The sequence below is a fragment of the Streptomyces shenzhenensis genome, from assembly GCF_021462265.1.
Classification (GTDB): Bacteria; Actinomycetota; Actinomycetes; order Streptomycetales; family Streptomycetaceae; genus Streptomyces; species Streptomyces shenzhenensis.
In genome coordinates, this window is the sequence record NZ_JAJONF010000034.1 from 1 (window position 1) to 106030 (window position 106030).

79 protein-coding genes and 5 pseudogenes are annotated in these 106030 nt (G+C 69.4%); 43 read left to right on the top strand and 41 right to left on the bottom strand.

Annotated features, from left to right (window positions below; genetic code table 11):
* Positions 1-1446: 1446 nt before the first annotated feature.
* From LQ326_RS33125 to LQ326_RS33160, 8 genes and pseudogenes are all read right to left on the bottom strand, one after another.
* A pseudogene (locus tag LQ326_RS33125) lies at positions 1447-1806 on the bottom strand (transposase); the annotation flags it as partial.
* A 9-nt stretch (positions 1807-1815) separates the two neighbouring features.
* The gene (locus LQ326_RS33130) at positions 1816-4047 is read right to left on the bottom strand and encodes a tyrosine-type recombinase/integrase (protein ID WP_234542756.1); all 2232 of its coding nucleotides are present in this window, start codon (positions 4045-4047) and stop codon (positions 1816-1818) included.
* A 182-nt stretch (positions 4048-4229) separates the two neighbouring features.
* Positions 4230-5474, bottom strand: coding sequence for a tyrosine-type recombinase/integrase (locus tag LQ326_RS33135; RefSeq protein ID WP_234542757.1), 1245 nt, complete (start codon positions 5472-5474; stop codon positions 4230-4232).
* Between the two features lie 90 nt (positions 5475-5564).
* Positions 5565-5985 (bottom strand): annotated as a pseudogene (locus LQ326_RS33140) (transposase family protein); the annotation flags it as partial.
* A gap of 48 nt (positions 5986-6033) precedes the next feature.
* Positions 6034-6393, bottom strand: a complete 360-nt coding sequence (locus LQ326_RS33145; protein WP_234542758.1) for a hypothetical protein — start codon at positions 6391-6393, stop codon at positions 6034-6036.
* Positions 6394-6630: 237 nt separating this feature from the next.
* Positions 6631-6963: a helix-turn-helix domain-containing protein gene (locus LQ326_RS48420; RefSeq protein ID WP_234542759.1), complete on the bottom strand. Its 333-nt coding sequence runs from the start codon at positions 6961-6963 to the stop codon at positions 6631-6633.
* A 164-nt stretch (positions 6964-7127) separates the two neighbouring features.
* Positions 7128-8210: a sugar ABC transporter substrate-binding protein gene (locus LQ326_RS33155; RefSeq protein ID WP_234542760.1), complete on the bottom strand. Its 1083-nt coding sequence runs from the start codon at positions 8208-8210 to the stop codon at positions 7128-7130.
* Between the two features lie 38 nt (positions 8211-8248).
* On the bottom strand, positions 8249-10780 hold the full coding sequence (locus tag LQ326_RS33160) for a SpoIIE family protein phosphatase (RefSeq protein WP_234542761.1): 2532 nt from the start codon (positions 10778-10780) through the stop codon (positions 8249-8251).
* A 285-nt stretch (positions 10781-11065) separates the two neighbouring features.
* Here LQ326_RS33160 and LQ326_RS33165 point away from each other — a divergent pair, with 285 nt between their 5' ends.
* The 4 genes from LQ326_RS33165 to LQ326_RS33180 all read left to right on the top strand — a co-directional run bounded on the left by LQ326_RS33165 (position 11066) and on the right by LQ326_RS33180 (position 15529).
* Complete coding sequence (locus tag LQ326_RS33165; protein ID WP_234542762.1) at positions 11066-12154, top strand: substrate-binding domain-containing protein; 1089 nt, start codon at positions 11066-11068, stop codon at positions 12152-12154.
* Positions 12155-12190: 36 nt separating this feature from the next.
* Positions 12191-12970 (top strand): ATP-binding cassette domain-containing protein, encoded by a 780-nt coding sequence (locus tag LQ326_RS33170; RefSeq protein ID WP_234542763.1) that lies wholly within the window; start codon positions 12191-12193, stop codon positions 12968-12970.
* Positions 12971-12984: 14 nt separating this feature from the next.
* Entirely contained in the window at positions 12985-14250 is a 1266-nt protein-coding gene (locus LQ326_RS33175) for a sugar ABC transporter permease (RefSeq protein WP_372497019.1), read from the top strand.
* 202 nt (positions 14251-14452) lie between these two features.
* Complete coding sequence (locus LQ326_RS33180) at positions 14453-15529, top strand: sugar ABC transporter substrate-binding protein (RefSeq protein ID WP_234542764.1); 1077 nt, start codon at positions 14453-14455, stop codon at positions 15527-15529.
* A 377-nt stretch (positions 15530-15906) separates the two neighbouring features.
* Here LQ326_RS33180 and LQ326_RS33185 read toward each other — a convergent pair whose 3' ends face one another.
* Entirely contained in the window at positions 15907-16548 is a 642-nt protein-coding gene (locus LQ326_RS33185) for a recombinase family protein (RefSeq protein WP_234542765.1), read from the bottom strand.
* A 65-nt stretch (positions 16549-16613) separates the two neighbouring features.
* Between LQ326_RS33185 and LQ326_RS33190 the strand changes: the two genes are divergently transcribed.
* The gene (locus LQ326_RS33190) at positions 16614-16718 is read left to right on the top strand and encodes a DUF5999 family protein (RefSeq protein ID WP_308402065.1); all 105 of its coding nucleotides are present in this window, start codon (positions 16614-16616) and stop codon (positions 16716-16718) included.
* On the opposite strand, the gene sigJ is transcribed toward LQ326_RS33190, so the two are convergent.
* From sigJ to LQ326_RS33235, 9 genes are all read right to left on the bottom strand, one after another.
* On the bottom strand, positions 16699-17631 hold the full coding sequence (gene sigJ / locus LQ326_RS33195; protein ID WP_234542766.1) for an RNA polymerase sigma factor SigJ: 933 nt from the start codon (positions 17629-17631) through the stop codon (positions 16699-16701). The genes LQ326_RS33190 and sigJ overlap by 20 nt on opposite strands.
* A 79-nt stretch (positions 17632-17710) precedes the next feature.
* Positions 17711-19012 (bottom strand): alpha/beta fold hydrolase, encoded by a 1302-nt coding sequence (locus LQ326_RS33200; RefSeq protein WP_234542767.1) that lies wholly within the window; start codon positions 19010-19012, stop codon positions 17711-17713.
* A gap of 97 nt (positions 19013-19109) precedes the next feature.
* Positions 19110-20135: a LacI family DNA-binding transcriptional regulator gene (locus tag LQ326_RS33205; protein ID WP_234542768.1), complete on the bottom strand. Its 1026-nt coding sequence runs from the start codon at positions 20133-20135 to the stop codon at positions 19110-19112.
* A 101-nt stretch (positions 20136-20236) separates the two neighbouring features.
* A complete protein-coding gene (locus LQ326_RS33210; RefSeq protein ID WP_234542769.1) occupies positions 20237-21661 on the bottom strand; it encodes a BNR repeat-containing protein in 1425 nt (474 codons plus the stop codon).
* Positions 21662-21683: 22 nt separating this feature from the next.
* Positions 21684-22004 carry an L-rhamnose mutarotase gene (locus LQ326_RS33215; RefSeq protein ID WP_181804950.1) on the bottom strand — a complete coding sequence of 107 codons (321 nt, stop codon included), beginning with the start codon at positions 22002-22004 and terminating at the stop codon, positions 21684-21686.
* A gap of 17 nt (positions 22005-22021) precedes the next feature.
* Complete coding sequence (rhaS, locus tag LQ326_RS33220; RefSeq protein ID WP_234542770.1) at positions 22022-23101, bottom strand: rhamnose ABC transporter substrate-binding protein; 1080 nt, start codon at positions 23099-23101, stop codon at positions 22022-22024.
* A gap of 38 nt (positions 23102-23139) precedes the next feature.
* On the bottom strand, positions 23140-24153 hold the full coding sequence (locus LQ326_RS33225) for an ABC transporter permease (RefSeq protein WP_234542771.1): 1014 nt from the start codon (positions 24151-24153) through the stop codon (positions 23140-23142).
* Positions 24146-25216, bottom strand: coding sequence for an ABC transporter permease (locus LQ326_RS33230; RefSeq protein ID WP_234542772.1), 1071 nt, complete (start codon positions 25214-25216; stop codon positions 24146-24148). The genes LQ326_RS33225 and LQ326_RS33230 overlap by 8 nt, the downstream gene beginning before the upstream one ends.
* Positions 25213-26730, bottom strand: a complete 1518-nt coding sequence (locus LQ326_RS33235; protein WP_234542773.1) for a sugar ABC transporter ATP-binding protein — start codon at positions 26728-26730, stop codon at positions 25213-25215. Before LQ326_RS33235 ends, LQ326_RS33230 begins: the two co-directional genes overlap by 4 nt.
* A gap of 264 nt (positions 26731-26994) precedes the next feature.
* Between LQ326_RS33235 and rhaI the strand changes: the two genes are divergently transcribed.
* The 7 genes from rhaI to LQ326_RS33270 all read left to right on the top strand — a co-directional run bounded on the left by rhaI (position 26995) and on the right by LQ326_RS33270 (position 35989).
* A complete protein-coding gene (rhaI, locus tag LQ326_RS33240; protein ID WP_234542774.1) occupies positions 26995-28155 on the top strand; it encodes an L-rhamnose isomerase in 1161 nt (386 codons plus the stop codon).
* 147 nt (positions 28156-28302) lie between these two features.
* Positions 28303-30342 carry a bifunctional aldolase/short-chain dehydrogenase gene (locus tag LQ326_RS33245; RefSeq protein ID WP_234542775.1) on the top strand — a complete coding sequence of 680 codons (2040 nt, stop codon included), beginning with the start codon at positions 28303-28305 and terminating at the stop codon, positions 30340-30342.
* Complete coding sequence (locus LQ326_RS33250) at positions 30339-31787, top strand: rhamnulokinase (protein WP_234542776.1); 1449 nt, start codon at positions 30339-30341, stop codon at positions 31785-31787. Before LQ326_RS33245 ends, LQ326_RS33250 begins: the two co-directional genes overlap by 4 nt.
* 105 nt (positions 31788-31892) lie before the next feature.
* On the top strand, positions 31893-32648 hold the full coding sequence (locus LQ326_RS33255; protein WP_234542777.1) for a (Fe-S)-binding protein: 756 nt from the start codon (positions 31893-31895) through the stop codon (positions 32646-32648).
* Positions 32645-34147, top strand: coding sequence for a LutB/LldF family L-lactate oxidation iron-sulfur protein (locus LQ326_RS33260; protein ID WP_234542778.1), 1503 nt, complete (start codon positions 32645-32647; stop codon positions 34145-34147). Before LQ326_RS33255 ends, LQ326_RS33260 begins: the two co-directional genes overlap by 4 nt.
* Entirely contained in the window at positions 34144-34812 is a 669-nt protein-coding gene (locus LQ326_RS33265; protein WP_234542779.1) for a LutC/YkgG family protein, read from the top strand. Before LQ326_RS33260 ends, LQ326_RS33265 begins: the two co-directional genes overlap by 4 nt.
* A gap of 22 nt (positions 34813-34834) precedes the next feature.
* Positions 34835-35989: a betaine/proline/choline family ABC transporter ATP-binding protein gene (locus LQ326_RS33270; protein WP_234542780.1), complete on the top strand. Its 1155-nt coding sequence runs from the start codon at positions 34835-34837 to the stop codon at positions 35987-35989.
* A gap of 26 nt (positions 35990-36015) precedes the next feature.
* On the opposite strand, the gene LQ326_RS33275 is transcribed toward LQ326_RS33270, so the two are convergent.
* The 5 genes from LQ326_RS33275 to LQ326_RS33295 form a co-directional block, all read right to left on the bottom strand.
* Entirely contained in the window at positions 36016-36624 is a 609-nt protein-coding gene (locus LQ326_RS33275) for a hypothetical protein (protein WP_234542781.1), read from the bottom strand.
* Between the two features lie 72 nt (positions 36625-36696).
* Complete coding sequence (locus tag LQ326_RS33280) at positions 36697-37638, bottom strand: ABC transporter substrate-binding protein (RefSeq protein ID WP_234542782.1); 942 nt, start codon at positions 37636-37638, stop codon at positions 36697-36699.
* Entirely contained in the window at positions 37635-38306 is a 672-nt protein-coding gene (locus tag LQ326_RS33285; RefSeq protein WP_234542783.1) for an ABC transporter permease, read from the bottom strand. The genes LQ326_RS33280 and LQ326_RS33285 overlap by 4 nt, the downstream gene beginning before the upstream one ends.
* Positions 38303-38983, bottom strand: coding sequence for an ABC transporter permease (locus tag LQ326_RS33290; protein ID WP_234542784.1), 681 nt, complete (start codon positions 38981-38983; stop codon positions 38303-38305). Before LQ326_RS33290 ends, LQ326_RS33285 begins: the two co-directional genes overlap by 4 nt.
* Before the next feature lie 269 nt (positions 38984-39252).
* Positions 39253-39825, bottom strand: a complete 573-nt coding sequence (locus LQ326_RS33295; protein WP_234542785.1) for a TetR/AcrR family transcriptional regulator — start codon at positions 39823-39825, stop codon at positions 39253-39255.
* Positions 39826-39965: 140 nt separating this feature from the next.
* Here LQ326_RS33295 and LQ326_RS33300 point away from each other — a divergent pair, with 140 nt between their 5' ends.
* The 8 genes from LQ326_RS33300 to LQ326_RS33335 all read left to right on the top strand — a co-directional run bounded on the left by LQ326_RS33300 (position 39966) and on the right by LQ326_RS33335 (position 47957).
* Entirely contained in the window at positions 39966-40823 is an 858-nt protein-coding gene (locus tag LQ326_RS33300; protein WP_234542831.1) for an AAA family ATPase, read from the top strand.
* A complete protein-coding gene (locus LQ326_RS33305) occupies positions 40820-42193 on the top strand; it encodes a VWA domain-containing protein (RefSeq protein ID WP_234542786.1) in 1374 nt (457 codons plus the stop codon). Before LQ326_RS33300 ends, LQ326_RS33305 begins: the two co-directional genes overlap by 4 nt.
* A gap of 181 nt (positions 42194-42374) precedes the next feature.
* Positions 42375-43526: an NAD(P)/FAD-dependent oxidoreductase gene (locus LQ326_RS33310; protein ID WP_234542787.1), complete on the top strand. Its 1152-nt coding sequence runs from the start codon at positions 42375-42377 to the stop codon at positions 43524-43526.
* The gene (locus LQ326_RS33315; RefSeq protein ID WP_234542788.1) at positions 43523-43822 is read left to right on the top strand and encodes a (2Fe-2S)-binding protein; all 300 of its coding nucleotides are present in this window, start codon (positions 43523-43525) and stop codon (positions 43820-43822) included. Before LQ326_RS33310 ends, LQ326_RS33315 begins: the two co-directional genes overlap by 4 nt.
* The gene (locus LQ326_RS33320) at positions 43815-45236 is read left to right on the top strand and encodes an FAD/NAD(P)-dependent oxidoreductase (protein WP_234542789.1); all 1422 of its coding nucleotides are present in this window, start codon (positions 43815-43817) and stop codon (positions 45234-45236) included. Before LQ326_RS33315 ends, LQ326_RS33320 begins: the two co-directional genes overlap by 8 nt.
* A 33-nt stretch (positions 45237-45269) precedes the next feature.
* On the top strand, positions 45270-46166 hold the full coding sequence (locus LQ326_RS33325) for a dihydrodipicolinate synthase family protein (RefSeq protein ID WP_234542790.1): 897 nt from the start codon (positions 45270-45272) through the stop codon (positions 46164-46166).
* A gap of 61 nt (positions 46167-46227) precedes the next feature.
* Positions 46228-47229 (top strand): proline racemase family protein, encoded by a 1002-nt coding sequence (locus LQ326_RS33330; protein WP_234542791.1) that lies wholly within the window; start codon positions 46228-46230, stop codon positions 47227-47229.
* Between the two features lie 32 nt (positions 47230-47261).
* Positions 47262-47957 carry a GntR family transcriptional regulator gene (locus LQ326_RS33335; protein WP_234542792.1) on the top strand — a complete coding sequence of 232 codons (696 nt, stop codon included), beginning with the start codon at positions 47262-47264 and terminating at the stop codon, positions 47955-47957.
* A gap of 232 nt (positions 47958-48189) precedes the next feature.
* On the opposite strand, the gene LQ326_RS33340 is transcribed toward LQ326_RS33335, so the two are convergent.
* Positions 48190-49896 carry an MFS transporter gene (locus LQ326_RS33340; protein ID WP_234542793.1) on the bottom strand — a complete coding sequence of 569 codons (1707 nt, stop codon included), beginning with the start codon at positions 49894-49896 and terminating at the stop codon, positions 48190-48192.
* Positions 49897-50021: 125 nt separating this feature from the next.
* Positions 50022-51062 (bottom strand): LacI family DNA-binding transcriptional regulator, encoded by a 1041-nt coding sequence (locus tag LQ326_RS33345; RefSeq protein ID WP_234542794.1) that lies wholly within the window; start codon positions 51060-51062, stop codon positions 50022-50024.
* A 285-nt stretch (positions 51063-51347) separates the two neighbouring features.
* Here LQ326_RS33345 and LQ326_RS33350 point away from each other — a divergent pair, with 285 nt between their 5' ends.
* The 15 genes and pseudogenes from LQ326_RS33350 to LQ326_RS33415 all read left to right on the top strand — a co-directional run bounded on the left by LQ326_RS33350 (position 51348) and on the right by LQ326_RS33415 (position 67154).
* On the top strand, positions 51348-53291 hold the full coding sequence (locus LQ326_RS33350) for a glycoside hydrolase family 127 protein (protein WP_234542795.1): 1944 nt from the start codon (positions 51348-51350) through the stop codon (positions 53289-53291).
* A gap of 56 nt (positions 53292-53347) precedes the next feature.
* Positions 53348-54562: a sugar ABC transporter substrate-binding protein gene (locus LQ326_RS33355; protein ID WP_234542796.1), complete on the top strand. Its 1215-nt coding sequence runs from the start codon at positions 53348-53350 to the stop codon at positions 54560-54562.
* Positions 54563-54569: 7 nt separating this feature from the next.
* Positions 54570-55529 (top strand): carbohydrate ABC transporter permease, encoded by a 960-nt coding sequence (locus LQ326_RS33360; protein WP_234542797.1) that lies wholly within the window; start codon positions 54570-54572, stop codon positions 55527-55529.
* Positions 55526-56347 carry a carbohydrate ABC transporter permease gene (locus LQ326_RS33365; protein WP_234542798.1) on the top strand — a complete coding sequence of 274 codons (822 nt, stop codon included), beginning with the start codon at positions 55526-55528 and terminating at the stop codon, positions 56345-56347. The genes LQ326_RS33360 and LQ326_RS33365 overlap by 4 nt, the downstream gene beginning before the upstream one ends.
* Before the next feature lie 39 nt (positions 56348-56386).
* The gene (locus tag LQ326_RS33370) at positions 56387-58120 is read left to right on the top strand and encodes an RICIN domain-containing protein (RefSeq protein WP_234542799.1); all 1734 of its coding nucleotides are present in this window, start codon (positions 56387-56389) and stop codon (positions 58118-58120) included.
* A gap of 247 nt (positions 58121-58367) precedes the next feature.
* A complete protein-coding gene (locus tag LQ326_RS33375) occupies positions 58368-59333 on the top strand; it encodes a pirin family protein (RefSeq protein WP_234542800.1) in 966 nt (321 codons plus the stop codon).
* 661 nt (positions 59334-59994) lie between these two features.
* A pseudogene (locus LQ326_RS48430) lies at positions 59995-60177 on the top strand (site-specific integrase); the annotation flags it as partial.
* A 50-nt stretch (positions 60178-60227) separates the two neighbouring features.
* Positions 60228-60968 (top strand): annotated as a pseudogene (locus LQ326_RS33385) (transposase); the annotation flags it as partial.
* On the top strand, positions 60919-61890 hold the full coding sequence (locus LQ326_RS33390; RefSeq protein ID WP_234542833.1) for a hypothetical protein: 972 nt from the start codon (positions 60919-60921) through the stop codon (positions 61888-61890). The pseudogene LQ326_RS33385 and the gene LQ326_RS33390, both read left to right, overlap by 50 nt.
* An 81-nt stretch (positions 61891-61971) precedes the next feature.
* Complete coding sequence (locus tag LQ326_RS33395) at positions 61972-62547, top strand: hypothetical protein (protein ID WP_234542801.1); 576 nt, start codon at positions 61972-61974, stop codon at positions 62545-62547.
* Positions 62548-62980: 433 nt separating this feature from the next.
* Entirely contained in the window at positions 62981-65344 is a 2364-nt protein-coding gene (locus LQ326_RS33400; protein WP_234542802.1) for a hypothetical protein, read from the top strand.
* A gap of 309 nt (positions 65345-65653) precedes the next feature.
* The gene (locus LQ326_RS33405; protein WP_234542803.1) at positions 65654-65908 is read left to right on the top strand and encodes a helix-turn-helix transcriptional regulator; all 255 of its coding nucleotides are present in this window, start codon (positions 65654-65656) and stop codon (positions 65906-65908) included.
* Between the two features lie 164 nt (positions 65909-66072).
* A pseudogene (locus LQ326_RS49235) lies at positions 66073-66165 on the top strand (transposase); the annotation flags it as partial.
* Positions 66166-66218: 53 nt separating this feature from the next.
* On the top strand, positions 66219-66446 hold the full coding sequence (locus LQ326_RS49240) for a transposase (RefSeq protein ID WP_234542804.1): 228 nt from the start codon (positions 66219-66221) through the stop codon (positions 66444-66446).
* 297 nt (positions 66447-66743) lie between these two features.
* Positions 66744-67154 (top strand): hypothetical protein, encoded by a 411-nt coding sequence (locus LQ326_RS33415; protein ID WP_234542805.1) that lies wholly within the window; start codon positions 66744-66746, stop codon positions 67152-67154.
* A gap of 263 nt (positions 67155-67417) precedes the next feature.
* Here the strand turns inward: LQ326_RS33415 and LQ326_RS33420 are convergent, their stop codons facing one another.
* The 9 genes from LQ326_RS33420 to LQ326_RS33460 all read right to left on the bottom strand — a co-directional run bounded on the left by LQ326_RS33420 (position 67418) and on the right by LQ326_RS33460 (position 81346).
* Positions 67418-70222, bottom strand: a complete 2805-nt coding sequence (locus tag LQ326_RS33420; RefSeq protein ID WP_234542806.1) for a DEAD/DEAH box helicase — start codon at positions 70220-70222, stop codon at positions 67418-67420.
* A gap of 134 nt (positions 70223-70356) precedes the next feature.
* Positions 70357-71052: a hypothetical protein gene (locus tag LQ326_RS33425; protein ID WP_234542807.1), complete on the bottom strand. Its 696-nt coding sequence runs from the start codon at positions 71050-71052 to the stop codon at positions 70357-70359.
* 89 nt (positions 71053-71141) lie between these two features.
* Positions 71142-72683: a cutinase family protein gene (locus tag LQ326_RS33430; protein ID WP_234542808.1), complete on the bottom strand. Its 1542-nt coding sequence runs from the start codon at positions 72681-72683 to the stop codon at positions 71142-71144.
* A 168-nt stretch (positions 72684-72851) separates the two neighbouring features.
* The gene (gene dpgC / locus LQ326_RS33435) at positions 72852-74180 is read right to left on the bottom strand and encodes a (3,5-dihydroxyphenyl)acetyl-CoA 1,2-dioxygenase DpgC (protein WP_234542809.1); all 1329 of its coding nucleotides are present in this window, start codon (positions 74178-74180) and stop codon (positions 72852-72854) included.
* Between the two features lie 23 nt (positions 74181-74203).
* Positions 74204-74914, bottom strand: coding sequence for an enoyl-CoA-hydratase DpgB (gene dpgB / locus LQ326_RS33440; RefSeq protein ID WP_234542810.1), 711 nt, complete (start codon positions 74912-74914; stop codon positions 74204-74206).
* Positions 74915-74925: 11 nt separating this feature from the next.
* A complete protein-coding gene (gene dpgA / locus LQ326_RS33445) occupies positions 74926-76077 on the bottom strand; it encodes a 3,5-dihydroxyphenylacetyl-CoA synthase DpgA (protein WP_234542811.1) in 1152 nt (383 codons plus the stop codon).
* Between the two features lie 30 nt (positions 76078-76107).
* Positions 76108-78603 carry an aminotransferase class I/II-fold pyridoxal phosphate-dependent enzyme gene (locus LQ326_RS33450; protein ID WP_234542812.1) on the bottom strand — a complete coding sequence of 832 codons (2496 nt, stop codon included), beginning with the start codon at positions 78601-78603 and terminating at the stop codon, positions 76108-76110.
* Positions 78600-79619: a 4-hydroxyphenylpyruvate dioxygenase gene (hppD, locus tag LQ326_RS33455; protein WP_234542813.1), complete on the bottom strand. Its 1020-nt coding sequence runs from the start codon at positions 79617-79619 to the stop codon at positions 78600-78602. The genes LQ326_RS33450 and hppD overlap by 4 nt, the downstream gene beginning before the upstream one ends.
* A 143-nt stretch (positions 79620-79762) precedes the next feature.
* Positions 79763-81346, bottom strand: a complete 1584-nt coding sequence (locus tag LQ326_RS33460) for an MBL fold metallo-hydrolase (protein WP_234542814.1) — start codon at positions 81344-81346, stop codon at positions 79763-79765.
* Between the two features lie 414 nt (positions 81347-81760).
* On the opposite strand from LQ326_RS33460, the gene LQ326_RS33465 reads away from it, so the two are divergent.
* From LQ326_RS33465 to LQ326_RS33480, 4 genes are all read left to right on the top strand, one after another.
* Positions 81761-82030, top strand: coding sequence for an acyl carrier protein (locus LQ326_RS33465; RefSeq protein ID WP_234542815.1), 270 nt, complete (start codon positions 81761-81763; stop codon positions 82028-82030).
* A 46-nt stretch (positions 82031-82076) separates the two neighbouring features.
* Entirely contained in the window at positions 82077-83330 is a 1254-nt protein-coding gene (locus tag LQ326_RS33470; RefSeq protein WP_234542816.1) for a beta-ketoacyl-[acyl-carrier-protein] synthase family protein, read from the top strand.
* Between the two features lie 49 nt (positions 83331-83379).
* Positions 83380-84504: a beta-ketoacyl synthase N-terminal-like domain-containing protein gene (locus LQ326_RS33475; RefSeq protein WP_234542817.1), complete on the top strand. Its 1125-nt coding sequence runs from the start codon at positions 83380-83382 to the stop codon at positions 84502-84504.
* Positions 84505-84637: 133 nt separating this feature from the next.
* Entirely contained in the window at positions 84638-86338 is a 1701-nt protein-coding gene (locus LQ326_RS33480; protein WP_234542818.1) for a phytoene desaturase family protein, read from the top strand.
* Between the two features lie 58 nt (positions 86339-86396).
* Here LQ326_RS33480 and LQ326_RS33485 read toward each other — a convergent pair whose 3' ends face one another.
* The 5 genes from LQ326_RS33485 to LQ326_RS33505 all read right to left on the bottom strand — a co-directional run bounded on the left by LQ326_RS33485 (position 86397) and on the right by LQ326_RS33505 (position 98340).
* A complete protein-coding gene (locus LQ326_RS33485; protein ID WP_234542819.1) occupies positions 86397-87194 on the bottom strand; it encodes an FkbM family methyltransferase in 798 nt (265 codons plus the stop codon).
* A gap of 216 nt (positions 87195-87410) precedes the next feature.
* A complete protein-coding gene (locus tag LQ326_RS33490; protein WP_234542820.1) occupies positions 87411-89963 on the bottom strand; it encodes an ABC transporter permease in 2553 nt (850 codons plus the stop codon).
* An 11-nt stretch (positions 89964-89974) separates the two neighbouring features.
* The gene (locus LQ326_RS33495; RefSeq protein WP_372497022.1) at positions 89975-90742 is read right to left on the bottom strand and encodes an ABC transporter ATP-binding protein; all 768 of its coding nucleotides are present in this window, start codon (positions 90740-90742) and stop codon (positions 89975-89977) included.
* Between the two features lie 440 nt (positions 90743-91182).
* Positions 91183-92520, bottom strand: a complete 1338-nt coding sequence (locus LQ326_RS33500) for an alpha/beta fold hydrolase (protein ID WP_308402064.1) — start codon at positions 92518-92520, stop codon at positions 91183-91185.
* Positions 92521-92538: 18 nt separating this feature from the next.
* Positions 92539-98340: a non-ribosomal peptide synthetase gene (locus LQ326_RS33505; protein ID WP_234542822.1), complete on the bottom strand. Its 5802-nt coding sequence runs from the start codon at positions 98338-98340 to the stop codon at positions 92539-92541.
* Between the two features lie 494 nt (positions 98341-98834).
* Here LQ326_RS33505 and LQ326_RS33510 point away from each other — a divergent pair, with 494 nt between their 5' ends.
* Positions 98835-99773, top strand: a complete 939-nt coding sequence (locus LQ326_RS33510; RefSeq protein WP_234542823.1) for a TauD/TfdA family dioxygenase — start codon at positions 98835-98837, stop codon at positions 99771-99773.
* A gap of 147 nt (positions 99774-99920) precedes the next feature.
* Here the strand turns inward: LQ326_RS33510 and LQ326_RS33515 are convergent, their stop codons facing one another.
* On the bottom strand, positions 99921-100583 hold the full coding sequence (locus LQ326_RS33515; protein WP_234542824.1) for a response regulator: 663 nt from the start codon (positions 100581-100583) through the stop codon (positions 99921-99923).
* Positions 100580-101749, bottom strand: coding sequence for a sensor histidine kinase (locus tag LQ326_RS33520; protein WP_234542825.1), 1170 nt, complete (start codon positions 101747-101749; stop codon positions 100580-100582). Before LQ326_RS33520 ends, LQ326_RS33515 begins: the two co-directional genes overlap by 4 nt.
* A gap of 231 nt (positions 101750-101980) precedes the next feature.
* On the opposite strand from LQ326_RS33520, the gene LQ326_RS33525 reads away from it, so the two are divergent.
* From LQ326_RS33525 to LQ326_RS33535, 3 genes are all read left to right on the top strand, one after another.
* A complete protein-coding gene (locus LQ326_RS33525; protein ID WP_234542826.1) occupies positions 101981-102985 on the top strand; it encodes a TauD/TfdA family dioxygenase in 1005 nt (334 codons plus the stop codon).
* Positions 102986-103063: 78 nt separating this feature from the next.
* On the top strand, positions 103064-104839 hold the full coding sequence (locus tag LQ326_RS33530) for a non-ribosomal peptide synthetase (RefSeq protein ID WP_234542827.1): 1776 nt from the start codon (positions 103064-103066) through the stop codon (positions 104837-104839).
* 30 nt (positions 104840-104869) lie between these two features.
* Positions 104870-105640 carry a thioesterase II family protein gene (locus LQ326_RS33535; RefSeq protein ID WP_234542828.1) on the top strand — a complete coding sequence of 257 codons (771 nt, stop codon included), beginning with the start codon at positions 104870-104872 and terminating at the stop codon, positions 105638-105640.
* Positions 105641-106030 lie beyond the last annotated feature (390 nt).

Here is a 106030-nt window from a genome sequence, read left to right on the forward strand (position 1 = left end):
AGTCGTAGCCCGCCAAGGCCTGCTGCGGGCAGACGGGCGGAGCAGACCAGCCCACTTGACAAGAACGACCATGTGATGGGCAGTAACTCCGCCGTACGCCGGGTCTGCACGCCCTGTGGATCACTTCCAGGATCTCGGAGTCGACGATCCCGGAAACCGCGATCTCAGCGGAATGGAGAGTGAGATCCAGGGGTCTGGATTCCGTGTGGCGTAGTCCGTGGACTTCGAGCCCCAGTGCGCCGCGGAGTGGTGCGGTCCGGGGAGACGTGGTCGACGATACCCCCGATCATCAGGGTGACGACTTCGCCCGTCAGGATCGAGCGCGGCGGACTGTTCGGCCGCCACGATGAGCCGTGCATCGTGGCCGAGTCCCGCGCTGTGGACACGATCTACTGCTGAGCGCCGGCAACTCGCCCACGAGCCGTACCGGGTCGAACACCGGGTGCCCAAGTTGCCCGGCACGTCACGTGGTTGACGCTCGGGTGGTCTTTTCGCGTACGACGAAAGACCAGGCCGGCGGTGCGGTTGCCGTCCTCGCGGATCAGGTCCAGCGCGGCGTCGGCCACTGGCACCGGTCAGAATGCCATTCGCCTCGTACCGCGAGGTGAATTCCGTCGACCGGCCCTGCTCGGCCGCCTCCACGGTGTCCCAGGTGTGTCGCCCCCTGAAGCGGGCTTCCAAGGCTGCCCCGTTCGCCGCGGGCGCACGGGGCGTCTGTCACCCCGCGCGGCAGTGCCGATCTGGACACAGAAGATGTGAACTCCGCCAACTGCCGGGCCTTGAGCGGGACTTACATGAGCGCCACTCAAAGGATGCCGCGGACCCATGAGCTCGTCGAGGTACCAAGATATCCAGTTCGGCGTTGGTGAGGCGAACCGACCGAGGCTGTGCTGATGTTGGCGCCGAGGACTGACAGTTCCGGGGTGTACAGGATGTTGCGGGAGCGCCGGGCTGCCGCGCGAGGCGGCGCGCCCTCGGCCACATGGCCCGGCCACCGCGCGGCTCCTGAACGGCCCCGGAAACGCTCGGCAGGTCGGTCTCGGCCAGGAACCATCAATCCCGGGCCGTCACGCATCAGCCGTCCCGCCTCAAGACATTTACGCAGGACGCGATCACGAAAGGCGACCGCCGCCAGCAGCGAAGAATCCTCTGGTCAACCCCCCGCTTCTGGCAGCCGACCACCGTCATTCAGTGCCCCGTCAGCGGCTCATCGGCCCGACTGCTCGCCGCGCCGCCCCATCCGCAAGGCGAATCAGCAGGCGACCTCACACCACCCTGCCCAGCGGCAATGCGCTCGACAACCGAAAAGGGTGCGGATTCGACCCGAGGGCCCCAGACTCCAAAACGAACAGCAGTTGACCTGCAGTGATGCTGATACTAAGGGGTGCCCCGTAAATGATCTTTGAGTCGCTGGGAGTGGGGTCGGTCGCGGTGCGGTCCGCTCGCCTATCCGGCGAGGGCGAGGTTGTGCATGCGGGCGATGCCGAGCATGGCGTGGTGGACCCCGTCGCCTTTGAGGCGGCAGTCTCGGAGGATCTTCCAGGTCTTCATCCGGGCGAAGACGTGCTCGACACGGGCGCGGACCTGCTTGTGGGACTTGTTGTGCGCCTTCTTCCAGTCGGGCAGGTCTTCGCCCTTGCGCCGACGATGGGGCATGACGAGTCCCGTGCCCGGATAGCCGCCGTCGGCGATCGTGAGTGTCCTGCCGACGGCCGCTTTGGCGCCGGATTCCTCCCACGCTTTGCAGTCGTTGCGGTTCCCGGGCAACGGTTGGCCGACCATGACGACGAGTCGGGTGTTGGCGTCTTTTCCGGACTACGGCGGCGGAGCGGATGGCTCGGTGATGCCGGGCATGCCGAGGTTGACGGGGCCGGCGGCGCGCAGCCGAGTCTGGCTGCGGTCGAGGGCGGCGAGTTTCTCCTGTGCCTTGGTGAGGCTGACTTTCAGGCCGTCGATCTCGCCGAGCCAGCCGTTGATGCGGGCTTCATCGATGCGTTCGGTGAGGTTGCGGATGATCGCCAGCAGGCGGGGGCGTTGTGCGGGATCGACGCGGAGCATCGGGCAGCGGACGCAGGCGTGTTCGTGGTTGCAGGGAGTGCCGTAGGGGCGTGCGCAGTCGCCGAGTTCGAGCTTGCGGGTGTGGAAGTGCTGTTGGAACTCGTGCCACTCCTGCTCGGTGGGTTCGCGGTATTCCTCGGTGGGGCGGTCGGCTCGTCGGGTGTTGAGGAAGGCGCGGTAGGAGCGCACCAGGTCGTCCTGGAAGACCGCGAGGTAGGGCTCGACGGTGGTGACGCTGGCGTGGCCGAGGAGCCGTGCGGCGATGTGGACCGGGAGCCCGCCGGCGACGGCTTGGGTGGTGAAGATGCGCCGGAAGTCGTGGGGGCGGAAGTGGAGCGGCTGCCCGGCCGTGTCGGTCAGCCCCGCGCGGGTGACGGTGTCGTTGATGAAGTCGCGGACCATGCTGGGGGTGAGCACATCGTGCTTCCAGCGCATGCGGCGCTGGAAGAGGTGGGGCAGGGCCGATCCGGTCGTCCGCTCCGCTGGGTCGTAGCGGGCGACCAGGGGGATCATGCCGCCGTTTCGGGTGCGCAGGCGGGTGATGACGGTGGCCAGCACGCTGGCCAGTTCGGGGCTGACCAGCAGCAGCCGTTCCTCGTTGCTCTTGGAGGGGACGATCTGCAGCAGCGGGACAGTCTCGCCGGTGTCGGCCAGCCGGTAGGAGACCAGGGCGAGTTGTGTGATCTCCAGCAGCTCTTCGCAGCGAATCCCGGCGTGCCGGAGGGTCTCGATGATCGCCCAGGCCCAGAATCCCTCGTCCTCGCTGCGGGTGAGGTCATGGTGGACCCCATCGGGATCCTCCGCGAGGACGTGGGGGACGGGCTGCGCCTGTCGGTTCGGAAGCCGGAACTCGGCGCGGGCCAGGCGGCGCCAGCGCCGGCCTTCGATGGTGAAGTGTTCGCCGGGCACGACGGCCTCGGCGGCGGTCAGCAGCGCCTGCTGCCCGCGGTGGTGGCTCTCGGCGGTGTCGACGAGGTCGAGCAGCCGTGGGAGACGTTCGCGAACGCGTTGGTGCGAGCGCGCCTGTTCTTGCTTCTTGTGCTTGGCCCGCCCGCCGAGTTCGCTTTGGCGGACCGGGCTGGGCACTGCCCAGGGCACCCAGAACGGGTCTTCCACCGCCCACTGGGCGATGTCGAGGTAGAAGGCGCGGACCGTCATCAGGACGCCGAGGCGGTTCTTGCGTTCGACCTGTTGCAGGCCGGGCCGGGTGAGGAACGCGAGGCGCTGTTTCCAGGCTTCGGCGACCGGTGCGGGCAGGCGCAGGGAGTCGATGCTGGGGTGATGGCACTCCAGATCGGCCCAGAAGTTGCCGATCAGCCGGGAGGCGATGCCTCGCAGGCTGCCGTAGTCGAGCGCGGGGCGGCGCTCGTCCAGGTAGCGCACCAGCACATCGCGGACCGGGCGGCACTTGAGCCCGTAGCCATCGACGATCTCGGCGCTGGTCAACTGCCCATGCCCCAGACGCCGCAACGGCAGCGACTCCTGGAGCACCCCGGTTTCGCGCAGCAGGTCCCAGCCGGCAGGCAGCCCGGTCGGGATCTTCCCGCCGACCCGCATCCCCCACTCGCGGAAGCCCAGCAGGTCATCGGCAGTCAACTGGTCCACGTCGCGGCCCGTATGGAGGCAGATCTTCGCGAGGCTGCGTTCCGCATGGTCCTGGTACTGCTCGGTGTGCCCGGCCCGGACGCCTGCTGCGGTGACGGCGGCGAACGCCTCGGGTCCGAACAGCGTCTTCGCATCCCGGAACAAGGCCGTGGTGCGAAAGCGGAGAAAGAATCCGTAGTCCGGCAGCACGGTGCGGCCCAGGAGCAGGGCGGTCACCCCGTCAGTGACACCGTGTCGGGCGATGGGCTCTCGCCCACCAACTCCGGCGGCGACGGTCGCGATCCACGCGGTCCCGGCATCCGCCGCCGCGTGCTGCCAGCGCTGCTGCCAGCCGTCGCCCGGGTGTGTGTGCAGCCACTCCAGCATCCGCCGCGCGCCGTGCATCCGTTGGCCACCGCGACCGGCCGAGCGCCCCGACCACACAGGCAAGGCCCGCAGATGCGCCAGCACCGCGTCGATATCCGCCCTGTCCAACGGGCCGACATGGGCAGGCCGTGGTGAACGCGGTACGTATCCCTGCTCCGCGGCGACCTCTGCGACCGGCTCGGCGTGCAACGTCGCGGCGCTCATGCCGGCAACCCGGCGAACAGCACGGCCAGGTCGGCGGCGGCGTAGCCTTCGGCCACCGGCGGGACGGGCTGGGCGCGGCGCTCCTCGGCCTGCTGCAAATGCTCAAGGACCCGGCGGATCACCTTCTCCTCCTCTTCCACCAGGTACGTGTCCGCGGTCGTGCTCAGGTGCGCATGCCCGAGGATCACCTGCACGTCGCGCAGCGACAGGTGCTCATCGCGGGCCATCCGCAACGAACAGGTGTGCCGCAGGTCATGCATGGTGTAGTTCGTGCCCAAGCAGACGTTGATCCGGCGGAACACCGCGCGCAGCGCCTCATAGTTCAGCGGCTGCCGCACCAATCCCGCGCCCCGGTCGCGGCGGCGCGCCGTCACCCACAGCGGCTCATGCAGATCGACCGGCCCGGCTTCGGCCAGGTAGAGGCGGATCCACACAAACGCCTCGCTGCTGGCCGGCAGCCACTGCTCGGCACCACTGCCCTTGCGCACCACCCGCACCCGCTGCTCGCCCCAGTCCAGATCGACGCCACGCAGGCCAAGGATCTCCGAAGCCCGCGCTCCGTTACTCACCGCGAGCGCCAGCAGCGCCCGGTCCCGGTTGCAGCGCAGCGCACCGAACAGCGTCTTCCACCGCTCGTCCGGGATCTCCCGCGGCCGGCGCTTGGGGACCTTCGGGTTGCAGCGGACACGACCCTCCGCACGGAACGGCTCCAGCGGGTTGTGATGCGCCCTGGCCCGCCCCGCGCGCCGGTCCAGCACCACAGGGTTCACCAGCGGGCCCTCGCCCGTCTCGCCCCAGAACTCGTAGAAGCTGCGGACCACGGCGTTGCCGTGCCGCACGGTGCGGGGCTGGTAGGAGTCGTCCAGATACCGCTTGCGTGTGATCGGGTTGATCGCGCCCGCGGCGACGGCCGACGCGGTCCGCGGCGAGCGGCGCGGCTTGACCGCCTGCCCCAGCCACAACACGAGATCGCGGACCTCGGCCGAGCTCGCACTGTCCCACTCGACGCCGACCGCCCTCAGCCACCGCCACCAGCGCAGCAGACCGTACGCGTAGCTGCGGACGGAGCCAGGCCGGTTGCCCCGCGCCACAAAGTCCCGCAGAAACCGGGAAATCGGCTCAACCGGCACCCCGTTCGCGTCCACCACCAACCAGGGCAGCACCCCGTCTGCTTCGACTACCGCGCCCCAACGCGGCAACCGGATCGAAGCCAGATCACGTTCAACGTGCAGCTCGTACATCCCACGACCTCCCATTCCTCGGATGGAAGGAGATGTACCGAGAGACAACGGAACACCCAGGGAACGACCCCGGAGTGTCGGCCCGTAGTCCGGTCAACGGGCCGATGACGACCTGGTGGTTGGTGGAGTACCGGTAGTTCTTCGACTGCTCGGCGATGGTGTGATCGCGAGTGGGCACCAGGGTGCCGTCCACGATGAGCACGGTGTCCTTGGCGAACCGCTTGCGGGGCTGGAGAGCGAGCATCGGCCCGAGGTGGTTGATGATCCGGTCCGCCGCCGACTTGGACACCCCGAACAGTGGGGCGAGCTGGCGCATAGTCAGGTTTGTGCGCCAGTACGCCGCGACCAGCAGTGCCCGGTCCTCTAGGGGCAGGCCCCACGGCCGACCTTTGCGGACCGCGTCCGCACCCTCGCGCCGCAGCATGGTCACCAGCTTCCCGAAGGCACGCGGGCTCAGCCCGGTGAACGGGGCTATCCAGGACGGTTCCGACACCGAGATCACACCAGCCACGCCGGGATCATCGCACCGCAGCGTGCCCCGCCAGCAGGCCTCCCCGCCTCAGCGGAACTCGTGGACCACCTGGATCTCGCCGACGATGTGGGCGTTGAAGTCGTTGAGCTCCTCGGCCGGAACCCAAAGCTCGAGGATCGTCTGCCCACCGGCCTGCTGGATGGAATACCGGCTCAAGAACTCCGACTCGACCTCAAAACGAGTGACGAAGCCGGCGCCATCGTGCTTCACGTTCCAGTCCCGCGCGATCCTGACCGCGTAGTCCTCGTTGAGGACCGGGTAGAAGATCGGCTGCTCGGGCAGCCGGGGCGGCCAGGCACGCCAGTTCAGCTCCCGAACCAGATCCAGCTCCTTGGGGCCGGTGGGGCGCCACAGGGTCGTCGTTGCTTGCTGGCTGGTCATCTGCATCGCTCTCTGAACGTAGGCCGCTGGTGCGGCGGGTCGGGAGAGCGGACGATACCGGCACCGCGAACTCATCAGCCACGTAGTTTCCGCACCCTGACCAGCGCCGTGACCAGCAATTGCGGGACAGCCTTTAGTTATGGCTATGCGAACGTAAGATCTCGTCCATAACGAGAAAGAAACAACCAGCCCCATCTGTCAAGTCGCGACAGACGGGGCTGGTGCAGAAGGCAAGGCGTGTGGCTATCCTCGCTTATGCGGCTCGCGCATCTCTACGCCCGCCCGCTTGAGTTTCTTGCTGACCGTACTGGCGCAAACACCAAGTTGCGCACCGATCTGTCGCGCGCTCCAGCCTTGCTCGTAAAGCTCCTTGGCCCTGGCCATCCGTAACGGCGTCATCTTGACCTGTGATCGCTTGGCAACTCCGGCCCGCGTCAGGTGGTGATCGACCGTCTGTCGGTGCATGCCGTAGCGCTCCGACAACGCGCTCACCGTTGCGCCCTGCTGGTACGCCTCCACCAGCTCTGCCACTTCACTCGGCGAGAGCTTGCGGTTCTCCTTGATCTCCGTCGCCACGGCGACGTCTACAACAGCAGGCTCTACCTGCGCACGTACGGCCCCGCCATGCCTCTCCAGCGTCTTGATCAGGCGTAGCAGGGGTGCGCTCGGGTTCGAAAGGGAGTCGGCCAGGCGCTCCAAAGAGGGCCAGGTCAGGCATCGTCTGATCTGGTCTTTTCTTGTTACGGGGTCAGCCCTGCCTTTGCGCAGGCGGGTCGCAGCTGGGGTGTGCAGATCTGAGTGGTGGTGTACACGCCGTCCCGGACGAGGGTCTGCTTGATGTTGGCGGTCGTGACGGCCACCGGGGTGAGGAGCACGGACGGGATCTGGCGGGTGGTGGGGCTGTCGGTCGTCGTCGTGGCGATGGTGCGCAGCTTCTCGCCGCGGCCCAGGGCGACGGCCATGCTGGCGGCTGCCTCGGCTTCGGCGCGGAAGGACTTGTACACCGTCATGGACTGCTCGCCGTCGATGATGCGCCGCACCGCGTCGAGGTCGGCGTCCTGGCCGGTGACCGGTGGCAGGCGCCGGACGTGGGCGCTCTTGAACGCGGAGATGGCGCCTGCGGCAATGGCGTCGTTGGCGGCCAGGACGCCGTCGATGCGGCCGGGGCCCAGGGCTGCGATGGTGGCGGACATGTTGGCGTTGGCGTTGTCCGTGCTCCAGCCCGTGGTGTCGTAGGACCGGCCGATCCGCACCTTGCCCCGCAGGACGGACAGCGCGCCCCTCTTGTACTGCGCGGCGTTGGAGCTGGTCGGGTCGCCGTTCATCATGACGATGGTGTCGTCCTCGGCCGGGGCGTGCATGGCCTTCAGGAGGGCCTGGCCCTGCAGCGTGCCGACCTTGAGGCCGTCGAAGCTGACGTAGCCCGAGACCGGGCCGTCGGCGAGCCTGTCGTAGGCGACGACGGAGACGCCCGCGTCGTGCGCCTCCTGGACGGTGGAGCGCAGCGCCCTGTTGTCGGTGGCGCCGAGGACGAGGACCCTGACCCCCTTGGTGATCATGGCGACCATCTGCTGCCGCTGGGCCGTCGGGTCGTCGGCGGCGTTGGCGTAGGAGACGGTGCAGTGCGGGCAGAGCTGTTTCACCCATTGCTCGAACAGCGGCTTGTCGGAGTTCTCCCAGCGCGGCACCACCCGGCTCGGCAGCAGCAGGCCGACGGTGAAGCTGTCCGTGCCGGCTGTGCCGTCACCGGTGCAGGCGGCCTGGGACACGGTCAGCAGACCTGCGACCAGCGCACCGAGGACATACCGCGTACGAGACGTCACGTGTTGCCTACGAGACGCCGGGTGCTGCCTGTGAAACGTCATGATCGGTCCCCGTCCTCGATGCCCGGATCTGCGCCCACCGGAGCGGGTTCACGACGCGGTACCGCTATCTCGCTGCACACCTGCTTGCCCCCGGCCATCGGCACGGTGCCGAAGGACTCCGACACCGCCTCGACCAGGAGCAGCCCCCGGCCGCCGGTCGACTCCCAGTCCACGATCACGGGCCTGGCGGGCGCCCGGGGAGAGGAGTCGCTCACACAGACACGCACCCGGCCACCGCGGAGCGTCAGTTCGAGACGGACCGGACCCTGCGTGTGTATCAAGGCGTTGGTGACGAGTTCGGACACCACCAGCAGCACCGCGTCGGTGGCCTCCTCGACCTTCCAGCGGCGCAGCGTGCGCGCGGTGAAGCGGCGGGCGTGCATGACTGCGTCGGGCAGCCGCCACACCACCCAGCCCGACCGGATCGGCCTGGTCTTCATGCCGTCGTAGCGCAGCAACAACAGCGCCACATCGTCCTCGCGACAACCCTGGTCGCCCAGCAGGGCGTCGGCCACCCGCCCAGGATCCGACGGGTCGGCCGTGGCGAGGGTGGCGCGGGCGCGGCGCATGCCCTCGTCCAGGGACAGTTCGGCTGCCTCGACCAGCCCGTCGGTGACCAGCGCGAGCAACATTCCGGGTGTCAGTGCCACCGCGGTCATCGGGAAGTCCGCCTCCATGGAGATGCCCAGGGGAAGGCCGCCCTCGACCTCGACCTCCTCGGTGCTGCCGTCGGGATGGCGCAGCAGCGGTGCGACGTGCCCGGCGCGGACGAACAGGACGTCGCCCTCGTCCATGTCCAGTTCGGCGTAGCAGCAGGTGGCGAACAGATCCGTCTCCATGCCGACGAGGAGGCGGTTGGCATACGAGACGACCACGTCGGGCGGGTGGCCCTCCACCGCGTACGCCCTGACCGCGGTACGCATCTGTCCCATGATCGTCGCGGCTGCGGCGCTGTGGCCCTGCACGTCGCCGATGACCAGCGCCACCCGGTCCTCGGAGAGGGCGATCACGTCGTACCAGTCGCCGCCCACCTGCAGGCCTCGACGGGCGGGCAGATAGCGGGCGACGGCGGTCCCGCCCGGAAGCTCGGGCAGCCGCCGCGGCAGGAGGCTGCGCTGCAGCATCGCCGCGAGTTCCTGTTCGGCGTCGTGGGCGTGGGCGCGGGTGAGGGCCTGGCCGGCCAGCGAGGCGGTGGCGATGAGGAGCGAGCGTTCCTCGGGGGCGAACTCGTGCGGCCTGTCCCAGCCGACCAGGCACAGTCCGACGACCTGGCCCTTGGCGGGCAGCGGCAGGACGGCGAGGCCTCCGGGGCCGATGCCGTCGAGTCCCGGTTCGACGGCGGTGGCCGCCGGCCACAGGCCCATACGTCCGTCTCGCAGAGCCGTCTGCAGGGTGGGCAGGGCACTGAGGGGTGCGTCGGGCCACTCCGCACGCCACCGGAGACGCCATGTCCGCGGCCAGGCGACGGGCTGCGGCGGGTCGAGCAGGGTGACCTGGAGCCGTTCGTTCTGCAGCTCGGCGAGCGCCACCCGGTCGGCGCTCAGAGGTTCGCGCAGGGCGGTGATCACCACGTGGCTGACCTCGCGCACGGTGGTGGCCTCGTCGAGTGCGGCGGTCAGCCACTGGATCCGGGAGACGTCGTCGCTCCCCCGGCGCAGGACCGAGGTCGCCGTCACCACACCCAGCACCTGCTCCGGCCTGTCGTCGGTACCCGACGCCACCCGGCACGTCAGGCTCAGCCAGCGCATCTCGCCGGTGGGGCAGCGGACGCGGAAGTCCAGTTCCCGTCGGCCGAACGTCTGGGCGGACGGCTCCAGCACCGACATCAGCGCGTGCAGGTCTTCCGGCAGCGCGTGCGCGAGCAGGGAGTCCGCCTTGCCGTCGAAGTCGTCCGGCTTGATGCCGACCAGTTCGCGCAGCGTCTCGTCCGCGTCGATCACGCCGGTTTCCGGCACCAGGACGAAGGAGCCGACGTGCATGCGGCGCAGTGCGGAACTCAAGGGGGCCGACGGCGGTTCGCCGTCGGCCCGCGTCTCCAGCACACCGGTGACCGCATGGGCGTAACGCTCCAGGAAACGCTGCTGCTCGGCTTCGAAACCGTTCTCGCCGGTGCTCACGACGACGAGGCAGCCGAGCCGTTCGCCCTCGGCGACCAGGGGCAGCGCGCCGAGCGATGTCCGGGCTCGCGGCGGCGCCGGACAGCCCTCGGGACAGGAGGCGAGTGCCGTGGGGGTCAGCCACACGGCGTGGGAGTCGCGGAAGGCGCAGGCCGCGGGCGAGCTGCCGGACAGGGGCAGGCGCTCCGGCAGTCCGTACGCGGCAGGGGCGTAGCCCGCCGTGTCCACCGACCGAAGATGGGCAGAACCCGCGTCGGGCACGTAGAGCACGGCCGCCGCCGCTCCGGCGAACGTCAGGACGCGGACGTCCACGGGGGTCCCGGGCCCTGGCGGTGAGCCGGTGCCCGCGACGCCGGTCCCGGCCGTCCCCGGGTGCGGGAGTCCGGTCCGGGCGCTGCCGTGGTGAGGCATGACCTGTCCACCTCCCGTTCGCGCCGGGTGCCGACCTGCCGCCGCTGGGTACTCCCCCTCACCAGAATCGCATAGCGCAGCAAACAGTACGTATTGTCATCATGTCAGCCATTCGGTACGAGTTCGCGGTTCATCAGGGCCGGTGTCACACTGGCGAGGGGGTTGTTCTGCCGCTTTCACCCGGTCTGGGCGGGTGGGGAGCGAGACCGTGCCTCGCTCCGGTGGGCCACGCTGCCGCACCGCTGTCGCAGCCGCATGGCTTGGGGGCGGAGGGAGGCCTCGCGCATGAATTCCTGCGTCCGGGGGACCGCCCTCGCCCTGGCCGTCGTCTCGACCGCCGTGTCCCTCGCCTCCTGCGGATCGGGCGCCGGGGACACCTCCGGCCCGGGGAGCGCGCGGACGATCGGCGTGCTGCTGCCGGATTCCACCACCGCCCGCTGGGAGGCGCGGGACAGACCCCTGCTGGAACAGAGGATCCGGCAGCTGTGCGGCGACTGCACGATCGAGCACGCCGACGCCAAGGGTGACGTGGCCATCCAGCAGGAACAGATGGACGCGTCGATCGCCCACGGGGTCGACGCCATCGTGCTGGCGGCCGTCGACGCCAGGGCCATCGGCGCCTCGGTGCGCAGAGCGGCTGCCGCGCACATCCCAGTCATCGCCTACGACCGCCTGGCCGAGGGCCCGATCTCGGGCTACGTCTCCTACGACGGGCAGGAGGTCGGCAGGCTCCAGGGCAAGGCGCTGCTGACGGCCATGGGCGCCAAGGCGCACGGCGGCCGGATCGTGATGATGAACGGCGATCCCGGCGACCCCAACGCGCTGTCGTTCAAGCAGGGCGCACTGTCCGAACTCCAGGGGAAGGTGACGATTGCCAAGCAGTACGACACGCCGCTGTGGAGCAGGCAGACGGCGGCCCTGAACATGTCCGGAGCCATCTCCGCCCTGGGCGCGGACCGCATCGACGGCGTCTACGCCGCCAACGACGGCCTCGCCGCCGGGAGCATCGCCGCTCTCAGGGCCGACAAGGTCAGCCCGTTGCCGCCCGTCACCGGGCAGGACGCCGAGCTCTCAGCCGTACGACGCATCGTCGGCGGCGAGCAGTACATGACGGTCTACAAACCCTTCGGGCCAGAAGCCGCCGCGGGCGGCGCCATGGCCGTGGCCGCCGCGCGAGGTCAGCGTCTCGACGCGGTGGCCACCAGGCGGGTGAAAACCCGCAGCGGTGCAGAGGTTCCGGCCGTGCTGCTCACCCCGGTGTCCGTGACCCTTGCCACCATCAAGGGCACCTTGGTGAAGGACGGCGTGTACACGCTCGGACAGATCTGCGCCCCGCCGCTCGCGGGCGACTGTCACAAGGCCGGACTGACCTGACAGGCGGGACCGGCCGCCTCCGGGCCCGGGAAGGAGATGATTCTCTTGCCGCACCCCTTGCTCGCCCTGCACGGCGTGTGCAGGCGCTTCGGCGTCGTCGAGGTCCTCCGGGACATCGAGCTGGAGATCCACGCCGGCGAGGTCCTCGCCCTGCTCGGCGACAACGGAGCCGGCAAGTCGACCCTGGTCAAGGTGATCTCCGGGGTCGCTCCCGCGGACAGGGGGAGGATCGAGTGGGAGGGCCGGCCCGTTCACATCCGGCGTCCCCAGGAAGCCCGGGACCTCGGCATCGCCACCGTCTACCAGGACCTGGCGCTGTGCGGAAACCTCGACGTCGTCGGCAACCTCTTCCTCGGGCGGGAGATCCGCAGGTTCGGCCTCCTCGACGAGGTCGAGATGGAGCGCCGCAGCATGCAGTTGTTGCAGCGCCTGACCCGGAGCGTTCCCGATCTGCGCGGTCCCCTGGTGTCACTGTCCAGCGGCCAGCGGCAGACCGTCGCCATCGCCCGCTCGCTTCTCGGCGACCCGCGCCTCCTCCTGCTGGACGAACCGACCGCGGCGCTGGGATTCGAGCAGACGACCGAGGTCCTCGACCTCGTCGACCGGCTCCGCGACCAGGGCCTGGGGATCCTGCTCATCAGTCACAACATGGGCGATGTGAAAGCCCTCGCCGACCGGGCCGCCGTGCTGCGGCTCGGCCGTAACAACGGCTTCTTCGACGTGAGCACCACCTCCCAGGAGCAGATCGTCTCCTCCATCACGGGCGCCACGGACAACACGCCCCGCCGGCCGGCCCACCGAGACGCCGAGTGGTGAAAGGGATGCGTGACATGCCGGACGAGACGCGGGACGCTCCCGCGGCAGCCACCGCGAAATCCGGTCAGCGCCGTGCCGGGCGGGCCGTCATCCGTGCCATGGCGGGCTGGATCACCGTCCGGCGACGCAGACTGAGCGTCGGCGAGCTGGGCTACCTTCCCGTCACCCTGGTCCTCGCCGCGGTCTGGATCACCTTCCAGAGCCTGGATCCCACCTTCCTCTCGCCCCGTAACCTGTCCAACCTCAGCGTGGACATCGTGGGCACGGGCTTCATCGCGGTGGGCATCGTCTTCGTGCTACTGCTCGGCGAACTCGACCTGTCGGTCGGCTCGATCAGCGGGTTCGCCGCCGCGGTCTTCGCGGTGCTCAACGTCGACAACGGCGTGCCGGAGTGGCTCGCCCTGATCGCCGGCGTGCTGACGGGCACCGTGGCGGGAACGGTCCAGGGGTACTCCATCGCCAGGACCCGGGTGCCGGCCTTCGTGGTCACCCTCGCCGGGCTGCTGACGTGGAACGGTCTCATGCTCACCATCCTCGGCACCAGCGGCACCGTCAACCTCGACGAGAACGGGCTCGTCGCCCACCTCACCGGCTATTACTTCACCAACGCCGGCGTCGCCTACGCGGTGGCGGCACTCGCCACAGCTCTGGTCTTCCTCGCCTCCTACCTGAACCGGCGGCGCCGCCGGGCCGTCGGCATGCCGCACCGCCCGTTGCGCACGATCGTGGTGCGCACCGGAGCGGTGGCGTTGATCGCGTTCGGCTCCGCCTATCTGCTGAACCAGTTCCAGGGCCTGCCGCTGGCACTGCTGATCTTCCTCACCACGGTGGCCGCCCTCGACATCGTGCTCCGCCGCACGCCGTACGGACGGCGGGTCTACGCGCTGGGGAGCAGCGTCGAGGCGGCCCGTCGCGCCAGCCTCAGCGTGACCGGCGTGCAGACGGCCGTGCTCGCGGTCTCCGGCACCCTGGCGGCGACCGGCGGCCTGTTCCTGGCCTCGCGCATCACATCGGTGAGCCAGACCTCCGGCTCCGGTGTCCTGCTGCTCAACGCCATCGCCGCCGCCGTCATCGGCGGCACCAGCCTGTTCGGAGGGCGCGGTACGACGTGGTCCGCGGTGCTCGGCATCCTGGTCATCCAGTCGATCGCCTCGGGCATGGCCCTCACCGACACGCCCACCGCCGTTCAGCTGGTGATCACGGGCGGGGTGCTCTTCGCCGCGGTGGTCCTCGACTCAGTGTCCCGGCACACGCAGCAGGCGCACGGAAGGCGCGCCTGACCCTCCGAACCTCGACGCGCGGGTGTTACCGCTGCCATGCGGGAGGGCTCCTCTCGCAAGTACGCACGTATATTGAAATAACCGGCATAAACCGCAAAAGGCAAACGGGCGGGCGGGCATCGGCCAGGTGGCCTGTGTGCCGGCCGAGTGAGCCCGCCACCAGACGGCAGGCGCTCCGGGACCCAGCGCGAGGAACCCACCGATGAGGCCCACACCCGTGCTCTGCGCCACCGCTTCCGCCTTCTGTGCGCTGGCGCTGCTCAGCGCCTGCGGCGGCTCCGGCGGCACGGACACGCCGGGCGGCGGCAAGCCGCTGGTCGGTGTCGACTACCCGCGCTCCGACACCGACTTCTGGAGCGCGTACATCACGTACACGCCCGTGTACGCCAGGCAACTGGGTCTCTCGCTGAGGACCACCAACTCGCAGAACGACGTCGCCAAGCTCGCCGCCAACACGCAGACGCTCATCCTCCGGGGTGCCAAGGCCATCGCGACGGCCCCGCAGAGCACATTCGCCATCGCGCCGATTCTGGCGCGACTGCAGGCGGCGAAGATCCCGGTCGTCACCATCGACACCCGCCCCGACACCGGCAAGGTCTACATGGTGGTCCGCGCCGATAACCGCGCCTACGGCGAGAAGGCATGCAAGTACCTGGGCACCAAGCTGGGCGGCAAGGGCAAGGTCGTGATGCTCCAGGGCGACCTCTCGTCGATCAACAGCCGTGACCGCACCGAGGGGTTCGACGCCTGCATGAAGGCGAACTACCCGGAGATCAAGGTGTTCGCGGAGGCCACCAACTGGGACGGGGAGGTCGCCGCGCAGCGGCTCCAGAACGACCTGACCGTCCACCCGGACATCAAGGGCATCTACATGCAGGCCAGCTTCGCCCTTTCCGGCACGCTCCACGTGCTCGGGCAGCAGGGGCTGCTGGTCGGCCCGAGGAACCCGAAGCACGTGTTCGTGGTCTCCAACGACGGCATCCCCAGGGAGCTCAGGGACATCTCCAACGGCAACATCGACGCCACCGTGTCCCAGCCGGTCGACCTCTATGCCAAGTACGCCCTGTACTACCTGAAGGCCGCGATCGACGGAAGGACGTTCAAGCCCGGCAGGACCGACCATCAGAGCACCATCGTGCAGGTCCGCGAGGGACTTCTCGAGGACCGGCTCTCCGCCCCGCTCGTCACCGCCGACGGCGGCACGTACGGCGGCGTCCCCAGCCTCAAGAGCACCGACCCGTCCCTGTGGGGCAACAATCTCGGTCACGTACCCCGGTGACCTGGCCGTTTCGATGTCCCGGAGGGGCCGATGGGCCGGGCGCCGGCTTCCGGGGAACTCGGGACTCCGACCCGTCCCGTCGAGAGGGGAGAGGACGGAGCATGTCCAACCGCGGATCCGCCTCATTCGACTACGGGGAGGGTTCCGGCTCCCCCGGTGCAGTTCGAAGCGCAGACGCATTGCGGTGCCGACGAGGCGGTAGCCGGCGAGACCAGGGGCACTGAACGGGTTGGGGAGGGGCGTGATGCGTCGGTGGGTGCGGTCGAGGACGTGGGAGACGTAGACGATGGTGTGGACCTCGTCGGGGTGGAGGTGACTGGCTCGTTCGACTTCGGACTCGCCGAGTTCGAACTCGCGGCGGTCCTTGGTGGAGGCCTTCACCTCGTACAGGAGGGTCCGGTCGCCGTCGTGGACGAGGAAGTCGTAGCCGAAGGCTGTCGTCGCCTGTGCCGTCGGCGAGGACGTGCTGGCGTAGCCCAGACTTCCAGGATCCTCGCGGGGGACGCCGTACTGCCGCTCCAGCCAGGCGGCGACGACCACCTCCCCCGCAAGTCCGACGGCCCTGTCCCGCTGAGTGTCTTGCGGAGGGACCCGGTACGCCCCTCCGCGTCCGCCGGACGCGGAGGGGGTTCGAAGCGTCCGGCCTTGACCGTCTGGACGTGGAGATCCAGCCGGTTCACCAGGTCGTGGAAGTGAAGGTAGTCCTGACGGGTCTTCGGCTCGTACAGCTTGCGGTACAGCCGAGTCGGCGCGAGGGCGAGCACGCCGTCCGCGTGCCCGGCCTCCAGGTACTTGATCATGTTCGCATAGTCCGGCCGGATCTTGCCGGAGTAGGCCGAGCGGTCGTCGTCGACGAAGACCCGGACCACTTCGTCGCCGTCCTGCTCGGCGATCCTCCGGCACTGCTGCTCCTGGCGCTTCACGCCATTCTGCCGGCCCTCGCGCTCGTCGCTGATCCTGGCGTAGATCACGAGTCGACCGGGCTTCTGCTTGGTCGTGTTGCGCTGCCTGATCGCCATCCGGGCACCTCCTGAGCTCACTTCGAGGTGCACCCTAGGGGTGTCCTGACTCAATCTTCGACTCAATCTTCGACGACACCGGTGAACTCCTGCCCGACGGGCGGACCGTGAGCCCCCGCCGGCCCGCGGCGCCCGCCGTCCGAGCGGCCGTCAGTCCTTTCCGGCGGTGAGGTCCAGGCGGTCGAGCCGCTCGGGGTCGGCCAGGATGTACATCTCGGTGATCCGGCCGTCGGCGACGGTGACCGCCGTGACCGACAGCGGGCGCCCCTCGGGCGCGGTGACGACGCCGACCGAGCCGTTGACCAGCACCAGCCGCGCCCAGCCCGCGAACTGCCGGAAGGTGAAAGCCCCTTCGGCCACCGCCCGCGCACCGCGCAGCACCTTGGAGGCGGCCGCACCGCGCACCAGCGCCCCGGAGTCCACCCGCAGCACCACGTCCGGGTGGAGCACGGCGACCAGCGCCTCGAAGTCGCCGCCCCGCGAGGCGGCCAGGAAGGCCTCCAGCGCACGGCGTTGCCGGCCGAGGTCCGGGTCGCCGGTGGGCGTGGCGCCCTGAACCCGGCGGCGGGCCCGGCTGGCCAGCTGACGGGTGGCCGCCGAACTGCGTTCGACGATGGGCGCGATGTCGTCGAAGGGCACCGCGAACATGTCGTGCAGGACGAACGCCAGCCGCTCGGCGGGCTCCAGCGTCTCCAGGACGATGAGGAGAGCGACCCCGACGGAGTCCGTCTCCAGCGCCTCCTGTTCGGGGTCGACGCCCGGCAGCGGCCGGATCACCGGGTCGGGGACGAACGTCTCGTCGATGGACTGCTCGCGGCGCGCCGTACGGGAGCGCAGCATGTCCAGGCAGACCCGGCCGACCACCGTGGTCAGCCAGCCGCCCAGGTTCCTGATCTCGTCCGCGTCCACCCGCCCGAGCCTGAGCCAGGCCTCCTGCACGGCGTCCTCGGCCTCGGCGAGCGAGCCGAGCATCCGGTAGGCCACCGCGCGCAGTTGGCCGCGGTGTTCCTGGAAGCGGTCCGCCAGCAGTTCCGCGTCCGTGCTCGTGCCGTCCATGCCGTCCATGGCATCCATGCCGCTCATGCCGTTCGTGTCCCCCCCCGTTCCTCCACGGCCGCAGACTATGCGGACCCGCCACGCCCGCAACTTCTTTTGCGGCGTGTCACGCCTCGTCGCGGGCGAGCTTCAGCAGCCGGTCCAGGACCCTCGGCGCGCCGGTGCGCAGTCCGTCGTGCTCGAACTCGTCGGTGACCCAGGTGCGCAGGCCGCGGACGGCCCATGCGGTGCGCAGCGAGTGGCCGGCGTCGACGTACATGTCGTCGTGGTAGACGGCGGCGGCGACCGGGACCTCGTTGGCGGCGAGCCTGGCCGGGTCGTACAGCGGCTGCCAGTCGGTGCGGGCGGCGAGCAGGTCCGCCGCCGCCTTCAGGGGCCGCAGGGCCGGGTCGGTCTCGAACATCCAGGGGTGCACGGTCTCCCCGGTGAACAGCACCGGGGCGTCGCCGGCCAGCGCCTTGGCCGCGTCGAACTGCGGGAACTCGGCGCGCACCCGCTCGGCCGCCCAGGCGGTGGGACGGGCGTCCTGGCCGTAGACCGGCTCGTGGACCAGGGCGTACAGCGGGTTGCTCGCGTACGACAGCAGGCCCTGGACCTGCTCCTGGAAGGCGTCCGAGAGTTCGGGACCGGACGGAGTCCGGACGAAGGCGTCCTCCAGGAGGAAGTGCAGGCGGTGGCTGCCGTCGCTCATGCCCAGCATCAGGCCGAGGGACTGGAAGGCCTCGACGGTGAGCCGGTAGCCGTTGGGCAGCACGGTCTCGCGCTCCAGGAGGTGCTCGGCGATCCGGCGGGCCCGCTCGACGTCCTGCGGGTAGCGGTCGTAGTGCGCGGCGACCTTGCGCTCGACACGCGGGTAGGCGGCGCGGTAGACGTCGTCGGCGTGCGCGTCCAGGGACGGCAGACCGCCGGTGATCACGGAGGTCTGCAGCCCCTCGGGGAAGAACGACAGGTACGTCACCGTGCAGAAGCCGCCGAAGCTCTGGCCGAGCGTCGTCCAGGGTGCGCCGCCGGTGAGCCGCGGGCGGATCGCCTCGCAGTCCCGGACGATCGAGTCGGCACGGAAGCGGGCCAGGTAGTCGGCCTGGGCGGCCGGGCCGCCGCGCAGCGGCAGGGTCTGCCGGCTGACCGGGGTGGAACGGCCGGTGCCGCGCTGGTCGAGGAGCAGGACGCGGTAGTCCTGCAGCGCCCGGTCGAGCCAGGCCTGCCGCCCGACGAAACGATTCGCTCCGAAGCCAGGACCACCCTGCAGGTACAGCAGCCAGGGCAGCTCCTGGCCCGCCTTGTCGCTCGCGACCGCCTCCCTGGCGAACAGTTCGATGGTCTCACCGCCCGGGTCCGCGTGGTCGAGGGGGACGGTGAAGTGGCGGTCGGTGAGGACGACGCCGGGCTGGCGATAGCTGAGGCTCAACGGTTCTCCCGGGACGGACGGACGGTCGCGTCCCAGTTCAGCACAGGTCCGGGACCGGCCCGCCCCCGGGATCAAGAAATCGTTACTGAATACCCGATCAGCGGGCGGTGAGGCTGGAGCGGCGTACCACCAGTTCCGGCTGGAGCACCACCCGGCGGTGCTGGTGCGCCGCCTGCCCCTCGCGCTCCTCGGTCTCCTCCAGGAGCAGGTCCGCGGCCATCGCCCCCATGGTGATGGCGGGCTGGCGGACGGAGGTCAGCGGTACGGCGGCAGCGGCGGCGAACTCGATGTCGTCGTAGCCGACGATCGCGAGGTCGTCCGGGACGACCACTCCGGCCGCGTACATGGCCTGCAGGACGCCGAGTGCGAGGAGGTCGTTGGCGCAGAACACGGCGGTGGGCCGGTCGGCGAGGCCGAGCAGGCGGGCGCCCGCGTCCCGCCCGGCGGCCACGTCGAGCCGCTCGGTCGGCAGCTCGCGCAGCGCGCCGGGGCCGAGGCCGGCCTCGGCGAGGGCGTTCAGGGCACCGGTGCGCCGGTCGCGGACCTGGTTGAAGCCGGGCGGGCCGCTGACGTAGGCGATGGACCTGTGCCCGGCGTCGACGAGGTGACGCACCGCCAGCGCCCCGCCCGCCACGTCGTCGACGCTGACCGAGCACTCGGTGGTGCCCTCGGCGACCCGGTCGACCAGCACGAAGGGGATGCCGTGCCGGCGGAACGTCTCGATGTTGCGGCCGGTGGCGTCCGCCGGGGTGAGCAGGACGCCGCGTACCCGCTGCTCGGCGAAGAGCGCGAGGTACTCGGCCTCCTCGCCGGCGTTCTGCGCGCTGTTGCAGACCATCACACCGAGCCCGGCGTCCCGGGCCGCCCGCTCGGCGCCGCGGGCCACGTCCACGAAGAAGGGGTTGCCCATGTCGAGGACGAGCAGGCCCATGATCCGGCTGCGGCCCGCGCGCAGTTGGCGTGCGGACTCGCTGCGGACGTAGCCGAGCCGGTCGATCGCCGACTGCACCCGCGCCCGGGTCTCGCCGGCGACGGTGTCCGGGCGGTTGATGACGTTCGAGACCGTGCCCACCGAGACTCCGGCGGCGCGGGCGACGTCCTTGATACCCACCGACTGGGCCATCGGGCGAGACCTCCAGGAAACATGGACGGCGCCTTCACAGCACGGAAGGGCACATCGGGAAGGGCTTCACATTACGACATGACTTCGCACACCGGTCCGGCTCAGCCGGGCAGCGCGAAGTCGACGACGTGGAGAGCCGAGGGTGTCGTACCGCTCGACGTCTCCTGGTACATGAACGACAGCACGTTGTCCGCCTTGACCCGCATCTCGTCGATCACGACCTCGCCGAAGGCGTTCAGGCCGCTGCCGTCGTGGAGCAGCGTCCAGTCCGAGTACCCGGATGCCTTGGACGCGCCGGCGATCCGCCCGTAGGGGAACACCGCGTACGCGTTGTCGTACTTGTCCAGGACCAGTTTGGTGCGCTGGCTGGAGTTCAGTGCGACGGGTATCTCGGTCTTCTGCCAGGTGCCGGCGGAGTTCTTGCGCAGGTGGAAGGCGCGGCCGTTGGCTGTGCGGTCGGCGACGTAGTCCGTGGTGCACTGGCCGAAGCGTCCGGGGACATAACTGATGATCGCGTGCGGAAGGCCGGCGGAGTCTGTCCACTGGCTCTCCTGGTTCATCAGGGAGTGGTCGGGGCTGAGGGGGTCGACGACCAGCCCCGCGTCGGTGACGGCCACGGTGTCCGGGCTGCCGGTGGTGGCGACGAGGGCGCCCGCGTCGTTGTGCCAGCTCCGGCCGCGGTCGGTGGAGTAGACGTAGCCGGTGTCGTGGTTGGTGATCCCGCCGCTGTCGCACATCACGGCGGCGCTCTGCTCGCGCCAGGTGAAGAAGGAGTGCAGCCGCCCGTTGACGTCGTAGTCGATGCCGTGCAGGTACATGTTGCGGGCGGTGCTGGAGCCGTGCGAGCTGGTGTAGGTGCCGGTGGAGGCGGACCACTCGCCGAGCGCCGTCCAGGACGAACCGTCGTACTCCGCGAGGGCGTTGCGGCCGTTGCCGGAGATGCCGACGCGGTAGCTGAGCTGCAGCTTGCCCTCGGGCGTGGAGACGAACTGCGGGTAGGTGAACTGGGAGGTGAGCGACACCCCGTCCAAGGACGTCTGTACGGCGCCGAAGACGGCCGCGGTCCAGGTGGTGGAGCCGGGGTTGTCGAGCAGCCCGGCGACCGACTTCACGTAGAAGAAGCCGTCGCTGTGCGAGTCCATGTTGATGTGCAGCCGGCCGTCGGTCTTCGACACGCCCATGGAGATGACGTTGTGCGAGTCGCTGGACTTGAGCTGGTGGGCGAGGGTGACGGTCGACCACGCCGGTCCGCCGAGCACCCGGCGCCCGATGACCGCGGAGCCGCTCGCGGTGTACCAGCCGGCGTACTGGTAGCCCTTGTACGTGAACAGGCCGTTCTTCTGGAAGGAGTTGTTGTTGACCAGGCCGTCGTAGGAGACGAAGAAGATGGCCTGGGCGTCGAGTTGCGTGGTCTGCTGCTTGTTCACGGACGGCCCGGGGGTGGCCGCGCGGGCGGTGCCGGCGGCGAGGGCGGGGGTGGCCACGGCGCCGACGAGGGCGGCGCCCAGTACGGTACGTCTTTTCACGAGCGGCTCCTGGGGGGACGGGTCAGGCGAGGTGGAACACTTCGGTGAGCGGTTTCATCGCCTCGTCGGGACGGGCGCCGTCGAGGGATTCGAAGAAGGGACCCATCTCGGCCTGCCAGCGGGTGTTGACCTCGGTGGCTTCCATGCCGGCCAGGGCGGCGTCGAAGTCCTCGGTCTCCAGGTAGCCGACCAGCAGGCCGTCGTCACGCAGGAAGAGGGAGTAGTTGTGCCAGCCGGTGGCGGAGAGCGCTGCGCGCATCTCCGGCCACACGGCGGCATGGCGTTCGCGGTACTCGGCGATGCGGTCCTGCCGGACCTTGAGCAGGAAACAGACGCGTTGCATGAAGTACCGCTCCCGGATCAGAAGTTGAAGCTGTCGATGTTCGAGGCGTTGAACACGGTCGGCTTGCCGAGGCTGATCACGCCGTCCTTGCCGATGGTGTAGCTGGTGGAGCCGGCCTTGAAGGTCTCGCCCTCCTTGCCGGTGATCTGGCCGGAGGCCAGTGCGACGGCGGTACGGGCGGCGAGGTCGCCGAGCTTCGCCGGGTCCCACAGCTCGAAGGCGGAGACGGTACCGTTCTTGACGTACTTGCGCATGTCGTTCGGGGTGCCGAGGCCGGTCAGCTCGACCTTGCCCTTGTACTTGGAGCCGGACAGGTACTGAGCGGCGGCCTTGATGCCGACGGTGGTCGGGGAGATGATCCCCTTCAGGTTCGGGTACTCCTGGAGCAGACCCTGGGTCTGCTGGAAGGACTGCTGGGCGTCGTCGTTGCCGTAGGCGACCTTGACCAGCTTGACGTCCTTGTACTTCGGGAGGGCCAGCTCCTTCTTCATGTAGTCGATCCAGGTGTTCTGGTTGGTCGCGGTCTGCGCGGCCGACAGGATCGCGATCTGGCCCTTGTAGCCGATCTGCTTCGCGAGCAGCTGCACCTCGGTACGGCCCAGGTCCTCGGCGCTGGCCTGCGAGATGAAGGCGTTGCGGCAGTCGGCGGTGGTGTCGGAGTCGTAGGTGACGACCTTGATGCCGTTGCTCATGGCCTGCTTCAGCGCGGTGCACAGGGCGCCCGGGTCCTGCGCGGACACGGCCATCGCGTCGACCTGCTGCTGGGTGAGCGTGTTGACGTAGGAGACCTGGCCGGAGGTGTCGGTGGCGCTGGAGGGGCCGACCTCCTTGTAGCTGGAGCCGAGCTCCTTCAGGGCCGCCTCGCCGCCCTTGTCGGCGGAGGTGAAGTAGGGGTTGTTGACCTGCTTGGGCAGGAAACCGACGGTCAGGCCCTTCTTGGTGGCCGCGTTCGGGTCGGCGGTGCCGGCCGCCGCGTTGGAGCTGCTGCCGCTCTTCACGTCGCTCTTGGTGGTGCCGCCACAGGCGGTCACGGCGAGGGCGAGGGAGGAGACGGTGGCGACGGCCGCACAGGCACGGCGGATCGACGACTTGCGCATGGCGTTTTTCCTTTACGAAGGGTTGAGCGGGGAGGGTGTCATGCGGCAGGCGTTGGGGGAGCCTGGGAAACCGGCGCCGAGGCGGCCCGGCGGCCGGCCCTCGCGACGGAGATCTGGCGTGCGACCCGGGGGCCGAGCACGGAGACGACGAGCAGGACGCCGGTGACGACGATCTGCGACTGGGCGGAGACGTTCAGCAGGCTCATCACGTTCTGCAGGGCGCCCAGCAGGAACACACCGGCGATCGCGCCGCCGAGCGTGCCCTTGCCGCCGTCGAAGTCGATCCCGCCGAGCAGCACCGAGGCGACGACGGAGAGTTCGAGGCCGGTGGCGTTGTCGTAGCGGGCGCTGGCGTAGTGCAGGGCCCAGAAGATTCCGGTGAGGGAGGCCATGAACCCGGTCGCGACGAAGAGGATCAGCTTGTTGCGCTTCACCCTGATCCCCGCGAACCGTGCCGCCTCCTCGCTCGCGCCGATCGCGAACAGCGACCGCCCGAACGGGGTGGCGTGCAGGACGACGACGGCGATGGCGAGCAGGACCAGGAAGGGCAGGAAGGCCTGCGGGAGGAAGGAGTTCCCGAGCCGTCCGGCGGCGAAGTCCAGGTACTGGGTGGGGAAGTCGGTGACCGCGTCGGAGCCGAGAACGATCTGGGCGATGCCCCGGTAGGCGGCGAGGGTGCCGATGGTGACGGCGAGGGAGGGCAGCCCGAGCCGGGTCACCAGCAGGCCGTTGACCAGCCCGCACACCACCCCGAGCAGCAGGCACAGCGGGATGATCTGCTCGATGGGCAGGCCCGCGTTCCACAGCTTGCCCATCACCGCGCCGGACAGGCCGGCCGTGGAGGCCACCGACAGGTCGATCTCGCCGGAGACGACCAGCAGGGTCATCGGCAGCGCGATCAGCGCGACGGGCAGGGTGTTGCCGATCAGGAACGACAGGTTGAGCGAGTTGCCGAAGCCGTCGACGGTGGAGAAGGACAGCAGGAGCAGGACGACCAGCAGGGCGCCCACGACGGTGTCCCAGCGGACGGCTCGGGTCAGGGACTCAGGCACGAGCCTCCCCCTTCTGTACGGCGGACTTCTCGAAGGCCGACTTCTTCTTCAGGGCGGCCGCCACCCGCTGGGCCACGATCCGGTCGACCGCGATGGCGAGCAGGAGCAGCACGCCGTTGATGGCGAGCACCCACACCGAGCTGACGCCGAGGGCGGGCAGCACGCTGTTGATGGAGGTCAGCAGCAGGGCGCCGAGGGCCGCGCCGTAGACGCTGCCGGAGCCGCCGGTGAAGACGACGCCGCCGACCACGACCGCGCTGACGACGGTGAGTTCGTAGCCGTTGCCGGTGCTGGAGTCGACGTTGCCGAACCGGGCCAGGTACATGGCGCCGGCGAGACCGGCGAGAGCGCCGCAGAACGTGTAGGCGACCAGGATCCGCTTGCGGACCGCGATGCCGGCGAGCCGGGCGGCCTCCGGATTGGAGCCGAGGGCGTACAGTTCGCGGCCGCTGCCGAAGTGCTTGAGGTAGTAGGCGGTGCCCACCAGTACGGCGAGCGCGATCAGCGCCAGGTACGGTACGGCGCCGAGACCGCCGGAGCCGAAGTCGACGAAGGATCCCGGCAGGTCGGCCGCGGTGATCTGGCGGGAGCCGACCCAGATGGAGTCGATGCCGCGGATGATGTACAGCGTGCCCAGGGTGACCACCAGCGCGGGCACCTGGCCGAGGCTGACGAGCAGTCCGTTGAGCAGGCCGAAGCCGATGCCGAGCAGGACCGCGAGGACGATGGCGACGACCGGGTTGCCGCCACCGTGCAGATAGGTGCCGGCGGCGAAGGCGCTGATGCCGAGGGTGGAGCCGACGGACAGGTCGACGTTGCGGGTGATGACCACCAGTGACTGGCCGGTGGCGACCAGGACCAGGATGGTCGCGTTCAGGAGCAGGTCCTTGACGCCCTGCTCGGACAGGAACTGGCTGTTGCCGGCCTGGGTGACGCCGATCATCGCCAGGAAGACGATCAGGATGGCGAGTTCGCGCATCTTGAAGACGCGGTCGACCAGGCGGGTGCCGCTGGAGGCGGGCACCTCGGTGACGGGGGCTTCGTTGGGTGTGGTCACCGTCATGCGGCGGCCCTCCCGGTGGCGGCTGCCATCACGGTTTCCTCGGTGGCTTCGGAGCGGGGGATCTCGGCGGTGAGCCGGCCCTCGTGCATCACCAGCACGCGGTCGGCCATGCCGAGGATCTCGGGCAGGTCGGAGGAGATCATCAGGACGGCGACGCCGTCGGCGGCCAGCTGGGACAGCAGCCGGTGCACCTCGGCCTTGGTACCGACGTCGATGCCGCGGGTGGGCTCGTCGACGATCAGCACCTTGGGGCCGGTGGCGAGCCACTTGGCGAGGACGACCTTCTGCTGGTTGCCGCCGGAGAGCGTGGAGACGGTGTCGGCGATCCGGGCGTACTTCACCTGGAGCTTGACCGCCCAGTCCAGGGACCGGCTGCGCTCGGCGCCCCGGTCCATCAGGCCGGCCCGCACGGTCGTACGGAGTCCGGTCAGGCCGATGTTCCGCTCGATGGACATGTCCATCACCAGACCCTGGGCGCGCCGGTCCTCGGGGACCAGGGCGAGCCCGGCGGCCATGGCGGTGGAGGGCGCGCCGTTGGTCAGCGTGCGGCCGTCGATCTCGACCTCGCCGGCGTCCCACCGGTCGACACCGAAGACCGCCCGCGCGACCTCGGTACGGCCGGCTCCGACGAGTCCGGCGAGACCGACGATCTCACCGCGCCGCACCTCGAAGGAGATGTCGGTGAAGACGCCCTCGCGGGTCAGGCGCCGTACGCTGAGGGCGACGTCGCCGGGCTCGACCTCCTGCTTGGGGTACAGCTCGTCGAGGTCGCGGCCGACCATGCGGCGGACCAGGTCGTCCTCGGACATGCCGTCGAGGAGTTCGCTGGCGATCCAGGCGCCGTCCCGAAGGGTGGTCACTCGCTGGCAGATCTCGAAGATCTCCTCCAGCCGGTGGGAGATGAACAGCACCGCCGCGCCCTGCTCGCGCAGCGTGCGCACGACTCCGAAGAGACGGGCGACCTCACTGCCGGTGAGGGCGGCGGTCGGCTCGTCCATGATCAGAACGCGGGCGTCGAAGGAGAGCGCCTTGGCGATCTCGACGATCTGCTGGTCGGCGATGGACAGGCCGCTGGCCGGGCGGTCGGGGTCGAGGTCGACGCCGAGCCGCTTCATCAGGGCGGCGGTGGCGTCACGGGTGGCCTTGTGGTCGATACGGCCGAAGGCGCGCCGGGGCTGGCGGCCCATGTAGATGTTCTCGGCGATCGACAGGTCGGGGAAGAGCGTGGGCTCCTGGTAGATCACGGCGATGCCGGCGTCGCGGGCGTCACCGGGTCCGTGGAACTGGACCGGCTCACCGTCGAGCAGCACCTGGCCGGCATCCGGACGGTGCACCCCTGCCAGGGTCTTGATCAGGGTCGACTTGCCCGCGCCGTTCTCGCCGGCGAGGGCGTGCACCTCACCGGCGAACAGCTCCAGGGAGACGCCCCGCAGGGCGCGTACGGCTCCGAAGGACTTGGCTACATCCCTCAGAGCCAGTACCGGGGCCGGTCCCGTGTCGGACGGGTGGGTCATGGGTGGCTCCTCGACGACGCCGACGGAAAGAAGCCGCCACAGCGCCGTGAAAGGTTTCAACTGGGTTGCCGGGACGTTAGGCATGACAGACATGTCACGTCAATGGATGCCGCCCGAAAATCTTTCGATACTCGAAGGTCACGCCCGGGTCACGGAAAGGACACCTGGCTACAGGGATTGACACGTTCCCGGGGTGCCCATAGCTTCCCCTTCTGAATCGTTTCACACAAAGGCCTTTCCGGCCCGATGTCACAGGAGCCCGAAGTGACCGACCTCGCCGCGGTGAAGGCCGCGCTGAAGACCCAGGCCGTCGAGACGCCGTCGTGGGCGTACGGGAACTCGGGGACGCGTTTCAAGGTGTTCGCCCAGCAGGGCGTTCCGCGCACGCCCCAGGAGAAGCTGGCGGACGCGGCGCAGGTGCACGCGTTCACCGGGGTCGCGCCCACCGTGGCACTGCACATCCCGTGGGACAGGGTCGAGGACTACGCCGCGCTGGCGAAGTTCGCCGAGGAACGGGGGGTGAAGCTCGGGGCGATCAACTCCAACACCTTCCAGGACGACGACTACAAGCTGGGCAGCATCTGCCACCCCGAGGCGGCGGTACGGCGCAAGGCCGTCGGCCACCTGCTGGAGTGCGTCGACATCATGGACGCCACGGGGTCCACCGACCTGAAGCTGTGGTTCGCGGACGGCACGAACTATCCGGGGCAGGACGACATCCGCGCCCGGCAGGACCGGCTGGCCGAGGGCCTGGCCGAGGTGTACGAGCGGCTCGGTGACGGGCAGCGGATGCTGCTGGAGTACAAGTTCTTCGAGCCGGCCTTCTACGCGACGGACGTGCCGGACTGGGGGACCGCGTACGCGCACTGCCTGAAGCTGGGCGAGAAGGCCCAGGTGGTCGTCGACACCGGGCACCACGCCCCCGGCACCAACATCGAGTTCATCGTCGCCACGCTGCTGCGCGAGGGCAAGCTCGGCGGGTTCGACTTCAACTCGCGGTTCTACGCCGACGACGACCTGATGGTGGGCGCGGCCGATCCGTTCCAGCTGTTCCGGATCATGTACGAGGTGGTGCGCGGGGGCGGGTTCGGGCCGGACGTCGCGTTCATGCTCGACCAGTGCCACAACATCGAGGCGAAGATCCCGGCGATCATCCGGTCGGTGATGAACGTGCAGGAGGCCACCGCGAAGGCGCTGCTGGTCGACCGCGCGGCGCTGGCTGCCGCTCAGGCGGCCGGTGACGTGCTGGAGGCCAACGCGGTGCTGATGGACGCGTACAACACGGATGTCCGGCCGCTGCTTCGTGAGGTGCGGGAGGAGATGGGGCTGGACGCCGACCCGATCGCCGCGTACCGGCGGTCCGGGTGGGCCGAGAAGATCGTCGCTGAGCGGGTGGGAGGACAGCAGGCGGGGTGGGGTGCGTAAGCGTCTGCCCTGATCCGTCGCGTCGCGGACTGCGGGCCGGATGTGGCTGGTCGTGCAGTTCCTCCCCCAGCCTTCGGCCGGGGGTACCCCCAGCGCCCCCTGAGGGCCGCGTTGCAGTCCCGCTCCTTCAACGAAACAGGAATCATTGTGACCACCCATCCCGAAGCCGCCGCTCTTCTCTCCCGGTCCCGTCGGCTCGGCGCCGATCCCCGTAACACCAACTACGCCGGCGGCAACGCGTCCGCGAAGGGCACCGAGACCGACCCCGTGACCGGTGGCGATGTCGAGCTGATGTGGGTGAAGGGGTCCGGCGGGGACCTCGGGACGCTCACCGAGGCGGGACTCGCCGTGCTGCGGCTGGACCGGCTGCGGGCGCTCGTCGACGTCTACCCCGGTGTCGAGCGCGAGGACGAGATGGTCGCCGCCTTCGACTACTGCCTGCACGGCAAGGGCGGGGCCGCTCCCTCCATCGACACCGCCATGCACGGGCTGGTCGAGGCCGCGCACGTCGATCACCTGCACCCCGACTCCGGTATCGCGCTCGCCTGCGCGGCCGACGGTCAGAAGCTGACCGCCGAGTGTTTCGGGGACACGGTCGCCTGGGTGCCGTGGCGGCGGCCCGGGTTCCAGCTGGGGCTGGACATCGCCGCGATCAAGGCGGCCAACCCGCAGGCCGTCGGCGTCGTCCTCGGCGGGCACGGCATCACCGCCTGGGGCGACACCGCCGAGGAGTGCGAGCGCAACTCGCTGCACATCATCCGGACCGCCGAGAAGTTCCTGGCGGAGCACGGCAAGGCCGAGCCCTTCGGGCCCGTCGTCGACGGGTACGGCGCTCTCCCCGAGGCCGAGCGCAGGGAACGGGCGGCGGCGCTCGCCCCGTACGTGCGGGCCCTCGCCTCCCAGGACAAGCCGCAGGTCGGGCACTTCAACGACACCGAGCCGGTGCTGGAGTTCCTGGCCCGTGCCGAGCACCCGCGGCTCGCCGCGCTCGGCACCTCCTGTCCCGACCACTTCCTGCGGACCAAGGTGCGCCCGCTCGTCCTGGACCTGCCGCCGACCGCTCCGGTCGACGAGGCGATCGCGCGGCTGAAGGAGCTGCACGCCGAGTACCGGGAGGAGTACGCCGCCTACTACCAGCGGCACGCCCTGCCCGACTCCCCCGCGATGCGCGGCGCCGACCCGGCCATCGTGCTGATCCCGGGCGTGGGCATGTTCTCCTTCGGCAAGGACAAGCAGACCGCGCGGGTCGCCGGCGAGTTCTACGTCAACGCGATCAACGTGATGCGGGGCGCCGAGGCCGTGTCCTCGTACGCGCCCATCGAGGAGTCGGAGAAGTTCCGCATCGAGTACTGGGCGCTGGAGGAGGCCAAGCTCCAGCGGATGCCGAAGCCCAAGCCGCTGGCGACCCGCGTCGCCCTGGTGACCGGGGCCGGCAGCGGGATCGGCAAGGCCATCGCGCAACGGCTGGTCGCCGAGGGCGCGTGTGTGGTCGTCGCCGATCTGAACGCGGAGAACGCCGCCGCCGTCGCCGAGCAGCTCGGCGGCCCCGACAAGGCCGTCGCCGTGACCGTCGACGTGACCGACGAGGAACAGATTGCCGCCGCCTTCAAGGCCGCCGTGCTGGCCTTCGGCGGGGTCGACCTGATCGTGAACAACGCGGGCATCTCCATCTCCAAGCCGCTGCTGGAGACGTCGGCGAAGGACTGGGACCTCCAGCACGACATCATGGCCCGGGGCTCGTTCCTCGTCTCGCGGGAGGCTGCCCGGGTGATGATCGCGCAGGGGCTGGGCGGTGACATCGTCTACATCGCGTCGAAGAACGCCGTCTTCGCCGGCCCCAACAACATCGCCTACTCGGCCACCAAGGCCGACCAGGCCCACCAGGTCCGGCTGCTCGCGGCCGAGCTGGGCGAGCACGGCATCCGCGTCAACGGCGTCAACCCGGACGGGGTGGTGCGCGGCTCCGGGATCTTCGCGGGCGGCTGGGGTGCCCAGCGGGCGGCTGTGTACGGGGTCGAGGAGGCGAAGCTGGGCGAGTTCTACGCCCAGCGGACCATCCTGAAGCGCGAGGTGCTGCCCGAGCACGTGGCGAACGCCGTGTTCGCCCTCACCGGCGGTGACCTGACCCACACCACGGGACTGCACGTCCCGGTCGACGCCGGCGTCGCGGCCGCGTTCCTGCGATGAGCGGCGGTGTGAAGGCCTACGCGGCGGTCGACCTGGGCGCGTCCAGCGGACGCGTGATGGTCGGGCGCGTCGGGCCCGGCTCGCTGGAACTGACGGAGGCGCACCGGTTCGCGAACCGGCCGGTGCGCGTTCCGGAGGGGCTGCGCTGGGACGTCCTGGCGCTGTACCGAGGGGTCCTCGACGGGCTCAAGGCCGTAGGGCAGGTCGACTCCGTCGGCATCGACAGCTGGGCCGTGGACTACGGCCTGCTGGACGCCGACGGTGCGCTGCTCGGCAACCCGGTGCACTACCGCGACGCCCGCACCGAGGGCGTCGCGGAGAAGGTGTGGGCGACCCTGCCGGCGGCGGAGCTGTACGCGGCGACCGGCATCCAGTACGCGCCCTTCAACACCCTGTACCAGCTGGTGGCGGCCCGTGGGGCACGGCAGTTCGCCCATGCGGAGCGTCTGTTGCTCATCCCGGACCTGCTGGCCCACTGGCTCACCGGGGAGCAGGGCACCGAGCTGACCAACGCCTCGACCACTCAGCTGATCGATCCCCGGACCCGCGACTGGTCCCACGAGGTCGCGGACCGGCTGGGGATCGACCTGGGCCTGTTCCCACCGTTGCGCCGACCGGGCGATCCCGCGGGGTTCCTGCGGCCGGAGGTGCTGGAGGAGACAGGTCTGACCGGGCCGGTGCCGGTGACGGCGGTCGGCTCGCACGACACCGCGTCGGCGGTGGCCGCCGTGCCGGCCGCCGGGGAGCGGTTCGCCTACATCTGCACCGGCACCTGGTCGCTGGCCGGCCTGGAGCTGGCCGCGCCCGTGCTGACCGAGGAGAGCCGGGCGGCCAACTTCACCAACGAGCTCGGGCTGGACGGCACGGTCCGGTACTTGCGCAACATCATGGGCCTGTGGCTGCTCCAGGAGTGCGTACGCGCCTGGGGCGACCCGGATCTGGGTGTGCTGCTGCGGGAGGCGGCCGCGGTGCCGGCGCTGCGCTCGGTGGTGGACGCGGGGGACGCGGCGTTCCTCGCGCCGGGGCGGATGCCGGAGCGGATCGCCGAGGCCTGCCGCGCCCTGGGGCAGCCGGTGCCGCAGAGCCGGGCCGAGATCACCCGGTGCATCCTCGACTCCCTCGCCCTCGCCCACCGGCGGGCGGTCGAGGACGCCCAGCGACTGGCCGGCCATCCGGTCGACGTCGTGCACATCGTCGGCGGCGGCACCCGCAACACGCTGCTGTGCCAGCTGACCGCCGACGCCTGCGGGCTGCCCGTGGTGGCCGGCCCGACCGAGGCGGCCGCCCTGGGCAACGTGCTCGTGCAGGCTCGCGCGCACGGCCTCGCCGGCGACCTGACCGACGCCCGGCGGCTCCTGGTGCGGACCCAGCCACTGACCCGCTACGAGCCGCGTGGCGACGCGGCCCGCTGGCGAGAGGCCGAGTCCCGGCTCACCACGCGGTGAGCCGGGGTCTCCCCCCGCCCCACGCCCGCCGGCCGGTCCCCCACTACGCTGAACGCGTGCGGGTTGACCCCTGACCCATCCGATGACCAACCCCAAGGAGCCGCGATGCGTGTCGCACTGTTCCTGACCTGTGTCAACGACACGCTCTATCCGGACACCGGCCGCGCGGTGGTGAAACTCCTGACCAGGCTGGGCGTCGAGGTGGACTTCCCGATGGCGCAGACCTGCTGCGGGCAGGCCCACTACAACACCGGGTACCGCCATGAGGCGGAGCCGCTGGCCCGGCATTTCTCCGATGTCTTCGGTGAGTACGAGGCGATCGTGACCCCGTCCGGGTCCTGCGGGGCGATGGTGCGGGAGCTGTATCCGAGGATGGGCGAGCGGGCCCGGGCGGAGGGGCGCGGGAGCGGGCTGGCCGCGGCGCTGGCACCCGTGGTGCCGAAGACGTACGAGCTGACGGAGTTCCTGGTGGACGTCCTGGGGGTGACGGACGTCGGGGCGTACTACCCGCACACGGTGACCTACCACCCGACCTGCCACGGGCTGCGCGGTCTGGGGCTCGGCGACCGCCCCCGCCGACTCCTGGAGGCCGTCAAGGGCCTGGAGCTGGTGGAGCTGCCGGGGGCGGAGGAGTGCTGTGGGTTCGGCGGCACGTTCGCGCTGAAGAACGCGGACGTCTCGGCGGCGATGGGCACCGACAAGGTGCGCAACGCAGAGTCGTCCGGCGCCGAGGTGCTGTGCGCGGCCGACAACTCCTGCCTGATGCACATCGGCGGCACCATGACCCGGCTGGGCAGCGGGATGCGGCCGGTGCACATCGCGGAGATCCTGGCGAGCACCGAGGAGGAACCGGCCGCATGAGCGGGACGTTCGTAGGGATGCCTGTGTTTCCCCCACCCACCCACCCGGCCTTCCCGAAGGCCGCGCACGAGGCCGTGGGCAACCCCGTCCTGCGCGGGAATCTGCGGCACGCCACGCACACCATCCGCGCCAAGCGGGCCAACGCGGTCGCCGAGGTGTCCGACTGGGCCGAGCTGCGCGAGGCGGGCAAGCGGATCAAGGACCACACGCTCCGTCATCTCGACCGCTATCTGGTCCAGTTGGAGGAGGCGGTGACAGCGGCGGGCGGCACGGTCCACTGGGCCGTCGACGCCGACGAGGCGAACCGGATCGTCACCGAACTGGTCAAGGAGACCGGTGAGTCGGAGGTCGTGAAGGTCAAGTCGATGGCCACGCAGGAGATCGGGCTCAACGAGGCGCTGGAGGCCGCGGGCATCCGGGCCTACGAGACCGATCTGGCCGAGCTGATCGTGCAGCTGGGTCACGACCGGCCCTCGCACATCCTGGTCCCCGCGATCCACCGCAACCGGGGTGAGATCAGGGACATCTTCCGCACCCGGATGGGCGAGTGGGGGCGCCCCGCACCCGAGGGCCTCACCGACACCCCCGCCGAACTGGCCGAGGCGGCCCGGCTGCACCTGCGGGAGAAGTTCCTGCGCGCGAAGGTCGGTGTCTCCGGCGCCAACTTCATGGTCGCCGAGACCGGCACCCTGGTGGTCGTCGAGTCCGAGGGCAACGGGCGGATGTGCCTGACCCTGCCCGAGACGCTGATCTCGGTCGTCGGCATCGAGAAGATCGTGCCGACCTGGCGGGACCTGGAGGTCTTCCTGCAGACCCTCCCCCGCTCCTCCACGGCCGAGCGCATGAACCCGTACACCAGCACCTGGACCGGCACCACGGACGGCGACGGCCCGCGCACCTTCCACCTGGTGCTCCTGGACAACGGGCGCAGCGACACCCTCGCCGACGAGGTCGGCCGCCAGGCCCTGCGCTGCATCCGCTGCTCGGCCTGCCTGAACGTCTGCCCGGTCTACGAGCGGGCGGGCGGCCACGCCTACGGCTCGGTCTACCCGGGCCCGATCGGCGCCATCCTCAGCCCCCAGCTGCGCGGCACCCAGAGCGAGATCGACGCCTCGCTCCCGTACGCCTCCTCGCTGTGCGGGGCGTGCTACGAGGTCTGCCCGGTCGCCATCGACATCCCCGAGGTGCTGGTGCACCTGCGCGAACGGGTCGTCCAGGGCGGCGAGGCGGTCCGCGACGGAAACAAGGTGGTGCTCAAGCCGGCCAAGGGGCACGCGGCCGAGCGGGCGGCGATGCGCGCGGCCCGCTGGGCGTTCTCCCACCCGGCCGCCCTGCGCACCGGCCAGCGGCTCGCCTCCCGCAGCCGCCGCCTGCATCCGCGTACCCTGCCGGGCCCCGGCAGGGCGTGGAGCGGGACCCGGGACCTGCCCGCCGTACCGGCGGAGCCGTTCCGGGACTGGTGGCAGCGGACCGGCGGCGGAAAGGGCGGCGCGAAGTGAGCAGCAGGGAGCGGATCCTCGGCCGGGTGCGGCGGGCGCTGGCCGGGGTGCGGGACGAGGACGCGCCCGTCGAGCGGGCGTATCTGCGCGAGCACGGGCAGCGGAGCACCGCACAGACGGTGGATCTGCTCGCCGAGAACCTGGCCGACTACCGGGCCGTCGTGCACCGCTGCACGGCCGGTGAACTGGCCGCCGTCATCGGGCGGCTGGTCGCCGGGCACGGTTCGACCTCGGTGGTCGTGCCCGCGGGGCTGGACCAGGGGTGGCTCGCGGCGCTGGACGCCGAGCAGGTCGCGGATCGCGCGGAGAGCACTCCGCACGAGCTCGACGGGGTCGGAAGTGTGGTCACCGGCTGTGCGGTGGCGATCGCCGAGACCGGCACGATCGTGCTGGACGGCGGCCCGGACCAGGGCCGCCGCCGGATCACCCTCGTCCCAGATCACCACATCTGTGTCGTGCGGGTCCCGGAGCAGGTGGTGTCCTCCGTGCCCCAGGCCCTCGAACGGCTCGATGCGACCCGCCCGTTGACATGGATCTCCGGCCCTTCGGCCACCAGCGACATCGAGCTGGACCGGGTCGAGGGAGTGCACGGCCCGCGCACCCTGGAGGTGGTGCTGGTCAGCGGCGACCGGCCGGGCGTCCAGGACGGCGCGGGCGAGCGGTGACGGTCGCGGTTAACGTGAGGGAATGATCCGGTTCGAGCAGGTCACCAAGCGGTACGCGGACGGGACGACCGCGGTGGACGGTCTCTCCTTCGAGGTGGCCGAGGGCGAACTCGTCACGCTCGTCGGCCCCTCCGGCTGCGGCAAGACCACGACGATGATGATGGTCAACCGGCTCGTCGAACCGACCTCAGGCCGGATCCTCGTCGACGGCGAGGACGTCGCGGGCGTCGATCCGGTGCGGCTGCGGCGCCGGATCGGCTATGTCATCCAGCAGGTGGGCCTGTTCCCGCACCGCACGGTCCTCGACAACACCGCGACCGTCCCCGCGCTGCTCGGCTGGGGACGGGCCAGGGCCCGGGCCCGCGCCGCCGAGCTGCTGGAACTCGTGGGTCTCGACCCGAAGACGTACGGGCCGCGCTACCCGGACCAGCTCTCCGGCGGCCAGCGGCAGCGCGTCGGCGTGGCCCGGGCGCTCGCCGCCGATCCCCCGGTGCTGTTGATGGACGAGCCGTTCGGCGCGGTCGACCCGGTGGTGCGGGAGCAGTTGCAGGACGAGTTCCTCCGGATGCAGGCCGCCGTGCGCAAGACCGTGCTGCTGGTCACGCACGACATCGAGGAGGCGGTACGGCTCGGCGACCGGATCGCGGTGTACGGGCAGGGGCGGATCGAGCAGTTCGACACCCCGGGTGCCGTGCTGGGCAGGCCGGCCACCCCGTACGTGGCCGCCTTCGTGGGCGCGGACCGGGGGCTGAAGCGGCTCTCGGTGACCGACATCGAGCCGGACGACCTGGAGCAGCCGCCGGTCGTCCGGCTGGACGAGCCGGCCGAGAGCGCGGCGGCCCGGCTGCGGGCGGAGGGTGCCCGGTGGGCCGTGGTCCTGGACCCGCACGGCGACCTGCACGGCTGGGTGGGCCGGGACGAGCTGGCGGCGGGCGGCACGGTCGACGGCCTCGCCCACCGGATGACCGCGTGGGTACCGGTGGGTGCCCCGCTGAAGCAGGCGTTCGGTGTCATGCTGCAGTACGACGCCGGGTGGGTCGCGGTGCTGGACGGTTCGCGTTTCCTCGGCGTGCTGACCCCGGCCGGGCTGCACGAGGCGCTGCGCCGCTCGGTGGACGCGGACGCGCGTGGCGTCGCGCGCGGTCAGGTGCCCTTCGCCTCGGTCTCCGGCGCCTGACCGGCGGGGCCCGGGGCCGGGGCCGGTCAGCAATACGTCATCGGGCAGCCGCGGCGCAGCGAGTGCTGGGCGGCCCGCAGGTACAGCGCGGCGTAGAAGGCGGTGTCCAGGTCCTCGCCCCAGGGGCCGGGACGGACGGCGGCCGCTTCCTTCGCCGGGCCGTCCAGGAACCACATGGTCAGATCGAGGTTGTCGCAGGCCTGCGGTATCGCCTCGACGGGAAGCCCGATCGCCGCCGCGAGCCGCTGGGCGAGGGCGAGCACCTCGGGGGCGCCGGCGATCACCGTCTCGTCGGTGTAGGCGGACTCGACGGGCAGCCGGATCTCGTCGTCGAGCGAGAACGGCACCAGCACCGACCATCCGAGCAGCAGCTCCGTCTCTCTCGGTGTCAGGTGCTCCCGGCATAGTGCGGCGAACCCGTCCATGGCCGGCACCAGCTTCTCCTCGAACGACAGTCCCGAGCCGCGCACGAAGGCGGCCGCCTCGGGCACCGACTCGTACGGCGCCAGCCCGCGCCGCCTCAACTCCTCGTCGAGGGCCGCGGCGAGGGTGCCCCTGCCGCCCTCGGCCTCGTCACCCTCTCCCTCGCCCTCGAGCCATTCCTGCGCACCGACACTCACCAGATAGATCCCCATGCCCCGAACCTAACGCCCGCCACTGACAATGCCTCCGGCCCCGGCCGCCGCCGCACCGGCCGCCGCTCGCCGTCACTTCAGCAACCCCTTGTCCCGCAGCCAGGTCCGGGCCACGTCCTGGGCAAGCCGCCGCCAGCTGTCGACCTGCTGGTTCATGGCGGCCAGGTCGGCCGTCGTCAGGACGTCGTTGAGCTTGCCGAGCGCCTTGATCACCCGCTCCCCGCCGGCCCGGGCCCGGTTGACGACGGGGACGACGTGATCGGCGTTCTGCAGATGTCTGTCGTCGGCGAGGAGGACCAGGCCGAACTGGCCGAGCGTCGCGTCGGTGGTCGTGGTCAGCACCATCTGGTCCTGCCCGTTCTGCACGGCCCGCTTGGCCTGGGTGGTGCCGACGCCCTTGGGGTCGACGCCGGTGACGTGGATGCCGTAGACCTTCTTCAACCCGGGCTCGCAGTACGGCCGTCGCACGCATTCGTCACCGGCCGCGAGCCGTACCTCCAGTCCCGAGGCGCCGAGGTCGCTGAGCGTCCTGAGGTGGTGCTGCCGGGCGTAGCCGGCGGTGACCGCGAAGGCGTTCTGGTCCACCGCCCTGCCGGGGTCGAGGACGGTGAGGCCACGGGGGGCGGCGAGGCGGCGCAGGGCCTTCATCGTGGTGGTGAGGTCGGGTGAGCCCACCGAGGGCGCGTCGGGGCCGTCGGCCTTGGCGTCGAGCCAGTCGGCGAAGGTGGCCGCGTATTCGGGGACGACGTCGATCTGCCCGGATTCCAGAGCGGGTTCGTAGAGTTCGCGGTTGGCGACAGTGATCAGGGAGGTCTGGTATCCGGCCTGGTTGAGCAGCTGGGCGTACATCTGGGCGAGCAGGTCGCTCTCGGTGAACCCGGCGGAGCCGACGGTCAGATGCCGGCTGTCGCCCGGGGGTGCGGTGACCGCGCCGCGGTTCTCCAGGGAGGGGCCGGTGGCACAGGCGGTGACGGTGAGCAGCAGTACGGCGCCGGCCGCCGTACGAGGTCTCATCGCGAGCCTCGCGTCCGGACCGGTGCGAGCCGTTCGGCGAGTGCGAAGAGGCCCTCGACGATCAGGGCGAACACGGCCACCAGGATCGCTCCGGCGACCACCTGGGGTGTGCTGGCCAGGTTGAATCCGGCGGTGATGATCCGGCCCAGTCCTCCGCCGCCGGCGAGTGCGGCGATGGTGGCGGTGGCGACGAGCTGGACGGCGGCGATCCGCACCCCGTTGAGGACCATGGGGAGCGAAAGGGGCAGTTCCACGTGAAACAGCATCTGTCGCCCGGCCATCCCCATGCCCCGCGCGGCCCGCACGACGCCGCGGTCGACCTCGCGCATGCCGACGTAGGCGTTGGTGAGCAGGGGTGGTACGGCGAACAGCACCAGGGCGACCACCGCGGGGCCCTCGCCCCATCCGCCGACCGGAGTGAGGAGGAGCAGCACCAGGACGGCGAAGGTGGGGACGGCCCGGCCGGCGTTGGAGATGTTCACGGCGAGCGCGCCGCCCTTGCCGAGGTGGCCGAGGACCAGCGCGACGGGGAGTGCGATCAGGCAGCTGATGACGAGGCAGCCGACGGTCAGGACGAGGTGCTGGAGCAGCCGGTGCCCGATGCCGTCGTCGCCGGCCCAGTGCGCGGGGTCGGTGAGCCAGGCCCAGGCGTCGGCGAGGGTGGTCATGACCAGGCCGCCCGGGTCCACGGGGTGAGCAGCCGCTGGGCACCGAGCAGCAGCAGGTCGGCGGCGACGGCGATCACCACGCAGAGCACGGACGCGGTGAGGACCTGGGCCTTGAAGTAGGTGTTCATGCCGGCGTAGATCAGGTTGCCGAGTCCGCCGAAGCCGACGATCGCGCCGACGGTGACCAGGGAGACCGCGGAGACGGTGGCGATGCGCAGGCCCGCCATCGCGGCGGGCAGGGCCAGGGGCAGTTCGACGGTGAGGAGGAGGCGGATCGGGCCGTAGCCCATGCCGCGGGCGGCCTGCCGGGTCTCGTCGGGGACGGCGCGCAGGCCGGCGAGGATGTTGCGGACGAGCAGGGTGAGCGAGTAGAGCACCAGACCGGCGACGACCAGGGTGGCCGAGAGGCCGTACAGGGGCAGGAGCAGGGAGAACATCGCCAGGGACGGGATGCTGTAGAGGATGGTGGTGACACCGAGGACGGGTCCGGCCGACCAGCGCCGGCGGCGGGCCAGTACGGCCAGCGGAACGGCGATGGCGAGTCCGATGAGCACCGAGACCGCGGTGAGCCGAAGGTGCTGCCCGACGGCGTCCAGGAGGATCTGCCGGCGGCTGGTCAGATAGGCGCCGCAGATCCACTCGTTGCGCGCGAGACAGTCGTTCGGGGGCACGGTCACGCGTCCATTGCACCGGGTGGGCGGCCGGCCCGGCGCGCTGTGCTGATCCGTCCGGGCGGGCCGAGGGCTCCGCCGGAAGTGCCGCGTCATGCCGTCGGCCGTCCGCGGCGCCGTCGTGTCCGGTCGCGCCCACGCGGCGGCAGCCGCACATCGGGTACGGCCCCGCGCCTCTCGGGGCGGTCCCGAACCGCGGCCGACTTCGCCCCCCGGGGATCAAGGCTTGGTTGGTTCCCTAGCAAATCAAGCCGACGTGGCCGGTTCCGACCTGCTTAGTTCATCCCTGCCGCGCCCATGAGGGCGTCGGCCGTCCTCGCCGCCAGCCCGTCGTCCAGCCGTTCGATGCGGGCGCCGGCGCGGGCGCTGGCGCCGTCGAAGACCAGCATCAGCTGCCGGGCGAGGACCTCCGGATCGGCGGCGCCGCCCTGTTCGGCCTGCTCGCGGAAGAAGCCTCGCAGGCGGTCCTTGACCACTCGGGCCACCGCGCTCGCCGGGTGCTCGGGGTTCTTCAGCTCGACCAGGACTGCGAGGTAGGGGCAGCCCCGGTAGCCGGGGGTCACGGAGGCCTCCGCAATCCGTTCGAAGACGTACCGGATCCGTTCGCGCGGGGTCGCCGGCATGGTCCCGGCCGGCGTGATCTGGGCCTCGTACCAGGGCCTGCGGCGCTCCAGGCTGGCGGCCAGCATCTCGTCCTTGCTGTCGAAGAGCTGGTACATCGAGCGTTTCGAGACGCCGGCGGACCTGCACAGCGCCTCGACTCCGATGGAGACGCCGTCGCGGTAGAAGAGCTCGGCGGCGGCTTCGAGGAGCCGGTCGCGGGGGGACGCCTTGTCCGTGGTGGCCATACGGCCGAGGTTACCGCGCCGGAAAGCCGGGAGGAAACCGATCGGTATACAGGGTGGCAGGGGAGGTGACCAAGCGCTTAGATAGGACCCGGACCTGCTCGCCGTACGCGTGCCACGACCCCGACCAGCCGGAGGCCCCGTTGTTCACTTCCGTCGACGACGTCTCCGCGCGCCTCGCCGAGACCGGTTACCTCGCCTCCCCCGCCGTCGCCACCACCGTCTTCCTGGCCGACCGGCTCGGCAAACCGCTCCTCGTCGAGGGCCCCGCCGGGGTCGGCAAGACCGAGCTGGCGAAGGCCGTGGCCCAGGTGGCCGGGGCCCGCCTGGTACGGCTGCAGTGCTACGAGGGAGTGGACGAGTCCCGGGCGCTGTACGAGTGGAACCACGCCAAACAGCTCCTGCGGATCAGCGCGGGCCGGGACGAGACCTGGGACGAGGCCCGCACCGACATCTTCAGCGAGGAGTTCCTGCTTCCCCGCCCGCTGCTCACCGCGATCCGGGGCGACGACCCGAAGGTGCTGCTGATCGACGAGACCGACAAGGCCGACGTCGAGGTGGAGGGCCTGCTCCTGGAGGTGCTCAGCGACTTCCAGGTGACGGTCCCCGAGCTGGGCACGGTCACCGCGACCCGCCGTCCCTTCGTCGTGCTCACCTCCAACGCCAGCCGAGAGCTGTCCGAGGCGCTGCGCCGCCGCTGCCTGTTCCTGCACATCGGCTTCCCGGACGAGGAGCTGGAGCGCCGGATCGTACGGCTGAAGGTGCCGGAGCTCACGGAGGCGCTCGCCGAGTCCGTCGTCCGGGTGGTCGGGGCGCTGCGGGCGATGGACCTGCGCAAGGTCCCCTCGGTGGCGGAGACGATCGACTGGGCCCGCACCCTGCTGGCCCTGGGCGCCGGCACGCTGGACGAGCAGGTCGTACGGGACTCCCTGGGCGTGATCCTCAAGCACCAGGACGACATCCAGAAGGCGGCCGCCAAACTGGACCTGGACGCGCTGTGAGCACACCGGCCGACCTCGCCGGCCGGCTGACCGGGCTGGTGGGCGCGCTGCGGTCGCACGGGGTGCGGATCGGCACCGGGGAGACCGTGGACGCCGGCCGGGCGGTGGCGGCGCTGGGACTGACGGACCGGGAGCTGCTGCGCGAGGGACTGGCCGCCACGCTGCTGCACGGCACCGGCCAACGGGCCGTGTTCGACCAGGTCTTCGACCTGTACTTCCCGCGCGGCGTGGGCGGGCCCGGCGGTGGGTCCGGCGACCGGTCCGGCGACCGGGAAGAACTGCGGGAGCGGCTCGCGGCCGCGCTGGCGGACGACGACACCGCGCTGCTGCGGCAGTTGGCGGCCGAGGCCGTCGACGGCCTGGGCGGATACGGGAGTTCGCCGGGCTCGGACGGGTGGTCGTCGTACCAGACCCTGGACCGGCTGCGGCCGCAGACGCTGCTCGCGCGGGTGCGGGCGGACGTCCGGGCGCGGGGCGGCGGCGACCCGGGGTTCGCGGACCGGCTGCTCGACGACGAGATCCGGCGGCGGATCGAGGCCTTCCGGGGCATGGTCGCCGCGGAGGCCCGGCGCCGGGTGGCCGAGCGGCGGGGCCGGGACCGGATCGCCCGGCGGGCGGTGGCGCCCACCGCGGACCGGGTGGACTTCCTGTCCGCCGGGCGGGAGCAGCTCAGCGAGCTGCGCAGGACCGTGCAGCCGCTGGCGCGGAAGCTGGCGACCCGGCTGGCCGCGCGCCGCCGCCGGGCCGCGCGGGGCTCCATCGACCTGCGGCGCACCCTGCGCGGGTCGCTGTCGACCGGCGGGGTGCCGATGCGGCCGGTCCTGCGCCGGCGCCGGCCGGTCCGCCCCGAGCTGGTGCTGCTGTGCGACGTCTCCGGCTCGGTGTCGGGGTTCTCCGACTTCACGATGCTGCTGGTGCAGGCCCTGCACGACCAGTTCAGCAAGGTCCGGGTGTTCGCGTTCGTCAACCGGATCGACGAGGTGACCGGCCTCCTGGAGCACGGCCGGGCCGATCCGGAGGGGCTGGGCGCCCGGATCCGCGCCGAGGCGACGCTCACCGGCTGGCACGGCAGCAGCGACTACGGCATGGCGCTGGGCGAGTTCGCGCAGCGGTACGGTGCCGCGGTCACCCCGCGCACCACCGTGTTCGTGCTCGGTGACGCCCGCAACAACAACCTCGACCCGAACCTCGCCGCCGTCCGCGAGATCACCGGACAGGCCCGGCGCGTCTACTGGCTGAACCCCGAACCGCACTCCCTGTGGGGTACCGGTGACTCGGCCGCGCCGGAGTACGCCAAGCTGGTGGAGATGCACGAGTGCCGCACCGCCGGCCAGCTCGGCGGGCTGATCGGGCGACTGCTGCCGGTGTGACACGCCGGTGCCGTCACCCATGGGAGGGGACGGCACCCGGCGGCCGCGCTCGGCTCCCCTCGGACTTCGCGCAGCCCGTCGCGATGCCGCCGGCGAAAGTCGTACAGGACAAGCAGGACGACCTGCGGGAGCGCCACACGGCGGTCTTCCGCCGGTGTGTGCCATGTGACATATTACTGCCGTGAGCATGCGACTGACCTGCGACGCCGTGGTGATCGGGGCGGGCATGGTGGGCGCCGCCTGCGCCCTGTACGCGTCCCGGGCGGGTCTGGACGTGATCGTGGTGGACCGGGGCCCGGTGGCCGGCGGCACGACCGGGGCGGGTGAGGGCAATCTGCTCGTGTCCGACAAGGAGCCGGGGCCCGAACTCGAACTCGCCCTGCTGTCCGGCCGGTTGTGGGCCGGCCTGGCCGGGGAGCTGGGGGACCGGATCGAGTACGAGCCCAAGGGCGGGTTGGTCGTCGCCGCCGGGCCCGAGGGACTGGCCGCCCTGGAGAGGTTCGCGGCCGGGCAACGGGCCGCCGGGGTGCTGGCGGAGGACGTCGCCGCGGATCGACTCCGCGACCTGGAGCCGTACCTGGCACCCGGCCTGGCGGGCGGCGTGCGCTACCCCCAGGACGCCCAGGTCATGCCGGCCCTGGCCGCCGCGCATCTCCTACGGGCCGGTGGCGCCCGCCTGTCGACCGGCCGTACGGTGACGGAGGTGCTGCGCGACGCCGGCGGTGCGGTACGCGGAGTCCGCACCGACCGCGGCGACATCCACGCCCCCGCCGTGGTGAACGCGGCCGGGACCTGGGGCGGCGAGGTGGCCGCCCGCGCCGGAGTGCGCCTGCCCGTCCTCCCCCGGCGCGGCTTCGTCCTGGTCACCGAGCCGTTGCCGCGCCGCGTACGGCACAAGGTGTACGCCGCCGACTACGTGGCCGACGTGGCCAGCGACTCGGCCGCGCTGCAGACCTCGCCGGTCGTGGAGGGTACGGCGGCCGGGCCGGTCCTGATCGGCGCGAGCCGGGAACGCGTCGGCTTCGACCGGTCGTTCTCGCTGCCGGCCGTACGGGCGCTTGCGGCGGGCGCGACCCGGCTGTTCCCGTTCCTGTCCGGGGTCCGCGCCATGCGCGGCTACGTGGGATTCCGCCCGTACCTGCCCGACCACCTCCCCGCGATCGGTCCCGATCCGCGTGCGCCGGGCCTGTTCCACGCCTGCGGGCACGAGGGCGCCGGCATCGGACTCGCCACCGGTACGGGGCGGTTGATCGCCCAGGTGCTGAGCGGCCGGACCCCCGAGCTGGACCTGACCCCGTTCCGTCCCGAGCGCTTCGGCGAGGAGGCCCTGTGAACCCCCTGGAGTTGGCGGATGCCCGGCCCGGCCCCGCCTTCACCGTCACCTTCGACGGCCGGGAGCTCGTGGCGCTGCCCGGCCAGACGGTCGCCGCCGCGCTCTGGGCGGCCGGAGTCACGTCCTGGCGGACCACCCGCGGCGAGGGCCGTCCGCGCGGGGTCTTCTGCGGGATCGGCGTCTGCTTCGACTGCCTGGTCACCGTCAACGGCCGTCCCAACCAACGGGCTTGTCTGGTGCCCGTCGAGCCGGGCGACGCGATCCGTACGCAGGAGGGCACGGGGCACGATGACTGACACGAGCCGCCGGGAGAGGTCACCCCGCCTCGCCGTGATCGGCGCGGGCCCGGCCGGTCTCGCCGCCGCCCTGGCCGCCGCCCGGCACGGCCTGCGCGTCACCCTGATCGACGCGGCGCCGGAGGCGGGCGGTCAGTTCTACCGGCAGCCCGCCGCCGGTCTCGGCGCCCGCCGCCCGCAGGCCCTGCACCACCGCCGGCGGAGCTGGGAACGCCTGCGCGCCGGCCTCGACCGGCAGATCACGGCGGGGCTGGTGACCCATCTGCGCGACCATCACGTGTGGTGTGTGACGGGGGCACAGCGGTCCGGTTTCACCGTGCACGCACTGCTCGGCCCCGAGCAGGAGCAGCCCGTGGAGGTGCGCGCGGACGCGGTGCTGCTCGCTACCGGCGGCTACGAGAAGGTGCTGCCCTTCCCCGGCTGGACGCTCCCCGGTGTCGTCACGGCGGGCGGGGCGCAGGCCATGCTGAAGGGCGGACTCGTACTGCCGGGCCGTACGGCGGTCGTCGCCGGCACCGGACCGCTGCTGCTGCCGGTCGCGACCGGACTCGCGGCGGCGGGCGCCCGGGTGGCGGCCCTGGTGGAGTCCGCCGACCCGCGGGCGGTCGTACGGCGCTCCCCCGCGCTGGCCGCCCAGCCGCACAAGCTCGCCGAGGGCGCCCGCTACGCGGCCCGGTTGCTGCGGCACGGGGTGCGCACCCTGGTCCACCACGCCGTCGTCGAGGCGCACGGCGACCAGCGGCTCGAAGCCGTCACCGTCGCCGCGCTCGACGCCACCGGCCGGGTGGGGCCGGGCACCCGGCGGCGCATCGGCTGCGACACCCTGGCCGTCGGGCACGGCATGCTCCCGCACACCGATCTCGCCGAGGCCCTGGGCTGCCGGCTCGACGGGGCCGCGGTGCACGTGGACGACGAGCAGCGCACCGATGTGCCGGGGGTGTGGGCGGCGGGCGAGGCCACCGGCATCGGCGGCGCCGAACTCGCCCTCGCCGAGGGGCACATCGCGGGCCGGTCGGCCGCCGTGCGGCTGTCGGGCCGGGAGCCGGACCCGCGGGGCTGGGCGGGGGCCGCCCGGATCCGGGCGGGGCTGCGGCGGTTCGCGGCGGCGATGGACGACGCGTACGCGCCGCCCGCGCACTGGGCCGAGCAGGTCACCGACGACACGGTCGTCTGCCGGTGCGAGGAGGTCACCGGCGGGACGGTCCGGCGGGCCGTGACCGAACTGGGCGCGGGAGACGTGCGGACCGTCAAACTGCTCACGCGGGCCGGGATGGGCTGGTGCCAGGGGCGGATGTGCGGGCCCGCGGTCGCCGGCCTCGCCGGCTGCCCGGAGACGGCGGCGCGCAGACCGTTCGCCCGGCCGGTGCCCCTCGGGGTGCTCGCGCGGGCCGGCACTACCGAAGACGAACAGTGATATGTCACATTCCCCCCTCATGGAGGTGCCCCGATGACCGTCTCCCACCCCCGCCCCTGGCGAGGTGTCCTCGTAGCCACCGCGCTCCCGCTGCGCGACGATCTCTCCGTCGACCACGAGAAGTACGCCGAGCACTGCGCCTGGCTGGTGGAGAACGGCTGCGACGGTGTCGTACCGAACGGCTCGCTCGGTGAGTACCAGGTGCTCACCCCCGAGGAGCGGGCCAGGGTGGTGGAGACCGCCGTGGCCGCCGTCGGCGGGGCGCGGGTCATGCCCGGGGTCGCCGCCTACGGCTCGGCCGAGGCCCGCCGCTGGGCCGAGCAGGCCAGGGACGCCGGCTGCGCGGCCGTGATGCTGCTGCCGCCCAACGCCTACCGCGCCGACGAGCGTTCGGTGCTGGCGCACTACGCGGAGGTCGCGAAGGCGGGAGTGCCGATCGTGGCGTACAACAACCCCATCGACACCAAGGTCGACCTGGTGCCGGAACTCCTCGCCACGCTGCACGGCGAGGGGTACATCCACGCTGTCAAGGAGTTCTCGGGCGATGTCCGGCGCGCCTACCAGCTGGCCGAACTCGCCCCGGACCTGGACCTGTTGATCGGTGCCGACGACGTCCTGCTGGAGCTGGCGATCGCGGGCGCCAAGGGCTGGGTGGCCGGTTACCCGAACGCGCTGCCGGCCTCGACGGTCGAACTGTACCGCGCGGCGGTGGGCGGGGACCTGGACACCGCCAGGCGGCTGTACGAGCAGCTGCATCCGCTGCTGCGCTGGGACTCCAGGGTCGAGTTCGTGCAGGCCATCAAGTTGTCCATGGACATCGTCGGCCGCCACGGCGGCGTCTGCCGCCCGCCGCGCGTGCCGCTGCTGCCCGAGCAGGCGGCCGCGGTCCGCGCCGCCACCGAGCAGGCCGTCGCGGCCGGACTGGCCTGACCGGGCCGGCCCCCGCCACGGACCCGGCCCCGGCCCGGACCCCCGACCCACGAGGAGCGTCATGCGCAGCAAACTCGTCCTGCACGCCGTCGACTCGCACACCGAGGGCATGCCCACCCGCGTGATCACCGGCGGGATCGGCACCATTCCCGGCGCGACCATGAACGAGCGGCGGCTGTACTTCCGTGAACACCGCGATCACATCAAGCAGTTGCTGATGAACGAGCCGCGCGGGCACTCCGCGATGAGCGGGGCGATCCTGCAGCCGCCGGCCCGGCCCGACTGCGACTGGGGCGTGGTCTACATCGAGGTCTCCGGCTATCTGCCGATGTGCGGGCACGGCACGATCGGCGTGGCGACCGTGCTCGTGGAGACCGGGATGGTGGAGGTGGTGGAGCCGGTCACCACCATCCGGCTGGACACCCCGGCGGGCCTGGTCGTCGCCGAGGTCGCGGTGGAAGACGGCGCGGCGAGGAACGTCACGCTGCGGAACGTGCCGTCGTTCTCCGTCGCGCTGGACCGGAAGATCGTGCTGGCTGACGGACGGTCGGTCACATATGACATGGCATACGGCGGCAACTTCTACGCCATCCTCCCGCTGGACGAGTTCGGCCTCCCCTTCGACCGCACCCGAAAGGACGACATCCTGCGGGCCGGCCTGTCCCTCATGGAGGCGATCAACGCCGAGGCGGAGCCCGTGCATCCCGAGAACCCCTCCATCCGCGGCTGCCACCACGTCCACCTGGTCGCCCCCGGCGCCACGGCCCGCCACTCCCGGCACGCGATGGCCATCCATCCCGGCTGGTTCGACCGCTCCCCCTGCGGCACCGGCACCAGCGCGCGGATGGCGCAGCTGCACGCCCGCGGCGAACTCCCGCTGGACACCGAGTTCGTGAACGAGTCCTTCATCGGCACCCGGTTCACCGGACGGCTCCTCGGCACCACCGAGGTCGCCGGCCGCCCCGCGGTCCTGCCCAGCTTCACCGGCCGGGCCTGGATCACCGGCACCGCCCAGTATCTGCTGGACCCGGACGATCCGTTCCCGGCCGGCTTCGTACTCTGATCCTCTCCGTACCCGTCCCAGGAGTCCTCCCCATGTCCGACCAGCCCCGCAGTCCGAGCACCGCCGCTCCCGCCATTCCGTCGCTCGGCGGCCGGAAACCGAACTTCCGGGAACGGGTCGTGGACGTCCTGCGGGCCGCGCTGATCGCCGGTGAACTGCGTCCCGGCGAGGTGTACTCGGCGCCCGGGCTCGCCCCCCGCCTGGGCGTCTCCGCGACTCCGGTGCGCGAGGCCATGCTCGAACTCGTGAAGGAGGGCATGGTCGAGATCGTTCCGAACAAGGGGTTCCGGGTCACCGCCGTCTCCGAGAAGCAGCTCGACGACTACACGCACGTCCGGTCCCTGATCGAGATCCCGACGACGGTCGCCCTCACGGCCACCGCCGACCCCGGCGACCTGGAGGCGCTGCGGCCGCTCGCCCTGGAGATCGTCACCTCGGCCGTGAAGGGCGACCTCATCGCGTACGTCGAGGCCGACCTGGCCTTCCACCTGGGGCTGCTGGGGCTGGCGGGCAACGACCACCTCGTGGAGGTGGTGCGGGACCTGCGCCGCCGTTCGCGGCTGTACGGGCTGACGGCGCTGGTGTCGGCGGGACGCCTGAAGGCCTCCGCCGAGGAGCATCTGGAGCTCCTCGACGCCCTGCTGGCCCGCGACGAGCGGGCCGTGCGCGAGGTCATGACCCGCCACCTGGGCCACGTGCGCGGCCTGTGGGCGGCCCAGCGGCCCTAGGGGCTGTCCGGCGGATCAAGTCGCGGGAAAGCAGCGGTGACTGTCAGCCGAGGTGAGCGGGGGCTGGTGCGTCCAACTGCAAGGCGGAGGAGGGAGTCGACGCGGTGGGGGCACCTCCCGGCCGAAGGCTGGGGGACGTCGGCGACCGACGACAACGCCGCAGGTGGGCGTGCCAGCCCCCGCGTCTGCGGCATGATCCGCTGGACAGCCCCTAGGTGTATTGCCCCGCGAACTACGCCCCGGGATGGGCGAGTTCGATGTCGTGGTCGTGGATGCCGGCGCCTGAGACGGCCACCCCGGCGGCGTGCGGCGGGTAGCCGGTCGCGATGACCGTGTACTGGCCGGTGTCCAGGTCGGAGAAGGCGTACGCGCCGTCGTCCCCGGTGGTAGTCGTGCCGACGACGTTGCCTGCCGCGTCCACCAGGGTGACCCGGGCGTCACCCAGCGGCCCGGCGGCTCCGCGGACGGTGCCGCGCACATGTGCCCCGGGCCGCAGCCCGACCTCGACCCGGGTGGTCCCGGCTGGCTTCCGGCGCGGGATGAACGCGGCCACGAGCAGCGCGAGGACCGCCGCGCCGGAGCCCGCCGCCATGACCACCTTGAAGCCGTTCTCGGAGGGTATGCGCGCCGTGCCGAAGACGGTGGTCAGCTGGGCCAGGATCACCCCGGCGACGGCGCTCGCGGTGGACGTGCCGATGGACCGCATCAGGGTGTTGAGGCTGTTCGCGGCGGCCGTCTCGTGCGGGTCGACGGCGCCCATGATGAGCGCGGGCATCGCGCCGTAGGCGAAGCCGATGCCGGCGCCGACGACGCAGGAGACGAGCACGAGCTGCCAGACGGCGTTCATCAGCACGATGTTCAGCCCGTATCCGGCGGCCACGATCACCGCGCCGCACATCAGGGTCACCTTCGGCCCGAAGTTCCTGGAGACGAGCGCGGAAACGGGCGCCATCGCCATCATCACCAGGCCGGTCGGGGCCATCACCAGGCCGGCGTCCAGCAGTGACCTGCCCAGGCCGTAGCCGGTCGCCTCGGGCAACTGCAGGAGCTGCGGAAGCACCAGGGACATCGCGAACATCGAGAACCCGAAGGCGACCGAGGCGAGGTTCGTGACGAGGACCTGTCGGCGGGCCGTGGTGCGCAGGTCGACCAGCGGTTGCGTGGTGCGCAGTTCGTACCGGCCCCAGGCGAGCAGGATCACCACGGCGGCGCCGAACAGGCCGAGCGTGGTGCCGCTGCCCCAGCCCCAGTCGGCGCCCTTGGAGATGCCGAGCAGCAGACAGACCAGGCCCGCCGCCATGCCGAGGGCGCCGGCCAGGTCGAAACGGCCGCCGGTGCGCACCTTCGACTCCGGTACGAGGAGCAATACCAGCAGCGCGGCGACGACACCGAGCGCGGCGGAGGTCCAGAACAGCACGTGCCAGTCGAAGTGGTCGGCGATCAGCGCGGCGGCGGGCAGGCCGAGGGCGCCGCCGACGCCAAGGGAGGCACTCATCAACGCGGTGGCGGAACCGAGCCGTTGCGCGGGGAGTTCGTCGCGCATGATGCTGATGCCGAGCGGGATCACGCCGGAGGCCAGGCCCTGCAGGGCCCGCCCGACGATCATCGGTACGAGGGAGTCGCTCAGCGCGGCCGTGACCGAGCCGGCGACCAGCATGACCACGCTGGTAAGCAGCATCAGCCGCTTGCCGTACATGTCGCCGAGCCGGCCCGTCACGGGGGTGGCGACGGCGGCCGCGAGCAGGGTGGCGGTGACCGCCCACGCCGCGTTGGACGCCGAGGCGTTGAGCAGCTTCGGCAGTTCGGGCACGATGGGGATCACCAGGGTCTGCATCAGCGAGACCACGATCCCGCCGAAGGCGAGCACCGCGACGACGACGTCGGTCCGCGGCGCGGCCGGGTCCCCGGCGGCTGCCGGCCGGGGCTGTGCATGGGACATGGTCGGGCCTCCACGGGGCCGCTCGGGTCTGCACGCCCCTCCCGAATGTAAGTCAATTGATTGACTCAAACAACAGACGGTTTCCCCTGCGGTGGGGCGGACCGGAGGCTCGGCACACTCCGCCGTCAGCTCGACTCGCGCACCACCAGGCGGCAGGGCACGGTGTGCACCCCGGGCTCCGGCTCCGCGTCGATGGCCTGGAGCAGCCGCAGCGCGGCGATCCGCCCGATCTCGGCCAGGTTCATGTCGACGGTGGTGAGCGGCGGACGGCAGGCGAGGGCCATGGTGTCCCAGTTGTCGTAGCCGACCACCGCGATGTCCCCCGGCACGTCCTTGCCGCGCTCGCGCAGCGCCTCCGCGACACCCCGGGCGATCTGGTCGTTGCCGCAGAAGACGGCGTCCGTGTCGGGAGCCGTCCGCAGCACCGCGTCGGCGGCGCGCCGCCCCCAGGCCTCACTCCACTCCCCGAAGTGCACGCGCCCCGCGGCGAGTCGCAGGCCCGCCCCGGCCAGGTGCTCGGCGGCGTGCCGGGCGCGGTCCCGGGCGGCCTGGTGGTGCTCGGGTCCGGTGACATGGGCGATGCGGGTACGGCCGGCGGCGAGCAGGTGCTCCACGGCGAGCCGGGCGCCGCCGCGGTCGTCGGTGATGACGGAGGTGTCGGCGGGGCCGGTCGACGGGGCGAGGGCGTAGACGACCGGGATCGCCGGGTCGATGCCGGTCAGCGGCGGGCGCGGGTCGGTACGGCGGCCGGCGACGATGATGCCGTCGACGCGCCGGTCGGTGAGGGTGCGCAGATGGTGCTGCTCGCGGATGGCGTCGCCACGGGTGTCGCAGAGCAGGACGGAGATCTTCCCGGCGCCGAGCGCGTCCTCGGCACCGAGCAGGACCGGGGTGCTGAAGCGGCCGATGCCGTCCGTCGTCATCAGGCCGACCGTCCAGCTGCGGCCGCTGTGCAGGCTCTGGGCGTGCTGGTTGGGCCGGAACCCGAGCGCCCGCACCGCGTCCATGACCCGCTGCCGGGTCTCCGGGCGCATCCGTCCGGCACCGTTCAGCGCCTTGGACGCCGTACCGACACTGACACCGGCGAGCGCGGCGACATCGGCGAGCCTGGCCCGGCCGGCTGGCGGAGAGTTCGGTGCGGGCGGAGAGCCTGGAGCAGAGGACACGGGCAAACCTTTTCCTAGACGGATCCTCGGCACGGCCGCCGGCCTCGCGACGACAGAGCCGTCCCACATCGTCGCAGCCGCTCACCTGGACCACCAGCCCTGCCGGGCAAGTTGAAAAAACTGCGCCGGGCGTCTTGACCGCTCTCCCCGGCTGCCCTGTACTTCTCGGCGAGAAAACGGTTGCCCAAAACGGTTCCGCACATCTCCACGCTCGATATTCCAAACAATGTTCGATATATCGAAACCGCGCGTCCAGGCGTCCCGTCCCTCCCCCCTCGGAGAGCCATGCCCCGCACCCGCTCCGCCCTGCCCTCCCCCGCCGGCCCGGTCCGCCTCAGCCCCGATGCCCGCACCGCGCTGCGCCCGGCGGCCGTGACCGTCGACGGCGGCTTCTGGCACGACCGGCGCGCGGCCAACGCCCGCGTCTCCCTGCCGCAGGGTCCGGACCTGCTGGAGTCCGCCGGGAACCTGCACAACCTGCGGCTGGCGGCCGGTACTGCCGAGGGGACGTTCCAGGGGGCGTACCCGTTCGTCGACACGGACGTCTACAAGTGGCTGGAGGCGGCTTCCTGGCACCTCGCCCAGGGCACCGGCGAGGGCACCGGTGACAGCACCGACGAGGCACTGGCCGCGGACGTGGCGCGGATCGTCGCCCTGGTGGCCGCGGCCCAGCAGCCCGACGGCTATCTCAACACCTGGTTCCAGCTGGTCAAGGGCGGTGAACGGTACCAGGACCTGCGCTGGGGACACGAGTTGTACTGCGCCGGACACCTGATCCAGGCCGCGGTGGCCCACCACCGTGCCACCGGCCGCCCCGAACTTCTCGACGTCGCCCTCAGGTTCGCCGACCACATCGACTCGGTGTTCGGCCCTCCCGGCAGCGGCAGGCCGATCGACGGCATCGACGGTCACCCGGAGGTGGAGACGGCCCTGGTGGAGCTGTACCGGGAGACCGGCGAGCGCCGCTATCTCGACCTGGCCGGGTACTTCGTCGACCGGCACGGCCATGGCCTGCTCGGCGGCGCGGCCTACTGCCAGGACCGGGTCCCGGTGCGCGCGGCGACGAACGTCGAGGGCCACGCAGTACGGCAGTTGTACCTGCTGGCGGCGGCCGCGGACCTGGCGGCGGAGACCGGGGACACCGAACTCCGCACGGCGGCGGAGCGGCTGTGGCTCGCCATGACGACCACCAAGACCCATCTCACCGGCGGGCTCGGCGCGCACCACGACAAGGAGGACTTCGGCGACCCCTACGAACTCCCCAACGAGCGTGCCTACTGCGAGACCTGCGCCGCGATCGCCTCCGTCCAGTGGAGCTGGCGCATGGCCCTGCTCACCGGTGAGGCCCGTTACTCCGACCTGATCGAGCGCACCCTCTACAACGGCTTCCTGGCCGGCGTCTCGCTGGACGGCGAGCGGTGGCTGTACGTCAACCCGCTCCAGGTCCGCGACGGCCACACCGACACCGGCGGCGACCAGTCGGCCCGCCGCACCCGCTGGTTCCGCTGCGCCTGCTGCCCGCCCAACGTGATGCGGCTGCTGGCGAGCCTGGAGCACTATCTGGCGTCGAGCGACGAACAGGGCCTGCAGATCCACCAGTTCGTCACCGGAACGTACACGGCCGACCGGGTCCGGGTGCGGGCCGAGACGGACTACCCCTGGCACGGCACGATCGCGTTCACCGTCGAGGAGACCCCGTCCGACGGCCCCTGGACGCTGTCGCTGCGCATCCCCGAGTGGTGCCGTGAGTTCCGGGTGCGGTGCGGCGAGGAGACGTACGACTCCGCGCTCGACCACGGGTGGCTGCGGCTGGCACGGACCTGGGCGCCGGGCGACCAGGTGGTGCTGGAACTCGCCCTGGAGCCGCGGCTCACCGCCGCCGACCCGCGCGTGGACGCCGTACGCGGCTGTGTGGCCATCGAACGCGGGCCGCTCGTGCACTGCCTGGAGCAGGTCGACCATCCGGGTGGCGGTCTGGACGACGTCGTCCTCGACCCGTCCCGCCCGCTCGCCGTGAAGCACCGCCCGGACCTGCTCGGCGGGGTCACCACCGTGGTGGCCGCGGGCCGGCGGCGCCGCGTCCCCGACCGGGGCTGGTGGCCGTACGCCCCCGCCCACGGTGTTCCCGCCGAAGCCGACGGCGAGCCGGTCGAGTTGACCGCGATCCCGTACCACGTCTGGGCCAACCGCGAGGACGGCAGCATGCGCGTCTGGCTCCCCACCTCCTGAGACACCCCGTCCTACGACAACGAGGTCACCCCGTGATACCCACCCGCCGTACCCTCATGGCCGTCGCCACGGCCGCCCTTCTCCCCCTCACCGCCTGCGGTGGCGGTTCCGGCTCCTCGGGATCGTCGTCCTCGGCCGGCGGGACGTACACCTTCTGGGACCCGTACCCGCAGTTCGACGCCTCCTCGGACTGGGGCAGGCGGGTCACCGCGTGCGGCACCGCGGCCGGGGTGAAGCTCAAGCGGACCGCCTACGACACCACCGACCTCGGCAACAAGGCCCTGCTGGCCGCGCAGCAGGGCAACGCGCCGGACGTGATGCTGGTCGACAACCCGGTGGTCTCCACGCTGGTGGAGGCGGGGATCCTCAACAAGACGAGCGACCTGCGCCTGGACACCTCGTCGATCCAGAAGAACATCATCGGCGCCGGCACGATCGACGGCGCCTCCTACGGCGTGCCGATCGGCGCCAACACCCTCGCGCTCTACTACAACAAGAAGGTCCTCACCGCGGCCGGCGTCGACCCGGGCTCGGTCCGGGACTGGGCGTCGCTCACCGCCGCGCTGAAGAAGGTCAAGGCGGCCGGCAAGAAGGGGATCACGTTCTCGGCGATCAACACCGAGGAAGGCAGCTTCCAGTTCCTGCCGTGGTTCTGGGGCGCGGGGGGCGACCTCACCGAACTCGACTCCGCCAAGGGAGTCGCCGCGCTGTCGTTGTGGAAGCAGTGGGTGGACGCGGGGTACGCGCCGAAGGACGTGCTGCAGAACACCCAGACCACCAGCTGGCAGGAGTTCGCCACCGGCGACTACGCGTTCAGCGAGAACGGCACCTGGCAACTGGGCAACGCCGACCAGGCCGGCTTCTCGTACGGGGTCATCAACATCCCCGCGCAGAACGGCGGTTCGGCCCCGGTGCCGACAGGCGGCGAGTTCGTCACCGTGCCCGTCCAGCAGGACACCTCGCGCTACGCGGTCAGCAAGAAGATCGTCAGCTGTCTGACCAGCGACTCCAGTCTGCTGGCCACCGACACCACACTCATGTACGTGGCGCCGACCTCCGCCGTGCAGAGCGAACAGGTCGAGAAAAACGCGGAGTTGAAGCCGTGGGTGGCGGCGGTCGCGGCGGCCCGGGGCCGGACCAGCGGCGGTCTGGGCACCAAGTACCCGACGATCTCGCAGCCGATGTGGACGGCCGTCCAGGCGGCGCTCTCCGGGAGCAAGAGCCCCCAGGACGCCCTGGCCACCGCCCAGTCCAGCGCGCGGAAGGGCTAGGACCGGCATGACCGTCGCCCGGGTCGACCGGCCGCGGCGAGCACCGGCCGCCGCGGTGCGGGCGAGCGACACCGGCGCCCGCTGTCTGCGCCGCAGGCGGCGGCTGACCGCGCTCGCCTTCGTGGCTCCCCTGCTCGTCTACCTCGCCGCCTTCTACCTCTATCCGCTGTACCGCAACCTCGACCTCAGCCTGCGCGACTACACCGTGCGCTCCTTCGTGGCGGGCGACGCGCCGTTCTCCGGCTGGGACAACTTCCGCACGGTGCTGGGCGATCCGACGTTCGGGCCGGCGATGCGGCACACCATGGTCTTCACCTTCGTGTCGATCGCCTTCCAGTACGCGATCGGGCTCGCCCTCGCGGTCTTCTTCAACCGGCACTTCCGGCTGTCGACCGTGCTGCGGGCGCTGTTCCTGATCCCCTGGCTGCTGCCGCTGATCGTGTCGGCGTCGACGTGGTCGTGGATGTTCAACAGCGAGTCGGGGGTGGTGAACTACCTCCTGCACTTCCTCGGCGTGGCCCCCGTCGGCTGGCTGACCTCGCCCACCTGGGCGCTGGCCTCGGTGATCATCGCCAACATCTGGATCGGCATCCCCTTCAACCTGGTCATCCTGCACAGCGGCCTGCAGAACATCCCCGGTGAGCTGTACGAGGCCGCGGCCCTGGACGGGGCGGGCGCCTGGCAGCAGTTCCGCCGGATCACCTTCCCGCTGCTGCGCCCGGTGTCGGCGATCACCCTGCTGCTGGGGCTCGTCTACACCCTCAAGGTGTTCGACCTGATCTGGATCATGACCAAGGGCGGGCCCGGCGACGCCTCCTCCACCCTGGCCACCTGGTCGTACCAGCTCGGCTTCGGCACGCTGCTGCCCCGGTTCGGCCCGGGCGCCGCGGTCGGCGACATCCTCATCCTCATCGCGCTGGCCTTCGGCCTCCTGTACATCCGCGTCCAGAGGAGGCAGGAGTCATGAAATCCCGTACGGGCAAGCGCCGTCACACCGTCATCGGCCTCCTGCTCACCGCGCTGATGCTGTTCCCGGTGTACTGGATGGTCAACGTGTCCCTCACCCCGCAGCGGGACATGCGCAAGAGTCCGCCGGACCTGCTCCCGCTGCACCCCACCTTCGAGGGCTACCGGGCGGTCCTCGACGACCAGCTCCCCTACCTCGGCACCAGCCTGCTGATCGGCCTGGGCACGGTCGCCCTCACCCTTCTCCTCGCCGCCCCCGCCGGCTTCGCGCTGGCCAAGCTCCGCCCGCGCGGCACCGGCGCCCTCGGCCTGGCGCTCCTCATCGCGCAGATGATCCCCGGGATCGTCATGGCGATGGGCTTCTACGGCATCTTCCTGGACCTCGGTCTGCTCAACTCCTGGTGGGGACTGATCGTCGCGGACTCCACCATCGCCGTGCCCTTCGGCGTCATGATCTTCACCGCGTTCATGTCGGGCATCCCCGGCGAACTCGTCTCGGCCGCCCGGATCGACGGCGCCGGCGCCTGGCGCACCTTCCGGTCGGTGGTACTCCCGCTGAGCCGCAACGCGATCGTCACCGTCTCGCTGTTCGGCTTCCTGTGGGCCTGGTCCGACTTCGTCTTCGCCAACACCCTGGACGGCGGCGGCGGTTGGAAGCCGATCACGCTCGGCATCTACAAGTACATCGGCAACAACAACCAGGAGTGGAACGCAATCATGGCCACCGCCGTGGTCGCGTCGGTCCCCGCGGCCGTCCTCCTCGTCCTCGCCCAGCGCTATGTGGCCGCGGGCGTGACCGCGGGCGCGGTGAAGGACTGAACCCCGCAACTCCCCCACCCTTCTGAGGAGATCCATGCCATGAGCCGCATCCCCCGCAGAGCCGTACTCGGTGCCGTGGTCCTCACCGCCGCCGCCCTCGGCCTCACCGCCCCCGCCCAGGCGGCACCCACCGCCGCCACCACCCTCGTGGTGAGCGCCGACCAGACCCTGCGCCCGGTCACACACGTGGCCTCGGGCAGCCTGTACGGACTGGACACCGCGAGCGTGCCGGCCGACAGCCTGGTCGAGCCGCTCAGGCCGAACACCTTCGTACAGATGGCGCCCGGCGGCAGCCAGCTGCCCAACGGCGAGCCCGCTCCCGGCGGTGACGCCCTGGTGGTGGCCCCCGAGGCGGCGAAGGCCGGCGCCAAGGTCGTCGTACGGATGCCGGATTGGTACCCGAACTTCCCCTACAAATGGGTGAGTTGGAGCGACTGGCTGTCGGCCGTGGACAAGCAGGTCGCATCCGTGCGGTCGTCCGGCGCGACGAACATCAGCGCCTACGAACTGTGGAACGAACCCGACGGCACCTGGAACACCTCGGCGGCGGGCGCCTTCGACGACGGCTGGTCACGGACGTACAAGGAGGTGCGTTCGAAGGACACCGGCACGCCCATCCAGGGGCCCAGCTTCGCGACGTACACCGACAGCAAGATGAAGACGTTCCTCCAGGACGCCATCGCGAACAACGCCGTGCCCGGCATCATCAGCTGGCACGAGCTGCAGAGCAGCGCGAACATCGCCGCGCACGTGGCCGACTACCGGGCGCTGGAGTCGAGCCTCGGTCTCAGCCCCCGCCCGATCGCCATCGAGGAGTACGCCGCCCCGAGCGAGGTCGGCGTCCCCGGTCCGCTCGCGAGCTATGTCGCCAAGTTCGAGCGGGCCGGCGTGCACGACGCGGAACTCGCCTTCTGGAACCACTACGGCACCCTCGGTGACACCCTCACCGACACCGGCGGCTCACCCAACGGCGCCTACTGGCTGTACAAGTGGTACGGCGACATGTCGGGGAACATGCTCGTCACCACGCCCGCGGCCCAGACCGGCATCGACGGCTTCGCCTCCCGCAACAGCGCGGGCAACCAGATCAGCGTGGTCACCGGCGGCTGCACAGGTTCGTGCGCGGTCACGATCAACGGACTGTCGTCACTTTCCGCGTTCGGCGGCACCGTGCACGTCAAGCTGGAGTACACCCCGTCCAAGGGCCGGACGACCGCCACCGCCGGGCCGGTGACCGTCTCGGACACCGACTACCCGGTCAGCGGCGGCTCGATCACCGTCCCGGTGGCGATGAACGCCTCCGACGGCTACCGCCTGACCGTCACCCCGAGCGGCACCGCCGCCTCACTGGCCGGCCGGTACCAGATCACCAACAGGAACAGCGGCCTCGCCCTCGACACCAGCGGCGCGGGCACCGCCCAGGGCACCGCGGTCGTCCAGGCGACCTCCACCACGGGCACCGACCAGAACTGGACCCTGGTGGCCGCGGGCAGCGGCCTCTACAAGATCCAGCAGCAGGCGAGCGGTCTGCTCCTCGGCATCACCAACGCGGGCACCAGCGCCGGCGGCACCGCCCTGATCTGGGGCGACAACGGCACCACCGACCACCTCTGGCAGCTGATCCCGTCCGGCGACGGCTACTACAAGATCGCGAACCACAACAGCGGACTGCTGCTCGGCGTGACCGGCATGAGCACCTCGTCGGGCGCCCAGGTGCTCCAGTGGGACGACAACGGCACCGCCGACCACCTGTGGAAGCTGACGGCGCGCTGACCTGTGCCCCAGTGATCCCGAGCACATCCCTGCGGGGCGACGAGCCGCTTTCGTCGCCCCGCACCGCCCTTTCCGGTTGACGCACAGCCGGAAGGAACCGGGCGGCCGGGGCGGCCGGCACCCGCCTCTCCGCGCCGGACGCGAGGCGGGACACCCACCGGCCGGTCCTCGGCAATGTGAGGGACGGATTCCGTACGAGCGGCTGACCGCTCGGCAAGGGGGACCTTCGGCCGCTAGGTTGTCCGGCATGAGCAACCTTGACCGCGCGCCCGTTCCGAGCGTGTGCGGCGGCCGCGGATTCGTCGTCGCCGAACCCGTCCGCGAACTGCTGAGCCCCCGCCATGTGCAACTCGGCGAGTCGACCGAGGTGCGCCGGCTGCTGCCGAACCTCGGCCGGCGCATGATCGGCGCCTGGGCGTTCGTCGACCACTACGGCCCCGACGACATCGCCGACGAGCCCGGGATGCAGGTGCCGCCACACCCGCACATCGGGCTGCAGACGGTCAGCTGGCTGCACCAGGGCGAGGTCCTGCACCGCGACTCGACCGGCAGTCTCCAGACGATCCGCCCGCGTGAACTCGGGCTGATGACCTCGGGCCGGGCGATCAGCCACTCCGAGGAGAGCCCCCGGCCGCACGCCCGCTACCTGCACGGGGCGCAGCTGTGGGTGGCCCTCCCTGACTCCCACCGCCACACGGACCCGAGGTTCGAACACCACCCCGACCTGCCGACGGTCACGGCTCCCGGCCTGCGGGCCACGGTCATCCTCGGCTCTCTCGACGGCGCCACGTCCCCCGGTACGACGTTCACCCCCATCGTCGGCGCGGACCTCACCCTCGCCCAGGGCACCGACCTGCGCCTTCCCCTGGAGCCCGACTTCGAGTACGGCGTCCTGGCGATGTCCGGCGAGGTGCGCGTCGACGGCGTTCCGGTGCTCCCGGGCTCCATGCTCTACCTGGGCTGCGGCCGTCTGGAACTCCCCCTGCGCGCGGAGTCGGACGCGTCGATCATGCTCCTGGGCGGCGAGCCGTTCGAGGAGGAGCTGATCATGTGGTGGAACTTCATCGCCCGTTCCCAAGACGAGATCGTACAGGCCCGGGAGGACTGGGAGAAGGGGGCCCGTTTCGGCGAGGTGACGGGGTATGACGGGGCACCGCTGTCGGCACCGGAGATGCCACCGACACCACTCAAACCACGCGGACGAGCGCGCTGACCTGCATATACACCGACTCTCCCGCCGAGAGCCGATGACCACGCGGCCGCCCTCCGCCTAAAGATGATCTTTGACGGCAAGAGCCCTTGGAAGCTGTCGAAACGGCACCTCCGGGGGCTCTGTCGATTCCAACGTGTGGGCATCTGTGGGCAGCTTTAGCAGAACCAATGCTGACCTAATGCTGACTTTTCTGATGGGATGTCAGGTCCGTGAGTGGCGCCGAGGCCACTGCCGGAGGAGCATCGCGACAGATGTGGGCCGTGGCGCGCACCTACCTGATGGAGCCGTGAGCGAGCGCCTTACGCATGGCAGGGCCCCATGGACTCCCTTTGGTCGACCCGTTGTGGAAGTCCAACAGATTCGGTGGCACCGAGACGAGGCTTGTACGAGGCGGCCGGAGCCCGCGCCATGGCCGGCTTCTACGCGACCCCAGCACTCAACCTCGGCGCCACAATCGGGGATCTCGGGTCTCTGTGGGCCAGCTGACACCTTGTCACTGCCGCGCCGCTGGTCGCGCCCCCCTCGCGCGGGGTGCTCGCCGGCCGGAGCAGTGAAGTGCTCCAGTGACGCATGCGAACACCCCGTTGAGCTTCGAGGGCCGCCCAGTACTCGTCGAGCGCTGCCGCACCCGGCCGATCGGGCACGTCGCCGCCGAGGCCGGCGTCTCCAGGTGAAGAACACCATCGCCGTCCTGGTCCGCGTCATAGAGCGGGCAGTCCGTGACGGCATCATCAAGGTCAACCCCGCCCGGGTGACCGGCTAGCAGAAACTCTACAAGCAGGCCGAGGACCAACTCATCGACCCACGCTCGCCAGCCCTGCCCGACTGGGAGACCCTCCTCGCTCGCTCTGTGGGTTCTAGCGGTCGTTGCAACACCCCAGTTCAAGGGGTGCGATGGACTTCGACATCCGCAAGGTCCGGACGGCTCAGGGGACCAGGAAGCTCCACGCCGAGCGGGAGGAATACTTCCGGCTCGTGAAAGCGGGCTACAGCAACAAGGAAGCGTCCCGGATCGTCGGCGTGAACGAGCGGACGGGCCGTGAGTGGCGCAACGGCCGGTGGGAACCACAGCGGCTCAGGAGACCGGATGCCCGGGCGGCGGCCCGGGCGGATCGGCCACGCCCTGACCGCAAGCGGGCACCCGCTCCCCGGGAACGGGTGCCCGCCGCCGGTCAAGAGTCGGCACCCGCCGTTGTGCCCTCCCGGTACTTGTCGCAGCACGACCGGATCCACATCGCCGACCGGCTGCACGAGAAGGCCACCATCCGGGCGATCGCCGCCGAGCTGGGCCGCAGCCCATCGACGGTCAGCCGCGAGATCCGCCGCAACCGCACCATCGGAACCCGCGGCCAGTGGCACTACCGCCCTTTCGCCGCCCAGGCCCGCGCTGAGGCCCGCCGGCCCCGGCCCAAGCCCGGCAAGATCGGCCAGAACCCGGAACTGCGGAACTTCATCCAGGACCGTCTGGATCTACGGTGGAGTCCGGAGCAGATCTGCCAGGCTCTGCGGGCACACTTTCCCGAGCGGCCGGAGATGCACGTGGTCCACGAGACGGTCTACCAGGCCCTCTACGTCCAAGGCCGGGGTGAACTACGCCGCGAGCTGGCCCGCGCCCTGCGCTCAGGACGCACCCGACCCCCGACAGGAGGCAGGGTGGGTCGAGGAGGTCGACCTCGCGGAAGGTGGGCGTTATCTGCTGGCCCGCCGCGCGCTCGCCCCCGAGGGGCTGCGACGAGTGATCGAACAGAGCGTCGAGGCACGGGAGATCGACGCGAAGTGGCTGAAGTGGGAAGGTGAAGCCTGGGTCGGGATCGCGCTTCGGCTGGACCAAGACCTGGAACGCGGTCTGCTGTACACCTTCCTCCCGATGTCGGATGCGGCCCGTGCGCCCTTCCGCGGCCACGCCCATGCTCCGTTCTTCACCAAGCTGGCCCGGCTTCACATCAGTGAGGCTGTGGGTCTGAACGCATTCCTCCTGGACCAATTGGCCGAACTGTGCCTACGGTTGGTGTCGGCACTGCGCGCCCAGGGGCCGTGTACCGCAGTCCGGCATCTCATCCTGGACCTCGTGTGCTGGGACGTCCCGGCCCGAATCGACAGGACGCTCGGCGGGAAGCTGGCGGACGAGCCGATCGTTCCCCTGGTCGGGGCCGACTCGTGGGGCACGCTTCGGAGTTCGTTCGCATGGCCCGAGAGGAAACGCCCCTGGACGGTCCTCACCGCCGAAGCGCTGGCCGAGGCCGGAGGTCGCCTCCTCGATCCTTCCGTCGGGCCACTTCGGGAGGCCCGTCTCCTCAAACTCCACCAAGACCTGCTCGCAAAGCTCATGCGCCCTTCGTCACGGACGGCTGCGGCGTGGGTGGAGCGCGTCGCCGAACGGCTGCAGCCCGCTGGAGATGCACAACCGGACCCCTTGTGGGCGGACTTCTACGACGACCTCGCGCAAGCGTTCGCCGCCCACCCCGAAGACCTTCGCGGCCGACGGATCATCCTCGATCAGGACGGCCGGCTCTGGCCCGCGCTAGGTGGTGCGGAAGCGGCCGGCAAGAGCGAGTAAACCGTCTTCTTCCATCCGGAGGACGAGGGCGGCAACGGCACCGCTCAGGTACCGAAGGCGCTGAAGGCCCTGCGTCGGCGGATGACCTTCACCCGTCCCGGCATCGCCTGGGGACGTCCCGGACGCACCTTCCTCGAAGCCCACCGGCTGGTACGCCCGTATCGGCCCGGCCGGGTCTTCGAGGCACTGAGGGATCTCCTCGCCAAGAGCCCCTCGGACGCCCTGTGCCGAGATGCCTTGTCCTTCGCCCTCCGCCTCTTCCCCTCACTCACCGAGGTCGAGCGCCGTCGGCTCCCCCACACAGGCTTCCGCCTGCCCACTGGTGATGGCGACTGGATCAAGGCGGCACGTTGCCTCTTCTCCCCCGCTTGGGGCACCGAGGGAGGACGACGCCTGGCGAAGTTCCTGGACGCGGGTGGCAACGAGATCCCGCCCCTGGCGGCCCTGCGTAAACGCTGGCTCAGCGACCCAGACGACTGGCCCGTTCCGGTCAGCGACCTCGCGGCCTACGTCGACTTCCTCAAGGCCATCGGTGTCGGCGACGGCCTCCCCCTTTCCTGGGGCGGCGGCAGGCTCGGGGCAGCCAACGGCCGGGACATGGAACCGGGAGTCGTGGCCCGGAGGCTGCCGCTCGGCGACGAGCTCGGACGGGTTTAGGCAAAGGACGTCGACCGTACGTGGAGCGGCTTCGCTCACCCCTGGACGCCGTACGAGTTCCGCCGGCAACTGCCGCACCTGCCAGGTGCCGTCGAGGTCGCGGGGCTGGGCCCCGCCGCCCGCCGAGAGTTCGCGGAGTTGTTGCTCATCGGGCTCCGCACCTGGGGAGACACTGCCTTCACCGTCCCCCTTCACCGTCCCCCTTCACCGGCCCTACCACGACCGGAATCCCGACCCCCACACCTGGCCGAGCCCGCTCGCCTCCTTCGTCCCGCCTAACCGTGCCTGGTTCAGCGCCGAAGGAGACCTTCCAGCGTTCGTCCCCTCACTCCCCCTCTCGATCCGTCGGGCTCTGGCCGACAAGGCGGTACTCGAACGTCTGCGCCGCTGCGGTCTGCGATTCTGGGACGAATCCGAACACGCCGGGGCGGCCGTGCGGGACCTCGGCACGATCGTGGCCGCTGGTGGGGTACCCGACCACCTCAGCGTCTCGTTCAAGAAGCACTACGGGAGGGCCTGGTCCCACGTGGCGGAAAGCGGGCGCTGGCCCTGGTCGGCCGGAGAGCCGGTCCAGCTGGCGGTGGTCCGCGAGCAAACACTGACCACCCTCACGCCCTCCTCCGAGGAGGAACCGGTCTACGTCTGCGACGAATCCGACCCGCTTAAGGAGACACTCGTCGAACTGGCAGGTCATCCCGTCCTGATCGCCGGATCCGACGACGGCGCGAGGCTCGCGAAGAAAATGGAGTCGGACGCAGTGAACGTGGCCCGGCTGTCCGACGCGCGGGTGCAGGTGAACAACCGTGACAAGGAGCCGATCAAGCCGGCGGACGACCTTGCCCGGGTGACCGAGGGCCGGGAGTGGCTGATCCTAGTAGTGGCCCTGGTGATAGAGCTCAAGTCTGGCGCGTTCCTGCACCGGAGCGAACGCACCGTGCGCTCTCTGCTCGACCGGTTGTGCGCGATCCGGATCGTCCGGGCCGAGGAGATCGAGATCCTGATCGCCGGCGAGCGCGTGGAGCCCCCACCGACGACCCGCAGCCTGCCGCTGCCCCATCCCGCCCACCCAACCGTCGTCGTGTGGAACGGCGACCGCGATAGCGACGGTGACTGGGACGAACTGCAGGCGGCCACATCGACGGTCACGCGGCTCCTCCACCAGCCGTCCTTGCAGGACGCCCTGGAACTCGTTCTCGTCAAGATGCAGCGGCACTTGAGCGGCGAGATGCCGGACCACATCGACGACCGCACACTCGCGCTGTCGCTCGACACGACCGCGTCCAGGATCTCGGAACTGCGGCGCAGCCTCACGAACGACTTGCACCACACGGTCCGGCAACTCCGCCCCGTCCTGGTCTGTCTGGTCGGCACCGACCGCGCCAGCGCGGTTTCCGAGGCCCTGAATGAAGCCATCAGCGAGGAGGAGCTGATTGCCGTCCTCGGCAGGCTCCCGTGCATCCTCCCGCTCCCCGCCGCCGAGCTGCTCGCCGTCGCCCGTACCTCCACGACGCCCGCCGAGCTTCGCGAAGCCCTGGCGCTGGACTACCAGGCGTTCAACGAGGCGCTCGCCGCCCTCGGAGCCCCCTACAAGCCCGTCTGCGACCCTGACCTCCACGACCGGAGCGAGTTCGTCCGCGCACACGCCGATGCCATCCTGGACCGCCTGCGCGAGCGGTACGCGCCACAGGCCGCAGGAGGAGGTGACGTGGCCGCGTACGCAGCGGCCCGCCATATGGACGACCTCACTCCCGACCCGGACTGGCTGCCCCGCTTCGCCTCCCCTCCCGAGGGGCAGATGCGAGCACGGGTCGCCCACTGGCTGCGGTCGCACGGCGCCGAAGACGACCTGGAACGCGCGGGTGATCTGCAGCCCGTCGACGAGCTACGCAGCCTCAACACGGCAGCGCTCGACCGCCTGGTCTCCGTACTGACGAAACTGGTGCCCGCCTGGTGCCGTCGTCACCGCGTCCCCGTGCCGCCCGGCTGGAACAGCACCCCCATGATGGAGGCGCGGACCGCAGTGCACGGTTCAGGATTGGCCGACCTTCTCCTCTTAAGCGAGAAGCGGCTCCTGAGCGAGGTGGGCCGCAGCGTGGGCTGGCCGGCCGGCATGCCGCACAGCGCCGACCGCGGCTTCCTGGGCCTCACGGCCCACGACCTCGCACAACCGCCCGTGCCATCACTCCGCATCGTCGGATCCCGCGGATCCGTCCAGCCCACGATCAAGATCGGCGAGGAAGAGATCGTCGTTGGGCGGGACCACTTTGCAGCCATCGCCGACCTGGCGGCGCACACGGTCGACGAAACCTTCCTCGGACAGTCCGGGAAAGTGCGTCTCGACATCACGGCGCCCGTACAGCAACCCCGCCGCACACCAGACGCACAGACAACGAGGGTCGTCGTATCGCGTAGGGCCCAGCTGAGCGAGGAACAGAAGGCGGCCATCGGCCTGGTGGGCGAGGTCTCCGCACGCGCCTGGCTGGAGCGCCGGCACGCCGAGGACCACTGGGTCTCGGGCTACGCCGCGGTCCTCCTCGAGGACCCGGCAGCATCCGACGGCCACGGCTACGACTTTGAGGTTGCCTACCGCGGCACCACACGCCTCTACGAGGTGAAGGCGACCAGTGAGTCCGACACGGAGCAGATGGAGTTCGAACTTGGTGTCTCCGAGGAAAGGGCGGCGCGATACTACGCACGCAGCACCCGCTATCGAATCTTGCTGATCACCTCTGCCCTCGATCCAGAACGGCGACGCGTGCTCGAACTACCAAAACCCACTCGCAGCGGCCGGACGTGACCGGTTCCGGGTGGTAGGCCGGGGGCTGCGTTACCAGTTTTCCCGAACTCATGGAGTGTCCCATCCGATCCCGAAGAAGTAGGAGACGCAGTACACCGGTCACAATGCGGTGACGGTAAAGGGCAATGTCGTCGGGAACACGTGGAGACAACGCCGAACAGAGCAGGGTAGGCGTCAATGGCCGGTTACCGAAACCGGGCATCCCTCGGATTATTGGCAGTCCACCGCGTCTCCCCGCTTCCTCTCCGTCCCGGAAGCAGCCAAACCCGAAAGGCACTGCTGACAGGAATACCCAGCCAGAACAGCGAATTGCAGCACGAACCATCCAGCCCCGAGCGCATCCGTGCCACCTGGAGTGGTACCGCAAGCGTCGAGGACGCCGCCCAGGCGTTCGGCATGTCGAGATCGAAGGGCTACGACCTTGTGCAGCGCGGGGAGTTCCCCTGCCGCGTGCTGCTGATCGGCCGCACAGCCCGCGTCGTCACCGCCTCGCTCCTCCGCGTACTCGAAAGCGGTGAGCCCGAGTACAACGGAGCCGCCAGCACGGGCACCAATCCATCCTGACCAGCAGCACGACGAAGCCCCGCCAGACCGGCGGGGCTTCGTCGTGTTTCAGGTGTCACGCGCGAGTCACAAACCCCGTGGACACCCTCTCGGCAGAGGATTCCGAAACTGGACATACATGTCCGCATGGGACTGGATGGACGGCCCTGGACGGCTTCTACGACATGTTCTTCGACCGCCACGACTGCGCCGCCTGCCCAGTGCGGTCGAAATGCACCCGTTCGAAGACCGAGCCACGCAAACTCGCCCTGGCCCCGCGCGAGGAACACGAAGCGATCCGCGCTCGGCGACAGCTCCCAGAAACCGAACAGTGGCAGCGGCACTACGCCACCACCCGCGCCGCGTCGAAGGCACCACCGCCCAAGGGCTCCGCCGCTGCGGCCTGCGCAGAAGCCGCTGCATCGGCCTGCACAAGACCCGCCTTCAACACATGCTCACCACCGCCGCCCTCAACCTCATCCGAACCGACGCCTGGCTGACCGGGACACCACTCGCCAGCACTCGCACCTCCCGCTTCAGCCGCCTGCGCCCCGGATAGACACCGCCGAATTCGCCAACGGTGTTTCCCGCGGGACATGACCCGTGGGCGTTGGCGGACGAGGCACCGACGAGAGGGCCCGTCCGTTCGCGTCCGCCAGGATCTGCGTCTTCGAACGGGTGTGCTTCATCGTCCAGTGCGTCCGCTGGATGCCATACACACTAGAAGTATGCTCGTGCTCATGGTTTCCTCGTGTGCGCATCGGATGATGGATCACCGATTCGCCGGGACGAGCCGTAGGGACGCACTGCTCGAGAGGTGTCCGGCTCGCTGCTCACCCCGGTGCTTCGAGAGAGGATGAACAAGACCATGAAGAGTCTTCTCCGTTCGGCGGGCTTAGCGGGCGTCGCAGGGGCACTGATGCTGCTGGCCGCACCTGTTTCGCAGGCGGCGGCCACGACCTCTTCCACGTCGTGCGTCTCCATGAGCGACTCCAAGTCCTGGGGCGACGGCCAGATCACCGTGTGTCCGCAGAGCGACGGCAGCGTTCATGTGACCGGCTACGTCGAAAACCTGCAGCCGTGGCACCCTTGGGACGAAGACCCCTGCGTGGCATGGATGATCAACCTCACCGGGGGCGACTACTCGTTCACCCCCGCTGCCTGCCCGGTCTACAACCAGGCGAGCAACAAGGTGCCGCTGGACTACAGTTTCACGCCGACCTCTCCAGTGACCGGCGCAACCTTGAACACCGTCTACTACATGTGAGGTCTGACCGGGGCCCCGTGTTCGAAGCGCGACGAGTTGCCGGGCCGGGCGCTGTTCAAGTGCGAGCGACGAGCAGTTGAATACCGGTGGGGAGACAGTCGAAGCCCTCCACCTCCGAGGACAGCGCACTCCGGTGACACACCTGGCTGCCCTAGGACCTGCCACTCCCTCCAGGAGCGGCAGGTCCCGTCCCCGTCCGTACTCCGGAACGCGCCCCGTTCTGCGGCAGACTCCGCGACCGGCGACGAACTTCGCGGCCTGGGCTATTCCTGTGCGTCGTCCTCGTGCGATCGCGCAGCGCCCGAATAGTGTGCGAGCCACCCTGTGGCCCGGAAGTCCCCCCAACGCGAGAAGACCGCTACTCCCGCCTGTCCTGTCCCGGTCGGGTCTGCTTCGCCCTCGGGGAGACGGAAGGCGAATTCTCCTGACTGAGCGGTGGGCACCTCGTGCGCGCCGCCGTGCCAGTGCACGACCACCCGTCCCTCTGCCCGGCACACGACCCGTCCATCCGGTTGCGTCGACATGTCACGGCCGGTGACCCGTTCCCGCAGCAGCATCCCGTACGACGCTTCGTCCTTCCGGCAACCGCGAGGACGTGCCCCGCTGGTCCAGTCGGGATCCGTCAGACCTCGTTCACGCGCGGCCGTCCACATCATCGGCACGTCCTGGTCGGCGTAGGCGGATGTGGTCATCTGCTCGCACATCCACAGCAGGCGACCGCTGCCCCGTGCTGGAGTCAGGCGTCGCCAGCGGACACGGCGGCCGAGGTCGGCAGCGACGATGGCTGCCCAGGGGTGAATGGTTGCGAGGGCTCCTTGAGCACCGAGCCAGTGCAGATAGCGCGGCACGTCCTCCAGGACCGGAAACATCACCGAGTGCGGTATGGACGCGAAGGTGCGGCGCGGCAGGGCGAAGGCACGTGGGCTGTTCGCGACCGCGAGCAGACTCGCGCGGGCAAGATCGCCCGGTCCGCTCTCCACCGCGCCGACCGGGTAGGCGTCCATCTCGGCATCATCGATCTGCCGTAGCCGCCCACCGGCCCACAGCAATGCCGCTACCGCCGGCTTGAGGTGCTCCGCCACCGTTGCCCTGGCGAACTTCGGCACGACCGCCGAGATCACGTCCGCCATCCGGCTCTCCGCCTCGTCCGCGTCCTTCGGCACCGCGGTGCCGGCCAGGGCCATGCGCAACTGGAATCCGACGTGCGTGGGCACCATGACCCGAGCCGTCAGAACACCGAGCTCGGTGGGACGGATCACGACGCGGCCGTCGTCCCTCTCCACCACTCTCAGATAGTCGGCGCCGGCCAGAAAGTTCACTGCTCTGTCCAGAAGTTCGGCGCTGTGCCTTCCCTGGTGATGCGCGAAGGTCCCCAGCCACCACTGTTCGGCATCGGCCCGGGTCCGGACGCGGAGCTGGACGACTTCGGCAAGCAGGTGGTCGGGCAGGTTGGAGGCCATCTGGGAGTCGACCGTATAGCCACCGACCAGCCTGTCCCGCCAGTACGCCCGCTCGGACTCGTCCGCGATCAAGAACGCCCAGCCCTCCCGTTCTCCCGCTCCCACACGGCCCGCTCGCCCGAACATCTGCTGCACGGTGGCCACGTCGATGGTGCGTCGGCCGATCTGGGTGTCCCGGACGACCACCGCGCGGGCGGGCAGGTTGACACCGGCGGCCACGGTCGAGGTCGCGACCAGAACGTCCAGCTCTCTTGATCGAAAAGCCTGTTCCGTTACCCTCTTGTGCTCCCAGTCCTTGTAGTGCAGGCCGATACCGGCCGCCCATGTGACGCGGTGCAATTGCTGGTCGTCGTCGGCCCTGATGCCCTGCGTGTCCGCTCCCCTGCTCGCCGCGAGTGCCAGGGCCGTTCTGCGGACCGACTGCTTGCTGCCGCAGAAGACCAGCACGCTGCCGTGATCCGCGGTCACCATGTCGGTGATCGCGTTGGTCATGCGGGTACGCGCGGCCTGCACGACCGCGCGGTCGGCGGACGCCGGGACCACCGCCAGCTGCCAGTTCAGCCGGCTGGGACGCCAGGCAACGCGGACGAGTCGCGCGCCGAGCCAGTGGGCCACCTGCTCGGCGTTGGAGACCGTGGCCGAGAGCCCCACCATGCGGACCGCGGACTCGCTGCCCCGTACGCGAGTCAGCAACGCCTCCAGCACCGAGCCCCGCTCTGGGTCGCCGAGCAGGTGGATCTCGTCCACGATGAGACAGCCGACCTCTGCCAACGTGTCGCGCAGCGACGAAGTACGCGACAGCACCTCGAACTTCTCCGTGGTCGTCACCCACAGATCGGCCTCCCGCACCAGCTGTATGTCCGTGTTCTGCTCACCGGACAGGCGCACTACCCGCAGACCGCGCTCGCGCCAGCTCGCCATCTCGGCGTCCAGCTCGTCGGTCAATGAACGCTGAGGCACCAGCCAGGCGGCCTTACGGCCTTCCCCCAGCACCGCTCGCAGTGCCGCCAGCATGCCGAGGGTGGTCTTTCCCGCGCCGGTCGGCGCGACCACGAGCAGGTTGTCGCCGCCCGTGAGCAGGTCGGGAGCCACCTGCGACTGGGCAGGGTTGAGGGCCACGTGCGGGAGAAAGGGGGCCCACGAGGCCGGCACAACATCCTCGACCGGCTCCGGTTCCCGCGACGTGCCTTCACGCGCCTGCGCCCGCCACAGCGCTTCGAACGCGTCGCGTGCCGCCCCCGCCTCGGCCGTAGAACGCCGCACGGGGCCGCGTGCCTGGTACCGCAGCGGGGAAGCCACCGTGGACACCACGGCCAGGTGATCGTCACCCTCCGGCGCCGTGCTGCCGGTGATCACCTCGTTCTCCACCCAGTACCTGATGCTCAGAACCGGTATTCCGCGGGTTGCCAACTCTTGGCGCAGCGCGTCGAAGCGGGCGTCCTGGGGCACGACGACGCGCGCGTCGGTACCCGGTTCCAGTTCTGGGAGGGATTCCTGCGGGTCGGTGGTCTTGAGCCAGAACAGCGGCCGCGGTATGGGAAGGGGCGTACCCCGGCCATGCCCACCAGCAGCTTCTTGTTCGCGAAGAGGGGTGCTGAACTCTGGCATGATGACGCAACACTACCCCGCGCGGCCGGCAGCCCGCCCAGGAACGGACTACACCACCCGCACCCATGTGCGGCATCGGTCATCGCCACATCACGGCGAGGGCACGCCACGCACCGGCGGGGAGAGCTGCGCCACTACGTCCCGCTCGTCCTGCGATTCCGCCCGCGCGCACGCGCTCCGGCCGCAAGCGCGACGAACGCGCACCATGGCACGAGCACCAGGAAGCCGACGCTTCCGGCCACCAGCAGAGCCACCGTCCAGCGCGCGACCAGTCCTTCGGGGGGCAGGCGAAGGGCCAGCCACGTCCACGTCACGGCGGCGAAGACCGCGCTCGGGACCGCGGCCTCGATCAGCGGAACCAGCCCTTCGCGTCCCGCGACCGCACGCCTGACGAGTGCGACCACCAGCGCGGGACCGAGGATCGGCATGAACAGGAACCACAGCCGCTGCCACAACCTGACCAGCAGGCGCCGGCCTGCCCGGCCGGGCATCTGCGCACGACTGTGGCTGTCGTCCAGCGCCGCCACCATCAGGCCGATTCCGTAGCGCCGGAACGCGCCGGCTGCCGACAGCGGCGCCGCGTCGGACTGCGTCGCCCACAGATAGCCGGCACGGGGCCAGAAGCGTACGCGAGCGCTGGTCTCCAGCAGGCGTGCGGCCACATGGTCATCGATCGACATGTCGAGCCTCGGGTCTCCGGACGCGAAGAGCCGGCCGAGGTCGTCTGCCGACGAGAGACAGCCGGCCCGGCGGAGTCCGGCGACCAGGAGCTCCTGCCGCCATGGCTCGGCGCCGGACCGGCAGACCGTCACCAGCTCCCGCAGCGTCACCGGTCCGTGTGACGAGTCCGATTCCGCGTTCATCACCACAGTGTCACATCCGAAGGGTCCATCGCTGCGGCCGCGCTGCACTCGGGGCACTAGCCTCCGGTTGCCTGGACGGTGACCGTCCCGCTCGCGGGAGAACTGATGTAGAAGGTATAGACGCCGGTGGTCGGAACCGCAAAGGAGCTGATCATGGTTTGTGAGGCGCCGGTGCCCGTCACATTGGTGCTCGGTACCACGTAGTCGCCGGACGGGGCCGCGAGGAGGTAACCGGCGTCGTCGCCGCTGGGCAGGGTGGCGGTGATGGAGATCGTCTGCCCGGCTGTCGCATAGACGGAGAAGTCCAGGTTGCCGCCTGAACTGTGGGAGACGGCCGGGCCGTTCAGTGTCATCACCATGTCGGGCTCGGGCGTGCCCAGGTTGACCGTGAGTGTCCCTCCCTCACCGGCCGAATTGACCGACTGGATGTCGATGGCTGCCGGCAGTTCCATGTAGGGAAGTGTCACGGACCCCGGCCCGCTGCTCACGATGTCGTCCAACAGGGCGCCGTTCGTCGCGTAGATCTCGTATCCCTGCACAGCCGGCCCCGATGCCGGCCCGCTCCAGGAGATGACGGCGTCCACTTGGTTACCCGGGGTGGACACCGACACCTGGGGATTCGTCGGAGCCGACGGCGTTGTCGAGTCGGCCGCCGCAGCGGTTCTCATCAACAGCTGGCTGCCGGCGGAACTGGGGGTGATACCCGCGAGGTCCTGCGCCGCCCGGGTGGTGTAGGGCGTGGAGTTGCCGGCGTCGCCCGTACTTTGGTAGTTGAGGTGACCGGTCATCGACGTCGTCAGGCCGAAGGGGCTGAAACTGAAGAACCCCTGGCAGATCGGATCGTCGCCATGGCAGTAGGAGACCACCTTCTGCGGGCTCGGGAACTCGGGCCTGATCCTGCTCGAAGGGTGCGCGAGGGCTCCCACTCGGCCCGGTGTGAAGTCGCCCCGGGCCGACTGTGAGTTCGGGTTGAAGAGAGGGTCGCCGAACAGCGCCACGCCGCCGATCCCCGAGCGTTGAGTGGTGTCGAGGGCCTGATAGGCGTTGCCGGTTACCTGAGCTCCCTGGCTGTAGCCCGCCAGAATGATGGTCGTGGAGGTCCCGCACGAGTTCTCGATGGTGTTGATCTCGTCGAGTTCGTTACTGAGAGCTATTTGCCCCAGTCCCACGGAATTGGTGTAGGTGCCCCATCCCAAGCTGGCACTGACCGCGTTGGGGACGCCGTCGACGCCCGCCACCGGGACGGCGGGGTAAGGATTGGCCCACTCCAATGTGTTGGCCGTGGTCAGCCGCTTGATGCCCATGTAGCTGTTGACGAATGCCGCGACTTGCGGTCCGAAGCCGCCGTCCGTGTCGAAGGCCTGACCGGAGCCCCGGGTGCCGAGAATCGCGTAGGGCTTGCAGTCGACCGCCGCGACTTGCTTCGCCGAACGGTGAGCCGCCTTCGTCGAGAACGCCGTGCGGGGGCCGGCGGTGCTCGGGCGGGCGGAAGCGGACTGAGCGGCCGATGTCTCCAGCGAAAGGAGACCGGCCAAGGTCAGCAGCAGCGCAGCTGCCATGATGAGGGTGCGTCTCGCGCCTGCCTGTCTGAAGTTCATACGTCTCCTCGGGAGTTTGGTGGCACGGAGAGCCGAGACCCCACGCGGCTGGACCCGGGCCGCATGCCCCACTCGTGCGACACGCGCAGGTGAGGCATGCGGCCCTGAGCCCCGGGGGGAGGGATGATGACCTGCTTCAGCGGCGCACACCCGACCGCTGTCCGCCGTTCACCGCTGCGCCGAAGCCATCTCCTTGGCGACGGTGAAACGGCCCACTTTGTCGATCACGTCCGAGCTGTACAGGCGGAGTGCCTGCTGGAGTGCGAACTCGGCCATGTAGCAGCGGAACTCGTCCATGGACTCCGAAGCGAGGTTCACCATCCGCCGGTTGGCGACCACCGCGGGCCCCCTCAGCCGTTCGAGACTGCGCTCGACGGCACGGTCCAGGTCCTCGCTGTCGTGCACTTCGTCGATCAGCGGCCCGGCCTCCGGTTCTGTGGCCCAGACCCGGCGTCCGTCAAGGATCACCTGACGGGACAATCGGACGCCGGCGACACGGGTGAGCCGAAAATTGGACGCCCCGGGAATGATCCCTTCCTTGGCGGCGGGAAGGCTGAGGTAGGCGTCCGAGGCGGCGAGCACACGGTCGAACACCAGCAGCAGCTGGGCACCACCGCCGATGGCGAAGGTGTCCACCACCGCGACCCAGGGCTTCTCTGTGGTGCACGGCCTCCAGGACCCGTCTGCCTCGCCGCGGAGCCCTCGCAGAATCTTGTGGATGTACCCCAGTTCACGCCGCATGAGAAAGTCGACGAGTGAAATTCCGCCGGAATGAAGAGACTTGAGATTTATCCCGGCGCTGAACACCCGTTTGCCACGGTACCGGGGATGGGTCATCTCTCCCCCGCGCAGCAGACCGACCTCCACGGCCGGATCCAGCAGCGCAAGGTCGACGGCCGTCTCCATGTCGTCGACCTGCCGGTTGTCCTCCGCGTTCAGGCAGTCGTCCCGGCACATGGTCAGGCGCGCGACGCCGTCCGTCCGCTCCAGTCGCACCGAGCCCAGGTCGGCCGTACCGGTCCGGGCGAATTCCGGCAGCAGGTCCAGTGCACGAGGCGTCGGCGCCAGCATGGCGTGCAGCAGGTGTGACCCGGCCGACGGGGAGCCCAGTACGCGGTTGAGGAAGAGCCCTTGGTCGATCTCCAGGCCCTCTTTCGCGGCCTGCGTCCGCGTCCGTTCCGTCTCCATCTGGCCGGTGGTGGGCACCAGTCCTGGAAATGCCGCGGCGGCCGCCTCGACGAGCTGCGCCAACCGCAGGTGCCGGGTGCGCCCGCCGGTGAGTTCGTCGTAGACCGCGTCGGTATGCGCGTCGAGGAAGGCTGCACGCGCACTGCGGGCCGCATCGATGGCCTCCGCGGCGACGCGCCTGTGCTGGGCGGAGCGGCTGTCGGGTGCCGGCAGCTCCGTCAGCCGGGCCCGGGTGTGCGCCACGGCCCGGGCCAGTACGGTGCGCGCTTGCGCGAAGTCCCCCTGTAGTCCCTCGAGGTCTGCGGGCAAGCCTGCCTGTAGCGGGTGGGTGCTCACGACACCGCCCCTGCGGCGGACCGTCGCAGCGCTCGATCGCAGGCCGCCAGATGGGCGCCGAGCGCCTCCTCGAAGCTGGTCGTGGACGCGTCGAGCATCAGTTGCCGCCGGATGGCCAGTTCCGCTCCGGAGACGGCTCCGCCTCGTCCGGCAGCCGCGGCCAGGGCGCCGTCCAGGTCGTCCACCAGCTCGTCGACGAGGTTCAGTGCCAGTGCGTCGGCCGCCTCGACGGGGGTGCCGAAGAAAACCGCGTTGCGGACGGCCGTGGCGTTCCCGCCGTACTGCACCAGACGATAGAGAGCCATGCCGGGCCAGGAATCTCCGCCGGCGGCGGGTACGACCAGACGTGCCGATCCGGTCGCTATGCGGTAGTCGGTGGCCAGCAGCACATCGAGGGCCTGGCCTCCGCAGGCGCCGTCGACGACGGCGATGGTGCTGGCGGGAAGGCGCTCCAGGCGGCGCAGGGCGCGCTCCCACTTGCTTACCAGCGATATCGTCAGGTTGTCCGCCCAGGTGCGGTCGGGTACGCCGCACACCTGGACGATCACGCTGTCGGGGCCGCCCGGATCCTCCGCGCGGTCGCAGACCGCGCCGACCGCCGCGACCGATTCGGCGGACAGCGGCCGGGTTCCGTCGATCCTCAGCAGTGTGGAATCGTTCTCCAGCCGGCGGAGGAGAAGGGCTGCCGGCTCATTCACGCTCTCCATGCGGTTCTCCGTCACCATTGCATCAGCGCCGTTTCGATGGTGGAGCCAGGACCCATCGTCATCATGACTCCGTAGTCGCCGGCATCGGTGATGCCCTCCTGGAGCAGCCGCTCGTAGGAGAACAGGAAGGATCCGCTCGACACATTGCCGAAGTCGCGCAGGACACTGGTGGTGTGGCGCACATCGTGCCGGGTGAGGCCGAGGTTGACCCTCACCGCGTCGATCACCTTCTTGCCGCCGGAGTGGACGAGCCAGTGGGCAATGTCGCTGCGGCGTAGTCGGGCGCCGGTCAGCAGCCGGTCGACGACCTGCTCCGCGTGGGATCCGACGACGTAGGGGATCTGCGGATCAAGGTAGAAGCTGAACTTGCCCTGCTGGTCGTCCCAGTCGTAGCGCATCGCGTCGACCGCGTCGGTGATGAGGTGACTGGCGAAGCCGAGGATGCGCGGGCCGGTCGGGGGAATCAGCGTCCCGAAGCCGGAAAAACCGTCGGCCTGAGGGTCCGCGACCAGGGCCACCGCGGCCGCACCGTCGCCGAAGAGGCTGTTGACCACGGCGGTGCGCATGGTCGAGTCGATGACATACGCCGCCGAGCACGCTTCCACGCACAGCATGACAGCGACCTTGCCCGGGTTGACGGCCGCCCAGCCTGAGACGGCGTTCAGGGCGTTCAGTCCGGCGTTGCATCCCATGCCCACCACGTCCACGCGGCTGGTGTCGGGCAGGATGCCCATCTCGCGGATCAACAGGGCGCTGAGCCCCGGGGTGAGGAAACCCGTGGTGGTCACACAACACAGGTAGTCGATTGCCGTGTGCTCGATACCCGCGTTCGCCAGGCACGCCCGTATGGCTCTCTCCCCCATGTCGAGGGCGAGCCGCCGGTGTTTGGCGAGCAGCTCGCCCTGGGCCTCGGGCAGGCACGTACCGTCGGCGTCGCGCGGGGGGACCGCGAGGTGACGCTGCTCGATCGCACTGTTCAGGAAGACCGAACGCACCCGAGGGTCCCTGATGGCGAAGTGATCGAGCAGTTCGGACTGTGTGTAACTGGTGTCCGTGGTGGCGGTGCCGACCCCCACGATGCGGGCCGTGCCGGTGCCGGTCCTCGTCCCCGGCGTCCTGGGCGCCAGAAGCCCCACTGCCGGGGGAGACACGCTGAGCGTCATCGGAATGTCCACCCCCACATGCGGGTCTTGCTACGGATGAGTGGTACCGCTGACAACACGTCGACCGTCCTTCCTGTGAGCCGGGGAATGAGTCGAAGAGGATGCCGTCTGCGCTCTGATGAAACGCGCCAGCCGCTTGACGCCCTCCGCGATTTCGGCGTCGGTCACATAACTGACGGACAGACGGAGACTGTGTTCGCCACCGCCGTCCGGATGGAAATAGGACATCGGTGTCCAGATGACCCCGAATTCCTGGGCGGAGCGCATCAGCGCCGCCTCGTCCGCCCGGAAAGGCACATCGACGGCCAGGAAGAACCCGCCGCTCGGCTCGTTCCAGCGAACGCCCAGCGCGTCCCGCTCCTCCGCCGGGAAGCACTTCTCAAGGTGCCGCAGCGTGGAGCGCATCGCGTCACCGTAGTAGGCCGCCCGCTTGGAGTCGCGCTCCGCGGCGGCCTGGTCGCCGGCTTCCAGGAGCATGCCCGCCACCACGGCCTGGCTCACCGGAGAGGTGTTCACGGTCACCATGCTCTTGATCTTGGTGAGTTCGTCGGCCAGCAGGCTCGTGTGCCCGGCTGCGTCCACCACGGGCTGGTCCGCGATGACGAAGCCGACCCGGGCCCCGGGGAAGAGTGTCTTGGACAGCGAGCTCAGGTGGACGACACACGACGCGTGGTCCAGGGACTTCAGGGTCGGCAGTTGCTCGCCCGGGCTGACCAACCGGTAGGGGCTGTCCTCGAGGATCAACAGGCCGTGCCGGGAAGCGGTTTCGAGGAGCTCATGGCGCGCCTCGAGCGGCATGGTGCTCCCGGAGGGATTGGAGTGGTCGGGAACCACGTAGAAGGCGCGGGGCCGGCGTCCGCGAGCCCGTTCGGCGAGGATCACCGCCTCCAGGTCGGCGCAGCTGAGCCCTTCGACCTCGACCAGTTCGACGCCGAGCAGCCGGGCCACGCCGGTGATTCCCACGTAGCACGGGCTCGAGACGAGCAGGACGTCCTCAGGCTGTGCGATCAGGGCCCGTACGGCCAGGAGCATCGCCTCCTGGCAGCCGACGGTGACCACGATGGACTCCGGCGGCACATCGATGTTCTCCCGTCTGCGGATCCAGTCGGCGATCAGCTCGCGGATCTGACCGCTCGTCGGGCCGTACTGGAAAAGTGCGGAGCGGACTTCGTCGGCTGATGCTCCGCTCGCCTCCAGATGGTCCAGGTAGCGGCGGATGTGCCGGAAGATGTCCTCGGTCTCGAAGAAGCCGTCGTACGGACGCCCCGGGGCGAAGGAGATCGCATCGGGGTAGCGATGAGTGACCTCGTTGAGGAAGTTCATGGTGTCCAGCGCCGGGTCGGAGACACTGCTGTGCAGGTCCTCCTTGTGCAGACCGGTGTCCGGCCGGATCGTCCTGTCCGTCGTCCTTCGCGAGGGCGCCGTGCGGGCCGCTTGCCCGAAGGCCTGGGACAGTTCCACCAGTTCGGGTCGGGCGTCCGCGACGCGTGCCGTGCCGGTGAGCAGCATGGCATCCGTGAACTCGTCCGTGATGATGCCCAGAATGTCCGCGACGCCTCTCTCCTGGCCCACGGCCAGGCCGTGCAGCACCGGGCGTCCCAGCATCACCGCATCCGCTCCCAGCGCCAGAGCCGCCAGCACATCGACGCCACGACGTATCCCGCCGTCGAGGAGCACGGCGCACTCCCCCGCCACCGCGGCGGCGATCTCGGACAGCACCTCGACCGTCGCGGGCGAACCGTCCAACTGCCGGCCGCCGTGATTCGACACCACGATGCCGTCGGCTCCCGCAACGACTGCGCGCCGGGCGTCGGACGCTGTGAGAACTCCCTTGATCAGAACCGGAAGTGAGGTGATCGACCGTATCCATTCGAGGACGGACCAGTCCAGGGACGGGTCGAACTCGGCGAGGGCATGACTGCTCGGCGCCGAGAAGTCCCCCTCGGCGAGGTTGGCGGGAGCGATCCTCGGCGGCAGCCGGAAATCATTGCGCAGATCCCTGAGCCGGTTCCCGAGACGAGGAGCGTCGACTGTGAGGACGAGCGCTTCGAACCCCGCCAGCTCGGCTCGCTCGATGAGACCGCGTGTCACGGAGCGGTCACGGAAGCAGTAGATCTGGAGCCAGAGCGGCGATGACGCGGCCCAGGAGATCTCCTCGAGCGTCCGTCCCGCGAACGTACTCACCACAAGAGGGACGCCCGCCGGCCCGGCGGCCAGAGCCGTGACCACCTCACCCGCCGGGTGTACGAGGGTGTGATAGGCCATCGGGGCGATGCCGACCGGCACGGGCCAGGTGCGACCGAGGATCTCGGTCCTGATGTCGGGGCGGCCGACACCGGCCAGCACCCGTGGCCGCAGCCGCACTCGGTCGAAGGCACTCTGATTGGCAGCGAGGGTCCGCTCCTCACCCGCGCCGCCCTCCACGAAGTCCCAGATGGCGGGGTCGATCACCGTGCGTGCGGCAGTGGCGTAGTCCGCCAGGGTGAACATGTTCGCCCCGGCGGTGCGGGGCTCCGGGGCCCTCATCGGGCGGCCAGCCGATCGCGTTCCACGGCTTCGTACAGCGCCCGGATGTTGGAGCTGCCGAACCCGCGGGAGCCGGCTCGCTGGATGAGCTCGTAGAAGAGCGTGTTGCGCTCGTGCGGTGAGCGACTGAAGAGTTGCAGGAGATCGCCCCACTCGTCCCGGTCGGCCAGCACCTGCGCGTCCCGCAGTCCGGCGATCTCGTCCCGCATGTCCGGGAACCGCTCGAGGAGCAGGTCGTAGTACGTGGCCGGTGTGCTGAGGAAGTCCACACCACGGTCACGGAAGTCACGCACCGCACCGATGATGTCGTCCACGAGGAAGGCGAGATGCTGCACACCCGGGCCGCCGTTGCGCTCCAGGAAGCCATCGAGCTGGCCAGGGTCCTTGTTCGGATCAGGAGCGACGAGTGTGAAGATCACCCGCCCGGAGGCGCTGCGCACGACGACGGAATCCATCGCCTGTCCGCCGACAGCCACGTATTCGGACGAGAAGCGTGAGAACCCGAAGGCATCGCGGTAGTAGTCGGCGTGGGCGTCCAGGCTGCCTCCCTCGACACACACGGCAACGTGGTCCAGCTGCCGTACCGAGCCCGACCGCGCGGGTGTCCGAGGGGTGGCCACCCAATTACGGCCCGCGAGGAGTCCGGTGGCGGGGTCGCCGGACACAGGGAGGAGGGTGTGGACGACATCGCCGAACCCCGACACCACCGGGTTCCCCCGGAAAGCGGCGACCTGCTGGGCGCCGGCTGCGACAGCGGCTCGGTGGGTGGCAGGCACGTCGTCACACGCGAACGCGATGTCTCCGATGCCGTCCCCGTGCTCGCTGAGAAACCTTCCCAGGCCCCGGCCCGACGTGACGATCAGTTGCATCTGGCCCTGGCGCAGCAGAACGGAGCTTCGGTCGACCTCCACGCAGTCCGCCACCCGCGTGAAGCCCATTGCTGAGACAAAGTAGTCGATGGTCGATCTACTGTCCCGTGTGTACAACTCGACATAGGCTATGTCCTGCACAGCCATGGGATACCTCCCGGTAGGCCGGTGACGGGTGGAAGACAGTCGGTTCGTCGCCGAGGACCCGCGCGCAGCAGCGGGTCACCCGGTTGCCGCGTCCGGGGCGGCCTGGAGGATCTACCTCGGCCGGCGCTCCCGGCGCCGAGCGGCTACCAGCGCCATTCCTGCTGCTTGAAGAGGTGCCCAGCCTTGATGCCCCGGTCCTTGCACCAGGTCAGGAACTCGTCGATCTGCTTGAGCTGGTAGGTGTCCTCGTTGTAGGTGGTGGCCATCACGTGGCCGAGCCAGTCCTCCTCACCCATGGCATAGACATACGCTTCGCCGGCTCCCAGTTCCGTCATGATCGCGGCCGCCTGTTCGGCGTTCGACCCGGAGAGCTTGCGCGAACTGCTCATCTTCTTCGGGATCGGCATGGTCAGCAGCGCCTGGTAGAGCCAGATCAGCGACGCGCCGTCGCACTCCATGCCCAGGAACGCGTAGTCCGCGGAACCGAGGTGCCCCTTGATGTGCCGGTAGAGCATCGGGTCTATGCCGGAGGAGTCGGCCCCGACGAAGATGTTCTTGCCCGCAAGTTGCACCCAGTAGGTCGACTTGGCGCGGATGTCGAGGTCGCAGTGCTCACCCAGGAACGGGGTGGCCACCACCTTGCCGCCGGGGAATTCGACCTCGTCGAAGTCGTCGACCTCGACGACCGGGAAGCCCTGGTGCTTGAGCATGAGCGCCATCGAGGGGTCGACGAGATTGCCGCGCGAGGAACGAGGAACGACGATGGCGCCGACCCGGCCCCGCAGTTGCAGCAGCGTCTCGAGGACGATGTGGTCCTGGTGGCCGTGCGTGATGATCACCAGGTCGATGAAGTCGGGGAGGTCGTCGAGGGTGTAGCGGTCGTCGGCACTGCTGTCCGCGCTGATGAACGGATCGCTCACGATCGCGGCCTCGGGCGTCTGCATCACCAGGCAGGCGTGTCCGAAGTACCGGATACGGCCGCCGGCCTCGATGTGCCGGTCCTCGGACAGGCTCGGGCGGTCGCTCAGCATCCCGGACAGCTGTGCGGCCTGGGTGTCATCGAGTTCCAGCGCCTCCCGCAGGTGCTTCAGCGTGGAGGGACGTACTCGGGCCTTGAACAGTTCCGCCAGTCCGGGGTGGCGGAACGGGATCGGCAGCTCGAGGACGTCCGGCGAAGGCAGCCGCGGAGTGCTCAGGATGAACGGCCGCTCGATCCCGGTCTCGAACGAGAGTTGAACCGACTGGCGGGACTCCTGGTAATAGTCGCTCGTGTAGACCAGCGGCTCCATGAAGCGCAGCTGCGCCTGGTTGTCGGTGTCGTAGGCCAGCTCCACCAGTCCACCCAGCTCGGGCGGCAGCTTCGGGTAAAGCGGAGTGAGATCGAATCCGGTGGCATTGGCCCGGAGCAGCTCCTGGCCCGCGGCGATGGCCTCGGCGAACCGCAGAATGTGCGCCCGGTCGCGCTTGATGACGGCGAGCAGCTCACGCACCTCGTCGGCGCGCTCCTCGGGGATGTTGATGAAATAACCGCCGCGCAGCTCCGGGTTGTTGCTGGCCGTGACGTGGACCTGAGGCGACTGCAGATACGACTCCAGCAGCGGCACCTGCAGAAATGCCAGATTCATCGCCGACTGTATGGGCGCGATGGTGTACGGCCAGGCGACGAACCTGTCAATGAGCGGTTCTACTATCGCCTTGGACCGCAGAAACAGCTGCTCGTCAGACATGTATGCCCTTCCAGGAGACCCGAACAACGTCGACCGACCGCACTGCGTAAGCAAGCCTGTGCTGCGCACTGGTACCGCAATGGAGCATTGAGGGAAAGGTATGGCTCATGACAGTCAAAGGCCGGAAATCCGAGGCGCCGGACCGCCACTCACCGGCCGGCGAATCCCTCGGGCAGGAGGATGCCCCGGACCCATGCCATCGATCAACACTACGCCGGGGAACAGCCACGACCGCGACCGCACAAGGACCTTCACCGAAGCACCGGTGGGACTGTTCAACTGACAATCTGCCGCAGCTGAACAGCCATGCGGGCAGCCGCTGGTAACCTGACGCGGCAGCCAGGACAATGAATTTACCCACAGCTGCTCATTTCCGGCACCATATTCAGCACCCTTACATCTCCGGGAGCGGAAATGCCGTTCAAGAATCCGCCGTCGCCTCTCGCGGACGAGACCAAGAACACGATCAAGGAAATAGTCTGCGACATCCTCGAGATCGAGGACGACGAGATGACCGACGTCAGCCTCTTCATCGACGAGCACGACATGGATTCGCTCCGCGCCATCGAGATTCTGGCCGCGATCGAGAAGCGGCTCAACGTGACCATCGAGCAGGAGGAGATGGCCAGGATGGTGAATCTGGAAGGCGTGTACGCGGTCGTCGAGCAGGCGGCCCGCAACTGATCTCCCCACCTCTCGTCGTCTCGGCACCCCAAGGGCAGGAGCACGGATGGATGCAACGAACGGCGGCCCCGAGGCCGTGCCCCGGGTGGTGATCACCGGCATAGGCGTGGTGACCAGCATCGGCATCGGGGTCCGCGCATTCACCTTCGGGCTACGAGAGGGGCGTTCCGGAGCGCGGCCCATCACCGCGTTCGACACCACGGGATTCGCGCACGGCAACGCATGCGAAGTGGTGGACTTCGACCCTGCACCGTGGATCCGGCACACCCCCCTCGACGATCTGGGACGGGCGAGTACGTTCTCCGTCGCGGCGGCACGCATGGCCGCACAGGATGCGGGCCTGGTCGACGAACAGATACGACAGCGACGGTCACTGGTCTCCGTGGGTACGACCGACGGCGAGTCGCGCGATCTGGACGGTCTCGTCGCTCTGGACCTCGAGAAAGGCCCAGAAGCCTTTCCACCGGCTGTGGCCAGGCGCTACCCGGCCGACCGGCTGTCGTCGGGCATCGTCCGGGAACTCCGTCTGGAGGACGTGGAGGCCATCACCATCGCGACGGCATGCGCCGCGGGCAATTACGCCATCGGCTACGGCCTCGACGCGCTGCGCAGTGGAGCCGTGGACATCGCACTGTGCGGCGGTGCCGACGCCGTGTGTCTGAAGACCTTCGTCGGCTTCTATCGTCTGGGCACCATCGCACCCGATGTGTGCCGGCCTTTCGACCTCAACCGGCAGGGCCTGCTGACCGGTGAGGGAGCCGCGATACTCGTGTTGGAGCGCCTGGAGTCAGCTCTCGCCCGTGGCGCGAACATCTATGCCGAGGTTCTCGGCTACGGGCTCGCCTGCGACGCGCTGCACCCGGTGGCTCCGGACCAGAGCAGCATCGTCCGCACCATCGAGGCGGCCCATCTCGATGCCGGAGTGAGCCCCGATCAGGTCGACTTGATTTCTGCCCATGGCACCGGGACGAGAGCGAACGACGTCACGGAGGTGGCGGCGATCCGGGACGTCTTCGGTGAAGACGCCATGCCGCCGACCATCTCGATCAAGTCGCTGATCGGCCACAGCATGGGGGCGGCGAGCGCCATCGCGGCCGCGGCGTGCGCGATCGCCATCACCGAGGGGTTCATCCCTCCCACGATCAACCACGAGCAGACCGACCCCGAGTGCGCGGTGGACTGCGTACCCAACCACGCGCGTGCGGCGGATCTCAGGATCGTGCAGAACAACGCCCTGGCGTTCGGCGGCAACAACGCCGTCCTCATCCTCGGCAAGCACCTGGGCCCGCAGCAGGCATGAGTCGCGGCCCGACCTGCCGGAAGCCTGGATTCAGAGGAGTACTCACGCGATGGTGACCAGCGCCGGCAGCCCGGCACACCGCGATACAACGGCCATCTCGTGCTGGGCCACGGCCTCGCCGTACGGGCTTGGGGCTTCCGCTTTTCGGGCCGGGCTGATGACGAAACAGGCGGCGGTGCGACCGCTTCCGGAGGAGCTGCGTGCGGGCGGTCCGCACGAGGAGGGTGGCTGGGTCCCCGACTTCGACATCAAGGCTGTTCTGGGCCGCAAGGGAACGCGGTCGATGGACCGGTTGACCGCACTCACGGTGGCGACGGTCGGGATGCTTCTCAGGTCGGCGGGGCCCGGGCTGGCCGAGGACCACCCCGAGGCCATGGGCCTCGTGATCGGCAGCGGGCACGGAAGCGTGAAGAGCATCATGGACTTCACCAAAGAATCGATGACGTCGGCGCTGCCGTATCACGTCGACCCGGGAAGCGTTCCGAACACGGTCATGAACCGGGCCGCGAGCCAGAGCGCCATCAGCCACTCCATCAAGGGTCCCAATGTCACCGTCTCCGCGGGAGTACTCACGGGCCTGATCGCCCTCAACTACGCGACGGCGCTGCTGCGCCAGCGCCGTGCCGAGGCCGTACTGGTGGGTGCGAGCGAAGAGTACTCCGCTCAGCGGTCCTGGCTGGCCCAGCGTGCCGACGCCGGAGACGGGCAGCAGACGAGCGGACCGCTCGGCGAGGGCAGCGTTCTCCTTCTGCTGGAACCGGCGAGCCGAGCGGTCGCGTACGGACGCCCCGTCCTCGCCGAAGTGGTCGCGTCCCGGTTCACCGCGTTCACGGAACCGGAGGGGGCCCAGCGGTCGCTGGCCCGTTCGGTGACCGGAGCCCTCCAGGAAGCCCGCGCAAGCCCGGACCAGGTGACTCTGGTCGTCCCTTCGGACCGCGGCGGGTACCTCGGCGATTACGAGAATGCCGCTCTGTCCGCGGTGCTCAGTGACCACCGGCCGCAACTGGTACTCACACGAGCATTGATCGGCGACATGTCCGCGGCCGCGGCCGCTTTCCAGCTTGCCGCGGCCTTGGTGCACGCGAACACCGGCGGTCTGGCGCTGGTCACTTCGGTGGACCCGGGCGGAAACGCCGGGTGCACCCTGCTGCGACTGCCGGCCGCCTCCTCGTGACCTGGGCCACCGCCGTCTGTCATGGCGGCCCATGAGAGCGGCACACCACACGGGTACGGCCGGAACCGATCGGGCCTCGGGGCTCTCCCGGGCGGAACCAACGTCACAAGCGGTCGCATGGAGGGAAACGGCAATGTCGGACGAGGACGGCTGGGATGCCGTGGTCGTCGGTGCGGGAATCGGCGGGCTCGTGTGCGCCGCGTACCTCGCGGTCAGTGGCCGCCGGGTACTGGTTGTGGAGCAGCACGACGTGGCGGGCGGCAACGCCCAGGTCTTCCGTCGGCGCCGGGCGTACGAGTTCGACGTGGGCGTCCACTACATCGGGGACTGCGGTCCCGGCGGCGTCCTCCCTGCGATCTTCGGCGGACTGGGCCTCAGCGATCGGGTCCGCTACCGCGAGATGGATCCCGACGGGTTCGACCGGATCGTTCTGCCGAGCGTCAGCGTAGATGTGCCGGCGGGATGGCTTCCGTATCGCCAACGGCTGAAGGACGAGCTGCCTCAGGATGCCGCGGGTATCGACACATTCACCGAGATATGCGCCGGCGTCGGCGCCGAGATGCGTGAACTGCTGCTCTCCTCTGGAGAGTTGACGCTGCCAGAGCTGACTGCCCGCACCCCGTTCACCACGCGCTGGGGCAGGCGCTCGCTCAGTCGGCTCTTCGACCACTGCGGCTTGTCGCCCCGGTCCCGCACCGTGCTCGCGGCGCAGTCTCCCAATTACGGCGCATCGCCCGACATCGCCACCGTCGCCACCCACACCGCCGTCCTCGACCACTACATGCGTGGTGCCCACTACCCGGTAGGCGGCGGCCAGCAATTGGTCGCGGCACTGGTGGAGGTACTGGAGGCACACGGCGGAGAACTGCGGACGCGGACCAAGGTCGAACGCATCCTGGTCGAGAACGGCCGCGTCAGCGGCATCGGACTGGCGGACGACCGCACTGTCTGGGCTCCGCTCGTCGTCTCCAATGCCGACTTTCGGCGCACGGTGCTGGACCTGGTCGGGGAGGAGCACTTTCCGCGGCGCTTTGCCACCAGAGTGCGCGAGGCGACCATGGCCTTCCCCTTCGCCACGCTCTACATCGCGCTGGACAAGGATCTGCCGGACCAGCCGAATGCCAACCTCTGGTGGTATCGCGACGAGGACATCGACGGCTACTACGCACGTCTGTCCCGCGGTGACATCGACCCGGTGCCGTCCCTGTTCGTGTCCTTCGCTTCTCTGAAGGACCCCGGCTCCCGTGCGGCGGGCCCGCCGGGACACAGCAACTTCCAGGTGATGACGCTCTGTCCGCCCGGGCTCGACTGGTGGGGTGTGAGCCGAGGGCCTGCCGAGGGCGGCCGCTATCGGCGCAGCGACGCCTACCAGGAACGCAAGCGGAACCTTGCGGAGGCGATGCTTCGCGCGGCCGAGGAGGCCCTGGGGCCGTTCCGTGCGCACATCACGCACCTGGAGGCGGGCACCCCGCTCTCCCATGAGCGGTACACGCTCTCCACCGGCGGAACACCCTACGGGCTGGCCGAATGGGGCGAGGCGGGCGGCCGGCCGAACACGCGCACCGGCATCGAGGGCTTGTACATGGTGGGCGCGAGCACCCGGAACGGCAGTGGCATCACCGGTGTCGCCATCGGCGGAATCGCCTGCGCCGCCCAGATCCTGGAGCGCCGGCTGCTGCACCGAGTCCATGCCGGAGAGGTATTGGCCGATGTCTCACGACTGCCCGAGCGGCCCGACGACTGGGATCCGCTGGCCGTCTCCCGCGGCCGGGCACGCCGCACGGCCCGAGGACTGGCCCGTCTGGGCAAGGGGCCGACCCCTCGGCCGCGCTGAGCCGATGGCCACGCCGGCCGTGTGAGGCATTGGCCCCCACGGCCGACGCGAAGAGATCTCAAGGACGTGCCGCGAAGACTATGTGCAGGTCCGTTCCGCGGTAGTCACTGACCTGCCTCACCTCGGTCCGCATACCGTTCCTGCGGAACATTGCGTCCACAGCGGCGAGTTCTCCGTCGCGATCGGCGACCTCGACGACCGCGTTGCCGATCGTGGGCCAGATTTCATCGCCTATGCCGCGTAGCACCTGCAGTTCAAATCCTTCGACGTCGACCTTCAACAGGTCGATGCGATCGAGACCGTGCCGAGCCACCACATCGGACAGCCGTTCTATCCGCACCGATACGGTCTTCTGCGCGAACTTTCCCGCGAGCATGGTGTCCATGTTCTCCAGAACCGCGGCCTTCGCCTCCGTATCCGTCATGCCCTCGGTGGAGTTCTCGACGTACCTCTCGACGGTGGCGCGGTCCGCGTCCGCATCGGCCCCGAACCCGGACATCATCGTGTAGTTGGGGTAATAGACGATGTCCCGGTGCTCGACCGTCTCCCCCAGGGCGCAATTGTGCAGGGTGACGGCCGGGAATCCTCGGAGATTGAGTTCGAGCGCACGGAACACGTCCGGAACGGGTTCGAACGCGAAAACTCTGGAGCACGGCCACTGCCGTACCGCGAAGAGGGAAAACATCCCTATGTTCGCGCCGGCGTCGACGATTACAGGGTTGGCCGGCAGCGTCGGAAAACCTTCAAAGACGTACGTACGGTCCTCAAATATCTCCTTGTACAGATACTCGATTTCGCTTCGGTTGATTCCGACGACGGACTCACCGTTGGGAAGGTATTTACGTGTCAGCGCCATGTCGCCCGGCTCCGTTTCGTCATCCGGTCTCGGACCAGCCCGCTGTGCTCCTCGCGGCCGAGCCTATGCCTGAGAGGGCCCTGTCGGCCAAGAGCGGGAGAGCGCGGGCTCCCCGACCCGTTCAACCAGTCCGCTGCCGCAGTCGAACGACATACGCCGCCGGGCCGGAACGCCCCTGGCAAGGCGTTCCGGCCCGGCGGTCGGCACATCACATGGTCAGTCGGCGGCGATGGCCCTCAGGATATTCATCCTGCCGGCTCGGAAAGCCGGCACCAGCGCAGCCACCAGGCCCACGACAGCGGAGAGCACGAGGACCATCGCAATGGTGGTCACCGGCACGCTCAGCACGCCCATCCCCTGTTTCCTGTTCGCATGCTGGAAGGCGATTCCCCAGGCGAGGCCGAGGCAGGTACCGATCAGCGCGCCGAAGACCGCGATCGTCACCGACTCCAGCCGGATCATCCGTCGCAGTTGGACGCGGGACAGGCCGACAGCCCTGAGCAGTCCGATCTCCCGGGTGCGTTCGACCACGGACAGCGCCAAGGTGTTGATGACACCGAGGACTGCAACGCTGATCGCCAGGGCGAGCAGAGCGTAGATGATGTAGAGCAGGGCGTTGACATTGTCCCGGAACATCTGGTTGAACCCCGCATGGTCCTGCACGGTCGCCATCGGATAGGCGCGGAGGGAGTGCTGAAGGGCGTCGTACGTCTTGTCTTTGTCCGCTCCGTTCGCGGCCATGCAGAGGAAGACGTTGTCCGGCGGGATCAGGGTGGCGGGCAGGGCCTTGGCCAACGTCGAGATCCCGATGTAGATCTGCCGGTCGAAGAAGGGATTGTTCTTTGCGGTGATGACCCCGATCGGCACCTTCTGGACATGACCCTTGCCGTAGTCGATGGTCATCTCGTCGCCAACCTTCAGGTTGAAGTTCTTGGCGAAGGTCTGGTCGACCGTGACGGCGCCCTCATTCACACTCTGCAGGCTGCCCGCGACCACCTGGGCGTGGAAGTCCCGGGTGATGGAGGGCGAAACAGCGGTGAGGGTGAAGTTCTGGCTCACCTTGCCCGTGGTGATGGTGGCCAGCACATACTTCTCCTCGGTGACATGGTCGATGCCAGGAGTGTTCCTCGTGGCATCGAGCATGGCAGGCGTCAGACCGTTGGTCGGGCCGGTGGTGACAAGGTAATCGGCACCCAGCGACTTGGCGACCTGCGAGTTGGTCGAGGCCACCAGCGAGGACGACTCCACGGAGAAACCGGTGACCAGGCACAGACCGATGGTGAGCGCCGCTGCCGTGGCACCGGTACGGCGCGGATTGCGCACCGCGTTGAGCTGGGCCAGTTTGCCGGAAGCGCCGAAGAGGGCGGGCAGCACCCTGCCGAGCACCCCGATGATGCCGGTGGCGAGCAGCGGACCGAGCACAACGAAGGCGACCAACAGGAAAACCGCACCTGTTTCCACAAGCGGCTTCGAGCTCTTCACCGCGCCCTCCACCAGCGCGGCGGCACCGAGGATCGTCACCAGCAGCCCGATCACGATCCGCTTGCGATTAGCCGCTTTGTCACTCGAAATCCCGTGCTCGCTCAAGGCCGCCATCGGCGAGATGCGGCTGGCCCGGCGGGCGGGCAGCCACGCCGACAGCACCGTGATCACGATGCCCACCCCGTACGAGGCGATCGGCACCGTCCGGTCGAACACCAGCGAGGACGACATCGGAATCCCGGCCGGGGTCATCAACTGCGCCAGCAGGAACGCGACGCCCAAGCCGGCGAACATGCCGAGCGTGGAGCCGACCACTCCGAGCAGCAGTGCCTCGATCAGCACCGACCGGTTCACCTGTCGCCGGCCGGCCCCCAGAGCGCGCAGCAGGCCGATCTCCCGGGTGCGCTGGGTCACCAGCATGGAAAACGTGTTGATGATGAGGAATCCGCCGACCACCACCGCGATGGTGGCGAAACCGAGCAGTACCGCCTTGACGAAACTGAGGAAGCTGCTTGTGTCCTTGGTGCTGTTCGCCTCCTGCTCGCTGGCCGTCTTTGCCTGATACCCCCTGCCGATCACCGGCGTAATCTCGCTCTTCAACCGATTGTTCGAGACGTGTCCGTCGCCGTACACCTCGATCGAGGTGAAGACGCCGGTGGCACCGAGCAGGTCGTGCTCGGCGGTCGAGCGCTGGAGGAAGGCCATCGCCGAGCCGGGGTTGGTCGTGGTGAACGAGGCGATCCCCGAAACGGTGTAGTCGAAGGTACCGAGCGAGTTGATGACCCGGACCGGACTTCCGAGGTGAAGCCCGCTCTTCTTCGCGGTGTCCGCGTCGACCAACATGTCGTCCGGCCCGGAGGGGGCGCGTCCCGAGGTGATCTTCAGAGGTGAACGCGGATCCCGTCCCCAGGCACCGATGATGGCCGAAGCACCGCCGAAGGGACCCGCCACCTTGTTGGTCTTCGGGTTGATCAGTGCGGCGTTGTTGACCGAGATCTTCCCCAGGGCGGTTTTGACGCCGGGCAGGGTGTCGACCTTCTGGAGCATCGACGCCGGCATGGTCAGCGGAGTACCGGTGGACGGCCCGATGCCGTGCTTGGCGGGGGTCTGGATCACCGAGACGTCGGAAACCGTTGAGGAGAAGAGGGAGTCGACGGTCTTGGTGGCGGTGTTCGAGAACACCAGGGTGCCGGAGACGAATCCGACCGACAGCGCGATCGCGATGAGCGACAGCGCCAAGCGTCCCTTGTGCGCGAAGAAACTCCGCAGTGAGGTCTTGAGCAACACGGTCCGCCCCCTCAGCCGTTGTGCTTGCCGTCGAAGAGACGGATGCGCTGCAGGACGGAGTCGGCTGTCGGCGAGTTCATGTCGTCGACGATCACGCCGTCGGACAGGAAGAGCACCCTGTCCGCGTAGCTCGCCGCCGCAGGGTCGTGCGTCACCATCACGATCGTCTGCCCCAGCTCATCCACCGAGCGCCTGAGGAATGTCAGTACCTCCGCGCCTGAGCGAGAGTCGAGGTTGCCGGTCGGCTCGTCGCCGAAGATGATGTCCGGCCGGGCTGCCAACGCCCGTGCCACGGCGACACGTTGCTGCTGCCCGCCGGATAGCTGCGTGGGACGGTGCTTCAACCGGTCGGCCAGGCCGACCGTGGCGACCACTTGGTCCAGCCAGGCCCGGTCCGCCTTGCGGCCGGCGATGTCCATCGGAAGGGTGATGTTCTCCAGCGCGTTCAGGGTGGGCAGCAGGTTGAAGGCCTGAAAGATGAATCCGACCTTGTCACGGCGCAGCTTCGTCAACTGCTTGTCCTTCAGACCAGTGATCTCGGTCTCGCCGATCCAGATCCGTCCGGAGGTGACCGTGTCGAGACCGGCAAGGCAGTGCATCAGGGTGGACTTCCCCGAACCCGAAGGACCCATGATCGCGGTGAACCGGCCGCGCTCGATGTCCACGTCGACCGCGTTCAGGGCGGTGACCTGGGTCTCGCCGCCGCCGTAGGTCTTGGTGACCTGCCTCGCCGTGGCGGCATCGGCCGAGATACCCCCGGAATTCTCCGATGACTGCACCGCCCTGGATGCTGCTTTCACTGGTCTCTCCTCATCAGAAATCCTCTGCCCATGCCCCGATGCAAAGGCCCGGGCGTTGATCGCTTCCAAACTAGAGGTGGAGTCCCGACGGGTCGTCATGCCGCCGAACGAAAGGGATCCACGCCTATCCGCCTGACGGATACCGTCCTCGGGCGGAGGCCGGGCCGCGCGGGACACGGCGTGCCGGGCCGGTGGCCTCGCGGCCGGCGGAAGACGGCCACATGACGCCTGCGGCCTGTGCTTCCGCCCAGGGCCCGTCCGCTCCACAGCGGGGCAAACATATCGGGATGCGCCTCAGGGTTTGCAGAGGAACAACATGCGGGCGCATGGTGCGCTGACCTGCGATGTCAAGTCGCAGAACCCACAAGTTATTTCACGGCAAGCCCTCACTTGCCGACCGTTGCCGACTCCTGTGGTCCCTACGGCCGCACCGTCCGCATCCACTCCGCCATCGCGCTCCAGGCCCGTTCCAGCATGTCGGGCCGGGCCATGTCATGGTGGTTGCAGGGAAGGACGGCCTCCGATATCTCTCCGGAGATGTACGGCTTCCACTTGGCCCCGTGAGACGTACTCGCCGTCTTGCCCTCTTCCGCCACCAGCAGCAAGGCATGGCCGTCGAACCGGCCTGGCTCATGCTTCGACATCAGGTAGCCGTTGTTGTGGTAAACACCCGCGAGAAGGGCGAGTTCCTCGTCCGACAGCCCGCCGAGCACGTGCCCCATCTCAGCGCGTAGCTCCTCCAGGGTCTGCGCAACGTCCGTCTTCTGCCCGGGTCCCGCCACAGTTCCGTGACCCTGATCGTCCGCGGTCCGCTCGAAGGGGTAGGCGTCCATGAGGACCAGAGCCGCCACCTGCACACCAGCCGCCTGGAGTTGAAGCGCCATCTCGTGGGCGACGACGCCTCCGAAGGACCACCCGACCAGCTGATACGGACCGGACGGGCACACAGCGCGGATTCGCTCGATGTAGGCCGCCGCCATCTGCCGGACGGAATTCGAGAGCGGGGTCACACCGTCGAGCCCGTCGGCTTGCAGGCCGTACACGGGAACGTCCTCCGGAATGTGCCGGGCCAATGGCCGGTAACTCCAGCTCAGTCCGCCCCCGGGATGAACGAAGAAGAGCGGTGGCTTGTCTCCTTGGGTTCGGATGGGCAGAACACCACTGAGGGCGTCCTGGACGGAGGACAGATTCAGCGTGTTGATCAGCCCTGTGGGAGTCGGATGACCGATGATGTCCCGCACTGACACCGACACTCCGCGCACACGCAGTTGTTCCACGAGACCAATCGCCATCAAGGAGTGTCCACCGAGCGCGAAGAAATCGTCCTCCAGCCCCACATCCGAAAGCCCCAGCACCTGAGCGAAGGCCGCACAGACGGTCTCCTCAAGCACTCCCGCGGCTCCCCCTCCCCGTCCCGACACCGTGCTGTGGTCCGGAGCCGGCAGGGACTTCTCATCGAGCTTGCCGTTCACGGTCACTGGCATCTCGTCCAGCACCACGAACGCCGACGGCACCATGTACCCGGGCAGGCGTTCGGCGGCGAACTCCCGTACCGACTGCGCCAAGTCACCGGATGTGTTGTCATCGTGCTCCGCGACGATGTAGGCGACGAGGCGTTTGTCGCCGGGGGTGTCCTCGCGGACCGTCACGGCGGCCTGGGCGAGGGCGGGGTGTGCGGCCAGGACCGTCTGGACCTCGCCCGGCTCGATCCGGAAACCCCGGATCTTCACCTGTTCGTCCGCACGCCCCACGAACACCAGCTGCCCGTCGGCGGTTCAGCGGACCCGGTCACCCGTGCGGTACATCCGCTCACCGGGCCCACCGAAGGGGCAGGCGGTGAAGCGTTCCGCGGTCAGACCGGCGCGGCCGACATAACCGCGGGCGAGCTGCACCCCGGCCAGATACAGCTCTGCCTCGACCCCGACCGGGACCGGCCGCAGATGCTCATCCAGGACATACACCCGGGTGTTGGCCACCGGCCGGCCGATCGGCACCAGCGCACCGTCATCCACCGCACACCGTGCCGCGGTGACATCCACCGACGCCTCCGTCGGCCCGTACAGATTGAACAGCGCCGTGCCCGGCAAAGCCGTGATGAACCGGTCACGCAGACCCGCCGGCAGTGCTTCACCACTGGCGAACACCGCACGCAGACCCGTGCACCGCCCGGCAGCCGGCTCCCGCAGGAACACCTCCAGCATCGACGGCACGAAATGCGCCACCGTCACCCCGGCCCCACGCACCAGCCGCGCCAGATAGGCCGGATCCCGGTGCCCGCCCGGCCGGGCCAGCACCAGACCCGCCCCCTCCACCAGCGGCCAGAAGAACTCCCACACCGACACATCGAACCCGAACGGCGTCTTCTGCAGCACCCGGTCCCCCACCGCCAGCGGCCACCGCTCCTGCATCCACGCCAGCCGGTTCACCACACCCGCATGCCCCACCACCACACCCTTCGCCCGACCCGTCGACCCGGACGTGAACATCACATACGCCGCACCCTCCGCCGGCACACCCGCCGCCGGATCCACCGCCGGCATCCCCGCCACCACACCCCCAACGGCCGGATCGTCCACCGCCCACACCTCCACCCCCGCATCCCCCGGCACCACACCCGCGCAGGCCACCGACGCCAGCACACACACCGCGCCCGCATCCACGAGCATCGCGCTCACCCGCTCACCCGGCAGCTGCCCATCCACCGGCAGATACGCCGCACCCGCCTTCAACACCCCCAGCAACACCACCACCAGATCAACCGAACGCTCCAGACACACACCCACCACCGACCCGGCACCCACACCCCGACGGTTCAGATAGTGCGCCAGCCGGTTCGCCCGCTCCTCCAACTCCCGATACGACACCTCCACCCCGCCATCGATCACAGCCGGCGCATCCGGCGTCCGCTGCACCTGCGCGGCGAACAACCCCGGCACCGTCCCGACAGGCACCCCCACCGCCGTGTCGTTCCAGCCCACCGTCAGCCGCTGCTCCTCAGCGGCGTCCAAAACGCCGATGCCGGCCAGCGGAGTCGACGGCGCGTCCTCCAACGCCGCCACCACATTCGCCACCGCCTCATGCATCAACACACACACGAGATCCGCATCGGCGGGTGCTGTGGCGTCGGCTCCGAGGATGAACCGTTCACCGTCATCGTCGACAACCACACTGAGCGGGTAGTTGGTACGACTCCCCGACGGCACCAGCACCTTGACACCTTCGATGCCGGGGTCGAACACCGAGTCGGGCTCCGAGACGGCCTGGCTGTGCCGGTAGTTGAAGATGGAGGTGAACAGCGGACTGCCTCCGGGGACACCACTGGCCTGCTGCGCCAACGACAGCGGGGCATGCTCGTGCACCAGCAGCTCCCCGAGCTGCTCCCGCATCCCCGCAAGCGCCTCACCGACACTTCTCTCGTCCACGCGTACCCGCACGGGCAGCGTGTTGATGAACAGACCCGGCACCCGGTCCGAGCCCGCACCCGCATTCATCCGGCCGAACAGCACGGTCCCGAACACCACATCCTCACGACCGCTGACCACCGCCAGCACCCGCGCCCACGCCAGATGGAACACCGTCGCCGGGCTTACGCCGAGGACACGAGAGACCTCCCGCACCGAGCGTGCGAGCTCACCATCCATCTCCAGGCTTGCCGACACCGCCGTGGAACCGTCACCGTGCACGTCCAGCAGCCCGAACGGTGCCGTCGTCTCCTCCACATCACCGAGGAGGTCGGCGAAGTACCGTTCATGCGTCTCAGCCGGCACTCCCAGCCTCGCCTGGGCCACGAAGTCCCGGAACGGCAACGGTTCGGGCAATGAGTCGCCTTCGTCGGCCATGAACGCCCGCAATTCCTCCAGGAGCACGGGTAGGGCAGCGTGGTCCTGTGCGAGGTGATGTACACGCAAGAGCACCGGCCACTCCCCGTGGACGGGTGCCATGGCGATGTGCACGCTCATCAGCGGGGCACGGTCGAGGGGCATCCAGCCACCTGCGACTTGGAGCAGTTGGGCCGCCGGGTCGGGGCCCTGTGGGTCCAGCGGTACCCATTCGGTCGGAAGGGTCGCGCGCCGGGTGACGACCTGCACCGGTTCCCGCAGCCCCTCCCAGACGATCGCCGTGCGGTAGACATCGTGTCGGTCGATCACTCGCTGCATCGCGTCGAGGAAGGCATCCACTCGGTCCCGTGAGGTAAAGGAAAGGACGACCGGTACGGCGTACACGTCCCTGTCGGCTCCGCGTCCGGCCTGCATCAGGTGGTGGAAGAACAGTCCCTCCTGCAATGGCGCGAGCGGATACACGTCCGCGACGTTGGCCGCGCCACCCTCCACATGCGCCGTCACATGCTCGATCTCTGCGGCGGTCAGGTTCACCAGCGGCAGCATGTCCGGTGTGATGGCGACGGCGTCCGCGGGAATCAGGTTCGCCGGCACCTTCACCCGCTCCGCGGTGGCTGCTACAGCCAGCCCGGCCGGTGTCGGGGTCTGGAACAGCGCCCGCACCGATATCGACACACCCCGCTCACGCAGGTACTCGACGAGTGACACCGCCAGCAGGGAGTGTCCGCCGAGTGTGAAGAAGTCGTCGTCCACGCCGACCTGGTCCAGGCCCAGGACGTGGGCGAACGCCTGGCACAACAGCTCCTCCTGCGCCGTGGCCGGGCCTCGGGCCGACACCGCCGCGGCGTGGTCCGGAGCGGGCAGTGCCCTGCGGTCGACCTTGCCGTTGCCCGTCATCGGCAGCGCTTCCATGACCACGATCGCGGGCACCATGTAGCCCGGAACGCGCTCCGCTGCCAGTTCGCGTACCTCGTTCGCGAGAACACCGGCGTCATCGTGCTGCCCGTCAGCCGCAACATAGGCCACCAGGCGTCTGTCACCGGGGGTGTCCTCCCGGGCCACGACGACGGCCTGTCGTACCGCCGGGTGCGCGGCCACCGCGGCTTGGACCTCACCCGGCTCGATCCGGAACCCTCGGATCTTCACCTGCTCATCGGCGCGCCCGACGAAGACAAGCCGACCGTCCGCATCCCAGCGCACCAGGTCGCCGGTGCGGTACATGCGTTCACCGTCAGGGTCGAACGGACAGCAAACGAAACGTTCCGACGTAAGGGCTGCGTGTCCCACGTATCCACGGGCCAGTTGGGCACCGGCGACATACAGCTCACCTGTCACACCGACCGGGACGGGTAGTAGTGCGTCGTCCAGGACGTAGGCGCGCGTATTCGCCACTGGGGTACCCACAGGCACCACGCCCGCCTCGGTCGTCTCCCGCCCGAGTCGGCCCGTCAGCACGCCGATCGTCGTCTCGGTGGGCCCATAATGGTTGAACACCGGGCGATCCCCGGCATGTGCGAGCAGTTCCACCGCCCACTGCGGGGAGGCTGCCTCTCCTCCCAGGACGAGGGATCGGGCCGGTATCAGTTCGGGCAGACGACCACTCTCACCAAGCGCTGCCAGATGGGACGGCACCACCTTCATGTAGTCGATCTCACGTTGGGCAAGGTAAGCCGCCACAGCCGCCGGATCAGTGATCGCGCCCTCGTCCAGGATGTGCAGTTCTCCACCGGTTACCAGGCTGGAGAAGACGATCGTGTTCCCGAGGTCCGTCACGGCCGGCTGCAGGAGGGCGTAGCGGCCTCCTGCCCGACCGAATCCGACCCGCCCAGGAACCGACTCGACATAGTTCGCCAGCCCGCCATGGGTGACGCCCACTCCTTTGGGCACGCCAGTGGATCCAGAGGTGTAGATCACGTACGCGAGCTGGTCAGGCCGCAGGGAGACGTCCGGGGATGTCCCAGGTTGATCGGCCAAGGCCCTCGTCGTCCGAGGATGGTCCAAGGCGATGGTCGGGATCCGCCCTGCCGGCAGGTCGTCCAGGACTTCCGAGGTGCTGATCAGCATCCCGACCCGGCTGTCCCGCAGGATGAACGCCGAACGATCCACCGGTTGCGCCGGGTCCAGGGGCAGATAGGCCGCTCCCGCCTTCCACACGCCCAGCATCGCCGCCACCATGTCCGCGCCTCGAGGCAGGCACAGTCCCACGACGGACTCGGAGCCGAATCCCGCGGTTCGCAGGAAATGAGCGAGGTGATTCGCCCGCTCGTTCAGCTCCGTGTACGACACTGCGCCGTGGTCCGACATCACGGCGACAGCGTCGGGCGTCCGTGCCGCCTGTGCCTCGAACAAGGCCGGAACCATAGCCGCCGGTGGTTCAGTCGACGTCTGGTTCCATGTCCTCACGACCAGTTCGTGTTCCGCTGGCTCGATGATGCCGACACGGCTGACGAGGTCGGTGGAGGCGGCGTCTTCCAGCCATGTGAGGATGGCGCCGAAGCGGCTCGACATCTCTTCCCCGGCCGTGGCCCCATTGGCTTCTTCGTTGACGTCGAATCTGATGTCGGTAGCGCCGCCTGAAGGCCTGTCGTAAATGGCGATGCGCACGTTGTCGACGGGGCCGTTGGAGATGTTGTGCGCCACGACACTGCAGTCGCCGAACCGAACCTGATAGTCGAATGACATGACGTCGACCAGCAGCTCGAACAGTGGCCCCCGGCCGGCCATTTTCAAGTCACGAAGCATCTCGGCCTGCTGGTAGCGCTGATGGCGCAGTGCCTCCCGAACTCTTCTTGCGACCTGTCGGACCAGGTCTTCGATGGTCGTCGTCCGGTCGATCCGGAGGCAGAGCGGTAGCACATTGGCGGTCATGCCGGGTATTGCGTGGTACCGGGCTCCTTCGCGGCCTCTGACGGAGAGACCGAGGATGACCTCTTCCGCGCCGGTCGTGCGGTGGAGATAGACAGCCGCCGCAGTGATCATCAAGCCGCCGAAGCTCGTCTTCAACCGCCTGGCGTTCGCCCGGAGCTTCGCGTTGCCGTCCGGATCCACGGATTGAACCTGTCGCACCGGGAGCCCCGGAGTGCGTCGCGACGGCTGCCCGTTCCGGCCAGCCACTTGCTGTGTTTCTGCCAGAACGTCGAGCCAGTACGCCCGGTCCTCCTCGAAGGCCGGCGAGGAGCGGTACGCGGTCTCGCTCTCGATCAGGGCCGATACGGGTTCCAGGCGTCCCTCTTCGGGGTCCTGCCCTGCCAGGAGCGCGTTGTAGATCTGTGCGAGTCGTGCGGCGGTGACCGAGCCTGCCGCTGCATCGATCGCGGCGTGGTGCACGCGCTGATACCAGAAATGCAGGTCGTCGGCGATCTTGAAGACTGCGTGCGCGGATACCGGGGCATTCTCAAAGTCGACCGGAGCATGCGTGTCCGCGCGCATCCACTCTTCAGCGGCAGCTCGTGGGGACGGGTGGGAGCTGAAGTCGATGAGGGGAATGCTCAGAGGCGTCTGTTCGTCGACGTACTGCCGCAGTGACGTACCGGTGCCGGTGAAGCGGACTTTGTAGACATCGACTTCGTCCACCATGCGGTAAAGCGCGTCCATGAAGACGGCTGTGTTCAGGTCGCCCTGGATCTCCAGATATTCGCTGATGTTGTACAGCGAGCTGTCCGGACGCAATTGCTGCGCATACCAGACGCTGCGCTGTCCGCCCATCAGCTCCAGCAGCTTCCGCTCGGGTCCAGGCACGACCGTTTAACCCCCATCGCTCGATGCATGTATTCCAGCGCAAAGTGGCATGCGGCCGGTGAACCGCGTACCGAAGTGTCGTGCCTATCCCCTACCGATCGGCACCGCAGTCCGATTGGCAAATGCCCGGTCGCCACTTGGCGATATGATCCCGATAAACCACTTCAGAGCGAGTCCCGGCCTGCCGTCCTCGGGTGAGTCCCGCATGAACTCTGACATGGAGCCAAGCAGTCGATCAAACATCCGGAACGGCCACGCCCGTACCGCCCCGAGACGTGTTCAACCGGTGCGGCGCGCCGGTTGAACAACGCGAGCGGCAGCCGTCGAGCGGCGGGTGGCCGTGTCACCGGCTACGTGCGTGACCTGCTCGGACGGGCGCGCCGGACGACTGCCGTGATAGAAGACCCGAGCCGTTTCGTGCCCGGTCCAGCCACCGCCCCATTGCGCCGGCCGGGACCAGGAGGTCGCTTCCGGCCCACCCGAGGAGATGTCGCATGAGGAAGCCGCACAGCAGCGGACCGCAGGAAATCACTCCGGAGTCGGCGGCCGTCCAAGGATCCGTCGAGGGCCTCGCTGAATGGATCAGCAGCGTCAATGTGCAGGAGCTGCTGGACAGCCACCAGGCGGTCCTGTTCCGTGGCTTCGATGTCACCGAGGTATCACTGACCGAGGTGATGCCCCTGTTGCTGCCGGAGCGCCTGGCGTACGTACACGGAAACACACCGAGGACCCGGGTCGCCGAGAATGTCTACACCTCGACCGAGTACCCGCCCGAGTACGACATTTCGATGCACAGCGAGTTGTCCTATGCACGCTCGTGGCCGTCGCGGCTTCTCTTCTCCTGTGTGCAACCCGCTGCCACGGGAGGAGCCACTCCACTGCTGAGCGGGGCGGCCTGGCTGGCGGCACTCAGCGATCGTATCCGGGACGCATTCGCCGGCGGCGTCTGCTATCAGCAGTACCTGCACGGCGGCAGAGGTCTGGGCAAGAGTTGGCAGGCGACGTTCGAAACGGATGACCTGGCGAAAGTCGAGGAGTTCCTGTCCGTCTCGGGGGCAAGCTGGGAATGGACGTCGGGGAACGCACTGCGCACACGTCAGGTGCGGCCGTCGACCACCGTCCATCCGGTCACCCATGAGGACGTGTGGTTCAACCAGGCAGATCAGTGGCACCCCGCGTCTCTGGGGGAGGAGACAATGCGTGAACTCGCCTCGATCGTCCCCGCGGACGAGCTACCGCAGTCCGTTACCTTCGCCGACGGCTCACCCATCCCGGACGAGTATGTGCTGGAAATCCGCGATACCGGGCTGGAACTGGCGGTCGACGTCGCCTGGCAGCGGGGGGACATCCTGCTTGTCGACAACGTCGCCCTGGCGCATGGCCGCAGGTCCTTCACCGGAAGCCGTCGAGTGCTGGTCGCCATGTCCCGCTGATGGGCGGGTAGGGCTGCTCGCCGGGACCGGTCCAGGGCACGCGGGCATGCGTGCTGTGCGTACCGTGCCTGCTGTGCGTGCCGTGCCTGCTGTGCGTGCCGTGCGTTCCCCGGCGCACGGGGCGCCGGGGATCCCGTGGAACCGTTCTCAGTCGGACGCCGAGACAAGCCCTGATTCGTAGGCGGCAATGGCGAGTTGCACCCGGTCCCGGGCGTCCAGTTTGGCGAGCAGGCGTGCCACATGGCTCTTGGTGGTGGCCACGCTGATGTACAGCTGGGCTGCGACCTCGCTGTTGGACATGCCTCGTCCGATCAGGGTCAGGACATCACGCTCACGGTCCGTGATCCCCTCCAGACTTTTGCGGCGCGGGGTGGGAGCCCGCCGCTTCCCTTCGGCGAACTCCGCGATGAGGCGGCGCGTGACGCCCGGGGCGAGAAGGGCGTCGCCGGCCGCGATCACACGGATCGCACTGAGGATGTCGTCGAGCACCACGTCCTTGACCAGGAATCCGCTCGCGCCGGCGCCCAGTGCCGCGTAGACGTTCTCATCGTCGTCGAAAGTGGTCAGTATCAGGACGCGTACGCCTGTCGCTTCCGTGTTGATCTGGCGCGTGGCCTGAATGCCGTCCATGAGGGGCATGCGGATGTCCATCACGACGACGTCCGGGTGAGTGGTCTTGGCCAACTGCACCGCCTCGCCCCCTGTACCGGCTTCTCCTACGATGTCGATGTCGGGGGCATCGTTGATCACCATGCGCAGCCCGGCGCGGATCAGCTCCTGGTCGTCGGCCAGTACGACTCTGATTGTCATAGCGGCAGCCTAACGGCCACTCGGAAGCCGCCTTCGGGACGCGGCCCGGCGCGGAACGAACCGTGCAGCAGCCCCACCCGCTCACGCATGCCGAGGATGCCGTACCCGCTGCCCCCGTTGCCGGCAGGACCTCCCTGCCCATCATCGACGACCTCGATGGAGAGCTCTTTCTCCCGGAAATCGAGAAGGACACAGCATTGGCTGACGCCCGCGTGACGTACGACGTTGGTCACCGACTCCTGGACGATGCGAAAGGCCGACAGGTCGACTTCGGGCGGGAGCGGTCGCTGCTGGCCCTGCCAGCGCACGTCCATCTTGACACCGGCCTTCGCCGTCGTCTCGGTGAGCCAGTCGAGGTCTTTCAGGCCCTGGATCGGAGCCGTCTGCTCCGGGTCCGAGTCGGCCTCGCGCAGCGCGATCAGCATGCGGCGCAGTCCCGCAAGGGTCTCTCGGCTGGTGGCTTCGATGACGCCTAGCGCCGCACGTGCACCTTTCGGCTGGGTCTCGATGACGCGGCCTGCGGCGCCGGCCTGAATTGCGATGACGCCGATGCTGTGCGCGACCATGTCGTGCAACTCCCGGGCGATGCGCAGCCGTTCGGCTTGAACGGCCTGCGTCGCGGCTTGCGCCTGCAGCATCTCGGCGTGGTCCTGGCGCAGACGGATCCAGCTGCCGAGGATCCACGCGATGGTCGTGCCCACGACGAGATAGCCGGGCCCTGTCTTGAACAGGTGCAGGATTCCAGCGCTCGGAGTGCCGGGCAGATACACGATGCACCACACGACCAGAACTGCGGCCGCGGCTGCCTCGGCGAGCCGGCGCCGGGAGCTCACCCTGATGTAGAAGACCAACACGTCCACCACCAGGAACACGGGCCAGGACCTCTCGCCGTACAGGCGAAGCCCGATCGCCTCCACCAGCATCACGCCGAGAACGGGCACCGGCCGTCTGCTCGCCCAGCCGAGCGGGAGCGCCATGGCGATGGCGATCCCCAGCAGGAGCAAGGAATAAGCATATTGATGCCGGTACAGGTAGAGCGGGTATCTTCCGGCGATCATGCTGAGCGACACCATCGCGAACGCCGGGACGGAGAGCCAGCTGAGTGTCGTCATGGCGTCCGGTGAGAGCCGACGCAGTAACGAGGGAGGTTTCAGGCCTTCTTCCACAAGAGCAATGCTAGTCGCGGTGAGCACCGGCCGGGATGAGCCCCGGGGCCTCATCCCCGAGGCTGACGATGCCGGCGCGGATGCCCGGGGCAATGGGTGACGTTGCGCCTCTACGCGGCGTCTCGATCGAGGATCCCCGGCCGCCGGGACCCTGTTGAACGCTTTAACGTCGTGTGGTCCCTCGAATATCGTTGGCCTGAGCCGAGTCGGCACACATAAGGGAGCTGAACCGTGTCGCACATATTGGATTGGCATCGGGTTCCGGGTAAACCTGCCATGACCCGGGTCGACGGTCTGACCGATATGGACAGAGCTACACATTGGCTCGGCGCCGTTCGTCCGCAATTGATGGCAGCACTGTCCCGGTACGGCGTGGTCTACCTTCGCGGACTGCCGATGGAAAGCGTCAAGGATTTCGCGAGGATTCGGGACATCCTCATCCCTGAGCGGACACCCTACCGGGAGAAAGCGACCCCGCGCAGCCGGTTCGAAGACGATGTGTTTTCCTCCACGGACCTGCCGCCCGCGCAGTTCATCCGCATGCACAACGAGAACAGTTACACCCTGACCTTTCCCGGCCTGCTGCTGTTCGGTTGTCTCACTGCCCCCGAGTACGGGGGAGCGACTCCTGTCGCCGACTGCCGCAGGGTTCTCCATGCCATACCCGCGACGGTGGTCGCGAAGATCCGAGCGGTCGGCTGGCAGCTCACCCGGACTTTCTCCGACCACATTTCCACGGACTGGCAGAGCGCGTTCGACACCACCGACGCCGGCCAGGTGGAGCGTTACTGCTCGGACAACCTCATCGGCTGGGCCTGGCAGTCGGACGGCAGTCTGCGTACCGGGCAGGTACGGCCGGGCATCATCACCCACCCGTCCACCGGCGACGAGGTGTGGTTCAACCACCTCCTGTTCTGGAACGAGTGGGCGCTCGACGAGGAGCTGCGGGAGACGCTGATCGACGAGTTCGGGCCTGACGGCCTCCCCTTCAACACGGCGTTCGGCAACGGAGACTCTCTGACGCGTGAGGACCTGCGCGACATCGACGGTGCCTACCAAGCGTCGACGGTCAGGGAGCAATGGCGACCCGGCGACGTGATGCTGGTCGACAACGTCCTGACCGCTCACGGTCGGGACGCGTTCCGAGGCGAACGCAAGATCGTGGTGGCGATGGGTGCGCCGACCCGGCTCTCGGTCTGCCGGCCGACCGTACGACCCGCACCCGCGTACGTCTGACATGCCTGGCGCAGTCTGCCATTCCGGTTCCCGAGCGGTGCAGCATTTTCCCTTCAACGGCGTTAAGGAGTTGGCCAGGTGAGTGACCTCGTTCGGAAACCCGTTGATCTCGTGGCGCGATTCCGCCGCATCGCTCAGGACTTTCCGGAGCGGACCGCCGTACGGGGCACGGACGGTGAACTGAGCTTCGCCGAACTCGAACGGCAGGCCGCATGGCTCGCCGCCGAGCTGACCTCGCGCGGAGTCGGCACTGGCGATCTTGTCGGAGTCTCCATGGAGCGTGGCGTCCGGTTGGTCGTCGCGCTCCTCGCGGTGTGGCAGGCCGGTGCGGCCTATGTGCCGCTGGATCCGCACTACCCTGCGGACCGGATCGACTTCATGGTGCGGGATGCCGCCCTTCGCGTGCTGGTGGCCACCCACGACCATCCACTTGGCTCGCGGGACCTGGAGGTCCTCGTACCGGACACCGCATCCGACGGCCGTGCCGCAGCTCCGTCGCCGGCGGTGAGCGCCGATCCGCTCGACCCGGCGTATGTCATCTACACGTCGGGCTCCACTGGGCGCCCGAAGGGCGTGCGGATCAGCCGTCAGGCCGTCGCCGAGCTTGTGTCTGAACTGGAGTCGGTCGGTGCGTACGCCGACGAGCCGCGTGTCGTGGGCTGGAACGCCAGCGTGTCCTTCGATGCCTCCGTGCAGCAGTGGGTCCGCGTCTGCCGAGGAGACACCATCGTCATTCTCGGCGAGGACGAGCGTACCGATCCACAGCGGCTGCGCGGAGTGATCGACGAGTACGGGATCCAGGACCTCGATCTCACACCCGCGCACTGGGGTCTGCTGCGGACCTGCCTGCTGGACCGTGCGGCCGATACCCCGATGCCGCGACTGTTCATGGGCGGTGAGCCGGTGCCGCAACAGACATGGCAGGAGATCGCCGAGGCGAACGCGGACGGCCTGCTCGAGGCCCTGAACCTCTACGGGCCGACCGAGTGCACGGTAGACGCCACCATGGCCTGGATCACGGGCAGCGGTCCGCACATCGGCCGCCCCCTGCCGGGCCTGCGCGCCTACGTCCTCACCGATGACCTGCGCGGGACCGCTCCGGGCGAGGTCGGTGAGCTGTACCTGGCCGGGAGCCGGCTGGCCAGCGGCTACGCCGGCCGGCCGGGGCTGACCGCGGAGCGGTTCGTGGCCAACCCGTTCCCCTACGGCGGCACGCGCATGTACCGGACGGGCGACCGGGTGCGCCAGCGCGACGACGGCGCCCTGGACTACCTCAGCAGAGCGGACCGCCAGGTGAAGATCCGCGGCTACCGGATCGAGCTGGCAGAGGTGGAGGCCGCCGTGTTCGCGCATCCCCGGGTCAGCCATGCGGTGGTGACGAGCCGGCACGAGCCGTTGCTCGGCGATCAGCTGATGGCCTACTACGTCAGTGACGACGTCCTGACGACTGCGGACCTGCGCGCCCACTGCGCCTCCCTGCTGCCCGAGTTCATGGTGCCCACCGCGTTCATCGCGATCGACGCCGTGCCACTGACCGTCAACGGCAAGGTGAACTGGGAGATCCTCCCTGTCCCTCAGGAGGAAGCGAGCGGCTCGGCCGACGAGCCACAAGGCACGTTCGAAATACTCATCGCGGAGGTCTGGGCACAGGTGCTGGGCCGGGACAGGATCAGCGCGGATGACAACTTCTTCGCACTGGGCGGCCACTCGCTCATCGCCCTGCGGGTCATCGGACGGCTCAAACGAGAACTCGGCCTCACCATCCGGACCAAAGAGGTGTACCAGCACCCTGAGCTGCGCGACCTGGCCTCGTATGTCGAAGCCAGGTTCAACGCGGCGACCGACGGCGAGTAACACACCATCAACGCTCAGAGGACATTGCCCATGAAAACCGCGCAGGACCTCATCGTCGTGAGGTCCCGTCGTACGACGAATCCGGCCCTCACCCTGGTCTGCCTCGGCTTTTGCGGCGGCGGCACAGGCCAGTACCACCAATGGAACAGTGTCGTTCCTGCTGACGTTGATCTGGCGGCCGTCTGCTATCCGGGACGCGAGGGCCGGTTTCACGAAGGCTTCGCGCAAGACTGGGAGAGGCTCGCCGCGGATGCGACCCAGGCGGTGCTCGCTGCCGCAGCCGAGGGTCCGTACGTGTTGTTCGGTCACAGCATGGGCGGATGGATGGCCTTCGACGTCGCTGTGCGCATCGAACGGAGCGGCGGGCCGATACCGCAGGCGCTCGTCGTCTCCTCCGCCAACGCTCCCAGCCGGGGACTGACGTTCAAGGACATGTTTCCCGCCCAGCACGACACGGACGAGCAGTTGCTCGACTGGATGAACATGCACGGAATGATGCCCGAGCACGTAGTGAGCGATCCGGACCTCCAGGAGCTCGCCATCGAACTCCTGCGGGCCGACATCCGGGTCCGGGACGCCTTCCGCTACATTCCGAACTCACGTGTCAGCATGCCCGTACAGGTTTTGTCCGGAGCAAGCGACACAGTGATCGAGCCGAACGCCGGCGAGCAATGGCGAGACCTCGCGCTGGGTGAGTTCCGGCACGACGTCCTGCCCGGTGGACACTTCTACACCCCGGACGTCTGGAGCCGACTGCCGACCCACATCACGGCTTTCACTGGAACCACGCAACGCCTCTGAGGGTGGCTGGGGCGGCTCTCATCGGCCCGCAAGGGCGAAACCAGCCGGCCTCCAAGGGCATTCGAGGTGCTGCGGGCGGATCTGTTTGCGCGTCTCGCGAGCAGCGGCACACGGCCAAGCGGAGCGGTAGGCGGCGGGAGGACGAATTCGGGGCACGCTCCCCTGCGTCACGGTGCGGGACCTCGTCCCCGCCGGGCGATCGCCGAAGCCGCCCGCGCCGAACGCGAGGCTTGTCCTGCGCGAGTCTTCTCGCGAGCTGCTGACGGCCGCGCGCGAGGACGCGACCGCCGCCTGGCCGAACGCCGCATCCACGCTGCCCACTTCCCGCGCGAGAAGTCCCTGTGCGGCTTCGACTGCACCGCCAACCCCCGATGTTGTGGAACGTCACGT

What these genes read in the sequence shown, in the direction of transcription:
- LQ326_RS33130 (WP_234542756.1), bottom strand. Translation starts at nt 4,047, where the DNA reads ATGCACGGCGCGCGGCGGATGCTGGAGTGGCTGCACACACACCCGGGC.
- LQ326_RS33135 (WP_234542757.1), bottom strand. Translation starts at nt 5,474, where the DNA reads ATGTACGAGCTGCACGTTGAACGTGATCTGGCTTCGATCCGGTTGCCG.
- LQ326_RS33145 (WP_234542758.1), bottom strand. Translation starts at nt 6,393, where the DNA reads ATGCAGATGACCAGCCAGCAAGCAACGACGACCCTGTGGCGCCCCACC.
- LQ326_RS33160 (WP_234542761.1), bottom strand. Translation starts at nt 10,780, where the DNA reads ATGCCTCACCACGGCAGCGCCCGGACCGGACTCCCGCACCCGGGGACG.
- LQ326_RS33165 (WP_234542762.1), top strand. Translation starts at nt 11,066, where the DNA reads ATGAATTCCTGCGTCCGGGGGACCGCCCTCGCCCTGGCCGTCGTCTCG.
- LQ326_RS33170 (WP_234542763.1), top strand. Translation starts at nt 12,191, where the DNA reads ATGATTCTCTTGCCGCACCCCTTGCTCGCCCTGCACGGCGTGTGCAGG.
- LQ326_RS33175 (WP_372497019.1), top strand. Translation starts at nt 12,985, where the DNA reads ATGCCGGACGAGACGCGGGACGCTCCCGCGGCAGCCACCGCGAAATCC.
- LQ326_RS33180 (WP_234542764.1), top strand. Translation starts at nt 14,453, where the DNA reads ATGAGGCCCACACCCGTGCTCTGCGCCACCGCTTCCGCCTTCTGTGCG.
- LQ326_RS33185 (WP_234542765.1), bottom strand. Translation starts at nt 16,548, where the DNA reads ATGGCGATCAGGCAGCGCAACACGACCAAGCAGAAGCCCGGTCGACTC.
- sigJ (WP_234542766.1), bottom strand. Translation starts at nt 17,631, where the DNA reads ATGAGCGGCATGGATGCCATGGACGGCATGGACGGCACGAGCACGGAC.
- LQ326_RS33205 (WP_234542768.1), bottom strand. Translation starts at nt 20,135, where the DNA reads ATGGCCCAGTCGGTGGGTATCAAGGACGTCGCCCGCGCCGCCGGAGTC.
- LQ326_RS33215 (WP_181804950.1), bottom strand. Translation starts at nt 22,004, where the DNA reads ATGCAACGCGTCTGTTTCCTGCTCAAGGTCCGGCAGGACCGCATCGCC.
- rhaS (WP_234542770.1), bottom strand. Translation starts at nt 23,101, where the DNA reads ATGCGCAAGTCGTCGATCCGCCGTGCCTGTGCGGCCGTCGCCACCGTC.
- LQ326_RS33230 (WP_234542772.1), bottom strand. Translation starts at nt 25,216, where the DNA reads ATGACGGTGACCACACCCAACGAAGCCCCCGTCACCGAGGTGCCCGCC.
- LQ326_RS33235 (WP_234542773.1), bottom strand. Translation starts at nt 26,730, where the DNA reads ATGACCCACCCGTCCGACACGGGACCGGCCCCGGTACTGGCTCTGAGG.
- LQ326_RS33250 (WP_234542776.1), top strand. Translation starts at nt 30,339, where the DNA reads ATGAGCGGCGGTGTGAAGGCCTACGCGGCGGTCGACCTGGGCGCGTCC.
- LQ326_RS33255 (WP_234542777.1), top strand. Translation starts at nt 31,893, where the DNA reads ATGCGTGTCGCACTGTTCCTGACCTGTGTCAACGACACGCTCTATCCG.
- LQ326_RS33260 (WP_234542778.1), top strand. Translation starts at nt 32,645, where the DNA reads ATGAGCGGGACGTTCGTAGGGATGCCTGTGTTTCCCCCACCCACCCAC.
- LQ326_RS33270 (WP_234542780.1), top strand. Translation starts at nt 34,835, where the DNA reads ATGATCCGGTTCGAGCAGGTCACCAAGCGGTACGCGGACGGGACGACC.
- LQ326_RS33275 (WP_234542781.1), bottom strand. Translation starts at nt 36,624, where the DNA reads ATGGGGATCTATCTGGTGAGTGTCGGTGCGCAGGAATGGCTCGAGGGC.
- LQ326_RS33280 (WP_234542782.1), bottom strand. Translation starts at nt 37,638, where the DNA reads ATGAGACCTCGTACGGCGGCCGGCGCCGTACTGCTGCTCACCGTCACC.
- LQ326_RS33285 (WP_234542783.1), bottom strand. Translation starts at nt 38,306, where the DNA reads ATGACCACCCTCGCCGACGCCTGGGCCTGGCTCACCGACCCCGCGCAC.
- LQ326_RS33295 (WP_234542785.1), bottom strand. Translation starts at nt 39,825, where the DNA reads ATGGCCACCACGGACAAGGCGTCCCCCCGCGACCGGCTCCTCGAAGCC.
- LQ326_RS33320 (WP_234542789.1), top strand. Translation starts at nt 43,815, where the DNA reads ATGACTGACACGAGCCGCCGGGAGAGGTCACCCCGCCTCGCCGTGATC.
- LQ326_RS33325 (WP_234542790.1), top strand. Translation starts at nt 45,270, where the DNA reads ATGACCGTCTCCCACCCCCGCCCCTGGCGAGGTGTCCTCGTAGCCACC.
- LQ326_RS33330 (WP_234542791.1), top strand. Translation starts at nt 46,228, where the DNA reads ATGCGCAGCAAACTCGTCCTGCACGCCGTCGACTCGCACACCGAGGGC.
- LQ326_RS33335 (WP_234542792.1), top strand. Translation starts at nt 47,262, where the DNA reads ATGTCCGACCAGCCCCGCAGTCCGAGCACCGCCGCTCCCGCCATTCCG.
- LQ326_RS33340 (WP_234542793.1), bottom strand. Translation starts at nt 49,896, where the DNA reads ATGTCCCATGCACAGCCCCGGCCGGCAGCCGCCGGGGACCCGGCCGCG.
- LQ326_RS33350 (WP_234542795.1), top strand. Translation starts at nt 51,348, where the DNA reads ATGCCCCGCACCCGCTCCGCCCTGCCCTCCCCCGCCGGCCCGGTCCGC.
- LQ326_RS33355 (WP_234542796.1), top strand. Translation starts at nt 53,348, where the DNA reads ATGGCCGTCGCCACGGCCGCCCTTCTCCCCCTCACCGCCTGCGGTGGC.
- LQ326_RS33360 (WP_234542797.1), top strand. Translation starts at nt 54,570, where the DNA reads ATGACCGTCGCCCGGGTCGACCGGCCGCGGCGAGCACCGGCCGCCGCG.
- LQ326_RS33365 (WP_234542798.1), top strand. Translation starts at nt 55,526, where the DNA reads ATGAAATCCCGTACGGGCAAGCGCCGTCACACCGTCATCGGCCTCCTG.
- LQ326_RS33370 (WP_234542799.1), top strand. Translation starts at nt 56,387, where the DNA reads ATGAGCCGCATCCCCCGCAGAGCCGTACTCGGTGCCGTGGTCCTCACC.
- LQ326_RS33375 (WP_234542800.1), top strand. Translation starts at nt 58,368, where the DNA reads ATGAGCAACCTTGACCGCGCGCCCGTTCCGAGCGTGTGCGGCGGCCGC.
- LQ326_RS33395 (WP_234542801.1), top strand. Translation starts at nt 61,972, where the DNA reads ATGACCTTCACCCGTCCCGGCATCGCCTGGGGACGTCCCGGACGCACC.
- LQ326_RS33415 (WP_234542805.1), top strand. Translation starts at nt 66,744, where the DNA reads ATGAACAAGACCATGAAGAGTCTTCTCCGTTCGGCGGGCTTAGCGGGC.
- LQ326_RS33420 (WP_234542806.1), bottom strand. Translation starts at nt 70,222, where the DNA reads ATGCCAGAGTTCAGCACCCCTCTTCGCGAACAAGAAGCTGCTGGTGGG.
- LQ326_RS33430 (WP_234542808.1), bottom strand. Translation starts at nt 72,683, where the DNA reads ATGAACTTCAGACAGGCAGGCGCGAGACGCACCCTCATCATGGCAGCT.
- dpgB (WP_234542810.1), bottom strand. Translation starts at nt 74,914, where the DNA reads ATGGAGAGCGTGAATGAGCCGGCAGCCCTTCTCCTCCGCCGGCTGGAG.
- dpgA (WP_234542811.1), bottom strand. Translation starts at nt 76,077, where the DNA reads ATGACGCTCAGCGTGTCTCCCCCGGCAGTGGGGCTTCTGGCGCCCAGG.
- LQ326_RS33450 (WP_234542812.1), bottom strand. Translation starts at nt 78,603, where the DNA reads ATGAGGGCCCCGGAGCCCCGCACCGCCGGGGCGAACATGTTCACCCTG.
- hppD (WP_234542813.1), bottom strand. Translation starts at nt 79,619, where the DNA reads ATGGCTGTGCAGGACATAGCCTATGTCGAGTTGTACACACGGGACAGT.
- LQ326_RS33460 (WP_234542814.1), bottom strand. Translation starts at nt 81,346, where the DNA reads ATGTCTGACGAGCAGCTGTTTCTGCGGTCCAAGGCGATAGTAGAACCG.
- LQ326_RS33465 (WP_234542815.1), top strand. Translation starts at nt 81,761, where the DNA reads ATGCCGTTCAAGAATCCGCCGTCGCCTCTCGCGGACGAGACCAAGAAC.
- LQ326_RS33470 (WP_234542816.1), top strand. Translation starts at nt 82,077, where the DNA reads ATGGATGCAACGAACGGCGGCCCCGAGGCCGTGCCCCGGGTGGTGATC.
- LQ326_RS33475 (WP_234542817.1), top strand. Translation starts at nt 83,380, where the DNA reads ATGGTGACCAGCGCCGGCAGCCCGGCACACCGCGATACAACGGCCATC.
- LQ326_RS33480 (WP_234542818.1), top strand. Translation starts at nt 84,638, where the DNA reads ATGTCGGACGAGGACGGCTGGGATGCCGTGGTCGTCGGTGCGGGAATC.
- LQ326_RS33485 (WP_234542819.1), bottom strand. Translation starts at nt 87,194, where the DNA reads ATGGCGCTGACACGTAAATACCTTCCCAACGGTGAGTCCGTCGTCGGA.
- LQ326_RS33510 (WP_234542823.1), top strand. Translation starts at nt 98,835, where the DNA reads ATGAGGAAGCCGCACAGCAGCGGACCGCAGGAAATCACTCCGGAGTCG.
- LQ326_RS33515 (WP_234542824.1), bottom strand. Translation starts at nt 100,583, where the DNA reads ATGACAATCAGAGTCGTACTGGCCGACGACCAGGAGCTGATCCGCGCC.
- LQ326_RS33535 (WP_234542828.1), top strand. Translation starts at nt 104,870, where the DNA reads ATGAAAACCGCGCAGGACCTCATCGTCGTGAGGTCCCGTCGTACGACG.